General features: G+C 58.7%; 86 protein-coding genes and 1 pseudogene. 38 read left to right on the plus strand and 49 right to left on the minus strand.

The features are described 5' to 3' along the window. Positions 1 to 157 precede the first annotated feature (157 nt). Positions 158 to 997 (minus strand): 16S rRNA (adenine(1518)-N(6)/adenine(1519)-N(6))-dimethyltransferase RsmA, encoded by an 840-nt coding sequence (rsmA, locus tag IQ265_RS22760; protein ID WP_194057862.1) that lies wholly within the window; start codon positions 995 to 997, stop codon positions 158 to 160. 70 nt (positions 998 to 1,067) lie between these two features. On the opposite strand from rsmA, the gene IQ265_RS22765 reads away from it, so the two are divergent. The 4 genes from IQ265_RS22765 to IQ265_RS22780 all read left to right on the plus strand — a co-directional run bounded on the left by IQ265_RS22765 (position 1,068) and on the right by IQ265_RS22780 (position 3,899). Beyond that, complete coding sequence (locus tag IQ265_RS22765; protein WP_194057863.1) at positions 1,068 to 1,724, plus strand: LysE family transporter; 657 nt, start codon at positions 1,068 to 1,070, stop codon at positions 1,722 to 1,724. Positions 1,725 to 1,861: 137 nt separating this feature from the next. Then, positions 1,862 to 2,500 (plus strand): cold shock domain-containing protein, encoded by a 639-nt coding sequence (locus IQ265_RS22770; RefSeq protein ID WP_194057864.1) that lies wholly within the window; start codon positions 1,862 to 1,864, stop codon positions 2,498 to 2,500. Between the two features lie 95 nt (positions 2,501 to 2,595). Continuing rightward, on the plus strand, positions 2,596 to 3,180 hold the full coding sequence (locus tag IQ265_RS22775) for a Uma2 family endonuclease (protein WP_194057865.1): 585 nt from the start codon (positions 2,596 to 2,598) through the stop codon (positions 3,178 to 3,180). Positions 3,181 to 3,196: 16 nt separating this feature from the next. Beyond that, a protein-coding gene (locus tag IQ265_RS22780; RefSeq protein ID WP_194057866.1) for an IS1 family transposase occupies positions 3,197 to 3,899 on the plus strand; the annotation gives its coding sequence in 2 pieces (ribosomal slippage) (positions 3,197 to 3,529 and positions 3,531 to 3,899; 702 coding nt in all). Between the two features lie 123 nt (positions 3,900 to 4,022). Here the strand turns inward: IQ265_RS22780 and IQ265_RS22785 are convergent. From IQ265_RS22785 to IQ265_RS22800, 4 genes are all read right to left on the minus strand, one after another. Further along, positions 4,023 to 5,555 carry a DUF3747 domain-containing protein gene (locus IQ265_RS22785; protein WP_228038333.1) on the minus strand — a complete coding sequence of 511 codons (1,533 nt, stop codon included), beginning with the start codon at positions 5,553 to 5,555 and terminating at the stop codon, positions 4,023 to 4,025. Positions 5,556 to 5,728: 173 nt separating this feature from the next. Further along, positions 5,729 to 6,769, minus strand: coding sequence for a fatty acid desaturase (locus IQ265_RS22790; RefSeq protein WP_194057867.1), 1,041 nt, complete (start codon positions 6,767 to 6,769; stop codon positions 5,729 to 5,731). Between the two features lie 395 nt (positions 6,770 to 7,164). After that, positions 7,165 to 18,606, minus strand: a complete 11,442-nt coding sequence (locus IQ265_RS22795) for a LamG domain-containing protein (RefSeq protein WP_194057868.1) — start codon at positions 18,604 to 18,606, stop codon at positions 7,165 to 7,167. A gap of 325 nt (positions 18,607 to 18,931) precedes the next feature. Beyond that, a complete protein-coding gene (locus IQ265_RS22800; protein ID WP_194057869.1) occupies positions 18,932 to 19,396 on the minus strand; it encodes a carboxypeptidase-like regulatory domain-containing protein in 465 nt (154 codons plus the stop codon). 183 nt (positions 19,397 to 19,579) lie between these two features. On the opposite strand from IQ265_RS22800, the gene IQ265_RS22805 reads away from it, so the two are divergent. Further along, on the plus strand, positions 19,580 to 20,779 hold the full coding sequence (locus IQ265_RS22805) for a glycosyltransferase family 2 protein (protein WP_228038335.1): 1,200 nt from the start codon (positions 19,580 to 19,582) through the stop codon (positions 20,777 to 20,779). On the opposite strand, the gene IQ265_RS22810 is transcribed toward IQ265_RS22805, so the two are convergent. From IQ265_RS22810 to IQ265_RS22835, 6 genes are all read right to left on the minus strand, one after another. Next, positions 20,776 to 21,099, minus strand: coding sequence for a YnfA family protein (locus IQ265_RS22810; protein WP_194057871.1), 324 nt, complete (start codon positions 21,097 to 21,099; stop codon positions 20,776 to 20,778). The two genes, IQ265_RS22805 and IQ265_RS22810, sit on opposite strands and share 4 nt — an antisense overlap. Positions 21,100 to 21,222: 123 nt before the next feature. Further along, on the minus strand, positions 21,223 to 21,858 hold the full coding sequence (locus tag IQ265_RS22815; RefSeq protein ID WP_194057873.1) for a Coq4 family protein: 636 nt from the start codon (positions 21,856 to 21,858) through the stop codon (positions 21,223 to 21,225). Beyond that, entirely contained in the window at positions 21,797 to 23,188 is a 1,392-nt protein-coding gene (locus IQ265_RS22820; protein ID WP_194057994.1) for a cytochrome P450, read from the minus strand. Before IQ265_RS22820 ends, IQ265_RS22815 begins: the two co-directional genes overlap by 62 nt. Positions 23,189 to 23,465: 277 nt before the next feature. Next, positions 23,466 to 24,398 carry a DMT family transporter gene (locus tag IQ265_RS22825; protein WP_194057874.1) on the minus strand — a complete coding sequence of 311 codons (933 nt, stop codon included), beginning with the start codon at positions 24,396 to 24,398 and terminating at the stop codon, positions 23,466 to 23,468. Between the two features lie 247 nt (positions 24,399 to 24,645). Beyond that, positions 24,646 to 25,077, minus strand: a complete 432-nt coding sequence (locus IQ265_RS22830; RefSeq protein WP_194057875.1) for a TIGR02588 family protein — start codon at positions 25,075 to 25,077, stop codon at positions 24,646 to 24,648. Then, positions 25,077 to 25,976, minus strand: a complete 900-nt coding sequence (locus IQ265_RS22835) for a TIGR02587 family membrane protein (RefSeq protein WP_194057876.1) — start codon at positions 25,974 to 25,976, stop codon at positions 25,077 to 25,079. Before IQ265_RS22835 ends, IQ265_RS22830 begins: the two co-directional genes overlap by 1 nt. 222 nt (positions 25,977 to 26,198) lie before the next feature. Between IQ265_RS22835 and IQ265_RS22840 the strand changes: the two genes are divergently transcribed. The 3 genes from IQ265_RS22840 (at position 26,199) to IQ265_RS22850 (ending at position 27,722) form a co-directional block, all read left to right on the plus strand. Continuing rightward, complete coding sequence (locus IQ265_RS22840; RefSeq protein ID WP_194057877.1) at positions 26,199 to 26,630, plus strand: peptidylprolyl isomerase; 432 nt, start codon at positions 26,199 to 26,201, stop codon at positions 26,628 to 26,630. 133 nt (positions 26,631 to 26,763) lie between these two features. Then, entirely contained in the window at positions 26,764 to 27,363 is a 600-nt protein-coding gene (locus tag IQ265_RS22845; RefSeq protein WP_194057878.1) for a superoxide dismutase, read from the plus strand. Positions 27,364 to 27,479: 116 nt separating this feature from the next. After that, a complete protein-coding gene (locus IQ265_RS22850) occupies positions 27,480 to 27,722 on the plus strand; it encodes a hypothetical protein (RefSeq protein ID WP_194057879.1) in 243 nt (80 codons plus the stop codon). On the opposite strand, the gene IQ265_RS22855 is transcribed toward IQ265_RS22850, so the two are convergent. Both IQ265_RS22855 and IQ265_RS22860 read right to left on the minus strand, forming a co-directional pair. After that, on the minus strand, positions 27,688 to 30,729 hold the full coding sequence (locus IQ265_RS22855) for an EAL domain-containing protein (protein WP_194057880.1): 3,042 nt from the start codon (positions 30,727 to 30,729) through the stop codon (positions 27,688 to 27,690). The genes IQ265_RS22850 and IQ265_RS22855 overlap by 35 nt on opposite strands. Positions 30,730 to 30,838: 109 nt before the next feature. Then, complete coding sequence (locus IQ265_RS22860; RefSeq protein ID WP_228038340.1) at positions 30,839 to 31,975, minus strand: pyridoxal phosphate-dependent aminotransferase; 1,137 nt, start codon at positions 31,973 to 31,975, stop codon at positions 30,839 to 30,841. A 670-nt stretch (positions 31,976 to 32,645) separates the two neighbouring features. On the opposite strand from IQ265_RS22860, the gene IQ265_RS22865 reads away from it, so the two are divergent. Further along, positions 32,646 to 32,963, plus strand: coding sequence for a hypothetical protein (locus IQ265_RS22865; protein WP_194057882.1), 318 nt, complete (start codon positions 32,646 to 32,648; stop codon positions 32,961 to 32,963). Between the two features lie 389 nt (positions 32,964 to 33,352). Then, positions 33,353 to 34,270, plus strand: coding sequence for a heterocyst differentiation master regulator HetR (gene hetR / locus IQ265_RS22870; RefSeq protein WP_194057996.1), 918 nt, complete (start codon positions 33,353 to 33,355; stop codon positions 34,268 to 34,270). Between the two features lie 124 nt (positions 34,271 to 34,394). On the opposite strand, the gene IQ265_RS22875 is transcribed toward hetR, so the two are convergent. Further along, positions 34,395 to 35,903 (minus strand): hypothetical protein, encoded by a 1,509-nt coding sequence (locus IQ265_RS22875; RefSeq protein ID WP_194057884.1) that lies wholly within the window; start codon positions 35,901 to 35,903, stop codon positions 34,395 to 34,397. A 463-nt stretch (positions 35,904 to 36,366) separates the two neighbouring features. On the opposite strand from IQ265_RS22875, the gene IQ265_RS22880 reads away from it, so the two are divergent. Beyond that, positions 36,367 to 38,127 (plus strand): peptide ABC transporter substrate-binding protein, encoded by a 1,761-nt coding sequence (locus IQ265_RS22880; RefSeq protein WP_194057886.1) that lies wholly within the window; start codon positions 36,367 to 36,369, stop codon positions 38,125 to 38,127. 124 nt (positions 38,128 to 38,251) lie between these two features. Further along, positions 38,252 to 39,034, plus strand: coding sequence for an HpsJ family protein (locus tag IQ265_RS22885; RefSeq protein WP_194057888.1), 783 nt, complete (start codon positions 38,252 to 38,254; stop codon positions 39,032 to 39,034). Here the strand turns inward: IQ265_RS22885 and IQ265_RS22890 are convergent. From IQ265_RS22890 to IQ265_RS22900, 3 genes are all read right to left on the minus strand, one after another. Beyond that, entirely contained in the window at positions 39,026 to 39,856 is an 831-nt protein-coding gene (locus IQ265_RS22890) for an SWIM zinc finger family protein (protein ID WP_194057998.1), read from the minus strand. The two genes, IQ265_RS22885 and IQ265_RS22890, sit on opposite strands and share 9 nt — an antisense overlap. Positions 39,857 to 40,040: 184 nt before the next feature. Then, positions 40,041 to 41,429 (minus strand): UDP-glucose/GDP-mannose dehydrogenase family protein, encoded by a 1,389-nt coding sequence (locus IQ265_RS22895; RefSeq protein ID WP_194057890.1) that lies wholly within the window; start codon positions 41,427 to 41,429, stop codon positions 40,041 to 40,043. 113 nt (positions 41,430 to 41,542) lie between these two features. Further along, on the minus strand, positions 41,543 to 42,520 hold the full coding sequence (locus tag IQ265_RS22900; RefSeq protein ID WP_194057892.1) for a UDP-glucuronic acid decarboxylase family protein: 978 nt from the start codon (positions 42,518 to 42,520) through the stop codon (positions 41,543 to 41,545). Between the two features lie 191 nt (positions 42,521 to 42,711). Between IQ265_RS22900 and IQ265_RS22905 the strand changes: the two genes are divergently transcribed. Further along, entirely contained in the window at positions 42,712 to 43,122 is a 411-nt protein-coding gene (locus IQ265_RS22905; protein ID WP_194057894.1) for a gamma-glutamylcyclotransferase family protein, read from the plus strand. Between the two features lie 86 nt (positions 43,123 to 43,208). Here the strand turns inward: IQ265_RS22905 and IQ265_RS22910 are convergent, their stop codons facing one another. From IQ265_RS22910 to IQ265_RS22920, 3 genes are all read right to left on the minus strand, one after another. Beyond that, positions 43,209 to 44,663, minus strand: coding sequence for an iron uptake porin (locus IQ265_RS22910; RefSeq protein ID WP_194057896.1), 1,455 nt, complete (start codon positions 44,661 to 44,663; stop codon positions 43,209 to 43,211). 411 nt (positions 44,664 to 45,074) lie between these two features. Continuing rightward, positions 45,075 to 46,547 carry an iron uptake porin gene (locus IQ265_RS22915; RefSeq protein ID WP_194057898.1) on the minus strand — a complete coding sequence of 491 codons (1,473 nt, stop codon included), beginning with the start codon at positions 46,545 to 46,547 and terminating at the stop codon, positions 45,075 to 45,077. A gap of 249 nt (positions 46,548 to 46,796) precedes the next feature. Next, a complete protein-coding gene (locus IQ265_RS22920) occupies positions 46,797 to 47,078 on the minus strand; it encodes a 4a-hydroxytetrahydrobiopterin dehydratase (RefSeq protein WP_194057900.1) in 282 nt (93 codons plus the stop codon). 510 nt (positions 47,079 to 47,588) lie between these two features. Between IQ265_RS22920 and nadC the strand changes: the two genes are divergently transcribed. Both nadC and IQ265_RS22930 read left to right on the plus strand, forming a co-directional pair. Further along, positions 47,589 to 48,467, plus strand: coding sequence for a carboxylating nicotinate-nucleotide diphosphorylase (nadC, locus tag IQ265_RS22925; protein ID WP_194057902.1), 879 nt, complete (start codon positions 47,589 to 47,591; stop codon positions 48,465 to 48,467). A gap of 13 nt (positions 48,468 to 48,480) precedes the next feature. Further along, the gene (locus IQ265_RS22930; RefSeq protein WP_194057904.1) at positions 48,481 to 48,807 is read left to right on the plus strand and encodes a heavy metal-binding domain-containing protein; all 327 of its coding nucleotides are present in this window, start codon (positions 48,481 to 48,483) and stop codon (positions 48,805 to 48,807) included. 82 nt (positions 48,808 to 48,889) lie between these two features. Here IQ265_RS22930 and IQ265_RS22935 read toward each other — a convergent pair whose 3' ends face one another. Next, complete coding sequence (locus IQ265_RS22935; RefSeq protein ID WP_194057906.1) at positions 48,890 to 49,258, minus strand: DUF2237 domain-containing protein; 369 nt, start codon at positions 49,256 to 49,258, stop codon at positions 48,890 to 48,892. A gap of 171 nt (positions 49,259 to 49,429) precedes the next feature. Continuing rightward, a complete protein-coding gene (locus tag IQ265_RS22940) occupies positions 49,430 to 49,714 on the minus strand; it encodes a DUF1232 domain-containing protein (protein ID WP_194057908.1) in 285 nt (94 codons plus the stop codon). A 245-nt stretch (positions 49,715 to 49,959) separates the two neighbouring features. Here IQ265_RS22940 and dusA point away from each other — a divergent pair, with 245 nt between their 5' ends. Further along, positions 49,960 to 50,985, plus strand: a complete 1,026-nt coding sequence (gene dusA, locus IQ265_RS22945; RefSeq protein ID WP_347405006.1) for a tRNA dihydrouridine(20/20a) synthase DusA — start codon at positions 49,960 to 49,962, stop codon at positions 50,983 to 50,985. Here the strand turns inward: dusA and IQ265_RS22950 are convergent. Continuing rightward, complete coding sequence (locus tag IQ265_RS22950; protein WP_194057912.1) at positions 50,950 to 52,155, minus strand: PD40 domain-containing protein; 1,206 nt, start codon at positions 52,153 to 52,155, stop codon at positions 50,950 to 50,952. The genes dusA and IQ265_RS22950 overlap by 36 nt on opposite strands. Before the next feature lie 213 nt (positions 52,156 to 52,368). On the opposite strand from IQ265_RS22950, the gene IQ265_RS22955 reads away from it, so the two are divergent. Then, positions 52,369 to 53,256 (plus strand): hypothetical protein, encoded by an 888-nt coding sequence (locus IQ265_RS22955; protein ID WP_228038348.1) that lies wholly within the window; start codon positions 52,369 to 52,371, stop codon positions 53,254 to 53,256. Between the two features lie 73 nt (positions 53,257 to 53,329). Continuing rightward, complete coding sequence (locus tag IQ265_RS22960; protein ID WP_194057914.1) at positions 53,330 to 53,794, plus strand: AAA family ATPase; 465 nt, start codon at positions 53,330 to 53,332, stop codon at positions 53,792 to 53,794. Between the two features lie 77 nt (positions 53,795 to 53,871). Here the strand turns inward: IQ265_RS22960 and IQ265_RS22965 are convergent, their stop codons facing one another. Together IQ265_RS22965 and ftsH2 are read right to left on the minus strand one after the other, a co-directional pair. Further along, positions 53,872 to 54,966 (minus strand): glycosyl transferase, encoded by a 1,095-nt coding sequence (locus IQ265_RS22965; RefSeq protein ID WP_194057916.1) that lies wholly within the window; start codon positions 54,964 to 54,966, stop codon positions 53,872 to 53,874. Between the two features lie 69 nt (positions 54,967 to 55,035). Beyond that, positions 55,036 to 56,922, minus strand: a complete 1,887-nt coding sequence (ftsH2, locus tag IQ265_RS22970) for an ATP-dependent zinc metalloprotease FtsH2 (protein WP_194057918.1) — start codon at positions 56,920 to 56,922, stop codon at positions 55,036 to 55,038. A gap of 444 nt (positions 56,923 to 57,366) precedes the next feature. Between ftsH2 and IQ265_RS22975 the strand changes: the two genes are divergently transcribed. Then, entirely contained in the window at positions 57,367 to 58,569 is a 1,203-nt protein-coding gene (locus tag IQ265_RS22975) for an MFS transporter (protein WP_194057920.1), read from the plus strand. On the opposite strand, the gene gltX is transcribed toward IQ265_RS22975, so the two are convergent. From gltX to IQ265_RS23030, 11 genes are all read right to left on the minus strand, one after another. After that, positions 58,543 to 59,985: a glutamate--tRNA ligase gene (gene gltX / locus IQ265_RS22980; protein ID WP_194057922.1), complete on the minus strand. Its 1,443-nt coding sequence runs from the start codon at positions 59,983 to 59,985 to the stop codon at positions 58,543 to 58,545. The two genes, IQ265_RS22975 and gltX, sit on opposite strands and share 27 nt — an antisense overlap. Before the next feature lie 443 nt (positions 59,986 to 60,428). Next, positions 60,429 to 62,204, minus strand: coding sequence for an N-acetylmuramoyl-L-alanine amidase (locus tag IQ265_RS22985; RefSeq protein WP_194057924.1), 1,776 nt, complete (start codon positions 62,202 to 62,204; stop codon positions 60,429 to 60,431). Positions 62,205 to 62,294: 90 nt separating this feature from the next. Next, positions 62,295 to 63,638, minus strand: coding sequence for an LCP family protein (locus IQ265_RS22990; RefSeq protein ID WP_194058002.1), 1,344 nt, complete (start codon positions 63,636 to 63,638; stop codon positions 62,295 to 62,297). Positions 63,639 to 63,929: 291 nt separating this feature from the next. Next, positions 63,930 to 64,289, minus strand: a complete 360-nt coding sequence (locus IQ265_RS22995) for a hypothetical protein (RefSeq protein ID WP_194057926.1) — start codon at positions 64,287 to 64,289, stop codon at positions 63,930 to 63,932. Positions 64,290 to 64,431: 142 nt separating this feature from the next. Then, positions 64,432 to 65,667: a bifunctional phosphopantothenoylcysteine decarboxylase/phosphopantothenate--cysteine ligase CoaBC gene (coaBC, locus tag IQ265_RS23000; RefSeq protein ID WP_194057928.1), complete on the minus strand. Its 1,236-nt coding sequence runs from the start codon at positions 65,665 to 65,667 to the stop codon at positions 64,432 to 64,434. A 108-nt stretch (positions 65,668 to 65,775) separates the two neighbouring features. Continuing rightward, entirely contained in the window at positions 65,776 to 65,988 is a 213-nt protein-coding gene (locus tag IQ265_RS23005) for a DUF2555 domain-containing protein (RefSeq protein WP_194057930.1), read from the minus strand. Positions 65,989 to 66,085: 97 nt separating this feature from the next. Further along, complete coding sequence (locus IQ265_RS23010; RefSeq protein ID WP_194057932.1) at positions 66,086 to 66,772, minus strand: esterase; 687 nt, start codon at positions 66,770 to 66,772, stop codon at positions 66,086 to 66,088. 69 nt (positions 66,773 to 66,841) lie between these two features. Next, positions 66,842 to 67,711 carry a rhodanese-related sulfurtransferase gene (locus tag IQ265_RS23015; RefSeq protein WP_194057934.1) on the minus strand — a complete coding sequence of 290 codons (870 nt, stop codon included), beginning with the start codon at positions 67,709 to 67,711 and terminating at the stop codon, positions 66,842 to 66,844. Positions 67,712 to 67,737: 26 nt separating this feature from the next. Continuing rightward, positions 67,738 to 68,589, minus strand: coding sequence for a histone deacetylase (locus tag IQ265_RS23020; RefSeq protein ID WP_194058004.1), 852 nt, complete (start codon positions 68,587 to 68,589; stop codon positions 67,738 to 67,740). Between the two features lie 94 nt (positions 68,590 to 68,683). Further along, positions 68,684 to 69,532 carry a hypothetical protein gene (locus IQ265_RS23025; protein ID WP_194057936.1) on the minus strand — a complete coding sequence of 283 codons (849 nt, stop codon included), beginning with the start codon at positions 69,530 to 69,532 and terminating at the stop codon, positions 68,684 to 68,686. 154 nt (positions 69,533 to 69,686) lie between these two features. Then, on the minus strand, positions 69,687 to 70,589 hold the full coding sequence (locus IQ265_RS23030; RefSeq protein ID WP_228038350.1) for a M23 family metallopeptidase: 903 nt from the start codon (positions 70,587 to 70,589) through the stop codon (positions 69,687 to 69,689). Positions 70,590 to 70,972: 383 nt separating this feature from the next. Here IQ265_RS23030 and IQ265_RS23035 point away from each other — a divergent pair, with 383 nt between their 5' ends. After that, entirely contained in the window at positions 70,973 to 72,244 is a 1,272-nt protein-coding gene (locus IQ265_RS23035) for an HhoA/HhoB/HtrA family serine endopeptidase (protein WP_194057940.1), read from the plus strand. Positions 72,245 to 72,269: 25 nt separating this feature from the next. Here IQ265_RS23035 and larB read toward each other — a convergent pair whose 3' ends face one another. Further along, entirely contained in the window at positions 72,270 to 73,058 is a 789-nt protein-coding gene (larB, locus tag IQ265_RS23040) for a nickel pincer cofactor biosynthesis protein LarB (protein ID WP_194057942.1), read from the minus strand. Between the two features lie 289 nt (positions 73,059 to 73,347). On the opposite strand from larB, the gene IQ265_RS23045 reads away from it, so the two are divergent. Continuing rightward, positions 73,348 to 73,725, plus strand: a complete 378-nt coding sequence (locus tag IQ265_RS23045; protein ID WP_228038352.1) for a hypothetical protein — start codon at positions 73,348 to 73,350, stop codon at positions 73,723 to 73,725. A 109-nt stretch (positions 73,726 to 73,834) separates the two neighbouring features. Here the strand turns inward: IQ265_RS23045 and IQ265_RS23050 are convergent, their stop codons facing one another. Then, positions 73,835 to 74,776, minus strand: coding sequence for a phosphoribulokinase (locus tag IQ265_RS23050; protein WP_194057945.1), 942 nt, complete (start codon positions 74,774 to 74,776; stop codon positions 73,835 to 73,837). 168 nt (positions 74,777 to 74,944) lie between these two features. Between IQ265_RS23050 and IQ265_RS23055 the strand changes: the two genes are divergently transcribed. From IQ265_RS23055 to IQ265_RS23095, 9 genes are all read left to right on the plus strand, one after another. After that, a complete protein-coding gene (locus IQ265_RS23055) occupies positions 74,945 to 77,662 on the plus strand; it encodes a U32 family peptidase (RefSeq protein ID WP_194057947.1) in 2,718 nt (905 codons plus the stop codon). Between the two features lie 43 nt (positions 77,663 to 77,705). Further along, entirely contained in the window at positions 77,706 to 78,338 is a 633-nt protein-coding gene (locus tag IQ265_RS23060; RefSeq protein WP_194057949.1) for a hypothetical protein, read from the plus strand. Continuing rightward, entirely contained in the window at positions 78,331 to 79,905 is a 1,575-nt protein-coding gene (locus IQ265_RS23065; protein WP_194057951.1) for a glycosyltransferase family 39 protein, read from the plus strand. Before IQ265_RS23060 ends, IQ265_RS23065 begins: the two co-directional genes overlap by 8 nt. Positions 79,906 to 80,070: 165 nt before the next feature. Next, on the plus strand, positions 80,071 to 80,541 hold the full coding sequence (gene rimP, locus IQ265_RS23070; RefSeq protein ID WP_194057953.1) for a ribosome maturation factor RimP: 471 nt from the start codon (positions 80,071 to 80,073) through the stop codon (positions 80,539 to 80,541). A 92-nt stretch (positions 80,542 to 80,633) separates the two neighbouring features. Continuing rightward, positions 80,634 to 82,136 (plus strand): transcription termination factor NusA, encoded by a 1,503-nt coding sequence (nusA, locus tag IQ265_RS23075; RefSeq protein WP_194057955.1) that lies wholly within the window; start codon positions 80,634 to 80,636, stop codon positions 82,134 to 82,136. A 16-nt stretch (positions 82,137 to 82,152) separates the two neighbouring features. Next, a complete protein-coding gene (locus tag IQ265_RS23080) occupies positions 82,153 to 82,431 on the plus strand; it encodes a YlxR family protein (protein WP_194057957.1) in 279 nt (92 codons plus the stop codon). 318 nt (positions 82,432 to 82,749) lie between these two features. Continuing rightward, a complete protein-coding gene (gene infB / locus IQ265_RS23085) occupies positions 82,750 to 85,767 on the plus strand; it encodes a translation initiation factor IF-2 (protein WP_194057959.1) in 3,018 nt (1,005 codons plus the stop codon). A 48-nt stretch (positions 85,768 to 85,815) separates the two neighbouring features. After that, a complete protein-coding gene (locus IQ265_RS23090; protein ID WP_194057961.1) occupies positions 85,816 to 86,949 on the plus strand; it encodes a low-complexity tail membrane protein in 1,134 nt (377 codons plus the stop codon). Positions 86,950 to 87,130: 181 nt separating this feature from the next. Continuing rightward, the gene (locus IQ265_RS23095; protein WP_194057963.1) at positions 87,131 to 87,331 is read left to right on the plus strand and encodes a hypothetical protein; all 201 of its coding nucleotides are present in this window, start codon (positions 87,131 to 87,133) and stop codon (positions 87,329 to 87,331) included. Here the strand turns inward: IQ265_RS23095 and IQ265_RS23100 are convergent. Beyond that, positions 87,328 to 88,317, minus strand: a complete 990-nt coding sequence (locus IQ265_RS23100) for an NAD-dependent epimerase (protein WP_194058008.1) — start codon at positions 88,315 to 88,317, stop codon at positions 87,328 to 87,330. The genes IQ265_RS23095 and IQ265_RS23100 overlap by 4 nt on opposite strands. Before the next feature lie 219 nt (positions 88,318 to 88,536). Here IQ265_RS23100 and IQ265_RS23105 point away from each other — a divergent pair, with 219 nt between their 5' ends. From IQ265_RS23105 to IQ265_RS23115, 3 genes are all read left to right on the plus strand, one after another. After that, a complete protein-coding gene (locus tag IQ265_RS23105; RefSeq protein WP_194057965.1) occupies positions 88,537 to 90,687 on the plus strand; it encodes a polyribonucleotide nucleotidyltransferase in 2,151 nt (716 codons plus the stop codon). A gap of 194 nt (positions 90,688 to 90,881) precedes the next feature. Then, on the plus strand, positions 90,882 to 91,607 hold the full coding sequence (tpiA, locus tag IQ265_RS23110; protein ID WP_194057967.1) for a triose-phosphate isomerase: 726 nt from the start codon (positions 90,882 to 90,884) through the stop codon (positions 91,605 to 91,607). Between the two features lie 144 nt (positions 91,608 to 91,751). Then, complete coding sequence (locus tag IQ265_RS23115) at positions 91,752 to 92,426, plus strand: ROK family protein (RefSeq protein WP_194057969.1); 675 nt, start codon at positions 91,752 to 91,754, stop codon at positions 92,424 to 92,426. Positions 92,427 to 92,463: 37 nt separating this feature from the next. On the opposite strand, the gene IQ265_RS23120 is transcribed toward IQ265_RS23115, so the two are convergent. After that, positions 92,464 to 93,237: a pentapeptide repeat-containing protein gene (locus IQ265_RS23120; protein ID WP_194057971.1), complete on the minus strand. Its 774-nt coding sequence runs from the start codon at positions 93,235 to 93,237 to the stop codon at positions 92,464 to 92,466. Positions 93,238 to 93,530: 293 nt separating this feature from the next. Between IQ265_RS23120 and IQ265_RS23125 the strand changes: the two genes are divergently transcribed. Continuing rightward, positions 93,531 to 94,295 (plus strand): hypothetical protein, encoded by a 765-nt coding sequence (locus IQ265_RS23125; protein ID WP_194057973.1) that lies wholly within the window; start codon positions 93,531 to 93,533, stop codon positions 94,293 to 94,295. 63 nt (positions 94,296 to 94,358) lie between these two features. Then, positions 94,359 to 95,375 (plus strand): pentapeptide repeat-containing protein, encoded by a 1,017-nt coding sequence (locus IQ265_RS23130; protein ID WP_194057975.1) that lies wholly within the window; start codon positions 94,359 to 94,361, stop codon positions 95,373 to 95,375. A gap of 60 nt (positions 95,376 to 95,435) precedes the next feature. Here IQ265_RS23130 and ruvB read toward each other — a convergent pair whose 3' ends face one another. The 6 genes from ruvB to IQ265_RS23160 form a co-directional block, all read right to left on the minus strand. Continuing rightward, positions 95,436 to 96,629: a Holliday junction branch migration DNA helicase RuvB gene (gene ruvB / locus IQ265_RS23135; RefSeq protein WP_194057977.1), complete on the minus strand. Its 1,194-nt coding sequence runs from the start codon at positions 96,627 to 96,629 to the stop codon at positions 95,436 to 95,438. Positions 96,630 to 96,698: 69 nt separating this feature from the next. Next, complete coding sequence (locus IQ265_RS23140) at positions 96,699 to 96,908, minus strand: hypothetical protein (protein WP_194057978.1); 210 nt, start codon at positions 96,906 to 96,908, stop codon at positions 96,699 to 96,701. A gap of 181 nt (positions 96,909 to 97,089) precedes the next feature. Then, positions 97,090 to 98,649 (minus strand): Gldg family protein, encoded by a 1,560-nt coding sequence (locus IQ265_RS23145; RefSeq protein ID WP_228038354.1) that lies wholly within the window; start codon positions 98,647 to 98,649, stop codon positions 97,090 to 97,092. A 54-nt stretch (positions 98,650 to 98,703) separates the two neighbouring features. Further along, positions 98,704 to 99,516 (minus strand): ABC transporter permease, encoded by an 813-nt coding sequence (locus tag IQ265_RS23150; protein WP_194057980.1) that lies wholly within the window; start codon positions 99,514 to 99,516, stop codon positions 98,704 to 98,706. Between the two features lie 152 nt (positions 99,517 to 99,668). Next, positions 99,669 to 100,694 carry an ABC transporter ATP-binding protein gene (locus IQ265_RS23155; protein ID WP_228038355.1) on the minus strand — a complete coding sequence of 342 codons (1,026 nt, stop codon included), beginning with the start codon at positions 100,692 to 100,694 and terminating at the stop codon, positions 99,669 to 99,671. Positions 100,695 to 100,866: 172 nt separating this feature from the next. Continuing rightward, positions 100,867 to 101,569 (minus strand): IS1 family transposase gene (locus tag IQ265_RS23160; RefSeq protein ID WP_194057981.1). Its coding sequence is split into 2 segments (ribosomal slippage): positions 100,867 to 101,236 and positions 101,235 to 101,569, totalling 705 coding nucleotides; the frame shifts between segments, so codons are not numbered across the junction. A 217-nt stretch (positions 101,570 to 101,786) separates the two neighbouring features. Here IQ265_RS23160 and IQ265_RS23165 point away from each other — a divergent pair. Continuing rightward, positions 101,787 to 102,050, plus strand: coding sequence for a hypothetical protein (locus IQ265_RS23165; RefSeq protein WP_194057982.1), 264 nt, complete (start codon positions 101,787 to 101,789; stop codon positions 102,048 to 102,050). Positions 102,051 to 102,131: 81 nt separating this feature from the next. Here IQ265_RS23165 and IQ265_RS23170 read toward each other — a convergent pair whose 3' ends face one another. Both IQ265_RS23170 and IQ265_RS23175 read right to left on the minus strand, forming a co-directional pair. Next, positions 102,132 to 102,812: a DUF4033 domain-containing protein gene (locus IQ265_RS23170; RefSeq protein WP_194057984.1), complete on the minus strand. Its 681-nt coding sequence runs from the start codon at positions 102,810 to 102,812 to the stop codon at positions 102,132 to 102,134. Positions 102,813 to 102,895: 83 nt separating this feature from the next. Next, on the minus strand, positions 102,896 to 104,650 hold the full coding sequence (locus tag IQ265_RS23175) for an ABC transporter ATP-binding protein (protein ID WP_194057986.1): 1,755 nt from the start codon (positions 104,648 to 104,650) through the stop codon (positions 102,896 to 102,898). A gap of 166 nt (positions 104,651 to 104,816) precedes the next feature. On the opposite strand from IQ265_RS23175, the gene rdgB reads away from it, so the two are divergent. After that, positions 104,817 to 105,428: an RdgB/HAM1 family non-canonical purine NTP pyrophosphatase gene (gene rdgB / locus IQ265_RS23180; protein ID WP_194057988.1), complete on the plus strand. Its 612-nt coding sequence runs from the start codon at positions 104,817 to 104,819 to the stop codon at positions 105,426 to 105,428. A gap of 113 nt (positions 105,429 to 105,541) precedes the next feature. Here the strand turns inward: rdgB and IQ265_RS23185 are convergent, their stop codons facing one another. After that, positions 105,542 to 105,661: a photosystem II protein Y gene (locus IQ265_RS23185; RefSeq protein ID WP_106871929.1), complete on the minus strand. Its 120-nt coding sequence runs from the start codon at positions 105,659 to 105,661 to the stop codon at positions 105,542 to 105,544. Between the two features lie 1,609 nt (positions 105,662 to 107,270). Here IQ265_RS23185 and psaA point away from each other — a divergent pair. After that, a pseudogene (gene psaA, locus IQ265_RS23190) lies at positions 107,271 to 108,270 on the plus strand (photosystem I core protein PsaA); the annotation flags it as partial.

Below are 108,270 nucleotides of genomic sequence, written 5' to 3' on the forward strand. Positions count from 1 at the left end.
TACGGAGTCACAGGCTCCTGGCGATTTTTCGAGTTTTATCCTTAAAGGTGCGGCGACCCAAGCTACACGCGGTTTGCTTAACCTAGGGTGGGACGGTCTGCCACACTTTTTAAGATACAAGGGTGGGCAGTGCCCACCAGCCTTAAATCAGCGCCCTTTAACCTGATGATGACGACTGCTTCAGGATTGTATTACTCAGCGCCACCCACTGCTCAACACTGAGATCTTCCCCTCTGGCGGTGGGTTCGATTCCTAAGTTAATCATGATCGCCTCTAGCTGGTCTCGATCGATCACACCCTTGAGATTGTTGCGCAGCATCTTGCGCTTGCTGCCAAACCCCAGCTTGACCAGGCGATCGAACCCAGCCAGATCATCCGATGGCAGCGCGGGCGGGCGCGGCGTGATCTTCACCACTGCCGAATCGACCTGGGGCGGCGGCTGAAAGGCACGGGCAGGCACCGGGCAAACCAGCTCGCAATCGGCCAAATACTGCACCCGCACCGACAGTGCCCCAAAGGCTTTCTTTCCAGGCTTGGCGTAGAGCCGCTCGGCCACTTCCTTCTGCACCAGCAGCACGATCGCATCGTAGGGCTCTGGATTTGGCGCAGCCAGAGTGCCCAGCAGCTTCTCTAAAATTGGCCCGGTGATGTAGTAGGGAATGTTAGCCACCACTTTGTTGGGCAGGCCAAAGTCAAAGTTTTTGTCCCGCGAGACGGCAGCAATGTCTAGCTCTAGAATATCGCTCGGCACCAGGCGAAAGTTGTCGTGCTTGGCAAACTGATTGTTGAGCTTGCGGACCAAATCGCGATCGATCTCCACGGCAATCACCGCGTTGGCCAAGGGCAGCAGCCAGCGAGTCAGCGCCCCGGTGCCGGGGCCAATCTCCAGCACCGTATCCTGTCGGGTGACGGCGGCGGCCTCCAGCATGCGGTGGAGCACTTTTTCGTCGGTGAGCCAGTGCTGGCCAAAGCGTTTACGAGTCGGTTGAGAGAACATTATTTAATTAACAACCCGTGGTAGGCTCTCGCCCAGATGTCATACCCAAAGTGTCATACAAGGAGAGAGAATGGCGTTCTTCTCAGCTTGGCTAACGGTCTTTGCTGTCAGTTTAGTGGCAGTTGTCACCCCTGGCCCTGATTTTGCCCTGACGTTGCGCAATAGCCTGGCCTACTCTCGGCGGGCAGGACTATTTACCGCGATCGGCGTTGGCGCTGGCAACCTGGTTCATGCCACCTATTCTTTGATTGGCATTGGCGCTGTGATTTCACAATCTATTCTGCTGTTTAATCTCTTGAAATGGGTTGGCGCTGCTTATCTCGTCTACATTGGCATCAAGTCTTTAACCGCTAAGCGAGTGGCGATTCCCCTTTGGGGACACCGCGTGAACGCGTCAGAAACCACTAAGCAGCAGCGAGATATTGGGCGTTGGGCAGCGTTTCGCATCGGGTTTCTAGGGAATTTGCTAAATCCCAAAGCAACGCTCTTTTTTCTGGCGCTATTTACCCAAATTGTGCAGCCTGCAACGCCAATGGTAGCGCAAGCGGTTTATGGAGCAACCGTCGCGGCTGTGGCACTGGTTTGGTTTGCAGTGGTGGCCGTCGTGATTTCTCAGCAGATTTTCAAGCGCCATATTCTGGCCATTGCCCACTGGCTGGAGCGTTTAACTGGGGTAGCGCTCATAGTGCTGGGGGTGCGCTTGGCTGTAGCAGAGGCAAACGAGTAGCCCACGCCAGTCCGGGACACCGACGTTAGACGAAAGCGTGAGCTGTGGTTTAAACGCTACAGTTCAACCTCTATAAGGCTGTCAGTGAGACCGCCCGCCCTGGGAACCCTAAACATTGGTTAGCCCGAGGCTAGTGAATGGCACCTGTTTCCGACAGAGGACAACTGAAAACCTGGAAGGATGATCGAGGCTTCGGCTTTATCAAACCCGAAGGTGGTGGCAAGGACGTATTCCTACACATCAGCGCATTGCCAAGAGCCAGTCGCCGTCCACAAATCGGAGATACGATCTTATACGAGAAAGTGGCTGAACCTGATGGCAAGGTACGTGCCGCTAGAGCCTCGATTCAAGGTGTCGTGACCGTTCCACAACAAACTACTAAACGCAGCCCAAACCCCGACCCCCGGCCCGCTAGGCGCAAGCCCAAACAAACGGGTTGGCTTGAATCTCTCACAGGTATTGTCGGCCTAGTGATTGTCGCAGCCTTTGCCATTCCATCTGTTTATAAAAGCATCTGGACTCGCCTGGACACCAATCCTCCTGCCTCATCCATTACGCAGCCAGAGACTACCACTCCTCCAACACCTATTGAAGCGGTCATAGATCCTAGCTGCGTTGTCAAAGGTAATATCTCGATTTCAACTGGCAAGAAGCTGTATCACGTCCCTGGCATGGAAGATTATGAGGGCACAGAGATCCATCTCGACGAGGGAGAGCGGTGGTTTTGCACCGAGGCTGATGCGATCGCGGCGGGCTGGAGCAGAGCCCCGCGATAGCCACACCTTGCTGGCTTTCTAGATCGGGAGATGCCGTCACAAGACTTGCGGTCTTGTTATCATCCTGACATTGCCGTTTTTGCGGTTGTTTGCCCATGTCTGTTGCCTTAGCCACCCCCCTGAGTCAAATCGTGCTGTCTCCCGGCAGCGCGATGACCGTGTCAGGGTTAACTTGGCAGCACTACCAGCTTTTTCTAGCAGAGCTAGGCGAGAATCGAGCTACTCGCTTGGCCTATAGCGATGGCAGCTTGGAGATTCGGATGCCCAGTAAGCTCCATGAGATTGTCAATCGGCTGCTAAGCAAAATTATCTTTGCCCTAGCGGAAGAACTGGGGTTAGAAATTGTGGATTTGGGTTCAGCGACCTGGAACCGAGAAGACCTGGATAAGAGCATCGAACCCGACAGCTGCTTTTTTATTCAGAATGCCGAGTTAGTGCAGGGGTTGAATCCTGAGATTCCCTCAGATCTATCGCCAGATCTGGCGGTTGAGGTGGATATCGCCGGTGGATCGGATCAGAAATTGGCGATTTACCAGATGCTTGGGGTGCCAGAACTGTGGCTTTACCGCAACGGCCAGGTCAAGATTTTAGACTTGCGCGGCGAGCGAATCCTTGAATTGGAGAGCAGTTTGGCCTTCTCCGCAGTATCGGTAGAGCGGCGTTGCATAATTGAGAGATGAGTTAGGGTGATCTGCGATGCAATGTCCAGAATGTGGAGCCACTCACATCCGTAAGAATGGCAAGCGGAAAGGTAAACAAAACCACATCTGTGTAGCCTGCGGTCGTCAGTTTATTGAGGCCTATGAGCCTCACCGAGGGTACTCGGATGAGGTCAGACGCGAATGCCTCAAGATGTACGTTAACGGCGCTGGGTTTCGAGCGATAGAGCGAGTCAAAGGGGTGCACCATACGACGGTCATTACTTGGGTGAAGCAAGTGGGCGAACGCCTCCCCGATGCTTACGCCCCTGAAACGACGCCAGAGGTCGGCGAACTCGACGAGTTGGAAACCTTTGTAGGCTCAAAAAAACAAGATTTGGCTGTGGACAGCCGTTGACCACTTCAAAAAAGGAATCTTGGGTTGGGTCTTAGGCGACCATAGTGCCGAGACGTTTCAACCGCTTTGGACCCTGGTTGGCAGCTGGCAGTGTTACTTCTATGTCACCGATGGATGGACGGTGTATCCCAGCTTTATTCCAGCAGGCGATCAGATTGTCAGCAAAACCTATATGACTCGGGTTGAAGGAGAGAACACTCGATTACGGCACTATCTAGCCCGTCTGCACCGCAAAACGCTCTGCTACTCCAAGACCGTAGAAATGCTGGCTCACTTTGTTCGCTTGTTACTTCACTACCTCAAGTTCGGCGATGTGCCAGTCCCGTCAAGGTTCATCTCTTGATTCAGCAACGCCCGGTAGAGCAACTGCAAGCATGGGTTGCGCTACGAGGAACTGGGACTGATCTAACCGTGGTCAAAGCAGTCCGACAGTTTATTTCTAAGACTAATTAGCGTTCACCACTCATTACCGACCTAGATAGTTCAAAATACCTCGGGCGATGCCGTCGGCGATGCGATTCACTGCCGCAGGGTCGCGGAAGCGGGCGGCGTCTTCGGCCCCGGTGACGAAGCCGGTTTCGACCAGCACCGAGGGCATGGTGGTGTAGCGCAGTACGTAGAAGCGGGCCTGGCGCACACCGCGATCGCGCATACTGACATTCTGCAGCACCGCGCTGTGGATGCTGCGGGCCAGCCGCTCACCGCTGGAGTAGTAGTAGGTCTCCAAACCATTGACCTCAGGGCGATCCATGCTGATGGCATTGGCGTGAATGCTGACGAACAGGCTGGCACCGGCGCGGTTGGCGTACTGGGCGCGGGCGTCGAGATCCACAAAGACATCGCTGCTGCGGGTCATGAGCACAGTAATGCCAGCGGCCTGCAGCTGCTGCTGCACCCGGTTAGAGACGGCGGTGTTAATCTGCTTTTCTTGCAGGCCGCCGATGCCCACGGCACCAGGGTCGCGCCCGCCGTGGCCGGGGTCGATAACCACCACGGTCGCCCCCTGGGGAATGGGAGGCAATACTGGATTAGAGGCTACCGCCGGGGCCGAAGCGCTGAGAATTTTGGCGGGCAGGCTGGCGGCAACCAGGGCTCGATAGACTTCGTCGGCCCGCTGCTGATCGCGAAAGAGCCCCACCTGCACCACATCCTGGCCATCGACGTTGGTGCGAAAGGCCTCGGGTTCTACAGCCCGCACCTGTTGCAGGGTGTTGGGGCTAGTGATGGGCACCACCACGCGAAAGTGGTTGCCGGTAGGGGTAGTACCGCTGGGTGGCGGCGGCGTTTGGGCAATGGGGGCGCTGGGTACGGTGGGCAGCGCCGGGGCTGGTGCCCCTTGAGACAGAGGCGGAGCGGCCCCAGCGGCCAGGCGCACATCCAGCGGGGCGTCGTGGGTGAGGTAGATGTGGCCAAGGGGCTGGCCGTTGTAGGTGCGGCGAGCCATTTGCCAGCCGGGGTTGAGCTGAATTTTAAGAAACCCATTGGTGCGGCCATTGGTGCGGCCAATCTCGATCGGTGGAGCGCTGCGATCGCGGGTGGGCCGAGCAAACAGCACCAGATCATTCTGTCGGGCCGATACCTCCAGGCGGTAGTGCACGCCCAGGTCCTGGCCGTTGACGCGCACCGAGTAGCCGTTGCCGTCGGTCTTGCGATCGCAGGCTCCAGTAAAGTCAAAATTGAGCAGCAGCGGGTCGATTGCCACTGGCCCACTCCCCTGGTTTTGCTCCTGCCAGCACTGCCGCTGGTTAGGAACCTGCTCCAAAATCATTAGGTTATAAAAGGCCCCGTCGCGCACGGGAGTAGCGATCGCCACGGCCAGGCTGGGGTCGATGGGCTGCTGCTCAAACTGTTGTGCCCTGGCGACGGGGGCGGCAGCCAGCCCCGCCAGCACTACGGCAGCGGTCGTGAGTAGCGTGTTCAGTGGACGAGACAGCAGGGCCATAGCGGTTGGTGTAGCGGTGTGAGGAGTGGAGTAGCGATCGGGGTCTAGCGCTGGCAAGACTCCTAATGCTACTCACGATTGTGGCGATGGCAAGGGCAAATTGCGCAAGCAACGTGTCGCAGTTTACCAATTGTCCTTACCGAAGGCCTTAACGAAGACAAAACCGGCCTAGGAGACCCAGGCCGGTGGCGGGGGCTAAATCGCCCCTAGAGCTACTTTTGGAGGATGCGTTAGCGGTTCAAATCTTGGAAGGTTTGGTAAGCCTGCTCGGGGTGATAGATATGACAGCGCCCCGTAATTGTCCGCATCAGATCGAGGGAGAACGTGGTCTCTTTCATCAGTGGAGCCCAGTTTTCTTTCAGCGCTGCGTAGGCAGGCCGCAGGTTGTAGGACGGTATACCCACTGAGATATGGTGGGGAACATGGACGTTGATATCGTGGCACAGCACTTCAATCCACTTCGGGTAGTCACAGTGCAGGGTGCCGGAGAGCTGTGCTTCGGCTTCGTTCCAGGTGTCATCGTAGTGGAACTGAATTTCGGGAATGGTGTGGTGCACCAGGGTAAAGGTGCTCATCCAGAAGTGGTAGCCCAGCCAGGGCATTAGCCAGTACTTCACCACGCCCCAGGGGCCAGCGAAGTAGAATAGAGTAGGGAAAAACACCGCCGCAAAAATCGCTACCGCTGCAATCGAGCGCATTACCTTGGCATGGTCGCGGGGTTCAAAGTTGCGCAGGTCAAAGTGCAGCGCTCCCCAGTGAGCCACCGATGCCAGCCACCACAGCCAGCCCCGCATAGCCTGATAAACTGCCCGCAAGAAGCCGCCAGCGCCAGAGTATTCCTCCTTGCTCCAGGGAGCCCAGGCGTTGTCAATCTCCATGTTGTTGGTGTGGCGGTGGTGAATGTCGTGGAGCAGCCGCCAGCTGTGGAACGGGTAGAGCAGCGGCAGAAACATGATGTGCCCCAGCCAGTTGTTGACCCAGCGGCGGTTGGCAAAGGAGCGGTGGCCGCAGTCGTGGCCAATCACAAAAAAGCCAGTTAGCGCCGTGCCCGTCACAAACCAGGCTACGGGCAGTAGAAACCAGGGGGAGAAGGCGATCGCAACGTAACTCAGGGCTACAGCCCCGACGCTGAGCAGCACTGCAGTCCACGCTTTGCGGGGGTCTTTTTGAAAATAGGCTTTAGGAATAGTTTGAATAACCTGCTTTAGAGTCAGGTCGTCATACGGATTTGTATCCGCGGCTCTAGCGGAAGGCTCAAAAATTGCAGTCAAGGAATAGTCTCCAGAAAAGTTAACGTGCGAACATCGGGGCTGGACTATTTGCCCAAAAAAAATCTGTTCACCCCGAAGGGAACTGAACAGAGCCTAAGCTTGATTGCAAAATCGAGATATCAACAAGCCGAACTAGCTCAAAAACTTAGATAACCGCTGCAAACAGCTTAATGGAGCAAAGACTGGCCCATAGGGACGCTTATAATTCCTTAACAATCATATCATGCTGGGTTTTGCTTGCTAGGTGCGTCCAGAGCTTTATCCCGAATTTTTGCAAAATAAACCTCAATTTGTAGCATCAGCACACAAAAAACCGGGTTTCTGCGAGGGTGCCCAGAGGCATCGCTGCAGAAMCCCGGTCTTTACGAACCTGTGCGAGAGCTATCCGCGAGGGTCTACGCGAGGCTGGCGGCGAAGTTTTGGCCGACCTCCTCTCCACTCAGGGCGCGGTTGTAGATGGCGACCAGGTGGTACTCACCCAGCCAGGGGCGATCGCCCGTCAGCTCATTACCTAACGCTAGGCGAAAGGCCGCATCCCAGTTAGACAGATCGCCGTCGATGGCAGCGCTCTGCTGCGGTTGCCCGTTGATATAGAAGGTGGCAACGCCAGCGCGATCGCGGGTGTAGACCAAATGGGTGAGCTGGTTGAGGCTGACCTGACCCGCTTCTAGCACCTTGGCATCGCCATTGCTCCTCGTCGTGGTGGTGCGCAGGCGGGTCACATACTTATTATTGCCCTGCCCCAGGGTGACGTTGCGGTTGTCGGTATTGGCTGAGAGGGTGACAATCCGCGCTGGCAGCTGGCTGTAGGTTACCTGGGCAGGTTTAACCCAGGCTTCTACCGTTAGGGACTGGCTGCGCTGAATGGCCTGACTAAGCCGGGTGGCGGGGCCACTGGTGGCCAGCAGACTAGGCTGCTGCAGGGCAATACCCTGGCTCTGGGGTAGCCGCGCGATCGCGCCATTCACCAGAGTTAGATCCAGCGCTGGCTGCAGCCCGGACTGGTCGCGGATGGCGTTGCCGGTGCCCTCCCGGAAATCGTAGAGGGCTTGAATGCCGGTCACCACCCGCTGGGAGACGATGACCCGAACGGTGTCGCGCCCGGTCAGCCGTCCGTCGCTGGCGCTCAGCTCCAGCACGTAGGTGCCCGCCTGGGAGAACTCAGCCTGGGCGGTGGCCTTCTTGACATTCTTAAGCACCGCCGAGGTAGGGCCACTGAGCTGTTTCCAGAGCAGAGTCGGGCTGCCAGCGGGAAGGCCGTCGTCTTGCACAGTGCCTGACAGAGTGGCGATCGCCTTGGGCGTTGAGCCATCGGTGGCGACGGGTAGACTTAGCACCTGGTCGGCCCCCGCATCGACTACGGGGGGCTGGTTCACCCGAATGGTGACGTCGTCGTGGGTGGCGATCGCGCCGTCGTTTGCCGTTAGCCGCAGCACGTACTCGCCGCCCTGGGAGAACCGGGCCGTGGTGATATCGCTGGTGGCATTGGCAAAGGTGACCGTGCCGGGGCCGCTGACCCGACTCCAGGTGAGGGCCACACGACCGGGCTGCAGGGGGAAGCCGTCGTCACTGACGGTGCCATCGAGTTCGGCCAGAGCTGGAAAGTCGATACTCTGATCGAGTCCGGCGTCGACCACCGGAGCCTGGTTGGCGGTGATGGCCACCTCGCGGCTGGCGGCGAGTTCTCCGTTGCTAACGGTGAGCCGCAGAACGTACTCGCCGCTGGTGCGGAAGGTGACGGTAGTGGTGGGAGCCTCCTCATCGCCAAAGTCAACCGGTTCAGGGCCACTGACCAGGCTCCACTTGGCGGTTAAGGTACCCGCCGGATCGGCCAGACCGGTATCGACTATGTCACCCTGGAGCGCAGCGGGGGCGGGCAGGTTGACCAGGGGATCAGCACTGGCCCGGATGGTGGGAGCTTTGTTGGCGTGAACGGTAATATCGGCCACGGTGGACAGCAGCCCGTTGTTGGCGGTCAGTCGCAGCACGTAGGTGCCGCTTTCGGAGAACTGCGCGGTGGTGTTGGCCAGGGTGCGATCGCCAAAGGAAACCGTGCCAGGCCCGCTGAGCTGACTCCAGAGCAGGGTGAGACGTCCCTGCTGAGGATTGCCTAGACCGCTTTGTACCTCAGCCGTTAGCTGTGCCCGATTGGGCAACTGCACGACGAGCGTGTCGGCAGCGGTGATAATTGGCGCGTGGTTGAGGATAACCTGCACCTCATCGCTAATGGACTGGGCCTCGTCGCCCACCGTTAGGCGCAGGGTATAGACGCCCGCTACTTTGAAGGGTTTACCGTCGTGGTCGGTGGTGCCGGGGGCGGTAAAGCTAACCGTTGGCTCCAGGCTAGCTGGGTCGCTAAAGGCGACCGGGGCGGGGCCGCTGGGCTGGCTCCACAGCACCGAGAGATCGCTGTTGAGCAGTTGGTCGTCGACCGCAGTTCCCCTGAGCAAGAGGGGGCCGGGGAAGGTGACCACCTGGTCGGTACCGGCAGAGATCACCGGGGCCAGGTTGGCGTCGGCACCCACCTCAAAGTTGGTGGCAATTTCGGCGGCGGTGAGGGCGCTGCTGTAGAGGGCCACTAGGTGAAAGTCGCCCAGCCAGGCGCGCTCTTGACTCAGGGGATCGCCCAGCTCATTGCCCAGCGATAGGGCAAAGCTGTCGTCCCAGTTGGCCAAGCTACCGCCGATCGCTCGCTGGGCCACTACCTTACCGTTGATGTAAAGGCGGGTTTGACCGCTGGCTTCGCGGGTGCAGACCACGTGGGTGAGGGTGCCGGGGGTGAGGGTACCGCCCGCTAGAGCGCGATCGCTGGCATTTCCATTCGTCTCGCTGGTGCGCACCCCAACGTGAATTTGGCTGCCGGTCTGACCCAAGATCAGGTTGCGGGCACTGGCCCCACTCGACAGGGTGAGAATGCGCCCCAGGCCGGGCTGGTTTGCCTGCGATGGGTTGATCCAGGCCTCCAGGGTAAACTCGCCGCTGGCTTTGATAGCGCCAATCAGGCGGCTGGTGCTGGCGCTGGTCAGGCGAGCGGGTTCCTTGAGCGCCAGGGCAAAGGGGGTAGTTTCGCCCTGTACTGTGAGCGGTGTGGGTTGACCGGCGATCGCCAGATCCACCGGCACCCCAACACCAGCGACATCGCGTACGGTGTTGCCCCCGTTGGCCAAACTGTCAGCGAAGCTGTACAGGCTGAGCAGGCCGCGGTTAATGCGTGCCCCTACAAACACCTGGAGGTCGTCGCTGTGGCTGAGCACACCGCTAGCGGTGATCGTCTCTGCCGTCAGGCGCAGCAGGTAGACGCCGCTGGCGGTGAAGGTGGCGTCAGTGCGCAGGGCATCTTCATCGTAGAAGGTGACAATGCCGGGGCCGCTGATCGCTTCCCAACGGGTGGTCAGGGCTTGGGTGGTCGTATCGCCCCGCCCATCCCGCACCAGCTCGCCCAGCAGCTCCAGGGGCTGGCGAAAGCCAATTTCCTGGTCATTTCCAGCACGCACCAGCGGCGATTGGTTAACCAAAACGTTGAGGGTTTCGGTTGTAGACAGGGTGCCATCGCTGGCGGTGAGGCTGAGCCGGTAGCGGCCAATGTCGCTGAAGCTGGCGATCGCAACCGGGCTGTGGCGATCGACAAAGCTGACGGTGGCCCCAGCGGGCTGCGACTCTACCGCCCAGGTGACGAAGATGGCGTCGGACGCGAGGCGATCGTCGGCCACCGAACCGGGCAGGGTAGCCTGCACCGCCTCATCCTCGAGGCGCAGGGTTTGGCTGCGGCCCACTCGCACCACGGGGGCAGCGTTGGGGGCGCGCTCGCCCTCTAGCAGAGCGGTGAGTTCGGGGCTGTCGGGCAGGCTGGTGGTTTCGCTAACGCCGTAGAACAGCCGCATAAATTCGGTAATGGTAGCCGCGTGGGGTTGCAGCTCCGGCATAAAGGTGGCAATGGTGTCGTGCACCGCCTGCGAAAATTCGCCAAAGTCGTCAACCTTGTCGGCCACAAAGGGGTCGAGCCGCTTGATCAGCTCAAAGTTGCTGTCGATGCTCAGCTCCCGCATCTTGGCCTCTAGCGCCGGTAAGGGCTTAGTGCTGCCGATTGGGGGCAGCACCCGGCTGATAAAGGTAACCCGGTGGAAAATGCGCCAGCAGGGAGGCTTGGTGCCGGGGCCTTTGTTGGCGTCGCGCAGGCCGCGCAGGGCCAGGGCGTTGGCGTCGGTGCTTTGCTCTAGCCAGATCGGGTCAACCACCTGACTAAAGAAGTGGTCGAAGTGGTCGGCCTGGGGCTCTAGATAAAAGGTCATAAACCGATAGGCATCGACCCGGCCAGGATGGCGCAGAGCCTTGGGAGTGAGGGGGTTGCTGTTGTCGAACAGCACATTCCCTGCTGCATCGCGCAGAAAGACATCGCGCTCTACATTGTCGACGCTAACATCGACCGAGAAGGCATTCTCAGACTGCACGCTCTTGTTGGCCTGCACATTCAGCCGACCGCCAAACAACGCCTCAAAGCCGAACTTAAAGCCCACGCCGCCGATCGCCACGCTGAGGTCAGCGAAGGCTCCGGCCAAGCCCTTAAAGGCGTAGGAGCCGCCGTAGCTCTCCTGCACGACATCCATGGTTTCCTGGGTTTCGGCAAACAGGCCGCCATCGGCGGTCCAAACGTAGGTGTTGGCCAGGTTGCGCTTCTCCAGCCGTGGCAGGTTGTCGAGGACTTCCTCACTGCCCAGGTCGCCCTTTTGGTCAAATAAGACGTTTTGGCGACGACCCACCGCACTCGCATCGTACTGGTCGTAGTAGGCCCGCACCCGCTCCTCTTCGCGCTGGATGCGCTGCTTGAGGGCAAAGGCTTCGACCGGCTTATAGAAGCTGCTGTCGTTGCTGTAGGTGAGGGCGTTGGGGTAGGCGGGGTCTGGCGTGAAGCCGACTTTGCCGTCGAGGGTGCCCTGCTTGGTGTACTGCGGGTTGAGGGGGAAGTTAATGATATTGCGATCGGGCGGAATGTCGGGGTTGGGGCGCATTTGGTACGACACCAGGGCGCTGTTGTGCTTGAGCCTGAGGGCAAACACGTCGGCGGTTTGCGACTGCACCAGGGCAAAGCCCATGTTTTCTGGCACAAACCGACGACCGACATCGCCAAAGGCCACTGCGTTGGGGGGTTCGACAAAGCCCTGGAGCTGCTGCTTGCTGGAGAGGCTGTTGGCTAGTTCCAGGCTGGTGCTGCCAGCGCTGAGCCAGCCCAGGGAATGCTCAAATTTGGCCCTGAGACCAAAGGAGCCATCGGTATCGGTGGAATCGACCACCAGGCCAATGCCAGCGGCAGTCTTGATCTTGGTAAGTAGCCCGGCTGTCAGCTCAAAGGTAGAGTCAAAGCCGTTTTCTTTCTCGGCTGAGAAGGTGAAGTTGGTTTTGCTGGCCTGCTTCAGCTCCACAGAGCTGGCCCCGTTGTAGTCGGCAAATTCGCCCAGCACGACGCTGGTGCTGGTAAGGTTTTCGCCAGGAACCGGCGGTGCCCCTTCAATAAAGCCAATTAGCTGTGGGGCAAACTGCACCTGACCGACCCACTCGGTCACCAGTTCACCCACCTTAAACCCGGTGATTAGCTCCCACTGGCCGTCTTTGATCAGGCCGTAGCAGCGCTTGTAGATGCCGAACAGGTTGCCATCGACATCGGTTTGCAGGTCACCGTACTCCTGCACGGCAGGCGGGCTCTGGAGGCGATCGCTGAAGGGCGTTCTCACCCCGGCTAGAGCGCTGCGCACCTGGGGTGTGTCTTCGCCAATGGGGGCGGTGGAGAGCACAAACTCGGTGCCGTGGGTCACCAGCTTATTGTTTAGCAGGGAGTAGTCGGCCAGAACATCGGGCTGATTTGTGTCGAAGGGGTAGTAGGCAATCAGGTCTTCGCGGTTGTCGAGGAACTGCTCGTTTTCGCCCAGCAGGCGGCGGAACAGATTGTCTTGAACCTGCTCTAGAGTGCGGGCGGTGCGCCAGATGCGCACTTCTTCTAGCTCGCCCTGGAAGCATTCTTGAATTTGACCACCGCGCTGAAGGCCGCCCAGGGTGAACTGGGCCTCGGTGGCGAGCAGGGCGGCGCGGTCGCCCGCTGGCACCAGTTCGCTGGCCATTAGCTGCCCGTTACGGTATAGCACCAGCTGCGACCCGCTGGGGTTGGGGTCTTTGACCCACTGCACGCCGCCTTTAAAGCGGGCATGGCTGCCGCCCTTCGAGTCAAAGGCGAGGGTACCTTCCGCCTCTTCAAACTGCCACCAGGAGAGCAGCCCTTTTTCGCCGCCCTGAATCGTGGGCTTGAGGCTGCCCGCTTCTAGAGCCAAATTCCAGAGGCGAATTTCGGCCAGGGTGCCGTCTAGGGGCGCGATCGCCTGCCCGTTCTCAAACACTCGGCGGGTCTGCGTCAGCCGGTTGGCGTCTCGCTCTAGCTCGGCGGCGCTGGCCTCGATACCGGCGGCCTGGGCAATCAAAACCGCCTGCTGGGGTGCAAACAGCTTGCCACTGCGAACCAGCAAAGCCGAGAACGATAGCGCTACCCCGTTAATGCTGTCTAAGTCGCTGCCGCCGTGGCGCAGGGAGGCCAGGGCAAAGCCCGAGCCAAACTCCAGGGGCGCATTGCTGCTGCCAATATCCACTGGCTGCTGGGGCTGTCCGGCATTGAAGCCGGGGCTGGGGCTGTCCTCATTACGGCTGTCTTCTACTCGGGGTTTGCCGCTGGTGTCGCTGCCCGTTTTTTTGTACTCAAACAGGCCGTAGGGTCGACCGCCGGGGGTGTTGGCCTGGCCATCCACAAAGAACTGAATCACGTCCCAAGACACCACATCGACCCCCGTTTGCTGGTCGTCGTTGTTGCGCACCGGGCTGGTAATGCTGTGGCGCTTGCGGGTCACGGTGACGGTGTGGAACTCGGTGGGGCGAGCGATCGGCTCGGAGACAAACAGGTGCTTGTTGCCCTTGACATCCTCAAAGGCGAAGACGGCGCGCCCGGCGGGGTTGAGGTACAGGGCGTAGGGCACGTGCTGCTCGGGGTCTTCGGCGGTGCTGATTTTGCCCTTGGTGAGCAGGGCGCGGGGCTGGCTCAGGTCGTTGACCTTAAAGGCCACCTCCAGCGTGAGGTCGCGGTTGAGGTCGAGGGTGAGATCTTTACCCGCATCTAAAAACGTGGTGGACTGGCCGTCGAGCCGCACCCCGTAGGACTGGTTAAACGCCACGGCCAGGTGGTTCCAGTTGCCTGCCGCAATTTTTTGCGAGGCCTGCACCAGCTGCTCGCCCACTCCGGCAAATACCGAGTAGGCGGGCATGGGCGACTCGATCGCCTGGGGGTTGCCCACCAGGGTGCCGTGATGGCCAAAGCGAGAGTGGTCGGTGGCTCGCCGGTTGCCAAAGTCGTCAAAGCGCCAGCAGGCTACCAGGTCGGTTTCGTTGCCGCTGATCTCGCGAGCCATGTCGGCGGCGATGTCGCTCTGGGTGCGGCCCCGCTTCCAGACTCGGGCTTCGGCGATCGCGCCGCTCAAAATGCGGCTGCTGATGGCCGGGTGAGACCCCAGTCCCCAATCTGCTGCAACCTGAATGGCCCCCACCGTTGCGGCCTGCTCGCCAATGGCAATGCCGTTGCGATACAGCCGCCAGTGGCTGCCGTCGTAAACCCCGGCCAGGTGCACCCAGGCTGCCCCGGTGCGATCGGCGGCGGGCATGACCACAGAAACCTGATGAACGCTGCTGGTGCTTTGACAGCCAGCCTCATAGCGACCGTTATTGAGCCGCAGGTAAACCTGGTCGCCGTCGGCGTTGCCGTGCACGATGATGTTGCCGTTGTTTTCGTCCTTGGCGGGTTTGACCCAGGCCTCTAGGGTAATTACCCCGGCAAAGTTGAGGTGGTCAGCGGCGCGAATGTGAACGACATCAGTGCTGCCGTTGAGCTGAATGGCGGTACTCAACTCCTCGCGCTTGAGGCCCAGCAGGTAGGGGGTGCCGGTAGTACTGGGCTGGGGCTGGTAGTGCAGAACCCGCGATCGCAGGTTGGCCTCGGCAATTTGGCCGGGCCGCACCCAGGCTTCGAGGGTGAGATCATCCTTGGGCGAGAGCTGGCGCAGCTGCTGGCCAAATGCGGCGGGGGTATCAGCTTCTAGCCGGGCGTAGCTATCCTTGCCATTGAAGGCGTAGGTGTGACCCGGAGCTTCGGCCACCCAGCGGCTGGTGAGTGTAATGCCGCTGCGCACGGTGCCGTTCTTTACCCCCTGTCCGGCCCCGTTGGCAATAAAGGCCAATAGCCGCGAACCCGAGGACAAATCGACACCGGCCTGGGTGGTGCTGGCCTGCACCTCGTAGTCATACTCCAGAAAGAAGATCGGCAGCGGCTCGGGGCCGGGATTGGCCAATCCAGCGGCGCGAATGCTCAGCTCCGTTTTCCCCTGATCTACGCCAGCGGTGAGAGTAGCCTTGAGGTCGCCAATGAACAGGGTAGACCCAGCGGGCAGCGAGCGGTGAATGCCCCCGGCTACCGTCACGGTTTCGGCCCGACCTGCGGTGACGGTGAGTTTGCCGCGACCGACAAAGGTGCGATCGCCCGCCAGCCCATTCAGCACCTTGGCAAAGCCCTGGGGATGCCGCGGCACCTGCCGCCAGGTTTCCTCAATGGTTTGATCGCCCGCTTTCATCGTTAGGGTAACGGTACAGGTAAAGGCGGTTTCGGAGTCAGCGACATCCACGCGAATGCGGTCCATTTCGGCCTCGGTGGAGCGGGCAAAACCAACCACGGCTTCTGCCCCCAGGGCGTCGTTGAGGGTGTAGCGAGCCCGCTGGGTGAGGGTTTTGTAGTAGGCAACAAAGAACTGGTCGTCGGCACCTCTAAAGTACATCGCCACGTTGCCCACGGCGCTGTCAAACAGCAGCGGGGTATCGTCTGACCAGGCAAAGGCCAGCAGCCCGCCCGCGATCGATAGGCCGCTGGCATCGCTGTGCACCACCGACATGGCAGCGGCAAAGCCTTTGTTTAGAAGAGTTTGCAGGGCGGCCAGGGTGGTGCGATCGCTGGTTACGGCCTGCTCTAGCTGTCGCCGCTGGCGGTCTAGGTCGGCACGCAGCGTGTCGATATTGGCGCGAATGGTGGTCAGCTCGCCCAGCAGAGTGGCGAGGTCGATAGCCAGGGAGTCGAGCGATTTCTGCAGCGCTTCGCAATGGGTACGAAAGTCTTTGTTTTCAGAGATATCTAGACTGGAGATGCGATCGTTGTAGTCGCCACCGACAAAATCGGTGGTTTCGGTAAACGGTTCGGCAAACCCCTTGTCTTGGCCATTGTTGCGGTTGGCGTGCTGGTAAGCCGTCACCTGCAGGGCCGGAATCGACAGCCGCCGCCCCCGATCTACCCGCACAAAGGTAGAGATTCTGATGCTGCTGATCCGGTCGTTGAAGCTGTGCTGGTTGAGCTGGGTATAGCCGACAAACCGTGGTGAGCCGGCATTGAGCCCAAAGGAGACAGCGCGACCGCCAAAGTTAGCGTGCTCGTAGAGGGTAACCTGGGCGTTGCTCAGAAAATCTTCGAGCTGCTGCTGGTCGCGCTGGCCGTTGGCCTGCAGGTCGCGCAGCTCGCGCAGGCGGTTGAGCTTGGCCAGCAGGTTGAGGTCGTTCAGGCTGCCCGAGGGCACGCTGCTAGCGATACGGCGGTTGGCACTGGTCGGGCCGGCGGCGGCGATCGCGTCATCCACAATCGCAAACATTTGGTTGAGATAGTCGATCTCCGTGCCCAGGGTGTTGGCTCGCTGGGTCTTTTGGGTGATCGCCCCCTGCAGGGTCTGAATGCGCGCTAGCTCAGCGTTGACATCGATGGTGCGGGCGGCCTGCTGCTTTTGGGTAATGGTGGCCTGCAGCGCATCGATCTGGGCCAGCTCGGCACTCACATCGGCCGTATCGTCGGCGCTCAGCTTTTGGTCTACCAGCTGCTGAATGGTCTGAATCTGGGCCTGTTCTGCGCTGACATCCACCGGGTTGCCCTGGCGCTCTACCGCCACAGGCTTGAGGGCCAGGTTGTCGGGTACTTTCGCCAGTCTGCCGCTGGCGGAAACGCCAAAGTCGAGGGTGGCAATCTCGTTGTGCTCGCCGCCAGCGGCCTGAGTCGCCACCGCCAGCATCACTCGCGCTCCCTGGCGCATGGGCTTGGCCTGCTGGTCGTAGCCGCTGCGGGCTTCCTCCTGCTGAAAGTACAGCAGCGAGGCAATGCCCGATGCAATGGTGCGGCCCTCAACCTGAAAGCTGTCGCGGCTAATGCCAGCATTTTCGCCAATTGGCGCGTCAGATACGACCCAGGCGCGGGTGGCAAAGTCGGCGCTGAGCGCAGCGGGGGCGTGGTTGCCGGTTTGGTCGAGAATGCCCTGGCTTGGCCCCTCGTCGAGCCGCCAGTAGGCCGCCAGCCCCAGCTCGTGCCCGGTCAAGCGCAGGCCGCGATCGCTGCGAATCTCCCGCTCCGAGCGGGGCCGTTTCCACAGCCGAATTTCGTCAACTAGCCCCAAAAAGCTGCGCCTGGGTGCTCCAATCAAGCGAACGGGGGCATTCCCCGGCTGTTTGCCAAAGCTGGCTGTGCCCTCAGCCTGCACCTCGACAGGAAGGCCATTGACGTAGAGGTGATAGCCGCCATCGTCGGTGCCGTCGCGGAACACCACCGCCAGATGATTCCACTGGTTCGATCGCAGCACCTCTTCGGTGATGAACGAGTGGAACTCGGTACCATCGCCAAAGCCCACCCGCACCCGCCGGTTCTCCACAATCCAGATTGAGGGCGGCGCGGCGGCGGTCTTGTCGTCGCCTCCCAGCAGCGCCTGCTCTAGCTCGATGCCGGGTTCGGGGGCACTCACGCGAGGAAAAATCCACGCTTCCTGGCTAAAGCCCTGGCCCAGCAACACCCCTGGGGCAAAGACAACATGATCGCCATCCTGGCTAAAGTCCAGCGCTGTCTCGGCGGCACCGCTGGTGGTGGTGGCTTGGGTGCCGCGAGTGTTAAACAACCCCTCCGCCGAGCGCTCCACGTTGTAGGTGTCGATCAGGCCCGTAGCGGCGTTGTAGGCAAAGATTTGCCAGCGCATCACCTCAGCAATGTTGGTGGGCAGCAGCACGATCGAAAACCGCCCATTCTGCAAATTGCGAATGAACGACAGTTCCTGGGTGGGCTCAAAGAAGGGCTGATCCTGCATGTCGCGCGCGCCCAGGCTGTCTTTGGTGCTCTGGGGCCGGGTTTTGCTGCGGCTGCGGCGAAAGCGCACCTCTAGATTGAGCTTGAGCTGTGGCACCGGGGCGGCTTCTCCGGCCTGAGCCGCACCCGAGGCCCCCGACAGCACAAAGCGATCGACCAGCAGGGTCGAGTCGACGATAGGAATTTTTTGCTGCTTGGGGCCTTCCACTGTAATGCGGTCGGGGTGGTTGGCCGCGATCGCCTGGCGAAACACGTACACAAACCGCCCGTCCGACATCGCTTGAAACGGGGCATCCGCCGTCAACCGCGCGGTTCTAGAGAGAAACTTGTCCTCTTCGTTATCGGCTACGACCACGCCGGGGTCTACCGGGTCGCGGCTGCCCTTTTTCACGGTCGGCAGCAGCAGCTGGTCGGCCACGCCAAAGCCCACTTCGGCAATTTCTTTGGGAAACTCCAGCTCCTGAGGCTGGTCGGCCCAGCCGGTCACATCGAGGGAATTGCCTTGGCCGTTGAGGTTGAGCACAGAGTAATAGATGCGGCGCTGGTCATCCATAGCCATGGCAATTACGCTGCCCTGATGGCGTACCAGCACAGGGTACTTGTAGTTGCGATCGCTGTAGCGCTTAATGAAGCTGTCTAAAACGGGGGCTTGAACAGTCATGAAAGGTTCTCCTGGAGGGGGTTATAACGTTTGGCAGAGAGCAAACCAAGGCGAAGCGCTGGGTTACTCTCCCTAGGTCGTTAGGGGGAACGCAGAGAGAACTACAGGGAGAATGCCGATAGCTGCGGGATGGTTTTGGTGATCGCTCTCACCAGCGAGGATGATTGTGACAGTCCCGTTGAGTGACACATCGCCTAGCCGGGCTGGCCAGCATCCCAAAACTAGAAACCTCCGGCAGTCCACAATGGGGCTACCGGAGGTTTCTTAGGGACTGATTCAATTGGGGGTACTGAACGCAGGGATGAATTAAAACTTCAACGTTCAATTAACGACGGCGGCGGGTAAACCCTAGCCAGGCCAGTGCTCCACCAATCGAAAAGACCAGCGGCATAAAGGCAGCGGCGGCGCGGTAGTGCACATCTTCGGTTGAGTCGAGGCTAATGGCGTCGTAGATAATGCCCTTATCGCCCACGGGCACGGTCCAGTAGTCGGCGTGGCTACGGGTGTCGTCTTCGATCGCCACTTCCCAATCGCCTGGTATCGACTCATCGGGCACAAAGGCAAAGCGCCCCTCGCTGTCGGTGGTGGTCGTCATCCAGGGCTGGTCGGGGTTGTTGGGGGCGTAAATGCTGACCGTTGCGCCCACAAACGGCTCGCCCGAACTGAACTGCGACTGAAACTCAAGCTGATTGTCGAGGGTGTAAAAGGTTTCAACCTGATGTGCGCTTGCCTGGGCCGGAAACCCCACCAGAGCCAAACACATGACCAACGCAACAAGCAACCGTTTCATAGCACAAGCGATCCGTAATATTCTATGTGGCTTTATTGTAGCGAGAGTTGCCCGGCGCTGAGCCGAGGTGTAACGGTTCAGCCCTAGTGATCAACCGCATTACACTGTGGAAACGATGGGTGAACGCCTTTGCTTTGGCTCGTCGCTTGAGTAGACAGCGATAGGACGACAGCGGGTAAGGGTATGGGTTGGAATACGGTAATGCTGGGGCTAGATGGGGGGCTGGGGGTGGCGCTGGTGGCGATCGCAGCCTTTACCTGGAAGCTCACCCAGTCGCTGAAGGCGGCCCCTCGGCTGCAACCCGCCGCCGCTGCACCGCCAGAGGCATCCGTGGACGTGATTATTCCGGCCTACAACGAGGCTGAAAACATTCGCGCCTGCATAGAAGCGGTGCTGACAACCGCCCTACCAGGGGCTAAGCACTTCGAGGTTTGGATTGCCGACGATCAATCCACCGATGCCACCGGGTCAATCGCCGCCGAACTCGCGGCTCAGCACGCCAATATCCATCACTTGACGGTGCCGCCGCGCCCGGCGGGGGAAGTGTGGCACGGCAAAAACTGGGCCTGTGCCCACGCGGCGCAGTTTGCCGAGGGCGACTACCTGCTGTTTATCGATGCCGATGTGCGGCTGTCGGCAGGGGCCATACCCGCTGCCCTGGCCGAAGCTCAAGCCCACCGGGCCGATCTGCTGAGCTGCGCGCCCAACATCATCATCAGCTGCTTTTCTGAATGGCTGGTGCAGCCAATTATGATGAGCACGATCGCGATCGCCTACGACTTCCAGGCCATCAACGACTCGACGGCGGTAGACGATGCCTTTGCCGCCGGGCCGTTTATGCTGTTTCGGCGCGCCGCCTACGACGCCATTGGTGGCCATGCCGCTATCCCCAACGCGATCGTGGAAGATGTGGAGCTGGCCCGCCAGGTGCGGCGGCACCAGCTGGCGCTGCGCTACGTGCTGGGCATCGACCTGCTGGGCGTGCGAATGTATTCATCGTTTGGCACCCTGTGGGAGGGGTGGACGAAAAACTACTACCTGGGCACCGAAGAAAATTTGCCGCTAACGCTGCTGTCGGCCTTCACCATTGCCATGGTGTTTGTCATGCCCTGGGTGGGGCTGCTGGCAAGCCTGATCGCGCTCCTGCTCAGTTCCGAATTTTCCTGGCCTACAGCGATTTTGTACGGGTTGACGGCGTTGACTCTGGGAGCCTACGGGCTGCTGCGCTGGCTGAGCTATCGCCAGGTGGGGGTGCCCCTGCGCTACTGGTGGCTGAGCAGCGTGGGCGGCCTGATTGTGGTGGCGATCGCGCTGGTCTCCATTGTCAAAACCAAGACCGGCTGGGGCTGGACCTGGCGAGGGCGATCGCTTAAAGCGTCCTAGCTTCTGGGCGCGTACATCATCACCAAGACCCCCAGTAAAACCACCCAGCCGCCCAGCAGATCAAAGCGATCGGGTTTCACCTGGTCAACCAGCCAGCCCCACGCGATCGACAGCACAATGAAAATTCCGCCATAGGCTGCGTAGGCTCGGCCAAAATGGGTGGGTTGCAGCGTTGGTACCGCCCCGTAGATACCCAAAATTGCCACGCCCAGCACCGCCAGCCACGGGCTTTTGCCCTCCCGCAGGGCCAGCCAAACCAGGTAGCCGCCGCCAATTTCACACAGGCCAGCCAGCCCAAACAACAGCAGTGATCGCACCATAGTCAGCCTTTAGGAATGATTTGAAAGTTTTAGTTCGACCACCTCGATGCCCAAACCGATCGATCCGTAGGGGCAAACGGCGTTTGCCCAACCAGCTGAGGGGTAACCCAAACAGAACTTAGCCTAGTGGCTGCCATCAGAAATTTTTGGCTCCGGCGCCAGCCCCAACCGCTGCCTGACTGTTTCCAACGGCATTTCCCACATGTCTTCAAATCGTTCTCCCAACAGAAAATCGGCCTGCTGCCCCAGCTCTAGCCCTCGGCGGCGGTTGGCCAAAATATCCTGCGTTTGCCCTGGGGCCAGGATAGGGTACAGCGCGCTGGCCAGCCACAGACCTAACCGCTGCGATCGGCTGTAGTTTTGGGCGATGGCAAAGGCCAGCACTCCCATTTCGCCCGCGTAGCTGGTGTCGAACCCCAGCAGTACGTGAAAAATGTCATGGGTGATGGCGTAGCGCAGGGCAAACACATTGCGCTGTGCCACCTCGTCTAGGGCGGGGCTAACGGTAAAGGGGCTGAGGTGATTGGCCCGCATGTGGTGGGCGTACTCGTAGCCAAAGGTGCCCTCGGGCAGCTGGCTCAAGGCCTCCAGATCGATCGGGGGATAGTAGCCTACTACCGGCTCTAGCTGAGCCATCACAGCGGGGTTTGCCCCCGCCCCCAAGGCATCGGCCTTGAGCAGGGCAAAGTCGCCCAGTTTAGTCGCGTCCTGGCTGCGGACTGTGCGAATAGCTCGGAGCAGCTGTTTGGGTCTGATCATGGTCGCGTTTTTTAAAAACGACGTTGAGGCCCGACTTGGGTCTCAGGGTAGGAATGAGGTTCATGGTGAGGTCTTGATCGGGCACCAGTTCCCAGGTGTAGTGGCGCAACAGATGGGCCGCCACCAGCTTGATTTCGAGCTGGGCAAAGGCCAGGCCCAGGCACACCCGAGGACCGCCGCCAAAGCCCACCAGGCTAAAGTCAAAGCGCTTGTGCTCGGCCCGCTCGGGGCCAAAGCGATCGGGGTCGAAGGTTTCGGGGTCGGTGTAGATGCGGCGATCGCGGTGGGCCGCATCTATCCTATACAACGCCATCCAGCCCTCGGGCACCCGGTAGCCGTTGAACTCAAAGGCCTTCACCACACCGCGAAAGCCCCCGCCCACTGGCGGGTACAGCCGCTCCACTTCTTTGACAACTTGGTCAAGGTAGGACATTTGCCGCACCTGCTCCAGGGCGATCGCATCGCTACTGGCCATCAGCGCCGCCTGCTCCTGCCGCGCCCGCTCCCACACCTCGGGGTGCTGCGCCAGCGACATCACCAGCGAGGTCAGCATCGAGGTGGTAGTTTCGTGGCCCGCAAACAGCATCAGCAGGGCCTGGGCCTTGATTTCCTCTAGGCTGAGGCGGTTGCCCGCTTCGTCTTCGCTCTGCACCAGCAGGCCCAGGGCATCGTGGGTGGGGTGGGCCTGGCGTTCTTTGACCACCTGCTCAATGTGATCGAGCAGGCGATCGCGCGCCTTGATGGCCTTACCAAAGGGCGTCCAGCCCCAGCGCAGCGGTGGCGAAAACAGACCGTTGGTCAAATCGGCAAACCACTGCGACATTTGGGCGCTCTGGTCACCGGGTTCGCTGCCCAGCAGCAGCGTGCTAGCAATGTCAAAGGTGAGCCGCTTCAGTTCGTCAAACCAGGTGAACTGGCCCAGGTCTTCCCACCGCTGGGCGTAGCGATCGGTGAGGGTCTGCATGGTGTCTACGTAGCCAGCCAGGGCAGGACCGTGAAAGGCGGGCATGAGCAGCTTGCGGTTGCGGCGGTGCTCGTCGCCCTCCTGCAAAAAGAGCGATTCGCCCAGCAGTTCTTTAAAGGTGCCAGGCCAGCCCTCCCGCCAGGAGAAACAGTCCATGTGGCTGGCGAGCACAAACTGGTTGGCCTCTGGCCCCATCATCACCACCGTCGGACGGCCCAGCAGGCGCGTTTTGAAAATGGCTCCATACCGGGCCTGGCGCTTGCGGGCAAACTCGGGGTCAAACAAAAAATTGAGGGTTTCGCCCACAACGGGCAGACCAAAACTGCCGGGGGGAAGGGGCGGCGAATCTGGAGAAGAAGGGGCCATACCTGGAAGCGATGCGATGGTCAAAGACCAGTCCTCGTAAACCCGATTCTGTCACCGTCCGCGCTGACGGTTCAAAGCCAAGGCCCAGAGAACTAGCGCACTCTAGCGTAACGCACACCAGGACGGTACGCTGTGAGCGAGGTTAACCAGTGATTTATCAGACGTAGGACCTGGGAGCATGCCTGCTAGGAAATGTTCCTCAGAAGTATGTTGTGAAGCTAAACGACGCCGAATTGAGCCGCATTGAATTTAGTCCTAGCCGCCATCACCAGGATGGTTAGGACGGCTTAGTCAGGCTCAGCAGGCCAACGCTGACGGTGACCAGCAGCACCCCTAACCCCTGCACCAGGGAGAGCTGTTCTTGCAGTACGCCCCAGGCCAGCACTGCCGTTAGGGCCGGGTTGGCAGCACCCAGCATGGAGGCAGCGGTGGCCCCTACCACGCGAATGCCCAGGTTGTTGAGCACGTGGCCGGTGAGGGTGGCGATCGCCGACAGCAGCCCCCCCATCCACAGCGCGGGCCACAGCAGCCCCGCCAGCTCCCCCGGCCACAGCAGCAAGCACGCCGCCGACAGCACCAGCGTCACCGCAAAGCTAATAGCCGTAAAGGGCACAGGGTGAAAAGTTTCAAAGGCTTTTTGGGCGGCCACGGTGTAGAAGGCGTACACCACCCCCGAGGCCAGCCCAAAGATTACTCCCAGCCAGCTTTCGATCGCCGCCCCCGTCATGGGAATCGTCAGCGCGCTGCCCAGCAAAATCAGCGCCAAGATTGCCCAGCGGCTGGTGCTGGGGCGTTGGCCAAACCAGTACCAGTCGAGCAGGGCCGTGTAAACCGGAAAGGTAAAAAACAGGGTCAGCGCGATGCCTGCGGCAACGCGACCCACCGACACATACAGCAGCGCCAGGTACGAAAACATCAGCCCGCCGCCCGCCAGGGCCAGGTAGAGTTCACGGCGGTAGCTGGCCGAGCCTAAGCGGCGCAGGTCAGCCCACATAGCAGGGTATACCGGCGGCAGCAGCACCGCCATCAGGGGCACCCCCACCAGCATCCGCATAAACATCAGCAAAAATGAGTTGGGCAGGGTTGGTTCTACAAAGCCGCCGGTTTCTACCAGACCCAGCAGATTAGAGGGCGTAAACAGCACCCGCGTGATCAAGTTTTGCGCACCAAAAAAAACCGTTGCCAGCAAAATTAGGACGTAGCCGAGCATGCATTTCCCTTCTTGCTATACCAATCGTCCATGCCGCTAGCGCGGCACCCTTAGCAATAAAAACAGCCATAGCCATTCCCTGAGCGGAGTCGTTAGTGAAGCCGCCCCAAAGGGGCCAGGGATGGCCATTTTTAGAGCAAGTCCAGCTTGGGATCTGGAGTTTTTCCCGCAGGCAAAACTGCACTTCTGGACCTGGGTAAAGTTTAGGTGGGGATGGCTTTTGTCTCGTGCCCCACTGCCCAGCATTCTACGGCAGGCGGTAGCTGGCCACCCGCACCACCAAATCTCCCCCCTGAGGATTGTGGGTAAACACAAAGCTGCCCGCTTTGGTTTCGTGGCCCGAGAGAAAGTCGATCTGCTGCTCGCCAGTCTCGTCGTCGGTTCCCTCAAGGTTGAGTTCGGCGGTCACCTGCACCATGCGAGCAATGCGACCGCCGGTGTTGGTAATGGCAAAGGGTACATAGTAGCGGCCATCGGTTACGCGCACCGCCTCAGACACCGTCACCGCAAAGGCGGGGGGCTGGTTTTGGTTGGTTTGCCAGTCAAACAGAATTAGCCCCACCAGCCCCAGCAAAATAACTGCGGCCGCAATAAATGTCACCCATTCGGCTGCAGAGCGCTGGGTGAAGCGTTTAGCCGCATCGGGCGGGGTGGGGCCGGGGGGGTTGGGCAAGTCCATTAGATCAGGATACGCCCTGCGGCCCCACCAATGGAGGCCGGTAGGCCCAACACTAAGATATTGCTCAGCCACTCTGACCAGGGGTCACTGGGGTTGAGCTGCTGAAACAGCACCAGCATGGCCAGCGAGGCCAGCAGCGCCACCAGGTAGGCCACTAGGGTTTCGGTAATGGGGCTAAACAGCAGACCCCGCTGCCGCCGCTCGGCGCGATCGGTAAAGCCCGAGGCAAACACAATGGCATAGGAGAGGCCCAGGGAGGCGGCCATAATCAGCAGCAGCCACAGGGGCGGCAGGGCGGCGGCCAGCAGGGGCACCTCTTCGGTGGGGGCAATGCTAAAGGCAATCAGCACCGCACCAATTAGGGCGGCATCGAAATCGACCAGGGCATCGCGCAGGTTGCTCAGGGTGGGGGAAACCAGCCGAGGCGATAGGGGGGCCGTAGTACGGCGATCGCGGCCCTGCTTGCCCTGCAGCGTCGAGCGCGCCAGGGCTACCCCTAGGGCAAAGGGCACCGCCTCAAACACCACCTTGCCCAGCACCTCTGACAGGGGCGTAGCCAGGGTAATGCGCCGCAGCAGCACCAGGGCCAGCGTTGCGCATACCACCCCAATGGCAACTGCTTCAATGCTTTCGAGTAGAGCCTCCAGGGGATGCAGGCTGAGGGTCTGCCGGAACCCTTCGACCTGGGTGAGCAGCCCTACCCCCACCAGGGTAGCTCCCAGCACCACCAGCAGCCAAAGGGGGTCGGTGGCCGCCCCAATCGACCACACCTCGACGGTGTACAGCAGCGGAATGCCAAACAAAAAGCCGCCCACTGCACCCTGCAAAATCGCCTGAAATTCGCCCAGCCAGATATTGGCCTCCGGGTGGGAAACGGTTTCTGGGGTGGAGGTGGCCATCGTGGAGACCTCAGGTTTAAGGCGGCAGGGAGTCCCTTACCTAGAGCATATCAAGGGCTGCAGCGATCGCGGCTAGCCCATTCCAAAGCCCTTCGCCGCCTGGGTCATTCCGAAACCTTAGGAAAATCTCTAGTATTGCTGGGGTTCGACCAAATGCCCGCTAGCGTGAACAGGACAACCGTGACGACACGACCACCCCTAGTGCATTGCAAGGATCGTTCTATGACCCAAGCTAAATCAGGCGACAGCGTTGCCATTCACTATACTGGCAGGCTTGAAGACGGCACCGTATTTGACTCATCACGCGATCGCGACCCCCTCGAGTTTGCCATCGGCAGTGGCGAGGTGATTCCGGGTTTTGAGGCAGCGGTGGTGGGCATGACCCCCGGCGACGCCAAGACCGAGGTGATTCCGGCCGACAAGGCCTACGGACCCCATCGGGAAGAAATGGTAATGGTGGTCGAGCGCCACCACATTCCTGACGATATTCCGCTGGATGTCGGCCAGCAGCTGCAAATTCAAGGGCCCCAGGGCCAGATTGTGCCCGTGATGGTAACCGATCTCTCTGAGGCCGATGTCACCCTCGATGCCAATCATCCCCTGGCAGGAGAAACCCTCATTTTTGACATTGAGCTGGTGGCAATTCAGGCCTAAGACCTGGCCCAATCCCTATCCAAAGGCTTACTTCGAGCAGCTATTTGCCCTATCCCCCTCCACCCCAGGGGGATAGTTTTTAGCAGGGGTGGCGATTTATGATGCCAAAGGCCTTTAACCCCCAAGGAGCCCCATGGCCTACGAATTGCCCCCCCTGCCCTACGCCTACGATGCTCTAGACCCCTATATCTCTAAGAGCACGCTGGAATTTCACCACGATAAGCACCACGCCGCCTACGTTAGCAAGTACAACGATGGCGTTAAAGGCACTGACCTCGACAGTAAACCTATTGAGGAAGTGATTAAGGCGATCGCCGGTGACAGCTCCAAGCAGGGTCTGTTTAACAACGGTGCCCAAGCCTGGAACCACACCTTTTACTGGAACTCGATGAAGCCCGGCGGCGGCGGTACTCCCTCTGGCGACCTGGCCAGCAAAATTGACGCCGACTTTGGCAGCTTTGACAAATTTGCCGAAGAATTTAAGACCGCTGGGGCTACCCAGTTTGGCAGCGGCTGGGCCTGGCTGGTGCTCGACAACGGCACCCTTAAGGTGACCAAAACCGCCAACGCCGACAACCCCCTCCCCGCCAATCAGGTGCCTCTGCTCACTATGGATGTCTGGGAGCACGCCTACTACCTCGACTACCAAAACAAGCGCCCCGACTACATTGAGACCTTCCTAAAGAATGTCGTGAATTGGGATTTTGCCGCCAGCAACCTCGCCGCTGCGTAGTTTGGCGATGACCGTCAGTCGTGCTCCGCGACTCATAGAGGTGAGCCGTAGCTCACCTCTTTTTTATTTAAGGTCGTCCCTAACCCCTACGCCTTAAACCTCACGCCCTTCCCCCTATGCTGTTTGCCGACCCTGACTATCCCCACGTCGTGCTGTCGTTTACCTACCGAGGTTTCTTCCTGGAGCTTGACCAGAGCATTGAAGGTGGAGTGCCGATATATGCCGTTTGGGCCACGCACGATCGCGGCTGTGCCGTGGCGGTACCTGGGGTTGTCAGCCGCACCGAGGCAATTTATAAAGCCAAGCGCTGGGTCGACCAACGGCTTAAGCCACCGGGTGAGGCCGGTAGTAGGTTGTAGCCTGGGCCAGCCAGCTATCGACTTCGGCGGCGGGCTGAGGTCTGCCAAACCAGTAGCCCTGGCCACAGTCGCAGCCAAGTCGCTTGAGGGCGCTGACCTGCTCCGAGGTTTCAATGCCTTCGGCGATCGCCCTAAAGCCCAGCTGCCGCCCCAGGTTAATAATGGTGTGCACAATTTTTTCGTGGCTGAGGCTGGTTTCCATCTGGCTGACAAAGGAGCGATCGATCTTGAGGCTGGTGATGGGGAAGCGGTACAGGTAGCTCAGCGACGAGTAGCCGGTGCCAAAGTCATCAATGCTGAGGGCAATACCCCGCTGGCGCAAGCCGTTGAGCACCGTAATGGTGTCGTCGATGTTGTCGATCAGCATGCTTTCGGTGATCTCTAGCACCAGGCTGCGGGGCGAGAGATTGGCATTGTGCAGCACCTCATCGACTCGCTCCAAAAGACCATTGCTGTGCAGCTGCAGCGCCGACAGGTTGACGCTGACCGTCAGCCCCAGGGCCTGGGAGTAGGTGCGCTGCCAGGCGGCCATTTGGCTACAGGCTAGCTCCAGCAGCCTGTAGCTGAGGGGCACAATCAGCCCGGTTTCTTCGGCCACAGAAATAAATTCACCGGGCATCACCAGGCCCCGCTGGGGGTGCTGCCAGCGCACCAGGGCCTCAAACCCTCTAACCTCAGCCGTTTGCAGGTCAATAATGGGCTGGTAGTAAAGCACAAACTCTTCGGGGTGGTTCAGCAGGGCGCGGCGCAGTTCGGTTTCGAGGGTAAGTCGGGCGATCGCGCGATCGTGCATACCGCGGTCAAAGACCTGGTAGCCGTCACGCCCCCCGGCTTTGGCCCGGTACATGGCCGTATCGGCATCGCGAATCAGGTCGGAGGCCGACTGGTAGTGGGCAGCGCCCATCACCAACCCCAGGCTGACCGTGGCAAACATCTGGTGGCTGCTGAGCTGAAAGGGCTGGCGCAGCATCTCCAAAATCTGCTCGGCTATGGCCTGGGCCTGATCAAAACTGTCAATATCCTCCAGCAGCACCACAAATTCATCGCCCCCCAGGCGCACCGCCAGGTCGGTCGATCGCAGCACAGCCATCAGCCGACTGGCCACCTCCATCAGCAGCTCATCGCCAATCAGGTGGCCCAGGCTGTCGTTGACCACCTTAAAGTGGTCAATATCTAAGAACAGCAGGGCAAAGCGGTAGCTGCTATCGCTTTGGGCGTGCAGCAGGGCGGTTTCTAGCCGCTCCTGGAGCTGCTTGCGGTTGGGCAGCCCCGTCAGGCTGTCGTGGCAGGCGTCGTGCTCAAGCTGGCGGCGCATTCTCACCTGGTCGGTGACATCGCGAGAGGCGGTCTGAAGCTGCACCACCGCGCCAGCGGCATCGACAATGGGCCGCGTAAACGTCTCCAGCCAAATATAGTAGCCCTGGCGGTGGCGCATGCGGCAGACCACGGGCTGTAGGGTCAGGGGCTGGCCTTCGGCAGGTGGATGCAGGTAGCGCTGACATTCCGAGAGGTCGTCGGGGTGCACCAGGGTACAGGGATGTAGACCCATCAACGATTCGGGAGTGTAGCCCAGCAGCCACTGCGCTGAGGGGCTGACGTAGAGGTAGGTGCCGTCGAGGCTGTGCAGACAAACCAAATCGCTCATGTTCTCGGCCATCAGGCGAAAGAGGGCAGCCTGCTGCTGAATTTCAGCGTTGGCACGCTCAACATCGGCTTTAGAGCGCTGCAGGTCGCTAAACGACGCCTCTAACCGTGCCGCCATGCTGTTAAAGGCCTGGGCCAGCCCCTCTAGCTCCTGCATACCAGTCGGGCCGATCTCCTGGTTGAGGTGGCCGTCAGCAATGGCCTGCGAGGCTGAGCTAAAGGCATTTAGGGGCCGAGTAATCCAGCGGCTGGTGTAGAGGCCAGAGGCGATCGCACCGGCCAGCGCCAGGGCACACAGGGCGATCGTATTGCGGCGACTGGCCTGAATCTGAGCCATAAAGTCGTCTTCGGGCATGAGCACCACAATCAGCCAGTCGAGCCCGTAGTCGTCGCTAACGGTAGCCACCTGCATAAACTGGCGCTTGCGATCGAGCTTAAACTCAGTCTGCTGGGGCTGAATGCGGCGACCATCGCCCCCCGACTGGTTGAGCAGCAGTTGGGCACTGGCCCGAATCAGAGGGTCCGAGCTCGTCACCGCGTAGGACCGCTGCGGGCGACCGTCAACCACCTTGTAGGGGGCGATCGTTGAGGTCGCCACCAGCAGGCCCGATCGCTCCATAATGAACGCCTGCCCGTGCTCACTAATCGGCATTTCCCGCAAAAAGCGGCTGATGTGGGTGAGGAAGAAATTATTGCCCAGCACGCCAAGCAGCTTGCCGCTGTCGTCATACACCGGTCTAGATGACGAAATCGCCAGCACGGGCAGGGCATGGTACGGAAAAATTTCGCCCCACACCGGGCCTTTCGCCTGCACCGCCGCCCGGTACCAGGGTCGGGTTAACGTACTCCAGTCGGGCGTCGACTGCACCAGTTCAGCGGGCTGCCCTGTGGCTACATCTACCTCCAAAAACTGAATGTGGTTGTCTAGGGAAGGGCCACCGCGCATCAGCTGGTGAGCCTGCTGGCCCAAAATCGTGTGGCCCACAAACTCGCCGTTGGCCTGACCCCAAAAAATGGAGTCAATATAGCCAAATCGCTGCGACTGCCGCATGAAGTGGCGAAATAGATCTGCTTCATTGGTTGGGTCAATCTGGCCCAGGGTAATGGCATCGTAGTTGAGCTGGTTGACCAGATGGGAGGTGGCCAAAAACTGCTCGAGTTTGTAGTCAATGTGGTGCGAGACCGCATCGCGCAGCTGGCTGGCCACCTGGTTCACCGCCCGCTGCCCCTGGCGCATCGACAGCCACCCCGCGAGCCCTACCGCCACCGACACCTGCAGCACAAAGGGCACCACAATCAGCAGCCGCAGCGGAATGTGGCTCAACGCACCTCGGTTTGGCACTGTAGGAAAACGATGCCCCATGTAGCAGGTAATACCAACAACCTTATTAGTATTCCTGTCTAGGGCTCAAACTAAGCCTCCGACATCACATTTAATGAAAAAGAAGCCAACTGGTCTCCGCCTGCCTCGCCTAACGCTGGCTCAAACGCGCCGCCACAAACGCTTCTAGCCGATCCATACCCTCTAGAATGGTCTCCATGTCGGTAGCGTAGGAAATCCGAATGGTGCCCTCCGAGCCAAAGGCAATGCCGGGAATAGCGGCTACGTATTTTTCATCCAGCAGCTGGGTACAAAAGTTGAGGGAGGGCATACCCAGAGCGCTGACATCGACGTAGAGATAAAATGCGCCTTCGGGTTCGCCGCAGCTGAGACCGCTAATAGCCCGACAGCGATCGATAATGGCCTGCCGCCGCTCGGCAAAGGCTCGGCCCATGGTGGCCACGCAGTCCTGGGGGCCTTCGAGGGCTGCGATCGCGCCGTACTGGGCAAAGGTACATACATTCGAGGTGCTGTGGCTCTGCAGGGTGCCAACCGCTTTAATCAGCTCCGCTGGCCCAGCCAGGTAGCCCACCCGCCACCCGGTCATTGAGTAAGCCTTAGCAAAGCCGTTGCTAATAATGGTGTGCTCAAACGCCTCGGGCGACACCGCTCCAATGCTCAGGTGGGTGGCTCCGTCGTAGAGAATTTTTTCGTAGATTTCGTCAGATACCACCCAGATATCGGCCTCAACGACCACCGCTGCCAGGGCCGCGAGTTCATCGGGCGGGTAGACCATCCCGGTTGGGTTGGAGGGGCTGTTGAGAATAAACAGCTTGGTCTTAGGGGTAATGGCCTGGCGCAGCTGCGCTGGGGTAATGCGGTAGTTTTGCTCAGCCGTGGTGGGCACTATGACTGGCGTTCCCCCCGCCAGCTTGACCATTTCGGGGTAGCTCAGCCAGTAGGGGGCCGGAATAATCACCTCGTCGCCGGGTTCAATCAGGGCCATCATCAGGCCGTAGAGGGAGTGCTTGCCGCCGTTGGTGACAATGACATTCTCGGGGCCGTAGCAGAGGCCATTGTCCTGCTGTAGCTTGTGGGCGATCGCCTGTTTTAGCGCCGGTTCACCCGCCGCTGGGCCGTAGCGCGTTTTGCCCGCATCAAGGGCCGCTTTGGCCGCCGCCTTAATGTGGTCGGGGGTATCAAAATCGGGCTCTCCGGCGCTAAAGCTGCATACCGGCAACCCCTCTGCCTTCATGGCCTTGGCCCGGGCCGAAATCGCCAGAGTCATAGAAGGAGTTACACAGGTTACACGGTTTGCCAGGGCTAATGGGGGCACGGCCATACCTCAACGAACATTGGCTAAAGGCTGCCCCCAAACGGCGCGTCAGGAGACCATGCCTCAACTCTAAACTCAGGCCTGCAACCAGGTCTGAACTCAGTTACACAAACACATTCCCCATAGATTAGATCGTTTAGTCGGTTATGACTATTGCAGCCAGGGGTTTTTCCGCGATCGCAGACATTTGTTTAAGCCACACCCTAGGGTGCGTGATCAATTTTGGCGAAAATCCTTATTTCTATCAGCGTTGCCATGGCCAACCCAGAAACAGGCCAGGAGCTGTCACTGCCGTTCTTGGGACATCAACCGTTGATTGATGACAGCCCCTGAGCCTTTTTCCCTGCGATCGCCCGCCTCATTTTTAAAGGTTCAGTGAACATTCTGCGATCGCCACGGCGGCTTTTAGCCCTCGCTGGCAGCCTGGCCTCGACTTCACCCCGTCCCTAACCCCTGCAGATAGGGTGAATTCAGCCATTTGAGCGTGCTCCTCTAACGAGGGTAAATCCGTGCCGAGGACTACTAATCTTTCAAAATCCGCAGATTTACCGATAAAGATTTTCCTGACTGACGGTGCACAGGTTTGTAACTAGGACTAGAAGCGCTAACAAGGCCACGTCCTATGCACCCTTCCTCCAACTGTTCCTTGATGACTCATCTGGCCTGCGCCGTTAGCCTGGGCCTGCTGATTACGGCCACTCCCCTCGGGTTATCTGCCGCACTCCAATCCTACGCCGAAGCTAACCTCAGCGCCACCACTCGGGCTGAGGACGATCGTGGCAGCGGTCGGCTCAGCCGGGTACCCGCGATCGCTAACATAATCAGCTTTCGCGGCAGTGGCCGGGTCGACCCGACTCCCCCGACATCTTCTGCGGCCCGGCCTGCCCACCTGGCCTACCGGGGCAGCGGCAGAATTGCTAAGCCAGGCACCACTGCCTAAAAGACTGCCCCAGGCAATACAAAAGCCGAAGGCCGTCAAGGCCTGTTCTCTAGCCAATTCACCGAGCCAAATTAGCCCCAGGGGCTGGTTGGAAATGGTCGGTCTTTGCGTCACACTTAGTATCAATCAGGGAGAATAACCAAGGCCGATCAACATCCAGTTAGATCTGGCCCAAGCGTTAAATCAGCAGAGCCAGACTCAAAGCTTTATAAACTCAAAGTATTTATCTCAAGTTCACAAGCTTACAGATTCTTTTCTAGCTTTTAGACTAAGCTGTATTTGCGTATTTCTGGCAATTTTCAACGGTTTCGCACCCTTAGCAGCGTGGGCCGCGCTACCGCCTGTTGTTTTGAGTTTTCCCAAGTCCGATGGCTGAACCTCTTGTTTCTATGCCCTTGTCTTCCCTGGCGGTAGAAGACGAAGCGCTCATTCGCCGCCTCAGCCCCAGCGCCATCGACCAGATCTTGCTGTATATCGCCTTTAGCGCCATGCGCACGGGGGGTCATCGCCACGGTGCCTTCCTAGACGCAGCAGCCACCGCAGCCAAGTGCGCCATCTATATGACCTATCTGGAGCAGGGCGAAAACCTGCGCATGACGGGTCACCTGCACCACATTGAGCCCAAGCGGGTCAAGGCCATTGTCGAAGAAATGCGCCAGGCCCTGACCGAAGGCAAACTGCTCAAAATGCTGGGTTCCCAGGAGCCTCGCTATCTAATTCAGTTTCCCTACATGTGGCTGCGGCGCTACCCCTGGCAGCCAGGGCAGTCGCGGGTGGCGGGCACCTCGCTCACCAGCGAAGAAAAGACGATTTTAGAGAGCAAGCTGCCGACTCCCTGCCCCGATGCCCGCATCATCAATTCGTTTCAGTTTCTAGAGCTAATCGAAATTCTGCACGAAAAGTCGCAGGATGACCTGCCAGAGGATCACCGCGTGCCGCTCAGTGAAGCCTTGGCCGAGCACATCCGGCGGCGGCTGATTTACTCGGGCACCGTAGCTCGCATCGATGCCTCCTGGGGAGCCTCCTACTACGGGCTGGCTCGGGCCTCCTACGCGCCGGTCGATGACCAGGAGCGCATGTACGCCATGGTGGACGATACGGCCCAGTACTTTCGCATGATGCGTGAGTGGGCTAACGGTATTTCAGGCACCATGCGGGTGCTAGAGGAATTGGACATTCCCGCTGTCCATCGAGAAGCCGCCCTGCAAGAGCTAGACGAGGTGATTCGCACCTGGGCCGACAAATATCACCAGCCCGGTGGCGAACCGACGCTGCTGCAAATGGTCATTGGCCACCACCTAAAATAGCTGCGATGCCGCTCTTCAGTGTAAGGCGGATGCGGTGTTTCAACCAGGTCTAAACCAAGCCGTTGACGGCACTACCCCGCCCTAGGGGGCTGCGATCGCAGCCCCCTAGGGCATTTCTCTGGGCTTACCGACGACGCACGGTACGACCAAAGCTGGGTAGCTCAACCGCTGCAATTGTCTTGATCTTTTTCTGCGATCGCAGTGGGTAAACCAGGGGTGAGGGCGAGGCCTTGCCGCTGCTGCTGAGGTAGGCTGGCAGAGATGGGCCCGAGGCGGTGGCCACCGGAGCCGCTACCGAAGCCGCCAGCGGAGTCGCCGCCGGGGTCACCATCACCGGAGCCGGAGCCGCCGGGGCCGCAGCCACTACCGGGTCTGCAACTGGAGGCCGCTCGAAAACGGGCACCGGGTCCGCCGGTTCAGGCTGGGCGGCGGCAGGCTGTGCCACCGAGGCAATGGGCTCACCCCAGGGAGACGGTTCGGTAAAGAGAGACGGTGTTACGACAGTTGGGGTCGCCGATTCGGGGAGCGATGCTGGCTCTAGCCAGGGGTCAGTGGCAACCGAGGCAGCGGCAACCTCTGGAGCGGGTTCAGGGCCGGGCTCTGGATGGGATACTGACTGGGCGACAACTGGGGCTAGTGGTTCAGCGATATCTATCAATGGCGCTGGGGACTTGGGTAAGTCGCGCTGGGGTGCGGGTACATCGGGCTGGGGTGCTGGACTCGGCCCGGTTCCCCGCAGGCCGCGCAGCAGGTGAGTCAGGCTAGGATTACTGGTCGACGCCCCTGGCCCGGCTGACCAGGGCTGAATTTGCTGCGATCGCGGCATGGCAATGGGCTGTCCTGGCTCTTCTATAGCAGAGGTCAAAAGCTGCCCCTGCACAGCGGTAGGGTTAGTTGTCGCAGCCCCAGGCGTCATGTTCAAACACTTTTCCAAGGCAGCCTTAAACTGTAGGGTATAGCGCTGCTGACGGTGCAGTCGCGCCTTGAGGTCGCGGCAGGTTTCTTCAGCCTGGTGCAACGCCGTATTTTTCTCGCTGAAGCGCTGCTGGAGTAGAGTGCACTCGCGCTCGAGCTGGGCCACCCGCTGCTGACTCACCTCTAGCTCGGCCTGTAGAGTTTCATTGTGAATTGTGGTGCGCCTGAGACCGTCGTTGGCGATATCCAGCTCGCTGAGCAACTGGGCGATCTGCTGCTGCACGGGACCGGGGGTGGCGGTGACAGGCAGCGCACCAAGATGACTCTGGGCCTGGTTGCGCTCAACTTCAGCCTGGAGGGCCACCTGCGATCGCTCCAGATCGTCTTCTAGCTCGGTAACGCGCAGCAGCAGCGCGTCGTTGCACTGGTTGAGGTCTTGAATGAGCTGTACCAGGTTCTCTGGGTCGGGCTCAATGGCTCCGTCCGCAGTCTCAGCGGCAACCGACGGCACCAGCTCATGCTGCAAAACCGTAGAGATATCGTCGGCCTCGGCTGCAAACCCCGAATCGTCTGCCAGGGGTAACTGGCCAGGTAGCGTCACCGTTTCCCAACCATCCCCCATCTGGGTTGGAGGGTAGATTATGACCTCCTCACCGCTGTTTGCCGAGCGGTTGCCTTGGGGCTCTGGGGAAGCACTTGAAGCCGTAGTGTCAGTCATAATGGTGCCTGATCCTGGTCGCGTAGTCTCACATTCAACACTCAACCACTAAGGGGGGCTGCTGACCCCAAGAGTAGCTAATTTTGCCAATTTATTCACTTTTTTATTGATTGTTTGATTACAACACGTCTGCTTTATGTCTTTAGTCTATCTTTTACCTCTTCTTTTTAATTACTCCCTAGGGTCAGAGGTGGGATAATTAAAGAACACATCCGCCCTGCGTAGTCAGCCATTCGAGCATTCAGTATCACCGCCATCAACCGCTGGCCCTGGGCCAGCTTTAAAGTTTCCGGGAACCCGCCCACTGCCCTTGATAGACATAGAGGTAGATGAAAAGACTGCCCGCCGCTTTCGCGATCGCCGCCAACCTCAGAGACACCTAAATTGTCTACTATGAGGTGCAGGGGAAGGGGCGGAGGCAAAGCTGGCAGCACTGTCGTTTTGGGTTAAACAGCGTTAGATAATGATCAGATCAGGGTTTCGCACCGCACTCCTGGTGGCCGCCGCTGGCGTGGCTCTAGCCACCACCGTCACCTGTAGCCAGTCTACCGATTTAGCCACCGCTCCGACCCCTGCAAACGAGGTGGTAGCCCCAGAGCGAGATCCGCAAACCCTGCGGTTGCTGTACAGCCGCTCTGCTATCACCCTCAACCCGCACCTGGCTACCGGCTACCAAGATTTTGAAGCCGCCCGCATTGTCTATGAACCCCTGGCCAGCTATAACCAGGCGGGGGAACTCGTGCCCTTTTTGGCCGACGAGGTGCCATCTACAGAAAATGGCGGCATAGCCGCCGACGGCACCTCTGTCACCTGGACCCTGCGCCCCGATGTAACCTGGTCCGATGGCGAACCATTTACTGCCGACGATGTGGTGTTTACCTTTGAGTTCATTCGCAACCCGGTAGTAGCGGCAGCCACCGCCCAGTACTACGAGGGGGTTAAAAGCGTCGAGGCGATCGACAACTACACCGTAAAAATCACCTTCACCGACCCTACCCCGGCCTGGTCAGTGCCCTTTACGGGGCAAACCGGGCTAATTTTGCCCCGCCACATTTTTGAAGAGCACAACGGCCCCAGCGCCCGCGATGCTCTGGCTAACCTCCAACCTGTAGGTACTGGCCCGTACCAGACCGTAGGGTTTGAAAGCGGCACCGTCATCTACGAGCCCAACCCCAGCTACTGGGGCGGACGGCCCGCCTTTCAGCGCGTAGAACTAGTCGGCGGCTTGGCCCCCTACGCTGCGGCCCGCGAGGTGCTGCAAACCAACGAGGCCGACTTTGCCCACAACCTCCAGGTTGAAGCCGAAGCGCTCAAGGAGCTAGAAACCGACGCCAGCGGCCACGTGACTCACCTGTTTGGCTCTCAGGTAGAGCGCATTATGCTCAATTTTGCTAACCCCTTTGCCCGCACCGAAGACGGGGAGCGCTCTAGCCCAAGCATTCCGCACCCCTACTTCAGCGACTTGCGGGTGCGCCAAGCCATTAATTTGGCGATCGATCGCGACACCATTGCCAAAGAACTCTACGGTACCGCCGGCAAACCTACCGCGCAGCTGTTAGTAGCGCCCCTCGACTACCAATCTGAGTCGATCGCCTATACCTACGACCTAGAGCAGGCCAAAGCCCTGCTGGATGAAGCAGGTTGGGTTGATACCAACGGCGACGGTCTGCGCGAAAAAGACGGCGTTGCCCTAGAGGTGCTGTTTCAGGCGGCGGTGAACCCGGTGCGCCAAAAAACCCAGACCATTGTCAGTGACAGCCTCACGGAGTTAGGCATAGACGTGCAAATTGCGCGGGTGCGCCTGGATGAGTTTTTCTCCGCCGACCCCAAAGACACCCAGAGCCTCAACCACTTCTTTGCCGATATGCAGGTGTACTCGATTGGCAACGAAAACCCTGACCCCACCACCTACATGGGCTGGTGGACCTGTGCCAAAATTGCTTCCCAGGCCAACCAGTGGCAGCAGCCCAACAACGCCCGCTACTGCAACCCCGAGTACGATCGCCTTTGGCAAGCAGCCAAACAAGAACTTGACCCCGATCGCCGGGCCGAGTTATTTCAGCAAATGAATGCACTGCTAGCCGAGGATGTCGCGGTGATTCCGGTGGTGCATCGGGCCATGACCAACGCGGTCAGCGATCGCCTCACTGAGGTCGAATTTACCCCCTGGGACGCCAGCACCTGGGCCATTAAAGACTGGCAACCCCTCCCCAGCGATTCTTAACAGAGCGCTGGCCCTGCTTTGGGCAAGAGCATGGTCCGGCAAGCCCCCACATCTTTTGTGGCGTTTTTGTGGTTTTCTGGACCAGCCAGGGCAGAATGGTTACTTGTAGCAAGTGACCAACTCTATGACCTCAGAACCCGCTGTTACCAGTCCGGTGGCGTCTCCCCTAGCCGCGATCGCCCTCAAGGTAGCTGGCGCGATCGCCATTCTGTCAGCCCTGCTAGACTTTCTCATTCTGCTCATTCCCCCCAACCTCACCAACGTGCAGTGGCAACTAGCCACGACCACTCAACTGGTCGATCGCGGCATTGTGCCCCTAATCGGCATCGCCTTGCTTCTGGCCGGGTTGTGGGTAGACAACTCTGTCGGTCGCAGTGCCCAGCGCAAGAGTCTAACGACTGACCTGCGCTTTTGGGTCTGTGCGTTGGCAAGCGTACTAGGGCTGGTCTATTTGCTCCTCATCCTGCTGCACCTCAACGCGGTGCGCCTCTCTAGCCAAACGGCCCTAGCCCAGGTTGGCACCGAAGCCAGCCAAGCCGCCACTGAACTGCAGCAGCGGCTCTCCACCGAGCTTAGCCAGCAGCAAAGCCAGCTAGGGGCAGTCCTGCAAAACGAAGAACTCCTCAACCAGGCGATTCAGAGTGGTCAGCTACCGCCCGACATTGAGCAGTACCGCAACGACCCCGACGGCCTGACCCAGTTTTTGCAGCAGCGGGCCGACCAAGCCCAACAGCAAATTGAAGCTGAGATTGGGACCCGTCGAGCAGAAGCCGAGCGCCGGGTCAGAACAGAAGCCTGGCGCTCAGCCATCCGCATCTCGGTCATTAGCCTGCTGCTGGCAGTCGGCTTCTCCATTATTGGCTGGCTTGGCCTCCGACGGCTGCTGTCGCTTACCCGATCAGCCTAGGGCCTGCATAATCGCCTGCTGAGCCGCCGCCCGATAAATCTCCTTCAGGTGACCCATCACCACAGGTGCGTCCTCTGGCGGCAGCGGCATTCGACCCAGTACATCTAGCACCGTGGTCTCAGCCGGAGTAATCACAACCAGTTCTGGGTCTAAGGGTTCGCTGTAGGCCCAAAACTGCTGCAGGTTGAGGCCGCTAGAGGCAGTTCTTAGTTCTGCCGTGGCTCCACTGTCTTCGCTCACCAGAGACGTTTCTGACGGCACAGCGCTGCTCTGTCGCCGCTGCCGCAGGGCATCTAAAATGCTGTCGCGGCTGCGCCCCCGCAGCTGAAACAGCACAAAGGGGTCTTCTCGAAAGAAATCGCCTAGCTGGTAATACACCGCCGCGATGTGCTTACAAGGGTTTTTGGGGTCAGGGCAGCTGCACTTAGAGTGCACCTCCGACAGGTTAAATGGGTACAGGCTCAGCCCGTTGGCGGTAAAAACCGCCTCAATTTCAGCGGGCATTTCCCCAGCCAGCAGCTGGGCCGAATAAATAGCCTGCTCCGAGAGGGAGTCAATGACGTAGTTCCAGTCTTCGTCGCTAAAGGCGTCGAGCCAAATGGAGAGTTTATAGGGTTCTTCGGCTGTACCCTGAACCAGGGCTGTCACTTTAGCCCCCTTGTACTCCAGGCTGAGAATATGGCCTTCCCGAGCGTAGATACGACCGCGCTCCAAACGTTTCTTAAACCGATAGGTATTGAGCAGCTCAACCCAGCGCTGCACCCACCAGGCTTCGTCTTCAAGGGCGTAGGCAGGGCTAGAGGCAGCCTGATAAGAGGTCATAGCAAACGTATGCCAGAGGGTGGTGGACTGTAGATTTGGGGTTGGAGGGTCTAGCTTGCGCAGGGATGCGATCGCCGAGCCAGTAAACTGACTAAACACACTAGCGAACTATCCACAGTTTACAGCCCCGAGAAACGCTGGGGTTCCCCAGGGCTGAATCAATCGGCGGCCTTGGTCAGAACAACTAGCGACCAATACCGTGGTATTGGAACCCAGCTCTCACCAGCATCTCCCGGTCGAGGACGTTGCGGCCATCAATCAGGATGGGGCTGTTCATGCGCTGCGCCATATCGGCGTAGTCGAGGTCTTTAAACTGCTGCCAGTCGGTGACCAGCACCAGCGCATCGCAATGGTCAGCCAGACGAGTAGCGTCGGTTTCAACCACGACACCGGTTAACCCGTGGCGCAGCCCGCTTTGCGAAACAATCGGGTCATAAGCCTTAACCTTGGCCCCCAGGCGATTGAGCTGCTCAATCAAAATTAGCGAGGGCGCATCGCGCATGTCGTCGGTGTCGGGCTTAAAGGTGAGACCCAGCAGACCTACGGTTTTGCCCTTGAGAATCTTGAGCACCTGCTGCAGCTTCTCCAGGGTAATCTGGCGCTGACGATTGTTGACATCTACCGCCGCCTTGAGCAGCTGAGCTTCGTAGCCGTAGTCGTCGGCGGTGTGAATCAGGGCCGCCACGTCCTTGGGGAAGCACGAGCCACCCCAGCCAATGCCCGCCTGCAAAAACTTTTTGCCGATGCGAGAATCTAAGCCAATGCCCTGGGCCACCTGGGTAACATCGGCTCCCACGCGATCGCAAATGTTTGCGACTTCGTTAATAAAGCTGATTTTGGTTGCCAGAAAGGCGTTAGACGCGTACTTCACCATTTCTGCCGAGCTGAGGTCAGTTACCAGCACCGGCACAGGGGCAGCGTTGGTGTCTTCGGCAAAGCGCCGCTCTACGATGGGAGTGTAGAGTTCCTTCATTAGGGCAATGGCGCGGGGGCTGTTGCTGCCCAGCACAATGCGATCTGGGTTGAAGGTGTCGTACACTGCCGAACCCTCTCGCAAAAACTCAGGGTTGCTAACCACATCAAAGTCAGCTGCCACCTCAGGATGGGTGGTTTCAGGAATACCGCCAGCAGGTACGGGAACCAGCTGCCGCTCTGCGACCCCGTCGAGCACAATCATGCGTACCCAGTCACCCGAGCCAATCGGCACCGTAGACTTATTCACAATGACCTTATAGCCACCGTTGAGATGAGTACCAATGCCCTTGGCCACGGCCTCAACATAGCGCGTATCGCTTTCGCCCGTGGGCAGCGCTGGGGTGCCCACCGCAATGAAGAGCACATCCCCATGCTCAACCCCCGCCTTCAAGTCAGTGGAAAACTGGAGGTGACCCGCCGCCATGGACGACTTCATCAGCTCGGATAGACCTGGCTCAAAAATGGGCGATTGCCCAGACTGCATGAGCTTAACTTTTTCCTCATTCACATCAATACAAACAACGTCGTGGCCCACATGGGCTAGGCACACGCCGGTTACCAAGCCCACATAGCCGGTGCCAATCACACATACACGCATAGAAGATACTCCTTAATTTATGTACTCTCGATAGTTCCCTAGCAGGCTAGATAGCATCTATCTGCTCAGCGGTAAGCCCACGACGAGCCAGCCCGGCTGTGGGCAGCCCACGGTCAACCTACTACAGAGTGTAGGGTCGATGGCCGTCCCGTAGTTGTTCCTTGCTGACTGAATCGATTGCGAAAATCGTCAATGGTGAGCTTCAGACCCTCCTGCAGAGGTACCGTTGGGTTCCAGCCAAGGAAAGTTTTGGCGCGGGTAATATCGGGCTTACGCCGCTGGGGGTCATCCTGAGGTAGCGGTTTATACACCAGCTCAGCATCGGGGTTAACCATCGACTGCACGGCTTGGGCCAGCTGCAAAATAGTGTACTCATCGGGGTTACCCAGGTTAACCGGGCCGATGTAGTCACCGTTCATCAACCGCATCAATCCCTCTACCAGGTCAGACACGTAGCAAAAACTGCGGGTCTGTGCGCCGTTGCCATAGATGGTTAGAGGATTGCCCTGCAGTGCCTGCACCACAAAGTTGCTCACCACACGGCCATCATTTTCGAGCATACGGGGACCGTAGGTGTTAAAAATGCGGGCTACCCGAATATCAACATTGTTTTGGCGGTGATAGTCGAAGGCGAGGGTTTCAGCCACGCGTTTGCCCTCGTCATAGCAGCTGCGAATGCCAATAGGGTTGACATTGCCCCGGTAGTCTTCAGACTGGGGATGGACCTCGGGGTCGCCATAAACCTCAGAGGTAGAAGCCAGTAAAAACCGGGCTTTTACCCGTTTAGCTAACCCCAGCATATTTAGGGTGCCCATCACATTGGTTTTGATGGTTTTTACCGGATTGTACTGATAATGCACCGGTGAGGCGGGGCAGGCCAGATGGTAAATTTGGTCAACCTCAAGCCGAATGGGTTCCGTTACGTCGTGACGAATGACTTCAAAGTAGGGGTTGTCGAGCCAGTGCAGCAGGTTGTGGCGATGGCCAGTATAAAAATTATCCAGGCAAATAACTTCATTACCGGCAGTCATCAGACGATCAATTAAGTGGGAGCCAATAAACCCGGCTCCACCAGTTACTAGAATTCTCATGGGCAATCTCAATAGGGCAACATTTGTAGACGACGAGGCGCAGCTTTTTACTCAACTTACTTTTCCCAGGGTAAAGTATCCGGAGATCAAACTCCTATGGCTTTAGTTTTGATGAATTTACTAATTCTTCGTAAAGTTTCGTTTGTGGCATAGGAGCCGTTGTTTGCCTGCTAAGCTGCCCCCACAATTTAATGAATGCCCTCTGCCCACTCTTTGTTTACGGCACCTTAAAGCCGGGAGAACGAGCCTTTGCTAATTTCTGCGCCCCCTACCTCGTGGATAGCCAACCGGCTTTAGCGGTAGGGCGGCTCTACCATCTGCCGCTGGGCTATCCTGCCATGACACTAGAAACGGGCTGGGTGCAAGGAATGCTGCTCACATTTTCCAGCCCCGATTGTCTACGCTCCATTGATGCCTTTGAAGAGTACTACCCCGATCGCCCCGAGAGCAGCGAATATCAGCGCGATCGCCACCTTGTCTTCGATCTTCAGCACCAGCCCTTAGGAACCGCCTGGGTTTATACCATGACGCGCGATCGCGTCACCGCACTAGCAGGGCAGTGGCTACCCCAGGGCCACTGGAGCGAAACTACAGTCCCCTGAGTTCGAACAAAAAAGGCTCTGCCAAAACTGGCAGAGCCTTAAATTGCTAGAACAACCTAGCCAACTAAACAGTTAACTAAATCAACTTAGAAGCGGAAGGTGGCACGAATGGCACCCCAGAGACCAGTGTCATCGTTACCAGCAAGACCAGAGTTGATGTCACCGTAGATAACGGCGGGAGTGATGGTCAGGAACTGGTTGAAGGGAATCTCGTAATAACCTTCAACAATGAATGGGTTGTTAGAACCAGCAACAAGACCATTAGTGGGCAGTTGACCACCATAGACACCCAGTTGAGCACCCTCAGCCAGGAAGTTGTTGAAGCCAACACCAGCCGTCCAGCTGAAGTCGTTGCCACCCTGGAAGGTGGTGTAAGCACCGTGACCAGCGACGAAGAAGCCGCCAAAGTCAAGGTTCAACAAACCAGCGAAGGTATCAGTGGAGCCAGGAACACCAGCGTTAACACCGTCGCTGTGCAGGTAGGCAATACCAGCATCCAAGAAGCCGTCACTCAAGAAGCTGAGCTGAGCGATGTAGCTTTGGTTGTTAGCAGCAAAGATACCAACACCGGGATTAGTAGCACCACCGGGGTTAGAAGCGGTGTAGCCAGCGTCAAGCACAATGTTGTCGGTAAGCGCGAAGCTCAGACCAACACCAGCACCGTTGGAGGTGCTACCACCGAAGTCGTAGAACTGAGGACCACCAGCATCAGCCACGGAGGGGCCGTCGAAGGGCACGATGGTGCTGGTAACCCAGTCATCGCCCTGGAGACCACGAGCAGCGGCAGTCACCGTCAGGCGGTTGCCGATGGGGAAGCTGTAGTAGAAGTCGTCAATGGTGACGTCGTAGTTGGCACCACCAGCATTAGCTAGACCACCCAGAGGGTTGATGGCGTTGCCGTCGCCGCCCTGGAGACGAATGCGCAAGCGGTCGTTGCCGGTGAAGCTGGAATCGAAGTTTAAGCGAGCCCGACCTGCAAAGCTGGTGCTTGACTCCCCAGTGACGGTGTCGATGGGGGTAACCAAGTTGAAGTCGGCCTGACCACGTAGCTTGGTGGTGGTGGAGAACTGCTGAGCGCGCAGGGTAGCGGTTTCAGCTTCTAGGGCATCAACGCGACCGCGCAGGGTAGCCAGTTCAGCCTGGAACTCTTCTTGCAGGCGACGAATGGTAGCCAGGTCGTCGGGGTTGATGCCCGACTGAGCAATCAGAGTCGCAATTACATCCAAGCAGGAGTTGAGACCAGCGGCAAACTCGAAGCGAGTTAGGCTACGCTGACCGCGGAAGGTGCGGTCGGGGTAGCCCTGAATACAACCGTAGTTCTCAACCAGACTTTGCAGCGCCTGGAAGGCCCAGTCGGAGGGCAGCACGTCGGTTAGCTCAGAAACGCTGGTAATTTGAGCTAGTTGAACAGAGTCTTGATCGAAGTTGCTGACCTGAGTGGTGACAGCAGCTTCAGCTGCGATCGCAGAGCCAGAGACGGCTACAGCCGCACCCAGAGCAGCGGGCACAGCCAGCAGGGATTGCCAAAATAACTTAGCCATTCGGTATTTTCTCCTCACACCTTATACAAGGCTTATCGTGTACTTCAAAGCAGGTTTGGCCTAAACCATCCCTCATCTAACAGGCGCAGACTTAACCCCAAAATGGGGACAAAGTTGCTGAGCTTCACGTACATCCAAAACCGATAGTAGCAGATATACTCTGTATCGGCTAGATCGGTTTGACCAAGAAGGACAGACCGATATCTAACTGACCCAGACGTACGCTACTAGTGCAGAGTTCCCTAACTACAGGCAAGGGGCGACAGCAATACGATGGCTTCCTGAAAACGCGGCGTGGCTGGCGCTGAAACGCTTGGATTGAGGGGTTTGAGCCAACCACCGAACTCCGCGAAGGAACTATAGAGACGCTGGAAACTAATGCTTCCAGCGTCTCTTATTAGGTTCTAAGGTTTAGAACCTGAAGGTGGCACGCAAAGCACCCCAGAAACCGGTCTGGTCAGTGGCACCGGCCAGGCCCGTGTCACCATAGATGACAGCAGGGGTGATGGTCAGAAACTGGTTAAAGGGAATCTCGTAGTAACCCTCAACGATAAAGGGGTTGTCAGCATAGCCGGCTAGCTGAGGCAGTTGACCACCGTAGACACCCAGTTGAGCACCCTCAGCCAAAAAGTTTTCGAAGCCAATACCAGCGGTCCAGCTAAAGTCATCCCCGCCGTTGAAAGACTGGAAAGCGCCATGACCGGCGATAAAGAAACCGCCAAAGTCGAGGTTTAGCAGGCCAGCGAAGGTATCAGTAGCTCCGGCGGGGGCAGCAATTCCGGTATTGTTAAGCGCGAAACCCGAGGACAGGTCGTTGTGCATATAAGCAATACCTAGATCTAAAAAGCCATCGCTCAAGAAGCTGAGCTGAGCAATGTAGCTCTGGTCCGCAGCGGCGAAAATACCAACACTGGGATCGGTAGCACCACCGGGGTTAGAAGCGGTGTAGCCAGCGTCAAGCACAATGTTGTCGGTCAAAGCGATGCTAACCCCGGCACCGGCACCGTTGGAACTGCTGCCGCCGGTCGCGTAGAACCTGGGGTTGCCAGCATCGGCTACAGCAGGCCCATCAAAAGGAAGAATTGTGCTAACGACCCAGTCATCGCCAGAAAGACCACGGGCTGCAGCGGTGACGGTAATGCGGTTGCCGATGGGGAAGCTGTAGTAGAAGTCGTCAATGGTGACGTCGTAGTTACTGCCACCAGCATTCGCTAGGCCATATAAAGACTCAAAGGCATTCCCGTCGCCGCCCTGGAGGCGAATGCGCAAGCGATCGTCCCCTGTGAAGCTGGAGTCGAAGTTGAGGCGAGCCCGAGCAGCAACGCTGGTGCTGGTTTCGTCGGGGATGGTATCAAAGGGGGTAATTAGGTGGAAGTCGGCCTGACCACGTAGCTTGGTGGTGGTAGAGAACTGCTGAGCGCGCAGGGTAGCGGTTTCAGCTTCTAGGGCATCGACGCGACCGCGCAGGGTAGCCAGTTCAGCCTGGAACTCTTCTTGCAGACGACGAATGGTAGCCAGGTCGTCGGGGTCGATGCCCGACTGAGCAATCAGAGTCGCAATTACATCCAAGCAGGAGTTGAGACCAGCGGCAAACTCGAAGCGAGTTAGGCTGCGCTGACCGCGGAAGGTGCGGTCGGGGTAACCCTGAATACAACCGTAGTTCTCAACCAGACTTTGCAGCGCCTGGAAGGCCCAGTCGGAGGGCAGAACGTCGGTTAGCTCGGAAACGCTGGTGATTTGAGCTAGTTGAACAGAGTCTTGATCGAAGTTGCTGACCTGAGTGGTGACAGCAGCTTCAGCTGCGATCGCAGAGCCAGAGACGGCTACAGCCGCACCCAGAGCAGCGGGCACAGCCAGCAGGGATTGCCAAAATAACTTAGCCATTCGGTACTTTCTCCTCACACCATTAAGGAAAGTTTAAGCTCTATTGATATGTATTCTCAAGAGAGACACGAGGGAAGCTTACCATGAGAGGCTTATGCCAGGTTATGCAATTGACAATAGATATTATTTCTAAAACCCACAGAACGAATAAAAAGCGGATCTGTATGCCAAATTAGCTGGGCATACAGATCCGCTTGGCGGTCGAAAACGTGAGCGAGTGAGCACACCAAGTTCGAGCGCTGCTCCGAGTTAGCCTAGGGCAGAAATTGTTTGGGCCATAGCAAAGTCTTTCTCGGTTAGCCCTCCAGCATCGTGAGTGGAGAGACTGATGACTACGCGGTTGTAAGAAATTTGCAGGTCGGGATGGTGCCCAGCGGCCTCGGCCGGTTCGACCAGCTGGTTGACAAAGTCAACGGCGGCAACAAAGTCGTTGAAGGTGCGGGTGCAGGTAATGGTCTTACCGTCTAAGCTCCAGTCGGGGAGCTGGCCGAGTTGGGCTTGAATGTCGCGATCGCTAAGTAGTGAAGCCATAGTTATGAGGAGGTGGGCTGCCCTTTCATCTTAAGGGTGGAGCGCTAGCTAGGGCTGCGATCGCTTTTCTGAGCTTTTGCTCTTAAAAAACTCCAAAAAACGTAAATCTCTTTAAAAGCTATCCGCCCCTGCCAGGGGAAGACAAGCTTCCGAAGCAGGGGCGGTCTAGTTGGATCTTAGGTTGAACCTGACTGCCGGGAGGAACCCTGTTCAGCCAGCTTCGAGAGCTTAGCTAGTTGCCGAAGCAACCAACACTGAAGCTAGAGCACAGCCCCGGCGCACAGCCGGCTGATCTCAACCTGAAGACCCACACGTTTACTACTCTCTTGCATGGGCATCACCTCCTGAATCCTACACGGTAAAATCTGTAGAGATAGCTGCCGTAACAGCGGCATTACTCGTAAGTTAGCACAATAATTTCTAGCTGTGGCAGAAATTGCGACCTTGTTAAGAGGTTTAATTTGCGATCGCCAGCCATAGCGCCATTTCAGTACCTTAACTACCCCACTGATGCCCTTCAATACCTCTGTACCGATCGTCGAGAGCAGCCTAGATGAGTACCTACAAGCCTGGCTGCTTGAAGATGTTGGCCGTGGCGACTGGACCACGATTGGGCTAGGAGAGCTGGTGCAGCAGCCGGGGTTGGCGCGTTGGGTGACTCGCGCCCCCGGCGTAATCGCGGGATTGCCCTTTGCTCGCCGCCTATTTCAACAGCTTGATAGCGATCTCAGCTTTGAACCTCTGGTCAGCGACGGCGACGCCTGTGCCGCCGACACGACCATTGCTAAAGTCAGCGGCAATCTGGCGGCCTTGCTGACGGGCGAGCGGGTGGCGCTGAACCTGGTGATGCGTCTGAGCGGCATTGCCACCGCCACTCGCCAGTACGTGGAGCAGCTCGCCGGTAGCCCCACCCAGCTCGTCGATACCCGTAAGACAACCCCTGGCCTGCGCCAGCTCGAAAAGTACGCTAGTCGAGTGGGCGGGGCTGTCAATCACCGCCTAGGTCTGGATGATGCGGTAATGATCAAAGACAACCACATTGCCGCCGCTGGGGGCATTGGGGCGGCGGTAGCTCAGATTCGACCGGCCATTCCCTACCCGATGATGGTGGAGGTCGAAACCAGCTCTCTCGAACAGGTCGAGGAGGCGATCGCCTGCCCGGTGGACATCATCATGCTCGACAACATGCCCCCGGCGATGATGAAGACGGCGGTTGAGCGCATTCGGGCTCAAAAACCAGCGGTCAGGATTGAGGCGTCTGGCAACGTTACCCTGGAGACGTTAAGGCCAATTGCGGCGACGGGGGTAGATTTCATCTCTAGTAGCGCCCCTATTACCCGGGCTCCGTGGCTAGACATTAGTATGCAAGTGAGTTCTAAAGCGGTTTAACCCGAGGTAACCCATGATCTTAACCACCGGCCCCAACGTTGACGGTCGCCAGGTCATTCAGTACTGCGGCCTGGTCAATGGCGAAGCCATTTTAGGAGCCAATATTTTTAAAGACTTTTTTGCGGGTATTCGCGATGTCGTGGGCGGGCGATCGGGAGCCTACGAGCATTCTCTGCGTCAGGCCCGCAACACGGCCATTAAGGAAATGATGCAGGCCGCAAAAGAACTGGGGGCAGACGCCATTATCGCCATCGATATCGACTACGAATCGCTAGAAATCAACAACGGCGGCAACATGCTGATGGTGGCCGCCAGTGGTACTGCAGTGCGGCTGGCGTGAGCAGTCTTTCGCCTAGGAACCGGGTTCCTAGCCGCAGCCCAGGCAGATTCCAGCGACTTGGTTAAGGAACCGGGTGCCCCAGTTAGCTATCAACAGCGTGATCCTTCAAGTCGCTGAGCGCAACGTGCTCAATGGCAGCGGCGTGGGTGGCTTCAAGCACTACCGGGGGGGCAACCCCAGCCTCTAGGGCTTCTTGCCAGCGGGGGGCACACAGACACCAGCGATCGCCCGGCTTTAGCCCCGGAAACTGAAAGGCGGGCACAGGAGTAGAGAGATCGTTGCCTTGGGCTTTGGTAAAGGCCAAAAATTCAGGCGTCATCTGGGCGCACACAACGTGAACTCCCATATCACCTGCCCCTGTATTGCAGCAGCCATCGCGATAAAAGCCGGTCATGGGCGAGGTGCAGCAGGGGGCAAGGGAAGTGCCCAAGACGTTGGTAGCAGTGATCATGGGAAAGTCCTTTGGGAACGGGGTAGAACGGTGTTGACTCGCTTTTAATCTACCGCAAGACCCAGCCCACCGTAGCGACTCAAAAAGGGGCTGTCTTAGCCGACAGCCCCTCAGCAGAATGAGTTTAATAAGCTTGACGACGGTGGAAAAACACGGCCAGAAGAGCCGAGCCTAAACTTCGACCGTGGTGACGGAGTCTACAGCAGCATCGGTTTCGCCGGCTTTGGGCTGCTTGCGCTTGTTCACGTACTCCAGCGCGATCTGGGATAGCTCAGTGACGAGCAGCGTAGTCAGCAGGCCGTCATCAACCCAGCCAATAATGGGCAGAAAGTCAGGGGAAATATCGATGGGGGACACCAGATAAATCAGGGTTCCTAAAACCAAGACCCAGCGATATTTGCTGTTGCGAAGGGTTGCTTTATACCAGTTGTAAAAGGAGGCAATCACATTATTCATTGAGCTATTCCCCTATGGCTGATGTTTAAATCATGTCAGAAATACTGGCGATAACACAGTGTAGAAAACTGATCTAAAACCGTGGAGAGCCGCACCCATCCCATTTTTTTGGGGTCACTAGAGCTTCTGGGTGCTCCGAGCCGAAATGCTAGACTACGTAGGCAAAGATGACCGAAACGCGTGGTTCTGTGAACGTATTGACGAAACTTGGCCCCCGCCAGTTAGGGGCAGCGACAGCCATCGAGGTGCCGATCAGCATTGCGCCCATGATGGATCGCACCGATCGCCACTACCGCTTCTTTATGCGGCAGATTACTCGGCGCACCCTGCTCTACACCGAAATGGTGACGGCCCAGGCTATTCTGCACGGCGATCGCGACCACCTGCTGGGCTTTACACCCAGCGAAGCGCCCCTGGTGCTACAGGTGGGGGGCGATGACCCACAGCTATTGGCAACTTGCGCCCGGGTCGCCGCTGACTTTGGCTACGACGCCATCAATTTAAACGTGGGCTGCCCCAGCGATCGCGTGCGCAGCGGCAACTTTGGAGCCTGCCTGATGGCGCAGCCCGAGCGAGTCGCCGAGGGCGTGGCGGCAATGCTAGCGGCCAGTTCGCTGCCGGTCAGCGTCAAGCACCGCATTGGAATAGACGACTGCGATCGCTACGAGGACATGGCGAATTTCGTTGATACGGTGGCCCAAACCGGCTGTCGTCACTTTACCGTTCACGCCCGTAAGGCTTGGCTGCAAGGGCTTAGCCCCAAAGACAACCGCACCGTTCCCCCGCTGCGCTACGGCGATGTGCACCAACTGAAGCAAGACTTTCCGCACCTGTGGATCGAAATCAACGGGGGCTTTACCCAGCTCGACCAGGTGAGCGAACAGCTCGATCAGGTGGACGGTGTGATGGTAGGGCGAGCTGCCTACGACCAGCCCTACCTGTTCTCAGCGGTGGACCAGCGGTTTTTTGCCGCAGGCGAGCCTGCCCTTAGCCGTCAGCGGGTGGTTGAGGCGCTGCTGCCCTACATTGACCACTGGGTCAGCCAGGGGTTGAAGCTCAACAAAATTACCCGCCACCTGCTGATGCTGTTTGCTGGACAGCCCGGTAGCCGCCTGTGGAAGCAAATTTTAACCGAGGAGTCGTGTAAGCCAGGGGCCGGGGTAGAGGTAGTGCGGCAGGCCATGGCGGCGGTACAGCGGCAGAGCGCCATTCAAACCCAGCTAGGGCAAACCCAGCTAGGGGGCCTCGGTCACCCCCTGAATCGGGGCTAGGGGCGCAGGGATCCAGACGAACGGGTAAACGTACTCGTCGGTACTGGTCAGGGAGGTCAAGTCAGTGCCATCGGGCCGAACCTGATACAGCACCTGAGTGCCCATAGAGTCGTCGGGCGGAGTGGCGGTAAAGGCGATCCAGTCGCCGGTGGGCGACCACTGGCTTTCTAGAACGTTTTGCAAGGGCTGGCTGGTGAGGGCCGTAAACTTTTGATCGACCAAATCGAGCCGAAATACGGTTTGCTGCCCTGCCTGGGGCCCCGAAGCCAGCACCAATTGCTGACTGTTGGGTGCCCAGCTTAGGGCATCGTAAAAGCCGGGCCGAGTCAGCACCTGGGTTTCGGCCGTATTGACATTGACCAGGGCAATCACTTCCTGGTTGCTAAAGGGCGGATTAAACGGTTGGTAAAAGGCGATGTAGCGACCATCGGGCGACCACAGCACCCGACTGCGGTAAATCTGAAAGTCAGCAGCGGGGGTAAGAACGCGGCGATCGCCCCCATCGATACCCACGACATTCAGTCGCTGAAAGGGGTAACTGCCTTCGTAAAAGGCCAGGCGCGTGCCATCGGGTGACCAGGCCAGAGGGCTACCGGCAGCGCCATAGGTGCCAGGGGTTTGGGTTACCCGGCGAGGTCGGCTGCCGTCTAGGGCCGCGACAAAGATATGCTGGCCTGTCACGTAGGCCACCTGACTGCCATCTGGAGCCAGAAATAGGTCAGACTCCAGGGTTTCAGGCGAAATGTCCAGGGGGGTTAGCGCTCCGGCAGGAGTATTGAGAAAAAGCCTGACCTGACCCGGCCCACCAGCCGTAAAGGCCGGACAGCGCTGCAAGATGACCAGGTCGCCATCGCTCTGCCAGGCGAGATCGAGGGTAGGGGGGCGCTGGCAGTCGCTGGTAAATACCAGTTCTGGACCATCGGAGCCAGGCTCAAGGCGGTAAACTTCGCCATAGTTTTGGACCACCGCCAGCCGTTGCCCGTCGCTGGACCAGGCCAGGTTATTAAAGGCGCGATCGCCACCTGTCAGCAGAGGCTGGCGATCGCCGCCCCCAATTTCTAGGCGAAATAGCCCCTCTGGGGTCGCAAACGATAGATCAGCAGCATGACCCGCCGCCACAGCAAAAGTCATTAGCCCAGTGGTAAGCACCGCCACAGAGGGTTTAATCACAGTTCCACGTCCTTGCACATTCCATGTGTGATCATAGCCACGACCCGGACCGCTACGCCGATCGATTTAGCCACAAGTTTGACTGACCTGGCCAACTGTCGGCGTTTAGTTTCTGGGATGCTAGAAGCACTCCGCCCTGCCAACTGCGGTACTAGTCCTGAGTTGGACCGCTCGTCAGTAACGATTAGCCGTTCAGGCAGAGCGTTAGCACCGATGCTGTATCTATTTCTTCAGCTCATGAACATGATCAGCTTGTTTTTTATCTTTTTGATTTTCTCCTTTGTTCAGCCCGCTATTCAGCGCCGCCTAGTAGAATCGCGACGCATCAGCGCCATTCGCAATCTAGAGCAGCAGCGAGGCAGCCGGGTAATTTTGCTCATTCATCGGCAGGAGTCAATTAGCCTGCTGGGCATTCCCATCTCCCGGTTCATCAATATCGAAGATTCTGAACAGATTTTGCGGGCCATTCGCCTCACGCCGTCGAACGTTCCCATTGACCTAATCCTGCATACCCCCGGTGGTCTGGTGCTGGCCACCGAGCAAATTGCCCGAGCGCTGCTGCGACACAGCGCCAAGGTGACCGTGTTTGTGCCTCACTACGCCATGAGCGGCGGCACCATGTTAGCGATGGCCGCCGACGAAATTGTGATGGATGAAAACGCCGTTTTGGGGCCGGTGGATCCACAGTTGGGAAATGTGGCGGCAGCCAGCATTCTCACGGTGCTGGAGGCCAAACCGCCCGAAAAAATTGATGACCAAACCCTGGTTACCGCCGATTTGGCCCGCAAAGCGATCGCGCAGGTGCAGCAGTTTGTGCGCGCTCTGCTAGAAGATGCGATTCCTCAGCAGAAAGTCGATCCGGCCAACATTGACAAAATTATCGATCGCCTCACCACGGGCCAGGTTACCCACGACTACCCGATCGCCGTGGAGGAGGCGACCGACATGGGCCTGCCAGTGACGGTGGGCCTGCCGCTGGAGATCTACAGCCTGATGGATCTCTACCCCCAACCGATGGCGGGACGACCTACGGTGCAGTATATTCCCATGCCCTACCAGAATCGGCCATCGCTGCCGGTGGGGCAGGGGCGATCGGATTAAAGGGTGGGCTTGTAGATGAGTGAGAGGGATGCTTAAAGCAACGTCGTCAGACATACGGGGTACACGTACCACTATGAAAAGGGTTTTACTTACGGGAATGTCTGGAACGGGTAAGTCGAGCGTTATTGAGGCACTTCGTAAGCGTGGACTTAGAGCGATCGATCTAGACGAGCCAGGCTGGTCGGAGCACGACGATGAGGGCAACCAACAATGGTGCGAACCGCGTGTGCAAGAAGCATTAGAATCGGCTGGTGATGACACGCTATTTCTTAGCGGATGTGCAGAGAACCAAGTGAAGTTCTATCCCCAACTTACTGACATCATCTTGTTAAGTGCGCCAGCCGAGGTGCTTGAGGAACGCTTGAAAACCAGAACTAACAACCCCTACGGCAGGCGACCAGAGGAACTTGCAGAAGTTCTTTACTATCTTGAAACGGTTGAGCCGTTGCTGCGACGTGGAGCTACATGCGAGATCGAGACGACTATACCTCTCGACCAAGTTGTCGAAGAGGTTCTGGAGCATGTATGCCTAAGCTAGCCTCTGCTTCAGTCCTGTTCCCCCATAACCTCAATGCGCTCGACCGCTCAGAGGTTATCTGTAGGTGTTCAAGGCTATCACGGTGAGTGATTGGGATCGGCCAAGTAATTGACGATCGCGCTCGCAATTTGCTCGTTGCCATGTTTGGCGATCGCCTGTGTCCGGCGGGGCGGGTGTAGCGGCTGGCGCAAAAAGTCCCATTCGCCGTGGAAAAATTCGTCTGGGGTTAAGACTTGGTGCCAGCTATGGTCCTGCATGCCGTTGACCAGCACCGGGCCTTCGGCAAAGTCGTTGCGGGTAATGGTGACAATCGGCAGGTTTAGGCGGCAGGCTTCGGAGAAGGTGCTAAACCCCGGCTTTGACACCACCCGACCACATAGGGGCATCACATCCACGGGGCGAAACCCCTGCCGAGGCACCTTAAACAGGTTGGGCAAGTCAGGCGCGTCGTGGTCGAAAGTGAGAAACTGCCAGTCTGGAAACTGAGCCAGGCGATGGTAGGGAATGCTCTGCAAGCTCAGTCCGCCAAAGGTGAGCAAAACCGTGCGCGATTGAGGGGTTTGGAGCTGCCACTGGGTTCTGAGAGCATCTGGCTCGTAGCGGGGCGTACCGCCAGTGAGACCGACATTTTCGAGCGTGGGGAAGGCGGTCATGGGCTCGTGAAAGGGCAGCCGAAACAGGCGATCGCACTGGCGAAAGCAGTCGCCAATCCAGTCGGCGATCGCGGTGAACTCGGGGCCAAAGGCTCGGTAGATGAAGTCCCAACCAAAGTTGCTCATCATCCAGCAGGGGATGTCGGCGGCATGGGCGATCGCGGTTGCCAGGGGCGGAATATCGGCCAGCACCAGATCTACTTTCCGCTGCTTGAGATAGGCCGCTTCGGCAGCAACGGTAGCCTGCTGGTGAGACTGAATAGACCGTAGCTTGGCCAGGGTAGCGGGCAAATCCATCCTCAAGCTGTCGGGCTGAATCACCCCAATATCAAAGGCGACCGGCCGATACTCGTACTCTACCGGTAAGTATTCATCGAGCAGCCACTGGGGCGCTGTCGTTGCCATCACCAGATCTACCTCAGGCCACAGGGCTTTGACCGCAGCCGCGACGGCAGCAGCCCGAGTCGCATGGCCAAAGCCGTGGTTAGTAATCGCGACATAGAGGGTAGGACGGGACATAGCATTCTTGTTTAAAGGCAAAAAGGCCCGCCTTACTCAGGCGAGCCTTACCATCGTCAGGGCAACACCTTACAGCTGGGGCACAAACTGCTGCTTGTCGGGTACCACCGTGTATTCCGAAACAATCTGACGGAACTCATCACCGTCGATGGTCTCGCGCTCGACCAGCAGATCGACGAGGCGATCGACCAGGGCGCGATTTTCCTCCATGATGCGCTTGGCGTTGGAGTAGCAGTGCTCGACAATGGTGCGCACCTGGCCATCAATGCGCGACGACACCTCTTCAGAATATTCTGAACGAGAGAGCCAATCGCGGCCCAGGAATACCTCGCCCTGGGAGCTTTCGAGTGACAGAGGGCCGAGGTCAGACATACCAAACCGGGTTACCATCTGCCGCGCCATGTTGCTGACCTGTTGCAGGTCGTTACCGGCTCCGGTGGTCACCTCTGCGTCGCCAAAGATCACGTCTTCAGCGGCGCGTCCGCCCAGGGCACCAGTAATGCGGGCCAGAATTTGAGCGCGAGAAATCAGCATCTGCTCTTCGCTGGGGGTGAACCAGGTCAAGCCCTGGGCCTGCCCACGGGGAATCAGCGTCACCTTTTGCACTGGGTCATGGTCTTTGACCAGAGTACCAATGATGGCGTGACCAATTTCGTGGTAGGCAATTAGTCGCTTGCTCTTGCTGTCAACTAGAGGCGTGCCCTCCATACCGGCGATCACGCGGTCTACGGCATCGTCTACCTCAGCCATGGTGATGGCCTCTTTGCGGCGGCGAGCGGTGAGAATGGCGGCCTCGTTGAGCAGGTTAGCCAGGTCAGCGCCGGTAAAGCCGGGAGTGCGACGGGCGATTGTCTCTAGGGAAATGTCTTCAGACAGCTTTTTGTTGCGGGCGTGAACGCCAAGGATTTCGACTCGGCCTTTGATATCGGGCGGGTCAACCATCACCTGGCGATCGAAGCGACCGGGACGCAGCAGGGCCGAGTCAAGCACGTCGGCCCGGTTGGTGGCCGCGATGATGATGATGCCGGTGTTGCCCTCAAAGCCATCCATCTCGGTGAGCAGCTGGTTGAGGGTTTGCTCGCGCTCGTCGTTGCCGCCGCCAATGCCCGCACCCCGCTGCCGACCGACAGCGTCAATTTCATCGATAAAGATGATGCAGGGAGCGTTTTCTTTGGCTTTTTTGAACAGGTCGCGCACGCGGGAGGCCCCCACGCCGACGAACATTTCCACAAACTCAGAACCAGAGATGCTGAAGAAGGGCACGCCTGCTTCGCCTGCGATCGCCTTAGCTAGCAGCGTTTTACCCGTTCCTGGAGGCCCAACCAGCAGCACGCCTTTGGGAATGCGCGCCCCGATCGCCGTAAAGCGCTCGGGCTTCTTCAAGAAGGTGACAACTTCTTCTAGTTCTTCTTTGGCTTCGTCAATACCGGCTACATCGTCGAACATGATGCCGGTCTTGGCTTCCATCATGAAGCGAGCCTTAGACTTACCAAAGTTCATCGCCTGACCAGGGCCACCCATGCCACCATTCGAGCGGCGGAACAAGAAGAACAGGCCCCCAATCAACAGCAGCGGAAACAGCAGGTTGCCCAGGGCACCCACTAGAGCACCGTCGTTGCGCGGCGGGTGGGAGTCGAGGCTGATGTTGGCGGTGCGCAGACGGCTGACCAGGTCCGGAGAGTTGCCCGGCAGATCGACGCGCCAGCGCATAACCCGGTTGTCGAGGTCGGGGTCTACGGCTTCTACAATGGCGGTGCGGCCACCGTCGTAAAGGTCAACCGCCGTTACCCGCCCAGCATCGAGATAGTCGAGAAAGCGACCATAGGTAAGGCGGGTATTGGCCGCATTTAGCCCCATGTCAGCGGGGGCTGACGAAAACGCTCCTTGCCACAAGAAAAACCCTATTACCAAAAGCGGCAGGGTCCACAGTAAGGCTACTCGCCACGAAAATTTCATACCTATGGCCTCTATTGACTAACGTGCACAGTGTTAACGGAGCTTCGTTAACAGATTTTCAGTTAACGGTTTTTGACCGAGCTTGGCCCTACGTCTATGATGCCTGGAACAGGGTGTTACCGGGTATTAGCGTGGTAGAACCAAAAAGCGGCAGGAAATTATGAGATAAATCTTTACTTAATGTAACGTAAGCTGTGGAACTCGGGCAAACCCAAGCTGGAATTAGCGACACCTGGGGGCAACACCCCACAGATGCATAGCGTTTGCCTAACTTCTCCTCTACTGTTTACTTTAGCGGGTTATCGGGCTGAGAGTGCTGCCGCTCAAACCCAGCCGGGTTTTTATCGAGACGTTCCACCGGGCTGGGTTCGCGTTCTTGACCAGGACAATTTCTTCAATGGAATACGTTCGCTTAGAAACGTTTTGAGGCCCAGGAGGCCTTAGATGCAACCTCGCCACCCTGAAACTGTTTGGGTCAAAGCTACTCTGCTACTGGTCAGCACTCTGACCGTCATGGCCGGGGCCACGATCGCTGCCTCACTACCCACTATGCGCCAGCACTTTGCGGAGGTGCCCAACGCCGACTACTGGGTGAGGCTAGTGCTGACGGTGCCGGCCCTGTTTATCGCCCTGGGTGCCCCGATCGCAGGCACAATTATCGATCGCTTTGGGCGCAAGCGCTGGCTGGCGTTGTCGGTATTCACCTACGGCTTGGCCGGCAGTTCAGGTTTCTTTCTAAATGATATTGGGTGGATTTTGGTCGGGCGACTGGTGCTGGGCCTGAGCGTAGCGGGCATTATGACCACCGCCACTACCCTGGTTGCCGACTATTACCTGGGGGTTGCCCGAGCCCGATTTTTGGGGGTGCAGGCGGCGTTTATGGCGCTGGGCGGCGTGCTGTTTCTCACTCTAGGTGGCTACCTGGCCGACGTTAGCTGGCGGTTGCCGTTTTTGATTTACCTGACGGCCTGGCTGCTGCTGCCGCTGGTGCTGCTGGTGTTGCCCGAGCCGGTGCGGGTCAGCCGCGCCGAGGCCAAGGCCTTGGCCACTGCCCACCCCGAAACCGTTCCGTGGACCTTGCTGGGGGCAACCTTTGCGATCGCCCTGCTCACCCAAATCGTGTTCTACATGATTCCGGTGCAGCTGCCGTTCTATTTGCAGCAGCTGAGTGGTGCCAACGGGTCGCAGAGCGGGCTCGCGATCGCCCTGGCCACCCTGGCCGCTGCCAGCAGCTCGCTCAGTTACCAAAAACTCAAGGCGCGGTTCACCTTTACCGCCATCTACGCTCTGGCCTTTGGGCTGATGGGGGTGGGCTACCTGGTGATCAGCCAAGCGACGAGCTATGGGGGTGTGCTGGTGGGGCTGGCGATCGCAGGTCTGGGCCTAGGCCTCTTTACCCCCAATATGACCGTTTGCCTCACGTCGGCTACCCCAGAAGCCCTGCGAGGCCGCATTCTGGGCGGCCTCACCACCAGCTTTTTCTTTGGCCAGTTTATATCGCCGCTGGTCAGTCAGCCCCTCAGCCAGCAGCTAGGTCTGGCCGCCACCTACGGTTTGGCCGGGGGTCTTATGCTGCTGCTGGGGGCCATTACCTTGGGGGTAATGGCCCACTGGCGAAGGCTAGCTCAGCGCCAGCGCCTCCTTTAGACGGGTCGCGTCAAATCCGCGCTGCCGCAGAATCAGCCACGATTCCATCAGGTCTGGCCCCTGCAGGGCACCCATCAGCGCCGCCCGCAGCGATTTCATCACCAGCCCTTTTTTGACCCCCTGGGCCTTAGTCACGTCATTCACCAGCGCCTTGAGGTCGTCGATGGTAGCGGGGGATTGTGCCGTCAAGCCGTCCAGAATGCCCTGTAGGACAGCGGGCACTCCTTCAAGCTGCACCTGGGCCTTGGCATCGTCGGCAAAGCCAACAGTTTCGGTGAAGAAAAAGCGGCTCTGCTCTACCACATCGGTGAGCCGGGTCAGGCTGGGGGCGAGCATCGCCATCATGGGCACAAGCCAGCTTTGGTCGGCCTCAGCGTCAACAACATAGCCCGCCTCTTGAAGGTAGGGCAGCACTAGCTCTAGCAGGGCGGCAGGCTCCATCGCGTGCAGATACTGGCTGTTGAGCCAGTCGAGCTTATCCCAGTCGAACTTGGCTCCGGCTTTGTTGACGCGATCGAAGCCGAATCGCTTGGCGGCTTCATCAAGGGTGAACTGCTCGGCGGCGTCGGGAGCCGACCAGCCCAGCAGGGTCATGTAATTGACCAGGGCCGGGGCCACAAAGCCCATTTTTTGAAAGTCAGAGATGGAGGTGACGCCATCGCGCTTAGAGAGCTTCTGACCCGTTTGATTCAAAATCAGCGGCGTGTGGGCGAACTCTGGCACCGCCGCACCCAGCGCTTCGTAAAGCAAAATTTGCTTGGCGGTGTTGGCAATGTGATCTTCACCACGAATCACATGGGTAATGGCCATGTCGATGTCATCGACAACCACAGCCAGGTTGTAGAGGGGCTGACCAATAGTGCTGGCGGAGGAGGCCCGCGCTACCACCATGTCGCCGCCCAGATCGCTAGCCTGCCAGGTCACCGTGCCGCGCACCATATCGTTCCACGCAATAGTGCGGCTGTCGTCAATTTTGAAGCGAATCACCGCCGGACGGCCCTCAGCTTCGAAGGCGGCCTGCTGGTCGGGGGTGAGATCGCGGTGGCGGTTGTCGTAGCGGGGGGCATGGCCTCTGGCTTTCTGGGTCTCGCGCATGGTTTCTAACTCTTCGGGGGTGTCGTAGGCGCGATAGGCCATACCCGCATCCAGTAGAGTTTGAATGGCCTGACGGTAGAGGTCGAGCCGCTGCGACTGGAAGAAGGGGCCTTCGTCCCACTCCATGCCGAGCCACTTGAGGCCGGAGAGAATGTTTTCGGTAAATTCTGGCTTGGATCGCTCTTCGTCGGTGTCTTCGATGCGGAGAATGAACTGGCCGCCCTTGTGGCGGGCAAACAGCCAGTTGAACACAGCGGTGCGGGCGGTACCAATGTGCAGAGTTCCCGTGGGGCTAGGGGCAAGGCGAACGCGAACGGTCATGGGGTTTCCTGCACTCTCAACAAAGGTTTCTAGACAGTCTCCTATTTTAGAGGGTTGGGGCGTTGGCCCTCAAGGCCAGTCCTTGACTATCGCATTGAGGATGAAAGCCTAAATCTCGGTAATAGGGAGGTGATGCGTAGGGTGCATTCGCGAAGCAATGCACCACCTAGGTTTTCTGTAGGAGCGGCGCACAATCCTGGGTAAAGGCCAAACCTACCGCTGGGGCCATTTCGCTGGCCCCAGCCCCCGGCTGCGCGCGTCCTGCGGCCTACGACAAGGACGTTCCGTCGTCCTTGACCTCCCGGAAAGGAGCGGCTGATCATCGGTTTAAACCTCTGTTCGCCAATGAGCTTGTAGGCAACATCCAATCTTAAGATTTTCAGATCCTAGCTGCTTTTTGCCACCATTCTCTCCCGTTCCCTCATCTCCCTATATCTCTTCACCTACTCACTCCCTGCCCCCGACTGCTGCACCCAAAGCTCTACTCCCTCCGCTAGGGTCTCCGCTAGTTGCGCTTGCTCCTGCGGGTCCACAATCCACTCAAACTCATTGGGGTTGATCATGAAGCCGAGTTCGAGGAGGACGGACGGGGTTACGTGGGGGCGGGTAAGGGCCAGGTTGTTCCAAAAGACGCCGTAGGAGGGGCGATCGAGTTCGGCGACGAGGTAGTCGTGGAGAAACTGGGCCAGGCTGTGGGCCTGGGGATGGAACCAGAAAGCACCGATGCCAGCGGTATTTTCGGCATCGCCGCTGTCGGGCAGGGCGTTGTAGTGAATGCTGAGGGCGAGGGTAGGCTCGACCTGGGCGATCTGGGCAGGGCGATCGTTGATGGCGACGGTGCTGTCGTCAGTGCGGGTCATGATCACGCGCGCCCCACGGGCTTCGAGGGCGGCTTGCAGCAGCAGGGATACTTGCAGGTTGGGAGTTTTTTCAGGCGTGCCATCGGGGCCGAGGGCACCCGGTTCTTCGCCGCCGTGGCCGGGGTCAATCAGAATGGTCGTGCCTGCTAGGGGGCGAGAGGCTTGAACGGCGGGGGGCTGTCGGAGGGAGAGCACCAGGGTTGTGCCCTCGTAGCGCAGCTTGTAGCCCCACTGCTGCTCGGATTTGAGGTTGATGCGGTACTGCACCTGGTCGGGCAGCACAGGGTGCCAGTCGAGGCGATCGACCAGCCCGTCATCGGTAACGAAGATGGTATCGGTTTGGGGGACGGTGTTGTGCAGGGTGAGGGTGAAGGTATCAGAATCTTGCTGCACATCAACCGGGACAGGGACTTGCAGGGGAAAGAGAATTTCAGTCCAGCCGGGCACCTGGCGGGAGGTAATGCCGCGAATCAGCGATCGCGGTACTCCAGCCCCAGCTACAGCCACCGTTTCGCTGGCCCGAATCCAGCCGCCGTAGTCGAGGCGCAGCCAGTCGCCCTCGCGACCTGTCACCCTAGCGCGAGTGCCTTGGGGTAACGGTGTGAGGCGTGAATAGTCGGTGCTGGGGCCGGTGCGGGCGACGCCAGCGGCAGCGGTGACTTCGATAACCTCGATCGCGCTAGGCTCCAGAACAGTTACAGAACCGGGGGCGGCATCTGTCACCGTAGAGCCACCCTGGGCGAGGCGGTAGACGGGCTGGCCCAGATCGCCCGGTGCCTCAGCCATGAAACAGCTTTCGTAGCGGCTGGGGCCAGTGGTGGCAATGGGGTTGGCCTGATCGGTCAGAACGGCTGAGTTGGGGGGCAAATCGGCGCGATCGCCCTGGGGCAGCAGGGTATAGATCTGCCCGGCCAGCGCTGCTGTGACGGTAGCATTCGCCGGAGCCACGGCCCCCAGGCACACCCAGTCGCCGGGCTGGCGAGCGATATCTGCTCCGGGCAGCAGCGAGCCTTCGGCAAAGCCCAGGGTTTCTGGCAGCACTGGCCCGCTAGCCACCCGCGTCACCGTAATTGACAGGGTTTGGTCGCCCTGGGTGAGGGTAAAAGTGTTGAGGCCAGGGGCCAGGGGCCGCGAGGGGGCAAAATGACCGGCCTCACTGCGATCTTCGATCGGTTCACCATTGAGCAACACCGGCTGGTCGGGTGCGCCTGTGCCAATGAAAAAAATCTGTGCTGCCGTAGTTTGATGGTTGTTGGGGGGATATACCACCTGAAGGGATGACTGAGCACTGGCCAGCGTAGTGATGCTGACCGTGCTGAGCCCGGCAAGGGCGGCTGCGCCCCAAACCCACTGCGCCATAGAGGTTAGTCCAATGCGATCGCTACCCAGCCAGTCTACGCCCTTCGGTGGCGTTCTCAAATCAGCAGCGTGCTCAAAACCTAGAATGGCCTACAGCGACTCGCCTAAGCCCTGATTCCAGTCTTGACCCAGCTGAATAGTGATGTCGGAATTGAGGGCACCCGTACTCTCAACCCGCACTTCGCCAATGCCCAAAAATCGATGCACCATTTCGGCGGTGGCCCCATCGCCTCGCTGAGCCACAATGCGGCTGATCGGCAGCGGATCGTTTAGGGTTTTGTCTACAAACACGTTGGAGTAGCCGCTGTCGCGCAGGGCTCTGGTGAGGGCCTGCACCGCTACCGGATTGTTGGTACTGTCTTGAATGGCCACCCGCACTCGGCTGGGGTCGCTGGTTGTGGTCACGGTTTGAGTGCCAAACCCAAAGTATTGATCAACCATGCCGTCAATGTCGTTGTAGCTGGGCAGCCAGTAGCTGGCCTGGTAGTCTTGGGGACGACTAAAGGTACCGGGCAGCATCAGCATTTGCACATTGGAGCGGTTGATTTGCGCCCCATAGCCCACCAGAGCCAGCAGCTCTTCGACGGTGAGGTTGGTATCAACATTAGATTGCACCACCGAGAGAATTTTGGGCAGTCGGGTAATGGTAGCTGGGTTAAGGGTCTGCTCGGCCAGCGCGCGCATAAACATTTGCTGGCGCTGCACGCGGCCAATATCGCCCTGCGAGTCGTAGCGGAAGCGCAGAAACTGAAGCGCTTTGTTGCCGTCGAGGGTTTGTTCGCCAGCCTTGAGGTTGATGTAGAGGTGCTGGCTGTCGTCTTGGTATTTCATGTCTGCGGGCACGTTGACCGTGACTCCGCCCAAAGCGTCAATCAGCTTTTCGACCCCCTGCACGTTGATGCGTACGTAGCGATCGATCGCCACCCCACCCAGCAGATCGCTCACCGACTCTGCCGCCAGGGCCGGGCCGCCATCGCGGTTGGCCTCGTTGAGCTTGGTCAGCCGACCGCGCACGTAGGTGCGTGTGTCCCTAGGCAGTGACAGCACCACCAGCTGCTCGGTTTGGGGGTTAAACCGCAGCAGCAGCATTGAATCTGACAGGCCCTCAAAGGAATTCACCAGAGCGTGGTAGCCCACATCCTGCAGCTCAGGCGGCACATCGGTAACATCGGTGGTCAGCACCTTAACGCCCAACACCAGAATGTTGACCGGACGCGTCAGACGCGGCAGACGCAGGTTGCCACTCGACGAAATCGGCGTCTCCTGGCTAAATGCCCCAGCTTCGTCAGCACTCAGCTGCTGCTGCATTAGCGGTGCCGCCGACAAGGAAACCGCCAAAAACGCTCCCGCTACGCCAGACACCGCCGCGACTCCGGCCAGGGCAATACCTACGCCCAACATGCGTGGAATGCGCCGCCGCTTTTGAACCGGCATTTTTTGAGAATGACCCTGGGGTGGATGGGCTTTGAGATGGTGAGAGTTACGTTGAGACACCAGGGACCTCGGGGGGCAATAAAAGTGAACGCTGTGTAGCTTGCAGGCCCGCCCAGTCGCTCACTAAAGAAAGAACCTGCAAAATTTTTAGCTGCATGGTAGCAGCAATTTAGACAACCGACCCACGTAATATAAGTCAGCCCTGCAAAATTGCGCGATATTAGCAAGCGATCGCCCCAGGACAGACTTAACCCTGCAAGCAAAGCTCCACGGCTAACTGTGGCCGAGGAACTAGGGCAACCGCTTGCTCAACCGACTAAATCCGGGCAAGTTGACAGATTTTCCCTGGAGCAGACGCACCATGAGCACCAGGTTAGTGAGGGTATAGCCCGTAGTTACCAGAGTATTGGTAATCAACAGCCGCAGCGACAGCCCTGGGGCCAGGTGACTGCCCGCGCTCAGCAGACCGTAGGTAACGACCCAGGTTAAAGCTAGGGTCACCACCAGCCGACTAACGGCCAGTTCCTGGCGACTACCTTGTTTCTGCCACAGGCTATAGGCCGCTGGCAACAGTCCAAAGATAGGGACCAGGTAAATCGTTAGCTTGAGGCGTTCTAGGGTTTCCCCCGAGGCGGGGCTGGCTCTTTTCATAGACCTTGGCTCTAGACAGAGGGTGAGAAAATTCACGGCAGGACATGCCCAGATTATGCCCCACACCATTGGCTCAAGTGCACCCACCCTGTGCAGAATGCCAAGTGGGCCGATCGCGCACCCATCCCCCAGGGCAGTGCCGCTAGAACCCAACCCTCAGCAGGGCATCCCAGAGCTGGTGAGCTAAAGAAAGTTTGGTGCAGGGCGCAATGGCGAACTTATCGCCCGATCGAGTGAGCAAAACCGCCTGATTGCGATCGCCCCCAAACCCGCTCCCTACCACATCGATTGGGTTGGCCACAATCGCGTCTAGCCCCTTGCGCTGGAGCTTGTCGAGCGCAGGGGCAACAATATCGCCGGTCTGGGCCGCAAAGCCAATCAGGCGCTGGTGAGGCGATCGCCTTTGGGCCAGGTCGGCCACAATGTCGGGCACCTGGGCCAGGGGTAGAGCCCCTGGCAGGTCGGCCTTGGCGAGCTTGGTCGTGGCCTGGGTGGCAGGCTTTACATCGGCTACCGCCGCCGCCATTACTACCCAACTGGCCTGGGGTAGGTGGGTGAGCATGGCCAGGTGCATCTCCTCAGCCGTGGTCACGCCCACGGCTTGCATACCCCCCACGCGGGCCGTGAGGGAGTCGTCTAGGGGACCGTGAACCAGGGTGACAGTTGCCCCTCGGTGCAGGGCCGCCTGGGCCAGGGCAATGCCCATTTTGCCGCTGGCGGGGTTGCCAATAAACCGCACCGGATCTAAAAATTCGCGGGTGCTGCCGGTGCTAATCAACAGATGCTGGCCCACCAGGTCACGCTTGCCCCTGGTGTGCAGCAGCGAGTGAATGTGGATGAGAATATCCTCAGGTTCGGCCATGCGCCCGGTGCCAATGCGATCGCAGGCTAGCACCCCACTCCCCGGCTCCAGGCTGTGGTAGCGATCATCCTGCAAAAGCTGGTGCCAGTTGCGCTGCACGGCCCGCTGCTGCCACATGTCGGTATTCATAGCCGGAGCCAGCAGCACCGGACAGGTCGAGGCCAACACTGTATTGGTCAGCAAATTGTCCGCCAGGCCGTGGGCCAGCTTGCCCAGCGTATTGGCGCTCAGGGGCGCAATCACCAGCAGTTCAGCCCATTCGCCAAGTTCAATGTGCAGCGGGCGACCCTGGGCGGCCTGCCAAAACGATTCGTCGGTGTAGGCCGGGTGGCGCGACAGGGTCGCTACCGTCAGCGGCGGAATGAAGGCCTGCCCCTGCTGAGTCAGCACGGCCCGCACCGCTACGCCTGCTTTGGCTAGCGAGGAGATCACAGAGCACACCTTGTAGGCAGCAATGCCGCCGCTGATGCCCACCAGGACCCGACGAGCTTCCAAGGTTGTAGACCTGTCCGTCATGCCCGATCCGAATGCAGAAAACTCGATTTAACCATAGACAAGACAGGGCGAACACTGGCTCGTCCCTACCAAGCGGGGGTATGCAGTCAGAATTTGGGGCTAGACGAGCTACGACTCATCGTAGGGTTCGAGGTCGAGCAGGTAGACGTAGGACTCCACCAGCTCAGGCCGCTGAAACGCGATCGCCCGCAGCAAGTGCCAGTCTTGCAGCCCCTCAAAGGCGCTGTCGTAGGCGTCGGTCTCAAGGCGACGGGCCAGCTCAGCCACCGTATCCGGTGTCATATCTGAGACAGCCTGCTGCGAAACATGTAGGCTTTGCATAGTCTTTTCCCCCGTAGCGACATCTGCCCTGCTGCTGCGCGATCGCCCCTAGGGGCCGGTCCTTGACCATCGCAGTCTGGGGTCAGTTCACCTGCCTTCATCCTAAAGGGTTGGCCAGAGTATTCTGCCGACCCTGCCTCAAATCTTCGCAAAACCCGGCAATTAAACCCATGACCTGAGGTGGTATTTCATGCCCCATCGCTATTTCGTGCCAGGTTACGGGTTGCCCCTGAGCCGCCAAAGCCTCTTTAGCCTGGTAGGCCAGCGCGATCGGCACTACCGGGTCAGACGTGCCGTGTACCAACATTACCGGGCGGGGGCTGACCGGGGCCTGGGCGGCGCTGTGCAAGTAGCCGCTGAGCACAACCTGCCCCGCTAAGGGCAGCTGCGGCCCCACGTCGAGCGTCATTGCGCCGCCTTGGGAGAACCCAGCTAGAATGGTGCGCTCTAGAGGAATGCGGGTGGTTTTGGTCAGATCGAGCAGCCAGCTCTTTAGCCGCGCCTGGCTGGCTTGCAGATCAGCCTGAACCGTAAAATCGTGGGGACGGCGGAAGTCATACCCGGCCGGAAAGCCATACCACATGCGACCTCCCAGCGCTTGGGGATGGGGCCAGGGCGCATCGGGAAAGACCATCATGACCCCGTCAAGGCTCAGATAGGGCGCTAGCCCCACCAAGTCGGCGGCATTGGCCCCCCAGCCGTGAAGCGCCACCAGGCACCAGTCGGCGGTGCCATCGGTAGGGCCGTAGGTGAGGGCCTGCAGGGGTGGGGAGGTGGGTGACATGGGATTTTGGATTGGCGATTTTGGATTGGGGGAGGCTATTGAAACTTCGGGGAAAGCATCAATAGCGGGTTAGCGATGGCGCTGACGGGCCTCTAGCCGCGATCGCTTCTCTGGGGTCAGCTCAGCATAGCAGTGGGGGCAGGAGATACCCGCTTCGTACTCGGGAGCGGCTTGTTCAACGGGGCTGACGGGATGACCGCAGCCCAGACAAAGCTCGTGGTCGGTGGGGTTGAGCTGGTGGTCAACGGCAACGCGATCGTCAAAGACAAAACAGTCGCCCTGCCACAGGCTGTCGGCCTCAGGCACGGTTTTGAGGTAGTTCAAAATGCCGCCCCGGAGGTGGTAAACCTGCTCAAAGCCCTGCGATCGCAGATAGGCCGTGGCCTTCTCGCAGCGAATGCCGCCGGTACAAAACATCGCCACTTTTTTGTGCTGGGCCGGGTCGAGGTGGGTGGCTACGTAGTCGGGTAATTCTCGAAAGGCGTGAGTCTGGGGATTTTTTGCGCCCTTGAAGGTGCCCAGGTCTACCTCAAAATCATTGCGGGCGTCGATCAGTACAACGTCAGAATCGGTGACTACCCGGTTCCAGTCGTGGGGATCGATATAGGTGCCGACCTCCTGCTGGGCAGGGTTGATCTCGGGCCGCCCCAGGGTGACAATTTCGGGCTTGAGCTTCACCTTCATGCGCTCAAAGGGAGCGTGAGTGGTGGTGGATTCTTGATGGGTAAAAGCCCCTATCTCGGGATGCTGGTGGAGCCATTCTAGAAGTTGATCAATGCCTCGGCGAGACCCGGCCACAGTGGCATTTAACCCTTCGCTAGCCAGCAGAATTGTGCCCCGCAGCTCCCAGCCCAAGCAGCGTTCTAATAGCTCGGCTCGCAAGGCCCCTGGCTCGCTCAGCGGCACAAATTTATAAAAGGTGGCGATCACCCAATTCATCGTTCGACCCAGCCACAAAGCCTCAATTATAAGCCCTGCGCCTGGTACACCTCAGCGGCGGCGCGGTGCAGCAGCGAGTGGCGAAAGATCAAGTCATCCATCGATTTGCCGTAGCCACCGCCGATAACGCAGGCGACGGGGTAACCTCTGCTCACACAACAGTCGAGCACAAAGCGATCGCGCCCAAAAATCCCCGTGTTGCTCAGCGCCAGCTTGCCCAGCAGGTCGTCGCGATGGGGGTCAGCTCCAGCGTCGTAGAGCACCAGGTCGGGCCGCACCTGGGCCAGCAAATCGGGGAGGTACTGAGCCAGACAGTCCAAGTACGCTTCATCTTCCATGCCCAAGGCCAGGGGCACGTCGAGATCGCTGGCCTGCTTGCGGGCGGGGAAGTTTTCCTGGCAGTGCATGGAGAAAGTAAACACATTAGGATCGTCGCGAAAGATCCAGGCGGTGCCGTCGCCCTGGTGTACGTCCAGGTCGAGAATCAGCACTCGCTGCACCCGGCCCTGCTGTTGCAGCACGCGGGTGGCGATCGCTAGATCGTTAAAGATGCAAAAGCCAGAACCGTAGTCGGGAAAGGCGTGGTGGGTGCCTCCAGCGGTGTTGCAGGCCAGCCCTCGCTCCAGGGCCAGCTTGGCCGTGAGAATAGTGCCCCCCACCGCCGTACAGGTGCGTCTGACCAGGGCGCTGCTCCAGGGCAAACCGATGCGGCGCTGGGCCTTGGCATCTAGCGTGCCCTGACAGTAGGCGTTGACGTAGGCAGGGTGGTGCACGAACTCCAGCCAGCCCTGGGGCGGTTCACCCGGCTGATAGATCTGATCGGCTGTAATAACGCCGTCTTGCAGCAGGCGATCGCGCAGTAACCGAAACTTAGGCATCGGAAAACGATGCCCGTCGGGCAGGGGAGCCACGTAATCGGGGTGATAAATGACGGGAAGCTGACTCAAAACCCCTACAAAAACAAGGCCTACATTACATAAAGGATGACAGCGATCGCCGCTGGCGCACGTCTAGAGCGTGGGCCACGCTGCCCTCCGGCCAGTCTAGGGCCAGGTCGGCCTCATTGGGCACCACCGCTGGGTTATGAGAGGGCAGCGAAGCCACCGGCAGCGTGGGCGGAATCGAGCGATTTTCTAACGGCTTCGGCCTGGGGTCTGCCTGTGGTCTGTTCGCCACCGGCCTGGCCACCGCTGGGGATGGGGGACGAGGTGCAACAGGGGGCTGGGGCGAAACCAGGGGGCTAGGAACCGGCAACGGGGGTGCTGCAGCCTCCACAATTCTGTGCCCGGGTACCACTACCCCATCGCGCTGGGGAGAGTAGGGGGCCAGGCGTTTGGGCTGGGGATGGGGCGCAGGGGCCTTAACCACCGGGCGAGGGCGAGTTTTTTTGTGCTTGGTCGGCCGGGCCGACGCCCTGATCTGCTGAGTCAGGACAAAACAGCCGAAGCCGCACAGCCCAACCAGGCTAAACAGCGCCCACAGAGCAACTGGAGCAGACGTAACCGGGCCAGGGGCGGTGGCATCAGCGGGGGCGGCATCAGCAGTATCAGCGGCAGTCGGTAAAGACGGTGGCAAGGCTTCAGCGACGGTGAGAGGCGCTTCGCTGTAGGTCGCATCTTCAATTGGCTCGTTGAACATCAGCCCGTGGTAGGCGATCGCAGAGACACACACCAGGGCCAACCACAGCCCCCCCAGCAAAAACAGCGGACGATAGGCAAGCAGCCGCGCCCAAAACAAGCCCGAGGTTACTGTCGGATCTTGGGCCTCAGAAAATGGCGCTGGGGGAGTACGCAAGGGCTGCTTAGAAAAATGCTGTGTCATAAAAGTCCACCTGGGGCCACTGGTTCACACACCGACCGCTGCCCATAACCCCGCTACGGCCACCCAATAAAACCAATTGTATGCGGTCTTGCTTGCTCGCGCCAGCCGTGAATAGGCCAACCGCAGCCATGTCTCTACTCAAACCGACAGCCCTTTAGCGCAGCACCATAGCGGGCACAAAATTTTGGGGATCTTGGGCCACCCAGCCCATCGCAGAATTGAGCCGTACCTCAAAGAATACAAACGATTCGTCATCGCTAGCCCGGGGGGCTACCGGGCCCAAGCGATCGCCCTGGCGCACCGTCTGCCCAGCCCGCACCTCCAGGGCATCTAAGTTGGCGTAGCGGGTTTGCAGGCCCTGAGGATGGTTGATAACGACCAGGTTGCCGTAGACCGAGTCGCTGCCAGCAAAGGCTACGGTGCCTGGGCCAACCGCTAAAACCGGCGTGCTGACGGGGCTAGCCAGCGCCACCCCAGTGTTGAACACCAGTTTGCCCTGGGCTGGGTCGGGCTGCCAGCCATAGTTAACAATCACCTGCGATCGACTCGGCAGGGGGTAGCCCTGGAGCGGGCTTTGGCGCTCAGCCGGAGCCGCGGCAGCCGTAGTTCGCACCCCCGGAAACCAGTTTACCCCTGGCACAAAAATCGCCGTGGGCACTGTGCCCACGCAGCCGTTGACCTCAAATAGCACGTCGGCCCGACTGTTGTAGGCCTGGGCCACCTGCTCCCAGGTTTGACCTGGGGTTACACTCGCGCGAATGCCGTTGTAAGGCGGAATCAGCAGCTCTTGACCAGGGCTAACGGTGCCCCCCTGGGTAGAGGCGTTGAGACCCATGATGGTGGCGGGTAGCAGGCTGTAGCGCTGGGCAATGGTCGTCAGGGTTTCGCCAGGGGCCACCCGATGGCGAGTCAGCCGCGATAGCACCGGTTGAGGACAGGCAGCCGCGCTGGTTTGGGCGATCGCCTGAGGTGACATTCCTAAGGGCGCTAAGCCAGCGATCGCCAGCCCGGCCAGTAGGCCAGGCACCCAGGGTCTGCGCCCTGGACTCAGGGCCAAACCGGAGATCCACCGACGCGGGTTCCAACTCGTATGTAAAACGTGTAACACCATACAATTTTTGCGTTTTAGCCCAATCTAATGCTGGCCCCACAGGCGATCGAATATCCCCCAGAGGGTACAGCCTCTATAATAGGCAAGACAGGCTAAATTGCTCAGAGGTAGGGCTTGAGAAGTCGCTCGTCAGTAGTAATACCCAAAGCGGTACCCAGAGTAAGCGTCAGAATGTTCTGGTGCCTGGCGCAGGTTTCTAACGCGGGCCTTGCCAGTTATTTTCCGCTAGAGAATATTCGCTAGAGTATGATCATCCCCAGCAGTGGACAACCTTGGCCACCTGTGGCCGGGCTAGGTTTAGCACAGGCATAGTAGCAGAGGTCATCGGAATGGATGCGTTGCCAAAGCAGTTTTCTCCGCCGGTTGCGTGGGTAGCCGCAGCCCTAGTCGTTGGCGGTGGCGTGGGCTGGGCAGGCCACTACTATGTCTCTCGGGCAGGTGCAGAAGACGCTGCCGACGCCACTGGCGAGATTGTAGAAGAGACTCCTTCAACCCTCACGACCTCGCTGACTAAGGCAGCCGAACCAGCCCAAGGCGCACCAGCCATTGGTCAATTTGGGGGCGAAGACCAAAATTTTATCGCCCAGGCGGTCGAGCTGGTAGGGCCAGCGGTAGTGCGCATTGACGCCGAGCGTGCCGTGCCCAGCATTGGCCCCGACGCCTTTAACAACCCCTTCTTTCGCCGCTTCTTTGAGGAAGAAGGAGAACTGCCTCCCTCTGATCTGCCCGACCGTCTGGAGCAGGGCACCGGGTCGGGGTTTATTCTCTCTAACAATGGCCAAATTATTACCAATGCCCATGTTGTTGAGGGCGCTAAAACCGTTCAGGTCACCCTGCGCGACGGCCGCGACTTTGAAGGCCAGGTGGTAGGGGTTGACTCGGTTACCGATGTCGCCGTGATCAAAATTGACGCGGCCGACCTACCCTCGGTACGGTTGGGCAGCACCCAAGAGCTGGCTCCCGGTCAGTGGGCGATCGCCATCGGCAACCCCCTCGGTCTCGACAACACTGTTACCGCAGGCATCATTAGTGCCCTGGGGCGCAGCAGCAACCAGGTGGGCATCCCCGACAAGCGGGTGCAGTTCATTCAGACCGATGCCGCCATTAACCCCGGCAACTCGGGTGGCCCCCTGCTCAACGACCGGGGCGAAGTAATCGGCATGAACACCGCCATTCGCGCCAATGCCCAGGGGCTGGGGTTCGCCATCCCCATCGAAACCGCCAAACGCATCGCCGACCAGCTGTTTGCCACAGGCGAAGTGCAGCATCCCTTCCTGGGCATTCAGATGGTGGAGCTGTCGGCGGAAATGGTGGAGCGCATTAACGAAGAGCAGCAGCTCAACCTCAAGCTTGAAAACGACGACGAGCCCGGCGTGCTGATTGTCGGCGTGCTGCCCGACAGCCCGGCTCAGGCCGCAGGCTTGGAGATTGGCGATGTCATTCGCTCCATCGAAGGTGCCCCGGTCGATAGTCCTCCTGACGTGCAGGCTCGGGTAGAAGCCAGCGCCATTGGCGACACCCTCGATCTTGAAATTCACCGCGACGGCCGCGATCAAACCATTGCCGTCAAGCCAGCCGCCCTTCCCACCAACCTGCGCTAGGGCAGTAGGCACCTTCCCTACCTACCTACTCTCCCACCCTTCTGCCGCCCAACCGCGCCCCGGTGCGCAAAATTTGCCCCGCCAGCACCGCTGCCCCAAAACCATTGTCGATATTGACAACGCCAATGCCCGCCGCGCAGGAGTTGAGCATGGTCAGCAGGGCCGAAAGCCCGTTAAAGCTAGCGCCATAGCCCACGCTGGTAGGCACCGCCACAATCGGGCAGTCGGCTAAGCCTGCCACCACGCTGGGTAGCGCGCCCTCCATGCCAGCGACCACAATCAGCACATCCATATCACGGATGAGTTGGCGGTGGTGCAGCAGACGATGCAGCCCGGCTACTCCGACATCCCACAGACGCTTGACGGTAAACCCGCACAGCTCAGCGGTAATGGCCGCTTCTTCGGCCACCGGCAGGTCGGCGGTACCCGCCGTAAGCACGCCAATGGTACCTGGGTACTGGGCAGCCCGATTTAAGGGCACCAGGGCGCAGATGCGAGCCATCTCGTAGTACAGCGTCTCTGGAATTTGCTGCTGCACCTGGGCGTAGACCTCGGGTTCAATTCGGGTGGCCATTACTACCGGGTTGCGCTGGTGCAGGCTGCGCATAATTTGCACAATCTGATGCACTGTTTTGCCCGGCCCCCAGATCACTTCGGGAAAGCCGGTGCGCAGGCTGCGGTGGTGGTCAACCTTGGCGAAGTCGTCGATGGGCTCAAAGTCGAGATATTTAAGCCGGCTAAAGGCGGCATCGGGGCTAAGCTGCCCTTGGGAAACAGCATTTAGCAAAGCGCGTAGGGCGTCGGGCTGGGTCACAGAGAAATAGTTTGAAAAAATGTCACAGGGTTGACATACTCAGGCTACCTCAGTGACATACTCTGCCCGTACATTAATTATTAATCGTTCACTCCTCAACACCCCAAAGCGCCGCTGGCTGAGCCAGTGGCGCTTTTTTTGCGTTCGGACACCGACAAGGCATCCGGAAACTGAAAGGGCTACTCGTATTAAGTGAACAGGCCGTGACACAAAAGACCGCCGCTGGCTGAGCCAGTGGCGGCGTGCTCTTGAGGGAAACGGCTCTGTTGTGACGCTAAGTGTAATTTTTATGAACCGGCATCTATTGCATCGGCACCTAGGCGCAATCGCCCTGACCAGCCTCAGCCTGGTTGCTCTCACGCTACCTGCAATCGCTCGGCCTGAGATCGCCAGCGGCGACCAGCTGTTAGAGACCAACGTGGAAGGCTGCCTCTCCCGCGCCGATCGCCTGATCGATGACCTGGGGGTAGAGTCTGACCAGGGCAGCATCGATCGCACCGGCTACTTTGAAGACGGCAGCTTTCGCGTGCTGTGCTACGGAGCAGGCGATGCCAACAGCCTGGCAGTCGTCTTTGCTACCCACGATCAGTCGGCCGAGATTGCGTCTAACTTTATTCAAATGATGCTGAGCGAACTGTCTCAGGGCGAGCCCGTGTCCCAGCAATAGGCGTTTGGCCCGCCAATCCAAAGCTTTGGATTGGCAGAATCAAATTTGCACTCAACGCTCAGCCCTTCTTGGACAGGCAAACAGCGAATCGCCCTCCCTGATCTATGCCCTAGGCGTAGATGTGGGCCGCCTTCAGCATGTGGTAGGTAATCAGCAGCTGGGTCAGCGCCAGGGGGTAGCTTTGCAGCGTTTCGCCTGTCGTGCCCACCACCTTGCCAATGTCGGTGTTGCCCTCAATGCTGCAAAACTGGCTCAGGGAAGGAATTTCGTTGCACAGGGTGCGCTCTAGCTCTTGCACGGGTTTTTCGGTGGCGTGGCCATCGATTTCGAGCACGTCCACGGGCTTGCCCATGTCGCGATCGAGGCCCATGCGCACCGCATCGCTGAGGGAGCCGCCGTTTTTATCTTCGAGCAGGTGGGTAAAGTCGGGGTGGGGAATAGTGGGCCGCATAACGAGTCGCACGTTGAGCAGCAGCTCATCCTCGCTCTTTTCGTTTTCGGGGGGGTAAAAGGTCACTACCACGTCGGCCCACTGGCGCTGGGGACGAATAAAGGCTTCAGAATCGTGTTCTCGCGCTTTGATCTGCTCGATCACTTCTTCGGGGGTGTAGCCACGCTTGCGGGTGTCGCGCTTGATCTTCCAGTTGGCGCGCAGGTCTTCGGGCGGGGCCAGGTAAACTTTGACATCGTAGGCATCGCGGCAGGCGCGGGTCGAGTAGCCCAGCAGCCCCTCAACGATGACAAAACGCTGCGGCTCGATGTATTCAGGCGCGTCGAACTCGCCGCTGCTGTGGTTGTAGATGGGTTTGAGAATGGGCTGGCCCGTCCGCAGCAGGCCCAGGTGCTGCTGAATGATGTCGATGTAGTTACAGTCGGGGTGCAGGGCTGAGATGCCCATCTCTTTGCGCTGTTTGCGATCGTAGCGGTGGTAGTCGTCCGTGCAGATGGTGGTGACCTGGTCTTCGCCCAGAATTTGGGCAATACCTCGGGTCAGGGTCGTTTTACCTGCGGCGCTATCGCCCACAATACCGAGGATGATCGGACGACTCATGAATTCCTCCAGGGTTCTAGACCAGTGATTAGTTTTCACTATTGTAGGAACTAGGGGGTTCTCTCACAAACATTTGCAACCTGCGTACAATGATTAATTCGGAGTTTTTTCGCTACGTTGCTGGCCCTTCGGCCAATCCTCCCGTTCTAGAGAACCGTGTAACGTTCTATGGCAACCCTAGACCGCGCTGAAAGTACTGATGCCGCTGTAGCTGCGCCCCCGTTGCCGGAGCTGCTGGCCCCAGCCGGCAACTGGGACTGCGCCAAAGCAGCAGTAGAGAATGGGGCCGATGCCATTTACTTTGGCCTCGATCGCTTCAACGCCCGTATGCGAGCCGAGAACTTTACCGAGGCCGACTTACCGGAGCTGATGGCGTTTTTGCATCGGCGGGGGGTGAAGGGCTACGTTACCCTCAACACGCTGGTGTTTCCCGCAGAGCTAGCCGAGGCAGAGCAGTACCTCAAGACGATGATTGCGGCCGGGGTAGACGCCGCCATTGTGCAAGATATTGGCATTTGTCGGCTAATTCGCCACCTATCGCCCGATTTTCCCATTCACGGCTCGACCCAGATGACGGTGACCAGTGCCGCTGGCGTTGAGTTTGCCAAGGCACTGGGCTGCCAGCTGGTGGTGCTGGCGCGGGAGTGCTCGATTAAAGACATCAGCAAGATTCAGGCCCAGCTGAGCGATCGCAACATTACCCTGCCGCTCGAAGTTTTCGTCCACGGAGCGCTCTGTGTAGCCTACTCGGGCCAGTGCCTAACCAGTGAAGCCCTAGGCGGCAGGTCGGCCAACCGGGGCGAGTGCGCCCAAGCCTGCCGTATGCCCTACGACCTGATTGCCGATGGGGAACGGGTGAACTTAGGCGATCGCGCCTACCTGCTCAGCCCGCAGGATCTCTCCGGTCTCGACGTGCTGCCTGACCTCGTTCAAACCGGGGTGAGCTGCTTGAAAATCGAGGGACGGCTTAAAGCCCCGGAATATGTGGCAAACGTGACGCGAGTGTACCGGCAAGCTCTAGATCGACTGTCAGCGCAGGTCGAGGAACGTGGATCTGGGGATCGCTTGGGAGCTGAGAATGATAGCTCTGCGCTGACCCACGCTACGGGAAGATCTGATTTACCTGCCCGCCCACCTACTCATCCACCCACTCACTCATCCAGCCATCCACCCGCCCACCCACCTACTCACCCACCCTCCCACTCATCCCCCGAAGACCGCTACCAGCTCGAAATGGCCTTTTCCCGAGGCCTCTACACCGGCTGGTTTGAGGGCATCGACAACCAGGCCCTAGTTCACGCCCGCTTCGGCAAAAAGCGGGGAGTGTATCTAGGCGAGGTCAGCCGCGTTACTGAAGACGCTGTTTTTCTCAAAGCCCAGGCTCCGATCAAAGCGGGCGATGGCGTAGTGTTCGACGACGGTCACCCCGCCGAGAAAGAGCAGGGGGGCCGCCTTTACCAGGTGGATGCCGTTGGCAAAGAAACTCGGCTCAAGTTTGGCCGCGACGCCCTTAGCCTGCGCCGCATTCACCCCGGCGATAAAATCTGGAAAACCAGCGACCCGGCCCTGGATAAAGAGCTTCAACAGACCTACAGCGGCGATCAGCCCAGGTTCACACGGCCCATCATGATTAAAGTGCATGGATCCGTAGACCAGCCAATGACGGCGATCGCCCGCGACAGCCAGGGCCACATTGCTCAAGCTACCTCCACCATGCCGCTGGTAGAAGCTCATTCAAAACCGCTGACGGGCGATCGCCTCCAGCAGCAGCTAGGCCGCCTCGGCAACACCCCCTTCCACCTCGGCTCCCTGCATAACCACCTGGAGGGAAACGTCATGATCCCCGTCAGCGAGCTAAACCGACTGCGGCGGGAACTGGTGGAACGACTGGAGGAGGAGCGATCGCGCCCCCACCCCTGGCAACTGCGCAAGGGGGCATCACTACAGGACATCCTCCCCAACCAACCACTCCCTACCCCCCACCCATCCACCCATCCACCCACCTACCCATCCACTCCCCACCTCTCCACCCTCGTTCGCAACCGCCCCCAGCTCGCCGCCGCCACCGCAGCAGGCATTGAGACTATCTACTGCGAGTTTGAGAACCCCGCCACCTACCGCGATGCGGTGCAGTGGTTTCGGACTAATCAAAGCCACGACGATCAGACAATCTGGGTGGCCCCACCCCGCATCACCAAGCCGCTGGAGAACTACATTCTCGACCAGGTCAAGCGATCGCAGGCCGATGGCTACCTGGTGCGCAACTACGACCACCTAACCTACTTTGCCGACCAGCGCTGCGTGGGCGATTTTTCGCTCAACGTCGCCAACGCTCTCACGGCGGATTACCTGCTGAGTCACTGCGGGTTAGAACGGGTGACGGCCTCCTATGACCTCAACGCCGAGCAGCTGATGGATCTGCTGCGATCGGCCCCGCCAAAGTGGTTTGAGATCACCCTGCACCAGCACATGCCTATGTTTCACATGGAGCACTGCGTGTTCTGCGCCTTTTTGTCTGATGGCAAAGACTTTCGCGACTGCGGTCGCCCCTGCGAGAGTCAGCAGGTCAAGCTGCGCGACAGAGTTGGCACCGAGCACGTTCTCGTGGCCGATGCAGGCTGCCGCAACACGGTCTTTAATGGCGTTGCCCAAACTGGGGCCGAGTACGCCCAGCGGCTGATGCAGGCGGGGGCACGGCACTTTCGCCTGGAGTTCTTGAATGAAAGCCCGGAGCAGGTGGAGCGGGCGATCGCCCAGTACCGCCAGCTATTAGCCGGAGACATCAGCGGCAGTCAGCTCTGGCGCACCCTGAATGTGCAGAGCAAGCTGGGGGTTACCCGTGGCCCCCTAGACTCTAGCCGAGGTAACCCCCGCCAGGTTCGATAAAATGCAGGGAACACTACGTTGACCCGTACTCTCGGTAGACAGCATGGCGATTAAACCCATTCAGTACGAAGCGCTGCTCTCGGTCTGCACCGACCACGAAGGCGCGCTAGAACTGCTCAAGCGCCATCGCCCCTACCTGGAAGCCGTACCCAGCATGCGGCGGCCCGAAGAAAGCTTGATTACACTGCCCCTGCCCAACGTGCGGGTGCGCGATGCTGTACACCTGAACCCTCACGGAGCGGGTATGCCCCCTGGCTCTGTGGTAACGCTGCCCTGCGATGTCGCCCTGCTGATGTGCGACCCCGAGTGGAAAATCAAAACGGGCGTCGAAATTTTTGTCTACATTCACCGCCCCCACGAAGATTTTTCGGATTTGCTGATGCGCTGGCGGCATACGCAAATTTTGATCGATCGCGGTTATGAGTGGCTGCTGCCCCAAAAATATGCACACCTGCTCAGCGACGGCACCGACAAAAGCCACCCGCTCTTTGTGGTCTTTCCCGAAACGCCGGGCCATATTTTGCAGGGGCTGCAGGGGGCGGGCCTGCCCACCGTCATCCTGCCCTTTGACGCTGTAGTCGAAGACTCGACTGAAGCACCCAGCACGCTCGACATTGGCGATATTCCAGAGCTAGACGACATCGACACCAGCGCCTTAGAATCACCCGATGAGTAAACGCTGGGTTCTCTTTCAGTCTCCGGTTTGGCACTGGGGACGCTGGTTTGTGCTGGGGTTTTTGGCCCTGCGAGTTGGCTTTTGGCTGACAGCTTTTCCCAACCCCGACGAAGCCTACTACTGGCTCTGGGGGCAGCGCCCGGGCTTTTCTTACTACGACCATCCGCCCTTTCACGCCTGGGTACAGGGAATATTTGCGGTTCTGGGACGCTCTACTCTGGTGCTGCGGCTGCCTAACGTCATCAGCAGCGGCATTTTAGGGGTTACGTTCTACCACATCTGCCGCTATCTCTACGGCGAGCAGGGCCGCAATCGCTTCTGGCTGGTCGTTTTGCTGGGCCTGTCGTCGCCGCTGTTTTTTTGGTACCTGGGGCTGGCCTGGCACGACCACTGGCTGGTTACCTTTGCGGTAATCAGCAGCTTTTTGTTCGTGCGCTACGTGGATGAGGCCGTCAAAAATCCTGGCGCTGGTGGAAGCAGTCAAAACCTGTACGGGGCTGCCCTATTTTTGGGTCTGGCTGGACTGTGCAAGTACAATGCGCTCTTCGTTGGGCTGGGCTTTTTAGCCCTGATTGTGACTGACAAGAAACGGTGGCAAGTGCTGAGCGATCGCCGCCTCTACCTGGCCCTGGGGCTGCTCTTTCTAGTGCTCTCGCCCATTCTGATCTGGAATATTCAGCACGACTTCTTTTCGTTTCGCTTTTACCGCGATCGCACCGCTGGCGGCGGCCTCAGCCTCAACCTGCTACAGCCGGTGGTTTTTCTGGCCCTATGCGGCCTCATCCTCGGCCCCATCCAAACCTGGAGTATCGGCCACCTCCTGAGAAAACGGGGTCAAACCGCCATCACGCGCACCACCTGCTACCCCGCCCTGGCGCTGTGGGTTTTTGGTCTTTCTACCGCCGCTTTTACAGCGCTATCAACCGTTTCGGTGGCTTTGTTCTACTGGAATATTTTGGCCTATCCGCTGCTGCTGCCGTTGCTGAGCGATCGGTTTTACCGCCCTGAGGGGGCAAAGCCTGCACGGGCTGGACAGCTGGCGATCGCTCAGGGGTTAGGGTTGTTTGCAGCTACAGCCCTGGTTGGCTACTACACCGTGATTCCCTTCAGCACCTTTTTGGGCGCAGTTGATCCTGACGGCGCAGCGCTCTTTGGCTGGCCCCAGGTGGCCCAGGAAGTCACCGCCCAAGCCCAAACCCTGGATGATCCGCTCCTGTTGACAACCGACTACCGCTCGGCCTCGGCCCTGGCCTACCAGCTCGACAACCCGAACGTGCTGGCCATCTCAGGGCGGCTTGACCAGTTCGACTTCTGGTACGATGCCGCCGCGTTAGACGGTCGCGATGCCGTGCTGCTGGGCGAAACCTGGCACCCCATCTGCCCCACTCACCTGGCCATGTTCGATCGCGTAGACCCGCCCAAAACCTTTGAAGTTCGGCGCTTTGGCCAACCGCTGCAAACCTATCAAATCATGAGAGGCTATGGCTTTAGGGCTGGCCCAGAGGGTTATCCCCTCAGCCCAGACTATCCCCTGGCGTTTACCGGCAACGGTGAGCAGTGTGAGTAGTTTAGGGAGTGTATTTCAGGCCGATCGCTAGCTAGCCTGCCCATTACCGCCACAATCCGCTAAAATAGTGTTGCTCAAGCCCTCTGGGTTTGGGCTCCTTTAGCAGCAATGTTTTGGGAGGTGGGTCGAGGCCCACTTTTTTATTGGCATTCTTTCACGGCTGAGATGGTACATCCCCTTATTCCCCAAGTGCTCGAGCTGGCGGCCCCCGTTGCCCAAGAGCTAGGGCTAGAAGTGGTTGAAGCAGTTTTTCACACTAACCAGTCTCCCCCGGTGCTTCGCATCGACGTGCGCAGTTTAGAAAACGAAGACACCGGCCTAGACGACTGCGAAAAAATGAGCCAGGCCTTTGAGGCCGTGCTCGATACCAGCGACATCATCCCCGACACCTACGTGCTGGAGGTGTCAAGCCCAGGGGTTTCTGCGGCCCTCGAAACCGATCGCGACTTTGTAGTGTTTAAGGGGTTTATGGTCGAAGTTGCCCTGGCTGAGGCACACAAGGGCAAACAGCTGTGGGTGGGCCAACTAGTCCGCCGCGACGATGACGCTGTCGTGCTCAGCCAGAAAGGAAAATCTATCACCCTACCTCGCCCCCTGGTGACCAGGGTGGAGTTGAGTGATCAAAGCCCCGACTAAAGGTTCTACCCGCCTAGCCCGCCGCATTCAGTTTTGCGATTGACACAGTTTCATGTATTGCCCCAGTTTTATTGCCCAAAGGTGAGTAGGTTATGTCGCTAGTAAGTCTGCCAAATTTGCAGGAAATGATCGATGTCATTAGCCGCGAGCGCAATTTGCCCAAGCACGCGGTCGAGAACGCCCTGCGAGAGGCCCTGCTCAAAGGATACGAGCGCTACCGCCGCACCCGCGAAATCGACACCCACTTCGACGAAGAGTACTTCGACAACTTTGACATTGAGCTAGACGTCGACGACTACGACGATCAGGGCTTTCGGGTACTGGCCACCAAAACCATTGTCGACGAAGTCACCAGCCAAGACCACGAGATTGCTCTGTCTGAGGTGCGCGAAGTAGCTCCCGAGGCCCAGGCAGGCGACACTGTGGTGCTCGATGTCACCCCAGACCAGCGCGACTTTGGCCGGATGGCGGCCATTCAAACCAAGCAGGTACTGGCTCAAAAGCTGCGCGACCAGCAGCGTAAGCTCGTTCAGGAAGAGTTTCAAGACCTCGAAGGCAGCATTCTCTCGGCGCGGGTGCTGCGGTTTGAGCGCCAGTCGGTGATTATGGCGGTTGTCAGCAGCGTGGGCCAGCCCGAGGTCGAGGCCGAGCTGCTCAAGCGCGACCAGTTGCCCAACGACAACTATCGGGCCAACGCCACCTTCCGCGTAGCGCTCAAGAAGGTCTCCGAAGGCTCCCATCGCGGTCCACAGCTGCTGGTATCGCGGGCCGATGCGGCCCTGGTGGTCGAGCTATTCACCAACGAAGTACCCGAAATTGAGGACGAGATCGTCCGTATTGTGGCTGTGGCCCGCGAGGCCAACCCACCGTCTCGCTCGGTTGGCCCCCGCACCAAGATCGCTGTCGATACCTTAGAGCGCGACGTGGATCCAGTAGGGGCCTGCATCGGAGCGCGGGGATCGCGCATTCAGGTGGTGGTCAACGAGCTGCGGGGCGAGAAAATTGACGTCATTCGCTGGTCGCCCGACCCGGCCACCTATATCTCGAACGCCCTCAGCCCCGCTCGCGTTGACGAAGTGCGCCTGGTCAACCCCGACGATCGCCAGGCCCATGTGCTGGTGCCCGAGGACCAGCTCAGTTTAGCGATCGGCAAAGAAGGACAAAACGTGCGTCTGGCCGCTCGGCTGACCGGCTGGAAAATCGATATTAAAGACTCCGGCAAGTACAACTACGAAGAAGAGGACCGCAAGATTGCCGACCTGATTGCGGCCAAAGAGGCGGCGGCGGCCGAAGCCGCCGAACAGGCTGCTGAGGAAGCCGAGGCAGCGGCCTGGAGAGCCGCAGCCGAAGCCGAACGAGCGGCCGCCGAAGCCCGCGCGGCAGGGCTAGAGGTCGATGACGCTGCCAATGACGCAGCAGAAGAGGCAGAAGCCTCACTCTCCGCCGCAGAGTACGAAGCCAACTCCCCCGAGCCCACGGCTGAAGCCGCTGACCTCGATGTTGACGCCGAGGCAGAGGATTTAGACACCGAAGCCTTAGATCAGGAGGAAGCCCCAGAGGAAGAGGCCCCAGGAGCGATCGCCGAGGAAGAATAGGCTTTAGAGAAAACCCATGCCACCTAACTATCGACGCTGTGTCAGCTGTCGGCGAGTCGGCCCCAAAACCGAGTTTTGGCGGCTGGTGCGGGTTCACCCAGACCGTACTGTGCAGCTAGGAGACGGCATGGGGCGATCGGCCTATCTGTGCCCCCAGGCCGACTGCTTACGCCAAGCCCAAAAGAAGAGGCGGCTAGGGCGGGCACTCAAAGCCAACGTGCCAGAGGAGCTATATCAGACCCTCTGGCAACGTTTGGAAACAGCGGTGGCCGACCCCGGAGCGGGAACGACCTGACCCTTAACCCAATAGCTCCCGACAGAACCTATGATGTGAGCAGGAGGCTTAACCAAAAATTTTTGCAACTGAATTGTTCCTGGGGACGATACCTCTGAGATTCTGTTCATTGGGGAAGCAACTGATTACACTCATAGTATGGGTATCTGACTGACCCCTCTTGGAGTCAGTAAACTTGCTTAAGGTCCCATGTCCACCTAGCCTTGGTTTACAATGCCATGCTAGGGCTAACGTATCCGTCAGAATGGTTTGATGTCGTTTTGTTGGACGAAGCAGGTTGGATTATGTAACAAGCTTGACTAGCGTAGGGAGTTGTGGATGAACGGCAAAGTGAGAATTTACGAGTTGTCGAAGGAATTGAATTTGGATAACAAAGACATCTTGGCGATCGCAAGTCGCCTCGATATTGCCGTGAAGAGTCACAGCAGCACCATCGCTGAGTCAGAAGCCGATCAAATTCGTTCGGCGGCGCGGCAGGCGCGCACGAGCAACGGCCCCAATCGGCCCGATCGGCCTCGCCCGGCAGCACCGGTCAAAAATGGTGCTCGTCCTGAGCGCAAGCAACAAATTTTAGAAATTCGCCGCCACCGGGTTACCCCCAGGGCAGACACTGAGGCCGCAGTCCCGCCTGCCCCCAGTACCCCCGCCCCGGTAGCCCAGGACAGGCCAGCGCGGCCCAGCCCCGATAACCTCTCCAAGCCGCCGAGCCGGCCTGGGGTTACTCCCCGCAGCAGCCAGATTGATAGCCCGCCCAAACCCCAGGCTCCCAGTCGCCCTGCTGCCCCCCCTGCCGCTCCGGTTGAAGCCAGCACCGAAACCGTCGAGCGCCCAGAAGCCCCGCCCGCCAAGCCTAAGCCAGAGCTAGTTAGCCCTGTGTCGCGATCGCGGCCTGAGATCAACGAGCGCCCGACAGAGGCCCCTGAGGCAGCGCGGCCACCGCGACCCGTCATTCGCCGCGATCGCAGCAGTAGCCCCCCCGATCGCCCGACGGAAGGTGCGGCCCGCCCCACCATCCCCATTCGCGAAATCGACGCTGACGAAGACGTCCCTCGGCTCAAGCCCAAACCAAAGCTGCGGCGGCCCAATGCCGATGCCGAAACAGCCAGAGCCGAAACGGCCCGCACCGAGCCCGCCGCTGGCAGTGATTCTATCTCTGTGATTGGGGTAGGCGGGCTCGACGAGTCACAGCCTCGCCGCCCCTCACCGCCTCGCCACAAACGCGAAGAGCGCGAGGACGAGGACGATGACCAGAAAATGCGGGAGAAGGCCAGCAAGGTTGGCAAAACCAAGCGCCGTGGCCAGGGCGTGCTGGGTGAAGACGAGGAAGACCTCGACGTGCTGGTCGATGAGCTAGATGAGGATGACGATCAAGTCACCGATGCTCAAAACCTGAGCATTTCGCTAGCTCGTCCGCCTAAGCCCAAGAGCGCGGGTGGAGCCAAGCCGTCGTCGCCAACGATGAAGAGCCACAAGCCTCAGCACCGTGAGAGCGGCAGCAGCGGGCGCTCTCGCCGCGGTCGTCGTGGTGAGTCTCAGCCCACTCAGGAGCGTCCTGAATTTATCGTTCTCTCTGAGGGTCTGACGGTACACGAACTGGCCGAGCAGATTCTGGTGCCCGAGACCGAGCTCATTAAATCGCTGTTCTTTAAGGGCATTGCCGCCAATATCAACCAAACCCTCGACATCGAGACCGCCAAAATGGTGGCCGAGGAGTTTGAGGTCATGGTCGAGACCAGCCAGGTCGAATCGGAGGCCAAGAAGGTCACCGAAATGATCGATGAGACTGACCTTGAAAGTCTCCAGCGTCGACCACCCGTCGTTACCATCATGGGTCACGTTGACCACGGTAAAACTACCCTGCTCGACTCGATTCGCAAAACCAAGGTGGCCCAGGGTGAGGCCGGTGGCATCACCCAGCATATCGGTGCTTACCACGTCGATATCGATCATGCGGGCACATCCCACCAGATCGTCTTCCTAGATACCCCTGGTCACGAGGCCTTTACCGCTATGCGGGCCCGGGGTACGCGGGTTACCGACATAGCCATTCTGGTGGTGGCGGCCGATGACGGTGTGCGGCCTCAAACCATTGAGGCGATCAGCCACGCCAAGGCCGCTGAGGTGCCGCTGATTGTCGCCATCAACAAAGTCGACAAAGAGACAGCCAATCCCGATCGCGTCAAGCAAGAGCTGATGGAGTACGGGCTGGTGCCTGAAGAATGGGGCGGCGACACCATTATGGTTCCGGTTAGTGCCCTGGCTGGCGACAACCTCGACAGCCTGCTAGAAATGATCGTGCTGGTGGCAGAGGTCGAAGATCTTCAGGCCAACCCCGATCGCCCCGCTCGCGGTACCGTCATTGAGGCTAACCTCGACAAGGCTCGCGGCCCAGTGGCAACGCTGCTGATTCAAAACGGCACCCTACGGGTGGGCGACTCTCTGGTGGCTGGTCCCGTCCTGGGCAAAGTCAAGGCCATGCTCGACGATCGCCTACAGCGGGTTCGAGTAGCCGGTCCTTCCTTTGCGGTGGAGGTGCTGGGCCTTAACGACGTGCCTGCCGCTGGCGATGAGTTTGAGGTCTACGCTGACGAGAAAACCGCTCGGGCGGTGGCCGACAAGCGCATGCTTGAACAGCGGCAGTCCCGCCTACAGCAAGCTATGGCGTCTCGTCGGGTTACCCTCAACACGATTTCGGCCCAGGTGCAGGAGGGCGATCTCAAGGATCTCAACCTGCTGCTCAAAGCCGACGTGCAGGGGTCGATCGAAGCCATTCTGGCGGCACTTCAGCAGCTGCCCCAGAACGAGGTACAAATTCGGGTACTCCTGGCCGCCCCCGGCGAAATCAGCGAAACCGACGTCGACCTGGCGGCAGCCAGTGGTGCAGTCATCATCGGGTTCAACACCACGCTGGCACCTGGGGCACGGCAGTCCGCCGATCGCCAGGGCGTCGATGTGCGCGACTACGAGGTGATCTACAATCTGCTCGACGATATCCAGGGGGCTATGGAGGGCTTGCTCGAGCCCGAAATGGTCGAAGAGCCGCTGGGTCAGGTCGAAGTGCGAGCGGTATTCCCCGTGCGCAAGGGAGCAGTGGCAGGCTGCTACGTGCTCTCCGGCAAGGTGACCCGCAACTGCAACCTGCGAGTCGTGCGAGGTGGCGAGGTGGTCTACACCGGCAAGCTCGACTCCCTCAAGCGGATGAAAGAAGACGCTAAAGATGTAGCGGCTGGGTTCGAGTGCGGCATCGGCATCGACAGCTTCAGCGATTGGAAGGAAGGCGACATCATCGACGCCTACCGTCTGGTCACCAAGCGTCGCACCCTGGCCATGGCCTAGGTACCCCGAGACAGCCCGACGACTGTGTACATAACAACGGAGTAGGCAATGGCACCCTGGCGCTACGATCCATACCTGTGGGTACATCTGGCCGGTTTGGCGACTGTGCCCCTGTGGATCGACCTGTGCCTGCTAGGTTTGGCGGTGGGAAACCCCACCCTGCCGGGTCTGGAGCTGGGTGTCATTGTTGGGTTGGGGGTGGTACCGGTGCTGGTAATGCAGCTGCGCCGCCCCTTCTACATTTACAGCCTGCCAGGCATCGCCCTGCGCCCCGCCGCCCTTAGCGACGACCAACGCCGCCAGCTTAGTCAGTTTCGCCAGTGGCGAGTGCGGTTGGCGGCACTGCTGGTACCTGTGCCGCTGGTGTGGGCATTAGTAAAGCTTTACCCTCTAGCATTTTTAGCCCGCAATATTACCCCTTTTGACGACTGGGGGCGGCTAGGGGGTGTTGCGATCGCAGCGGTCAGCTTCTTTTTAGCCAACTTGTTTCTACAGGTGCCTGTAGCAGTGCTTCAGGTGTTAGCTACCCCCGATCGCCGAATGGCGGCGGTGCCGCCCTACCCCACTGAGGCCATAGCGGCTGATTTTAGCTGGCTGGGCCTGTCGGTGGGTAAGCTTTTGCCCAGCCTGGTTCCTCACGATCCAACTCCCCAAGCCAATCAAGACGTTGAGATTGACAACGAAGATGTGCAACCAGAGCATCTAGGCCTAGAGCATCAAGGCCTAGAGCACCAAACCTCGAACTTAGAATCTTCAGGTGTAGATTTTCCTGCGAGGGATCACGCTATAGCGGATGCGCCAGCGATCGCCCCCGTGACTCCAGAGACGGCCTTAGCGGATGTCACTGATCCCGAACCAGTCGAGCCTTCTGAAGAGCTATTAGAGCAGGATGATTTGCCAGATTCTCACCCGATTTACACCACTCCAGCAGCCAGTCATCATCAAGTAGCCGTGGTAGAACCTTTGGGGGAAGAAGAGGCTGGAGAGGGGACAGATGACGCAGAAACAGTCGGCCAGACGGCAATAGGTCATTCCGGTCGTAACGACTCAACCCTGCGGCATCCTGAGGTTGATGACCCAGACGAGGGATCCTCCCCCGACTTGGTGAGCCACCTAGAACCGTGGCCCGTCGTGCCGACGCCTACCCCTGAGTTCACCAGGGGAACATTGCGGCATCCATAGATATTTCTCAATTCTTGAGACTGTGGTTTTTGTCACAATCGCAGTGGAACGGTTGCGCTATCTTGTATAGGTGGTTGTCTAATCAATCGGGGTTTTGGCTGGCTCGCCGGTTGATTGAACCGCCCCGAACGTTGATACGACCTTAGGGTTTAACGTTGACCTAGATTTTTTAGAGGCAGCTATGGCCGTAACTCGCTCTGCAAGCTCCACACCGCTTTCTGACCACGCCCGAATTTGGTATAGCCTCAAGTGCGCGATCGCCAGCAGTTCCGGCTTTAAAAGCTGGAAGGGCGAACTTCCCAGCGCTGAGGCCGAGGCAGCTCCGCTTGACCAGCTCGTGCGTCGCTATCTGCGCGAAACCCTAGAGACCCTGGCTTACTAAGCTCCGTAGTACTCCTTGTACCAGGCTACAAATTTCCCAATGCCTACCTCCAGCGGGGTGCTGGGCGCAAAGCCAACATCGGCCATCAGGTCACTGACATCGGCGTAGGTCGCAGGCACATCTCCCGGCTGCATCGGGCACATTACCGTTTGCGCTGTTTTTCCCAGGGCTGACTCAATGATCTGGATGAAGCGCAGTAGCTCCACCGGCTGGTGGTTGCCAATGTTGTAAATCCTATAAGGGGCCTGGCTGTCGCTGCTGGTTTGGGCACCTGCTTTGGGAGTGTGCGCCATCACTCGCACCACCCCCTCTACAACGTCGTCCACGTAGGTAAAATCGCGCTTCATCTGGCCCTGGTTAAACACCTGGATAGGGCGATCACCCAAAATAGACTCAGCAAACTTAAAGTAGGCCATATCGGGCCGCCCCCAGGGGCCATATACCGTAAAAAATCGCAGCCCTGTCGTAGGGATTTGGTACAGGTTGCTATAGGCGTGGGCCATTAGCTCATTGGCTTTTTTGGTAGCCGCGTATAGCGACACCGGGTAATCAACTCGATCATCCACCGAAAACGGCACTTTGCGGTTGGCCCCATACACCGAGCTGGATGACGCAAAGACCAGGTGATCGACCCCCATCAGGCGACACCCTTCTAACACGTTGAGAAACCCAGAGAGATTGCTGTCGGCGTAGGCAAACGGATTTTCAAGGGAGTAGCGCACCCCCGCCTGGGCCGCCAGGTGAACGACGTACTGAAAGCGATGGTTGCGAAACAGGGTCAGCATGCCTTCGCGATCGAACAGGTCGAGCTGCTCAAAGGTAAAGCCTTCATCGGGGGTGAGCTGAGCCAGGCGATCGCGCTTGAGGCCTACGTCGTAATAGTCATTGAGATTATCAATGCCGTAGACCCGCTGGCCGCTATCTAACAGCCGCCGAGCCACAAATGAGCCAATAAATCCTGCTACCCCAGTCACCAGTACAGCGATAACCGTAGCCTCCTAGGGCGAATCGATTGCATCCAAAATTGCACTCCGAAATTGCATCCAAAATAACCTCAGTTGCAGATGGTTTCGCCCCCAAAATCTTAAGTCTTTTGCCTAATTTTACCGATGGCGACCCTTGCCATCAGCCATTGCCGCCATCGGTGCTAGGATCAGGCCAAAGAAACCAAAAAGAATGGTAAGAGAGAAAGGACGTAGTCGTACATGCAAGAATTTGAAAAAACAATATCCTTTGGTGGTCGCGATATTCACCTGAGGGGTGGGCTGTTGGCTCCCCAAGCCGGGGGCGCAGTGCTAGTGCAGTCGGGAGAAACAGCCGTTTTGGTAACGGCAACCCGCTCGGCAGGACGTCAGGGCATCGACTTTTTGCCCCTGCTAGTTGACTACGAAGAGCGCCTCTACGCCGCCGGACGCATCCCCGGCGGATTTTTACGTCGGGAGGGTCGCCCCCCCGAACGCGCCACTCTGATTTCTCGCCTGATTGATCGCCCCATGCGGCCCCTGTTTCCGCAGTGGCTGCGCGACGACATTCAAATTGTTGCCACCACCTTGGCGATGGACGAACAGGTGCCCCCCGATGTGCTGGCCGCAACCGGCGCTTCAATTGCGGTGCTGCTGGCCAAAATTCCCTTCTACGGCCCCATGGCGGCGGTGCGCGTAGGCCTAGTCGGTGACGACTTTGTCATCAACCCCACCTACAGAGAAGTGGAAACCGGCGATTTAGACCTCATAGTTGCAGGTTCTCCCGACGGCGTCATTATGGTTGAAGCCGGGGCCAACCAGCTGCCTGAGGCCGATGTCATTGAAGCCATCGACTTTGGCTACGAGGTCGTGCAAGACCTGATCAAAGCCCAGCTAGAGCTAATTAAAGACCTGGGCATTGAGATCGTCACCGAGCAGGAACCCGAAACCGACCCAACCCTGTCTACCTTTATTGAAGAAAAGACTGCTGCCGCCATTAAAGAGGTGCTGAAGCAGTTTAGCCTCACCAAGCCCGAGCGCGACGAAAAGCTAGACGCCATCAAAGAGGAGCTAGCCGCCGCTATTGAAGGCTTAGAGGACGACAACCCAGTCAAAGCAGCGGTAGCTGAGAATAGCAAAGCCCTGGGCAACACCTACAAGTCAGTCACCAAAAAGCTGATGCGGCAGCAGATCCTCGACGAGAAGGTGCGGGTCGATGGCCGTCAGCTCGATGAGGTACGCCCCATTTCGTGCCAGGTGGGGCTGTTGCCCAAACGGGTGCACGGGACCGGGCTGTTTCGGCGTGGGCTGACCCAGGTGATGTCGGTGACTACCCTGGGCACCCCTGGCGATGCCCAGATGATGGATGACCTCCACCCCGACGAAGAGAAGCGCTACCTGCACCACTACAATTTCCCCCCCTACTCGGTGGGAGAAACTCGGCCCATGCGATCGCCCGGTCGCCGCGAGATTGGTCATGGTGCCCTAGCCGAGCGAGCGCTGGTGCCGGTGCTGCCGCCCAAGGAAGAGTTTCCCTACGTGATCCGCGTCGTGTCGGAAGTGCTGTCGTCTAACGGCTCTACTTCGATGGGTTCGGTGTGTGGCTCTACCCTGTCGCTGATGGATGCCGGGGTGCCCATTACCAAGCCGGTCAGCGGAGCCGCCATGGGGTTGATTAAAGAAGGCGAAGAAGTTCGCATTCTCACCGATATCCAGGGCATTGAAGACTTCCTAGGCGACATGGACTTCAAAGTTGCTGGCACCGACAGCGGCATTACCGCCCTGCAGATGGACATGAAAATCACCGGCCTGCCTATGAAGGTAATCGCCGACGCCATCAACCAGGCCAAGCCCGCCCGGCTGCATATCCTAGAGAAAATGCTGGCCACCATTGACACTCCCAGAACGGAGCTGTCGCCCTACGCCCCACGCCTGATCAGCTTCAAGATTGACCCTGAGTTAATCGGTATGGTGATTGGCCCCGGCGGCAAGAAGATCAAAGGAATTACCGAGCAAACGGGAGCCAAAGTCGATATCAACGACGACGGCACTGTGACTGTGTCCTCCATCGAAGGCGAAAAGGCTCTACAGGCCAAAGCTCTGATCGAGGCCATTGTCTTCAAACCCGCCGCAGGCGACGTGTTTGTGGGTAAGGTAACCCGCGTCATCCCCATTGGGGCTTTTGTAGAGTTTATGCCTGGACAGGAAGGCATGATTCACATTTCGCAGCTCGCCGACTATCGGGTGGCCAAGGTTGAAGATGAAGTCAACGTTGACGACGAAGTCATCGTCAAGGTGCGTGAAATTGACGGTCGTGGTCGCATCAACCTGACCCGCCTCAACATTCACCCCGATGAGGCCGCAGCGGCGCGCGAGGCAGCGGCACTGCGCTAGAGCAGTGGAGAGATGAGGGGCTGAGGAGGTGAGGCGATCGCTCTCATCTCCCCATTCCTCCATCTTCTCTACATCCTCATCTTTCCCCTTACCCTGCCCCCGAATCAAACGTTGCACGCCGCAACATTTGATTCGGGGGTTCTTTTCTTAGTACGATGCAATTCTGTATACCTAGCCTCTAACCTCAAAACATCGTGCGAAAAATTGTTATTGCTGGCAACTGGAAAATGTACAAGACCCAGGGCGAGACCCTGGATTTTTTGCGTCATTTTTTGGGGCAACTGACCGATACACCCGACGGGCGCGAAATCGTGCTGTGTGCCCCATTTACGGCCCTAGGAGCACTGTCTAAAAGTCTGCATGGAGCCAGAATTAAAGTCGGTGCCCAGAATATTCACTGGATGCCCGAAGGTGCCTTTACTGGTGAAATCTCGGGGGATATGCTGCGCGAGCTGGGGGTGCGCTACGTAATTGTGGGCCACAGCGAGCGTCGCCAGTACTTTGCCGACACCGACGAAACGGTGAACATGCGCCTGCAGGCCGCCCAGAAATGCGGCCTCACCCCAATTTTGTGCGTGGGTGAAACCAAAACCCAGCGCGATGCTGGCGAAACTGAGGCGGTGATTGCTACCCAGATTGAGAAGGGCTTGGTGGATGTTGACCAGAACAATTTGATTATTGCCTACGAACCCATCTGGGCGATTGGCACTGGCGACACCTGCGAGTCGACCGATGCCAACCAGGTAATTGGCGGCATTCGCAAGCTGCTTAAAAATCCCGATGTCAGTATTCAGTACGGTGGCTCGGTCAAACCCAGCAATGTCGATGAGCTGATGGCCCAGCCTGAGATTGACGGGGCCCTGGTTGGCGGGGCCAGCCTGGAGCCCGACAGCTTTGCCCGCATTGTCAACTTTCAGTGACCTGGGGCACCATCTGCCCTACTTTCTAAAGTCATCCTGGCGAAATCGAGGCACTTGAGGGCTAAAACCTAGAATAAGTGGACGCCCGGCACTGACCGAAGGCGCTAGTCTGGCGCACTTGTTTGAGGAATTGAAGGGTCGACCATGAATGTACTGGTGATAGATGTTGGCGGTAGTAACGTCAAGATTCTAGCGACGGGCCAAACCGAAGCCCGTAAGTTTGCCTCTGGCCCTACCCTGACGCCAGAGGCTATGGTAGCCGGAGTCAAGGAACTGGCGGGCGACTGGGCCTATGAGGCGGTGGCGATCGGCTATCCCGGACTGGTGCAGAAGGGGGTGATCACCAAAGAGCCCCACAATCTGGCTCCCGGCTGGATCGGGTTTGACTGGGAAGCGGCTTTTGGCTACCCGGTTCGCATCATCAACGATGCGGCTATGCAGGCTCTGGGCAGCTACGAGAGCGGTACCATGCTCTTTTTAGGCCTGGGCACCGGACTGGGGTCAGCCATGGTGGTAGAGGGGGTAGTTGTGCCCCTGGAGCTGGCCCATCTTCCCTACAAAAAAGGCACCTACGAGCACTATCTGGGCAAGCGGGCTCTGGAACGGCTGGGCAAAAAGAAGTGGCGTGAGTATGTAGAAACCTGTGTGAGTCAGTTGACGGCAGCGCTACAGCTCGATGATGTCGTGATCGGCGGTGGTCAGATCAAGGTGCTAAAAGAACTCCCTACGGGCTGTCGCCCCGGCCACAATAGCAACGCCTTTGTGGGTGGATTTCGCCTCTGGGAACCCGGCCGAGAGCGCTTTACGGCTACTACCTAGAGCATCGGTACAGCATCTACACTTGTATAGGTCATAGCTAGGGTGTCGGCTGATCGGCAACGCTTTCTGGCTGGCTGGCATCGCAGCCTTGGGAAGGGTTAATGGGTTGCACATAGCCCTGGTTGTAGGTGCTGCCATCGGGCATGGTGGCAAACTCTAGCCGTGCCCCGGTCAGGTTAGCGTTGGTGAGATCGGCCTCGTAGAGGTCGGCGTAGCGCAGGTCGGCCCCGCGCAGATCGGCGTTAGACAGATCGGCCTGGCGCAAAATAGCGCCGTAGAGGCTGGCCTCTGAGAGATTGGCCTGGCGCAGCTGAGCTGAACAGAGAGCGGCATCGCGCAGTTCGGCCTGGGTAAGCGAGGCGTTGGTCAGGTCGGCTTTCACCAGGCTGGCATGGAGCATTTGGGCCTGGCTCAGGTCGGCCTGCACCAGAATCGCTTCTGACAGGTCAGCTCCCTGGAGATTGACCTGATGCAGGGTGGCCTGGGTGAGGTTGGCCTGGTGCAGCACGGCGTTGATCAGCTGGGTGCCGTTCAGGTTGGCCTCGGCCATATTGGCCGCTCGAAAATTTTGGTTGCTGAGGTCTTGGCCACTGAGGTCGGTGGCGGCCAGGTCACACCGCTGGCAGCGGCGATCGCCGCTTGCATTGGGGGGTGCGATCGCCGATCGCGCGGTAGCGACCGTTTCTGTGGCGACATCGGTAGCGGCATCGAGGGCTTGGTAACGGCTCAGCTGCTCACGCGCCACCCGCAGTGCCGTCGGGGTAACGGCCGTTAAGAGCACCAGCAGGCTGACTAATATATTCCACCGCATAGGCTAAGCCGGAGAGCCGGTTCAGAGAGGTTGCACTCCAATACTCAGAGATGCCGTGGTCAATCAGGACGGCCAGCATTAAGTTGCGATAGCGGTGGGCGGGTTTTTATGAAGGAAATCAAACCGTTGCTAAGGAGCGCTGGGATGGCCGTATAAATACGTAGACGCGCCCGAGGTTTCATCAAAGTATCACAGAGTACTGGTGGGGAATTCGCAGATTCTTGCTGGTCTATTGCGTATTCTGGGGGAGATCCCGTCGAGGGTGGCCTGCTCAACTCAGTATGTTCCCTGTTATGGATAATTCACCGTTTCGTCGTATTGTTTTGCCCGCCCTGCTCGCCTCTAGCGCTGGGTTTGCCGCCCTCACCTGGCCCATGGCCTCTGACCAGGCCGTGCAGGTGTCCGAGCGGCTCCCTGAACCCTTTAGCCGCTGGGCCGACTCAGCCCTAATTCCCCATCAGCACAAAGAGTTTTCGATTCGCTATATCGGCTTTGCGATTCTATCGAGCGTTGCCATTGGCATTGGCACCGCTGAGGTCATGCGATCGCAGCAGGGGCGATCGCAGCGTCGCCAGAGCCTACTCAATGAGGTACTGGAAGCAGCCAGCGATCGCCCACTAGTCGACCCCACCGATATAGACTACGCCGTTGCTACGCCCGGTGCCGAAGCCGCCCCACCAGCGGAAACCGAGCGTCCTACCGTCGCCCTTGACTGGAGCAGCCTGCTGCAGGGCACGGCCAAAACCAGCCCTCCAGACTCGGACCCGACCGATGCCGGGCTGCTCTCCACGGCCCTAGAAGACCACGCTCTGTATCACATTCAGGGGGCCAACCAGCAACAGTGTTTGGCCCTTGCCGTAGAGGGCGCATACTACCGCTACTACCGCAGCCGCCCCGACGTAGACAAAGCCCAGAAGCTGGTGCAGCAGCTGCAGCAGCAGGGTAAACAAGTGATCGCCACAGTAGATGACAACAGCTATGTCGTGTGGGTGCGGGAGTCAGAGTCACCCCAGCAAGTGGTGCCGTGGCCCCGCCTGACGATCGCCCAGCAGGGGTGACCCGGTAGGCAAACGATAGCCGATCGCTGACTATAGCCGTGCAATGTTGAGCAGTACAAAAGCATGAATCTCAAAACGCTAGAACATCTTTGGACAGCTTTTGTGGAGGGGGAGCGAGATTTTACCGGCATCAATCTGGCCGGGGCCGACCTTAACCACTGGAGCCTGGCCAGAGTCGATTTTTGGGGCGCTGACTTTAGTCGAGCCAACCTCACCAAGGCCAACTTTCGCCGCGCTAACCTCAAGCAGGCCCAGTTTAGCGATGCCAATTTATCGGGAGCCGATCTGCGCTGGGCCGATCTGCGAGAAGCGGTGCTCACCGGAGCAGACCTCGATGCCGCTCGCCTAGAAGGTGCCCTGTATAACGCTCGAACTCAGTTTCCCGAAGGATTTAACCCTAGCGAAGCCAGCATGTGGAGCCTAGAACCAGGTGCTTCCCTAGCCACTAAAGATCTGCGCGAGCGCGACCTCGGGGGCGCTGACTTGACCGCCGCCGATCTGAGCGGTGCGCTGTTGGTCAACAGTCAGCTGTTTGGGGTCGTGCTGAAAAAGGCCAATCTGCTCAGCGCCCTCATGGGTGATAGCGACCTGCGCTATGCCGACCTGCGCCAGGCCACCCTGATGCTGGCCGACCTGCGTGGGGCCGACCTGCGCGGGGCCGACCTGCGCGGGGCCAACCTGATTGGCACCAACCTGCGGGGGTGCCAACTGGCCGCCACCAACTTAGAAGGAGCGCTCTACTCCGACAGCACTCAGTTTCCCCGTGGGTTTCAGTTGCCCAAAACCCTGCACCATTTGGCTCCGGGGGCATCGCTGTGGGGGGCTGACCTCAGCGGGGCCAGGCTCACCGGAGTAGACCTCAGCGGGGCCAATTTGGCGGGGGCCAACCTCATGCACGCCGACCTCTGGGGAGCCTGTTTGGCGAACGCCGACCTATCGGGGGCCAACCTGCTGGGAGCCAACCTGCTGGGCACCGACCTATCAGGGGCCAACCTCAACCAGACCAACCTCATGCAGGCGATTATCGATCTGCCGGGGGAGCGAGCCCCGATGGTTGCTCTCAACGGCCAGACGGCTTGAGGGTGATGGGTGAAGCTGTACTGAGCGTTGTCTAGGAACTACCTGCGATCGCCCTCATCACTAAAGCAGCGTCATTTGGCTGCCGTCGTTGGGTAGAGCCTCGTCGTAGCCCAGGTGGCGACGGGCGGCGGGGGTCACCATTCGCCCTCGGGGAGTACGCTGCAGATAGCCAATTTGCAGCAGGTAGGGTTCGTAGACCTCCTCAATGGTTTGGGGGTCTTCGCCAGTCGAGGCGGCCATCGTATCAAGGCCAACGGGGCCACCGCCAAAGTTTTCAACCATCACCGAGAGCAGACGGCGATCGGTCCAGTCGAGGCCGCAGGGGTCAACGTTAAATAGCTCCAGGGCTTCGGCCGCCAGGGTCGCCGTTATTGCACCAGCCGCCTTGACCTCTACGTAGTCGCGCACCCGCCGCAGCAGGCGGTTGGCAATGCGGGGTGTGCCTCGGGCGCGGCGAGCGATTTCTTCGGCCCCAGCGGGTTCGATGGGGGTTTTTAGCACGTCGGCGGTGCGCAGCACAATGGGAGTCAGCTCGTCGATTTCGTAAAACCGCAGCCGCTGAATCAGACCAAAGCGATCGCGCAGGGGCGAACTTAGTGCCCCAACCCGCGTTGTCGCCCCCACCAGCGTAAACGGGCAGAGCGGAATGCTGCGGGTGCGAGCCGACTGCCCCTTGCCGATGGTGATATCGAGCCGAGAGTCCTCCATCGCCGGGTACAAAATTTCTTCCGTTACCCGGGGCAGCCGGTGAATTTCGTCAATAAACAGCACATCGCCGGGCTTGAGACTCACCAGCAAACCGGCAATATCGCGGGGACGCTCTAGGGCTGGGGCGGTCGTAATTTTGCAGGTTACCCCCATTTCCTCAGCCAAAATCAGGGCCATGGTGGTCTTGCCTAGTCCCGGCGGCCCATAGAGCAGCAGGTGGTCGAGCGGTTCTTGCCGTGACTGAGCTGCCTGAATCGCAATTCCCAGAACTTCTTTTAACGCCGCCTGACCGATGTAGTCCTGCAGGCGCTGGGGGCGCAGGCTGTCTTCTGGGGCTGTAGTTGTTATTGCCGCATCCGTTGCCGCACCCGCAGACTCAGCCTGGATGTCTTCTGGCTGCATGTCGCCCCCTTTGACCAACGAGAGCAGCGGCTGCAGGGTCTCAGCATCGGCAGGTGGCGCTGACGGTTTAGACCTAGTCGCCTTAGTCTTAGCCGCCTTGGGCTTGGCCGAGTCGTCGGGAGTATGGGAAGAGACAATGGCCATAGAGGAACCCAAGGGTCAGCCCCCCTATGATACTGTGGTGCATTTGCACTATCAAGCCATTGGCCAGCCCTACAGCAGAATGAGCAGCCCCAGGCCAAAACCAGCTAGACCCATCATCGCTGGGCCAAAGCCAGTCTCACCGGCCTCTGGGGGAACGCTGAGATCTTTTTCAAAATCGCACTTGAGGCAGTGATACACCGTGGGCTTGTACTCCACAATGCTGTGCACGCCGCACTTAGGACATTGCACGCTAGGCGGAGTGAGGGTAGATACAGTCATGGCTACACACCTGATGAATAAAGGGCTATTAGCGAACCTTCAACCTGAACCTGGGTTAACGTTCGTTGGTCAACATCAGGAAACACAGCTATTAGCATGGAACACAAGCCCAATCTGCACGAGGGGAAAAACTTCTGAAAAATTCTGTTCTGAATTCAGGAATTCTTTCCCCAAGCAAGTGCTATCGCCGCCGCAGCCACATCAGTACTGCCAAGCCTAAGCCAATGACTGGCAGCACCAACAGAGCAAAGACCCCCAGACCAATCTGCTGCTGCACCGTGAGGGTAATGCGGCGGTTGGTGACCTCGCGGGGCCGAATGGAGAGCGTGGCATCGGTCTGCTGCCCTAGCCAACTAATGGCGTTGAGGAAGACATCGCCGTTGAGCTGTTGCTCAAACAGCCCGTCGGTTGCAAAGGTGGCGTTGCCAATCACGACCAGGCGTGACTCCGGCGGCGGTTCACCTTCGGCAGCGGCGGCTCCATCGACCGGGCGGCTGAGGGCTACACCTAAGGTATAGGGGCCAGAGGGCGGTGCATTTTCGTCGTACTGTAGCTCGCCTTCAGTGGAGAGAGCTTCGGCCCGGCTCTGGGGATTGCTCTGGAGTAGAGGCGTTGCCGTCACCCCTGGCACTTCTTCGACATTGACGGGGCGCACTAGGGGAAAGAACGATCGCCCGCCGCCAAAGTCGCGGGTGATGGGGTGGTCGCCGTAGTCGGTGACTAGCGGAGCGGCCGGGCCGAGGCCGACCAACTGGCCGCTACCGGAGGTGTCGAGCACAATGCGGTTGTCGAGGCTGACACCCCAGGGGTCGAGCAGGGTGTCGAGGCCGGGGCTGGTGCGCGGGTCGATCAGCAGCATGAGACTGCCGCCGCCGTTGAGGTAGGTTTGTAGCGCGTTAACCTCGGGCTCAAAGAACTCGGCGGCGGGGCCAGCTACCACCACCACGCTGGCGTCGTCGGGCACAGTACTGGTCTGGGAGAGATCGAGGGGCTGCACCACGGCGCTCTTGTCTTCTAGGGCTGTAGCAGCCTGCAGAAAGCCGGTGTCGCTGCCGTCAATGGCAAACTCCTGGTGACCCTGGGTGAAGTAGACGGTGAGGGGGCGATCGCTCACCACCTGATCCAGCGCGTTGGTCAGCGTGCGCTCCGACAGTCGCTCGCTAGGGCCAACATTCTGCAAAAAGCGGCGAGTCTCACCGCTTTCTACAAACACCATGCCCGTCTGGGTAGCGCCAAAATCCTGAGCCTGGCGGGGGTCGTTGTAGGGGTTGACGTAGTCGAAGGTAAACTGCGGCCCGGCCTGGCGATAGCTTTCGAGCAGCTGGCGATCTTGGGGGTTGGGCAGCGGGTCAAAGACGACGACGCGGGTGGGGTTTTCGAGCGATCGCACCACTTCCTGCGACTGGGGCGCGAGGGTAAACAGCTGGTTCTCGGTCAGGTCTACTCTACTGGCGTAGCGCACCGCCAGAAAATTGACTAGCGCCAAAATGGCCAGCACTGCCAGGGTAGACACCAGCGCATTCGCCCCGGCTTCGGTCGAGCGCTGCGCCCAGAACCGCCCCTGCCCCTGGTTGCCCAACACCAGACCCAGCAGCAAAAGACCAATACCACCCACCAGCAAACCCGCCGGTAGCAAAGTCCAGCCGGCCACAATGCCTGCAATCAAACCCGCCGTTACCAGGGCCAACCCCGGTAATGCCAGGTATTTCAGATACTTTTGGTAGGTCGCAAACGCTTTCATCGCCATAACCCGCTACTACTAACCTGCCTGCACGCTTAATGAATTGCTAGAGCTTTAAGACCGCTGGAAGCGAAGAGTTTCGATCGACTGAGCTGTTAGGTAAAGCCCCAGCCCAATAAATGAGAGAAACAGCACCAGACCGCCGGTATCAAAAATGCCTTCGGTGAAATCGGTGAAGTGCTTGAGTAGAGACAGATGGGCGATCGCGCTACCCACCACCCCCGGTAGCCCCTGGGCCACTGCATCGACAAGCCACAGCAGCAAAATTAGCGCAAAGGTCATAATCGCCGCCAGCACCGTGCTCTCGGTCAGCGACGAAATGAACATACCCAGCGCTAGCACGCTGGCTGCCATCAGCACCAGACCCAGGTGCGACAGTAAGAATACCCCTGACCCCGTAGGCGGTTCGGCGGCCCCCAGGGCGATCGATTGGCACACCATCAGCGGCAGCACCATCGCAATATAAAAGCTCACCACCGCCAGCAACTTGCCCAAAGCCACCGCCCAGTTGGTTACTGGCGAAGTGGCCAGCAGTTCCAGCGTGCCCTGCTTGCGCTCGTCGGCGTAAAGCCCCATCGACAGCATCGGCAGCACAAACATTGAGAGCGACCCCAGCAGCCCCACGTAGGCCTTGTTGAACTCGTAGGCTACATCAAAGGGGGGCGACGAGGGCATGCCCATCTGCACGGCCTGGTCGGCCATCGCTGCCTGGGCCAGAATGCCCTGCGGCCCTAGCAAAATCGCCACTAAGAAGAAGCCCCCCAGCAGCCAGAACACGGCGGCAATGATGTATGGCAGGGGTGAGGCGAAATAGCTTTGCAGCTCACGCTGGTAGATGGCGAGGATGTTTTTGAGGAGAAGGGTCATGGGTGGGGAGTGGAGAGTGGATGGGTGGGAGGGTAGGTGGGTGGATGGGTAATGGTCCCTGAGCGGAGTCGTTCGCGCTAGCGTCTCCCGTAGGGAGAAAGGGGGGTGAGGGAGGTGGGGAGGATGAGGGCGAAATCCAAAATCCAAAATCGCTAGGTCTCGGATTGTTCTGGCGTTGGTTCGACTGTAGGGAGTTCGGGGTCGGGTGTTTCGGGGGAAGCCGTTGCTCCCGTGGTGGGTTCGGTGGTGGTGAGGTTGAGGAAGACGTCTTCGAGGGTGGCCTGCTGGCGGCGGAGCTCGTGGAGTTCGAGGCCAGCGTTGACCAGAGCGGAGGATATCAGACCTCCCAAGGCGCGATCGGCTTCTGCGCTTACCCGCAGGCGGTGGTGGTGCTCGGGCAGGTGTTCAGGCCCAAGTTGAGTTACCTGGCGCACGGGGGTCAGTTCGCGCAGGAGGCGTTGGGCAGTGGTGACATCACCCCTAACTTCTAGCTCGTAGACCGCTTCACCGGAGAGGCGGGTGGTGAGGTTGTCGGGGGTGTCGGTGGCGACGACCTGGCCCCGGTTGATGATGGTGACGCGATCGCAGGTCATGCTCACCTCCGGCAAAATATGGGTGGAGAGAATGATGGTGTGGCTGCCCGCCAGCCCCTTGATCAGCTGCCGCACCTCGTTGATCTGGCGCGGATCCAGTCCTACCGTGGGTTCATCCAAAATAATTACCGGCGGATCGTGAATAATCGCCTGGGCAATGCCCACCCGCTGGCGATAACCCTTGGACAGCTTGCGAATCAGCACCTTGCGCTTGTCGAGCAGACCGCAGTGATCCATCGCGATATCGGCCCGCTTTTGGCGCAAGTCGGCGGGCACGCCCTTAATTTTGGCCACAAAGTTGAGAAAGCCCTGCACCGTCATGTCCGGGTACAGCGGCGGCGACTCGGGCAGGTAGCCGATGCGCTGGCGCACCGCCATTGAGTCGGTGTGGACGTCGTAGCCCGCCACGCGGGCGGTGCCTTCGGAGGCGGGCAGGTAGCCCGCCAAAATCCGCATGGTGGTGGTTTTACCCGCCCCGTTCGGCCCCAAGAAGCCTAAAATCTCCCCAGGCTGCGCCCCAAAGGTGATGTCTCGAATGGCCGTGGTAGACCCGTAGGCTTTACTCAGGTGCTCAACTTCAATCATGGGTGTAGAACCGCCAGCAAACCAGTGGATATTGTACTGCTGATTACAGTAGCGATTATTTCTCCCATTGCGTTTAAGTCGCCGAATCTAGTCCGCGGTTTACTTTCCATCAATAAATGAGTGAGGATAGAGATATTAGGGTGATTTCTGAAAAATTTCTGGCGTTGCTGAATCAAGAGATGAACCTTGACGGGACTGGCACATCGCCGAACTTGAGGTAGTGAAGTAACAAGCGAACAAAGTGAGCCAGCATTTCTACGGTCTTGGAGTAGCAGAGCGTTTTGCGGTGCAGACGGGCTAGATAGTGCCGTAATCGAGTGTTCTCTCCTTCAACCCGAGTCATATAGGTTTTGCTGACAATCTGATCGCCTGCTGGAATAAAGCTGGGATACACCGTCCATCCATCGGTGACATAGAAGTAACACTGCCAGCTGCCAACCAGGGTCCAAAGCGGTTGAAACGTCTCGGCACTATGGTCGCCTAAGACCCAACCCAAGATTCCTTTTTTGAAGTGGTCAACGGCTGTCCACAGCCAAATCTTGTTTTTTTGAGCCTACAAAGGTTTCCAACTCGTCGAGTTCGCCGACCTCTGGCGTCGTTTCAGGGGCGTAAGCATCGGGGAGGCGTTCGCCCACTTGCTTCACCCAAGTAATGACCGTCGTATGGTGCACCCCTTTGACTCGCTCTATCGCTCGAAACCCAGCGCCGTTAACGTACATCTTGAGGCATTCGCGTCTGACCTCATCCGAGTACCCTCGGTGAGGCTCATAGGCCTCAATAAACTGACGACCGCAGGCTACACAGATGTGGTTTTGTTTACCTTTCCGCTTGCCATTCTTACGGATGTGAGTGGCTCCACATTCTGGACATTGCATCGCAGATCACCCTAACTCATCTCTCAATTATGCAACGCCAAATTTCTTTCCCCAATAGTGAGCAACTCACCCATCCTCCCTTACCCATCTCCCCCCTTTCTCCCTAATGGAGACGCTAGCGCGTTGGCGAAGCCTGTCCACAGGACAAACGGCTCCGCTCAAGGACCATCAACCTACCCATCTACCCTCCCACTCACCTACCCATCTACTCTTCACCGTGGCGAACAAGACTTCCGATTCCTCAGTATCATCGCCCGACCCCAAACCTGGAGCAACCGACTCACTGTGGCAGCCCTCCTGGCTGCACTGGCTAATTTCGGCGTTGAGTGGAACCGTCGAAATCGAGAAGGAAACCGCGAGGCTGAAGCAAGAGAACGCGAAGCTCGCCGAGAAAGAGAAGAAACTCGAAGAGAGCAACAGGCGGCTCTTAGAGATAGACAAGAAGTACGCTACCGTCAAGCCCAAATCCGATATCAACTAGACCCCGGTGAGGCAAACCGACAAGAGCTGGAGTCGGTGTTGGCAGCGCTGGAGGAGTACGAGCAGACTTTAGACGAAGCTCTCAGTTCCTCACTTTAGGGCAAGGTTGAGGATCGCGGGTGGCTAGGGAGCAGTGATCGATCAGGCAGGGCTGATTGTAGGCATCCTCAGTCTCCAGTGGTGGCGGCGGCTGGCCAAAGATCATTTCGCAGCTAAAGTCTTCAAAGTTCGGCACCATGGTGAGCGGGATGCCGAAGTCTTCGGTAAAGAAGCGCTGGGTGGGTAGCTTGCACATGTTGACGCACATGCCGACACAGCGGCTTTCGTCTAGGTAGCGGCACTTTTTGATGTGAACGCCGCTGCGCTGCTGCCGTGTCTGTCCTTCCTCATCAACAAACTCGACGGTTTTGACCTCGCAGGGGCCAACCAGCCACTCAAACAGCTGCGTGGCAAACCAGGCGTTCAGCTCACATACCAGTCGAGTGGGCGAAAACAGGTTGCGAATCAACCACAGCACCTGGGTGGGTATCAGAGACTTGAGCACCACCGCCACCAGGGCCTGCTGCTGCTGGGCATTGCGCCCCTGCATGATTTGGCTAGACAAATCGACAAAGCCGTCGTAGCCGCTGTGGGCGGTGTCTTTGCCCACGGCCTTGGCCATCTTGCGGCTGAAGAGCCAGATAAACAGGCGATCGCCCAAACCATCCTTATAAACCGCTTTTTCTGAGCTGGGGCCAAGACCCGTGGCCGGGGGCGATGCCATAGCGAACCAGGAATAAGTACTTACCCCAGGGTAGTACTTACCCCGGTCGGGTGACAGTGCCCCGTTAAGGTGTGAACACCGAACTAACCCGCAGCGCTGCCCGCAAACTGCTGGGCATAAAACTGGGCGTAGCGGCTCTGGTTGGCCAGCAGTTCGCTATGGGTACCGGCTTCGATTACCTGGCCCTTTTCCATCACCAAAATGCGGTCGGCGTCGCGCACGGTGGCCAGGCGATGGGCAATGATGAAGACGGTGCGATCGCTCATTAACCGCTCTAGGGCCTCCTGCACCAGCGCCTCAGACTCGGCATCAAGGGCTGACGTGGCCTCATCCAAAATCAAGATGCGGGGGTTGAGCAGCACGGCCCGGGCGATCGCCACCCGCTGTCGCTGCCCTCCCGAGAGGTTCACGCCGCGCTCGCCCATCCAGGTGTAGTAGCCCTGGGAAAACTGGCTGATAAAGTCGTGGGCGTTGGCAATGCGGGCGGCCGCTTCGACCGCTTCAATGTCAAACTCTTTTTGGCCAAAGGCGATGTTTTGGGCGATCGTGCCTGAGAACAGCGTGGTTTCTTGAGGCACAATGCCGATCTGCCGCCGCAGGCTGCGCAGCGTCACCGTGGCCACATCCACATCGTCGATAAAAATTTGGCCCGACTGGGGGTCGTAGAAGCGGGGCAGCAGGTTTACCAGGGTCGATTTACCTGCCCCCGAGGAGCCCACCAGGGCAATTTTTTCGCCGGGTAGAGCGAGCAGATCTAGGTTTCGTAGCACCGGCTCGTCGGCCTCGTAGCCAAAGGTGACGTTGCGGTACTCGACTCGCCCCGTGACCTTGGGTAGCTCTATTGCGGTGGGCAGCTCGCGCACCGCTGGCTCCAGATCCAGCAGCTCAATGACGCGATCGACCGAGGCTTCACCCTGCTTAAACTCGCCGTAGTTAATAATGACGTGATTGACCGGGTCAATTAGCATTAGCGCAGCTACCACGTAGCTGCCAAAGGAAGCTCCGGTTAGGTTGCCTTCGGCGATCTGCCAGGTACCCACCAGCAAAATCAGCATCACCACCACGGCATAGGTAAAGCCCACTACCGGGTACTGCACGGCCTGCAACCAGGCGGCCTTGTATTTGGCCTGGCGGTTCTTCTCGGCCTCTAGGGTAAAGCGCTCAACTTCGTAATCTTCGGCGGCAAAGGCCCGCACCAGGCGAATACCGCTAAACACTTCGGTCACCAACGACGACAGGTCAGACACCAGATTCTGACTGCGCCGCGAGAACTTCAGCATTTGCTCGCCAAACCACCCCGCTAGTACGGCCAAAATGGGCACTAAAACAACCGCCGTCAGGGTGAGCTGCCAGTTAAGGTAGACCATGTAGCCCAGCACCACCACCAGCTGCAAGACGGAGGGCAGAAAGTCGTGGAACAGCTTTTGCACTACTTCACCGATGCGATCGATATCTTCAGTGAGCCTGTAGGAGAGATCGCCGGTTTGGCTGCGCTCAAAGTAGGTGAGGCTGAGCCGGTGAATGTGGGTGTAGACATCGCGGCGCAGATTAAAGGCTACCTCCAGGGCAGCTTTGGCCATCAGCGAATCTTGAATGTACTGACCGATCTTTTGAATCGCGAACCCGGCCATGGTAATGGCGATAAACCGGATAACCAGACGCACATTGCCGTCTGCCAGCTGAGTCAGAATGTTGCCTGACAGCCAGGCCAAGATTGGCCAGTAGGAGACAAAAATGATGGTGCCCAGCAGCGCCTGAAAGATGGTTGGCCACTCGCGCCGTACGTAGGGAGCAAGCGTCCAATAGTTGGAGCCTTGAGGGGGGCGCTTTGGGGTCAAGGGAAACCTTCGCGATCGCGATCACTGTTCAACCACGCTACCAGGTTTGGGCTCGATCTGCTTTGGCCCTGTGCCATTTTGTGCTTCCCGCTAAGTCCTCAGGTTGAGCTTGAAAGGCAAAGCACTACAATCGACCCGTAGCCCACGTTTGAGGAATGGATTGCGAATGCCCACGGTTATTGTCGCCACCGGAAACCCCGGCAAGCTCAAGGAGATGCAGGTGTACCTAGACGATCTAGGCTGGCAGCTTGAGCTCAAGCCCGATGAGATTGATATTGAGGAAACCGGCGCTACGTTTTTAGAGAATGCGCGACTGAAGGCGGCGGGGGTAGCCAGGGCGCTGAACCAGTGGGCGATCGCCGATGATTCTGGTCTGGAGGTGCACGCCCTCGGCGGTGCCCCCGGCATCTACTCAGCCCGTTACGCCGACAGCGACCAGGCCAGAATTGATCGCCTGCTGAGGGAGTTGGCAGCATCGGGCGAGCGCGATGCTCAAGGAGCCGCCCAAAGGAGCGAACGCAGCGCTCAATTTGTTTGTGCCCTGGCCGTGGCCAACCCTAGCGGCGACATCGTGCTCGAGACCGAGGGCATCTGCCCCGGCGAAATTTTGCTTGAGCCTCAGGGTACAGGGGGCTTTGGCTACGACCCAATCTTTTACCTGCCCGCTCTGGGTAAAAGCTTCGCTGAAATGTCGCCCGCCCAAAAAGACGCCCACAGCCACCGAGGCATTGCCTTCGCCCAGCTCATGCCCGACCTCAAAAAACTAGCCCTGGAGTGACTCAATGTTTGCTGAGTCATTCCAGGGCCAAAGATTGCGTTCTAACCTGCGATCGCCCTTTCGCGATCGCACTTCCGGGCCAAGCTTGAACCCTTTCAGACTAGATCGGTAGGCTAGGCCTCACGGTTGAGGAAATCTTGCAGTTGCCCCAGAGCAGCCCGACCAATGTTAAACACAGCCCAGCTTGCGGCTACAGCAATCGGCAGTAAAACAACAACGACTCGCCAGTCCATCGGGCATGCCCTCCTAAAACGTTTTACTTAAACAGTTGTCACAATTTTCTCATAATGTACACCACATGGGGCGATCGCAAGCACAGAGATTTAGCAGTTTCCCCCTGAGGTCAACCTCGCCTACCAAAGACAAACAGCTTGGCCCAATACCAAAAGAATCTGCCCAAACTCAGGCTCCATAGGCCCTAGAGCGATCCTAGCGCTTCAAGGGACAGCCTGGGTCAACCTGATTAGGTTTAATACTGCGCTGGCTTGGCGGCTAGGAGCACAAGCTGATGGGTCAAAAGTTAGTTCTGGGACATCGAGAGCAGGCATTGTCCTCACAATGCTAGTGCTTGCCGGGATTAAGTTAAAACCTGGCGGACGATTGACCATCGCATCCCATCGTACGCGTAAGCATAGAAGCAGTAAAGCCAGCCCAACTAGCGAAAAAGTGAGCATCCTCTCGTAGGTGCGCCAAGCCAGGCCAAACCTCTAGACGAAGGCCAATAGAGCAGGATAAACGATAGATCGAGGCCTATCTTGACACCTGAATTCACTATGTCAATATCACCAACGGTAGATATCGCTCTCACTCTTTGTACAGAGAGTATTTTGTTTTGTTAAGCCTAATATTGGAGCAGCAATAGCGTCTAGAACCGACTTGATACCGGTTTTTGGATGGATTGCTGCCCTGTGTGTTGGTTGTGTTTGTAGATGACTGACCAGTTGGTCAAATGGTTGGCCAACTGGTTGGCGGCAATAAGTATTGAATTACGTCTCTGCTCTGGCTTGCCGTAGTCACAGATCTTAGTCGACGAGCCCTGGAGATAGCTCAGTGGGCCAAGTCCGGCGAGATAGGGCTGTAGCGGCAGATGAGCACGTATACCGCTATCGCTGGGAGCCAATCTAGCCTGTGCGCCCTCGCCTTAGCAGTACGGCCTGGGTACAGCAGATTAGCGTAGCTGACTTTCTAGCATTGCGGCGATCGCACTGAAAAGCCCCCCTGCCCCAAGAATCGAGTTGCTCTTGGGGCAGGGGTGTCCTTTATTTACAGATGCTGTGGGCGATCGATATTGGCTTTAACAGGGCGCGATCGCACTACCCGTCTGGACGCTTAACGCTCGCCCCGTCAACTATTCGTCCGGGCTATAGCCTTTTCTCTTAATTCTCTAGCCACTATTTTTCAGCCTGTGCTTAACAGCGAAAATTTCTTTAGACAAAGAATAAAGCCGTACCCAATCTATATCTTTAGACCGCTAGAAACCTTTTAATTTAATTCGTCCAGAGTTATTAACTTGTGAAAATTTCGCTTACCAAGGAAGGCCGTGATTCTGTAGTTTGTTACTTAACCTGTCTTGGCTCTAAGGATACTCAAGCTTTTCCGGAGCGTTCTTCTAAAGCGTTTTCAGGCAAGTTTAGTGACCTGCGAGCTTAGCTGCCAAACGCTGAAACCTTTAATTTCAGGCTTTTCTTTGGCCTTCCAACGAAAAGGCACTGGGGTTTCAGGCCAGTTCCTCATGCCTACACGGCCTATTTAAGCTTTCTATAGACTCAGGTTATATCCGTCTATGCAGTAGGAAGCGCCTTTATCCGCTCTGTATTTTCGAGTAGAAGAGAGGAGAGTCCCATGACCATAAGTCCCCCTGAACCGGGACAAAAAGTCAGGGTCGTGGTTGATAAAGACCCGGTACCAGTCTCATTTGAGCGATGGGGCAAGCCGGGCCACTTCGACCGCACGTTGGCCAAGGGGCCCAAAACCACCACCTGGATTTGGAACCTTCACGCCGATGCCCACGACTTTGACAGTCACACCAGTGACCTAGAAGATATTTCCCGAAAAATCTTCAGTGCTCACTTTGGTCACTTAGCCGTCATCTTTATCTGGCTCAGTGGCATGTATTTCCACGGCGCTAAGTTTTCGAACTACGAAGCTTGGCTCACCAACCCCACGGGCATTAAGCCCAGCGCCCAGGTAGTCTGGCCGATCTTTGGTCAAGAGATCCTGAATGCTGATGTGGGCGGTGGTTTCCACGGTATTCAGATCACCTCCGGATTGTTCCAGTGGTGGCGGGCCAACGGCATTACCAACAGCTTCCAGCTCTACTGCACCGCCATTGGGGCGCTGGTGATGGCTGGCCTGATGCTGTTTGCCGGCTGGTTCCACTACCACAAGCGGGCACCCAAGCTGGAGTGGTTCCAAAACGTGGAATCGATGATGAACCACCACCTGGCTGGGCTGCTGGGTCTGGGCTGTTTGGGCTACGCCGGTCAGCAAATCCACGTATCGTTGCCCATCAACGCCTGCATGGATGCGATCGATGCCGGGCGGCCTTTGACCATCGGCGGTCGAGTGATCGATTCGGTGGGGGCCATACCATTGCCCCACGAATGGATCCTCAACAAGGCCTTGATGGCGGAAATGTATCCCAGCTTTGCTGAGGGACTGAAGCCCTTCTTTACCCTCAACTGGAACGTATACGCCGACTTTCTCACCTTCAAAGGCGGTCTGAACCCCGTCACTGGCGGCCTCTGGCTGTCGGATACGGCTCACCACCACCTGGCGCTAGCCGTCCTCTTCATCGTTGCGGGCCACATGTACCGCACCAACTGGGGCATTGGCCACAGCA

Source organism: Nodosilinea sp. LEGE 06152, from assembly GCF_015207525.1.
Lineage (GTDB): Bacteria > Cyanobacteriota > Cyanobacteriia > Phormidesmidales > Phormidesmidaceae > Nodosilinea.

Coding starts and splice junctions, on each gene's coding strand:
- rsmA (WP_194057862.1), bottom strand. CDS start 997: ATGTTCTCTCAACCGACTCGTAAACGCTTTGGCCAGCACTGGCTCACC.
- IQ265_RS22765 (WP_194057863.1), top strand. CDS start 1,068: ATGGCGTTCTTCTCAGCTTGGCTAACGGTCTTTGCTGTCAGTTTAGTG.
- IQ265_RS22770 (WP_194057864.1), top strand. CDS start 1,862: ATGGCACCTGTTTCCGACAGAGGACAACTGAAAACCTGGAAGGATGAT.
- IQ265_RS22775 (WP_194057865.1), top strand. CDS start 2,596: ATGTCTGTTGCCTTAGCCACCCCCCTGAGTCAAATCGTGCTGTCTCCC.
- IQ265_RS22795 (WP_194057868.1), bottom strand. CDS start 18,606: ATGACTGTTCAAGCCCCCGTTTTAGACAGCTTCATTAAGCGCTACAGC.
- IQ265_RS22800 (WP_194057869.1), bottom strand. CDS start 19,396: ATGAAACGGTTGCTTGTTGCGTTGGTCATGTGTTTGGCTCTGGTGGGG.
- IQ265_RS22805 (WP_228038335.1), top strand. CDS start 19,580: ATGGGTTGGAATACGGTAATGCTGGGGCTAGATGGGGGGCTGGGGGTG.
- IQ265_RS22810 (WP_194057871.1), bottom strand. CDS start 21,099: ATGGTGCGATCACTGCTGTTGTTTGGGCTGGCTGGCCTGTGTGAAATT.
- IQ265_RS22815 (WP_194057873.1), bottom strand. CDS start 21,858: ATGATCAGACCCAAACAGCTGCTCCGAGCTATTCGCACAGTCCGCAGC.
- IQ265_RS22820 (WP_194057994.1), bottom strand. CDS start 23,188: ATGGCCCCTTCTTCTCCAGATTCGCCGCCCCTTCCCCCCGGCAGTTTT.
- IQ265_RS22825 (WP_194057874.1), bottom strand. CDS start 24,398: ATGCTCGGCTACGTCCTAATTTTGCTGGCAACGGTTTTTTTTGGTGCG.
- IQ265_RS22830 (WP_194057875.1), bottom strand. CDS start 25,077: ATGGACTTGCCCAACCCCCCCGGCCCCACCCCGCCCGATGCGGCTAAA.
- IQ265_RS22835 (WP_194057876.1), bottom strand. CDS start 25,976: ATGGCCACCTCCACCCCAGAAACCGTTTCCCACCCGGAGGCCAATATC.
- IQ265_RS22840 (WP_194057877.1), top strand. CDS start 26,199: ATGACCCAAGCTAAATCAGGCGACAGCGTTGCCATTCACTATACTGGC.
- IQ265_RS22845 (WP_194057878.1), top strand. CDS start 26,764: ATGGCCTACGAATTGCCCCCCCTGCCCTACGCCTACGATGCTCTAGAC.
- IQ265_RS22850 (WP_194057879.1), top strand. CDS start 27,480: ATGCTGTTTGCCGACCCTGACTATCCCCACGTCGTGCTGTCGTTTACC.
- IQ265_RS22855 (WP_194057880.1), bottom strand. CDS start 30,729: ATGGGGCATCGTTTTCCTACAGTGCCAAACCGAGGTGCGTTGAGCCAC.
- IQ265_RS22860 (WP_228038340.1), bottom strand. CDS start 31,975: ATGACTCTGGCGATTTCGGCCCGGGCCAAGGCCATGAAGGCAGAGGGG.
- IQ265_RS22865 (WP_194057882.1), top strand. CDS start 32,646: ATGCACCCTTCCTCCAACTGTTCCTTGATGACTCATCTGGCCTGCGCC.
- hetR (WP_194057996.1), top strand. CDS start 33,353: ATGCCCTTGTCTTCCCTGGCGGTAGAAGACGAAGCGCTCATTCGCCGC.
- IQ265_RS22875 (WP_194057884.1), bottom strand. CDS start 35,903: ATGACTGACACTACGGCTTCAAGTGCTTCCCCAGAGCCCCAAGGCAAC.
- IQ265_RS22880 (WP_194057886.1), top strand. CDS start 36,367: ATGATCAGATCAGGGTTTCGCACCGCACTCCTGGTGGCCGCCGCTGGC.
- IQ265_RS22885 (WP_194057888.1), top strand. CDS start 38,252: ATGACCTCAGAACCCGCTGTTACCAGTCCGGTGGCGTCTCCCCTAGCC.
- IQ265_RS22890 (WP_194057998.1), bottom strand. CDS start 39,856: ATGACCTCTTATCAGGCTGCCTCTAGCCCTGCCTACGCCCTTGAAGAC.
- IQ265_RS22895 (WP_194057890.1), bottom strand. CDS start 41,429: ATGCGTGTATGTGTGATTGGCACCGGCTATGTGGGCTTGGTAACCGGC.
- IQ265_RS22900 (WP_194057892.1), bottom strand. CDS start 42,520: ATGAGAATTCTAGTAACTGGTGGAGCCGGGTTTATTGGCTCCCACTTA.
- IQ265_RS22905 (WP_194057894.1), top strand. CDS start 42,712: ATGAATGCCCTCTGCCCACTCTTTGTTTACGGCACCTTAAAGCCGGGA.
- IQ265_RS22910 (WP_194057896.1), bottom strand. CDS start 44,663: ATGGCTAAGTTATTTTGGCAATCCCTGCTGGCTGTGCCCGCTGCTCTG.
- IQ265_RS22915 (WP_194057898.1), bottom strand. CDS start 46,547: ATGGCTAAGTTATTTTGGCAATCCCTGCTGGCTGTGCCCGCTGCTCTG.
- IQ265_RS22920 (WP_194057900.1), bottom strand. CDS start 47,078: ATGGCTTCACTACTTAGCGATCGCGACATTCAAGCCCAACTCGGCCAG.
- nadC (WP_194057902.1), top strand. CDS start 47,589: ATGCCCTTCAATACCTCTGTACCGATCGTCGAGAGCAGCCTAGATGAG.
- IQ265_RS22930 (WP_194057904.1), top strand. CDS start 48,481: ATGATCTTAACCACCGGCCCCAACGTTGACGGTCGCCAGGTCATTCAG.
- IQ265_RS22935 (WP_194057906.1), bottom strand. CDS start 49,258: ATGATCACTGCTACCAACGTCTTGGGCACTTCCCTTGCCCCCTGCTGC.
- IQ265_RS22940 (WP_194057908.1), bottom strand. CDS start 49,714: ATGAATAATGTGATTGCCTCCTTTTACAACTGGTATAAAGCAACCCTT.
- IQ265_RS22955 (WP_228038348.1), top strand. CDS start 52,369: ATGCTGTATCTATTTCTTCAGCTCATGAACATGATCAGCTTGTTTTTT.
- IQ265_RS22960 (WP_194057914.1), top strand. CDS start 53,330: ATGAAAAGGGTTTTACTTACGGGAATGTCTGGAACGGGTAAGTCGAGC.
- IQ265_RS22965 (WP_194057916.1), bottom strand. CDS start 54,966: ATGTCCCGTCCTACCCTCTATGTCGCGATTACTAACCACGGCTTTGGC.
- ftsH2 (WP_194057918.1), bottom strand. CDS start 56,922: ATGAAATTTTCGTGGCGAGTAGCCTTACTGTGGACCCTGCCGCTTTTG.
- IQ265_RS22975 (WP_194057920.1), top strand. CDS start 57,367: ATGCAACCTCGCCACCCTGAAACTGTTTGGGTCAAAGCTACTCTGCTA.
- gltX (WP_194057922.1), bottom strand. CDS start 59,985: ATGACCGTTCGCGTTCGCCTTGCCCCTAGCCCCACGGGAACTCTGCAC.
- IQ265_RS22985 (WP_194057924.1), bottom strand. CDS start 62,204: ATGGCGCAGTGGGTTTGGGGCGCAGCCGCCCTTGCCGGGCTCAGCACG.
- IQ265_RS22990 (WP_194058002.1), bottom strand. CDS start 63,638: ATGCCGGTTCAAAAGCGGCGGCGCATTCCACGCATGTTGGGCGTAGGT.
- IQ265_RS22995 (WP_194057926.1), bottom strand. CDS start 64,289: ATGAAAAGAGCCAGCCCCGCCTCGGGGGAAACCCTAGAACGCCTCAAG.
- coaBC (WP_194057928.1), bottom strand. CDS start 65,667: ATGACGGACAGGTCTACAACCTTGGAAGCTCGTCGGGTCCTGGTGGGC.
- IQ265_RS23005 (WP_194057930.1), bottom strand. CDS start 65,988: ATGCAAAGCCTACATGTTTCGCAGCAGGCTGTCTCAGATATGACACCG.
- IQ265_RS23010 (WP_194057932.1), bottom strand. CDS start 66,772: ATGTCACCCACCTCCCCACCCCTGCAGGCCCTCACCTACGGCCCTACC.
- IQ265_RS23015 (WP_194057934.1), bottom strand. CDS start 67,711: ATGAATTGGGTGATCGCCACCTTTTATAAATTTGTGCCGCTGAGCGAG.
- IQ265_RS23020 (WP_194058004.1), bottom strand. CDS start 68,589: ATGCCTAAGTTTCGGTTACTGCGCGATCGCCTGCTGCAAGACGGCGTT.
- IQ265_RS23025 (WP_194057936.1), bottom strand. CDS start 69,532: ATGACACAGCATTTTTCTAAGCAGCCCTTGCGTACTCCCCCAGCGCCA.
- IQ265_RS23035 (WP_194057940.1), top strand. CDS start 70,973: ATGGATGCGTTGCCAAAGCAGTTTTCTCCGCCGGTTGCGTGGGTAGCC.
- IQ265_RS23045 (WP_228038352.1), top strand. CDS start 73,348: ATGAACCGGCATCTATTGCATCGGCACCTAGGCGCAATCGCCCTGACC.
- IQ265_RS23050 (WP_194057945.1), bottom strand. CDS start 74,776: ATGAGTCGTCCGATCATCCTCGGTATTGTGGGCGATAGCGCCGCAGGT.
- IQ265_RS23055 (WP_194057947.1), top strand. CDS start 74,945: ATGGCAACCCTAGACCGCGCTGAAAGTACTGATGCCGCTGTAGCTGCG.
- IQ265_RS23060 (WP_194057949.1), top strand. CDS start 77,706: ATGGCGATTAAACCCATTCAGTACGAAGCGCTGCTCTCGGTCTGCACC.
- IQ265_RS23065 (WP_194057951.1), top strand. CDS start 78,331: ATGAGTAAACGCTGGGTTCTCTTTCAGTCTCCGGTTTGGCACTGGGGA.
- rimP (WP_194057953.1), top strand. CDS start 80,071: ATGGTACATCCCCTTATTCCCCAAGTGCTCGAGCTGGCGGCCCCCGTT.
- nusA (WP_194057955.1), top strand. CDS start 80,634: ATGTCGCTAGTAAGTCTGCCAAATTTGCAGGAAATGATCGATGTCATT.
- IQ265_RS23080 (WP_194057957.1), top strand. CDS start 82,153: ATGCCACCTAACTATCGACGCTGTGTCAGCTGTCGGCGAGTCGGCCCC.
- infB (WP_194057959.1), top strand. CDS start 82,750: ATGAACGGCAAAGTGAGAATTTACGAGTTGTCGAAGGAATTGAATTTG.
- IQ265_RS23090 (WP_194057961.1), top strand. CDS start 85,816: ATGGCACCCTGGCGCTACGATCCATACCTGTGGGTACATCTGGCCGGT.
- IQ265_RS23095 (WP_194057963.1), top strand. CDS start 87,131: ATGGCCGTAACTCGCTCTGCAAGCTCCACACCGCTTTCTGACCACGCC.
- IQ265_RS23105 (WP_194057965.1), top strand. CDS start 88,537: ATGCAAGAATTTGAAAAAACAATATCCTTTGGTGGTCGCGATATTCAC.
- IQ265_RS23115 (WP_194057969.1), top strand. CDS start 91,752: ATGAATGTACTGGTGATAGATGTTGGCGGTAGTAACGTCAAGATTCTA.
- IQ265_RS23120 (WP_194057971.1), bottom strand. CDS start 93,237: ATGCGGTGGAATATATTAGTCAGCCTGCTGGTGCTCTTAACGGCCGTT.
- IQ265_RS23125 (WP_194057973.1), top strand. CDS start 93,531: ATGGATAATTCACCGTTTCGTCGTATTGTTTTGCCCGCCCTGCTCGCC.
- IQ265_RS23130 (WP_194057975.1), top strand. CDS start 94,359: ATGAATCTCAAAACGCTAGAACATCTTTGGACAGCTTTTGTGGAGGGG.
- ruvB (WP_194057977.1), bottom strand. CDS start 96,629: ATGGCCATTGTCTCTTCCCATACTCCCGACGACTCGGCCAAGCCCAAG.
- IQ265_RS23140 (WP_194057978.1), bottom strand. CDS start 96,908: ATGACTGTATCTACCCTCACTCCGCCTAGCGTGCAATGTCCTAAGTGC.
- IQ265_RS23145 (WP_228038354.1), bottom strand. CDS start 98,649: ATGAAAGCGTTTGCGACCTACCAAAAGTATCTGAAATACCTGGCATTA.
- IQ265_RS23150 (WP_194057980.1), bottom strand. CDS start 99,516: ATGACCCTTCTCCTCAAAAACATCCTCGCCATCTACCAGCGTGAGCTG.
- IQ265_RS23155 (WP_228038355.1), bottom strand. CDS start 100,694: ATGATTGAAGTTGAGCACCTGAGTAAAGCCTACGGGTCTACCACGGCC.
- IQ265_RS23170 (WP_194057984.1), bottom strand. CDS start 102,812: ATGGCATCGCCCCCGGCCACGGGTCTTGGCCCCAGCTCAGAAAAAGCG.
- rdgB (WP_194057988.1), top strand. CDS start 104,817: ATGCCCACGGTTATTGTCGCCACCGGAAACCCCGGCAAGCTCAAGGAG.
- IQ265_RS23185 (WP_106871929.1), bottom strand. CDS start 105,661: ATGGACTGGCGAGTCGTTGTTGTTTTACTGCCGATTGCTGTAGCCGCA.